The organism is Sporosarcina sp. P12(2017) (genome assembly GCF_002743035.1).
GTDB classification, from domain to species: Bacteria; Bacillota; Bacilli; order Bacillales_A; family Planococcaceae; genus Sporosarcina; species Sporosarcina ureae.
In genome coordinates this window covers 1-115343 of the sequence record NZ_PDYL01000003.1, presented here as the reverse complement: position 1 = coordinate 115343, position 115343 = coordinate 1, and the positions used below count along the sequence as shown (strand labels likewise).

General features: G+C 40.5%; 97 protein-coding genes, 3 tRNA genes and 1 other annotated feature (1 of these 101 running past the window's edge). Of the genes, 89 read left to right on the top strand and 11 right to left on the bottom strand.

The window, feature by feature from the left end; genetic code table 11:
- A protein-coding gene (locus CSV80_RS03295; RefSeq protein WP_199083918.1) for an NADP-dependent oxidoreductase crosses the window boundary here: on the bottom strand, positions 1–568 show its 5' portion. 461 nt of this gene lie to the left of the window's left edge; only the first 568 of its 1029 coding nucleotides appear in the window; its start codon is at positions 566–568; the stop codon falls past the left edge of the window.
- A gap of 258 nt (positions 569–826) precedes the next feature.
- On the opposite strand from CSV80_RS03295, the gene CSV80_RS03290 reads away from it, so the two are divergent.
- From CSV80_RS03290 to pstB (CSV80_RS03265), 6 genes are all read left to right on the top strand, one after another.
- Positions 827–1531, top strand: a complete 705-nt coding sequence (locus CSV80_RS03290) for a response regulator transcription factor (protein ID WP_099669577.1) — start codon at positions 827–829, stop codon at positions 1529–1531.
- A gap of 235 nt (positions 1532–1766) precedes the next feature.
- Positions 1767–2675 carry a phosphate ABC transporter substrate-binding protein PstS family protein gene (locus CSV80_RS03285; RefSeq protein WP_029052921.1) on the top strand — a complete coding sequence of 303 codons (909 nt, stop codon included), beginning with the start codon at positions 1767–1769 and terminating at the stop codon, positions 2673–2675.
- 40 nt (positions 2676–2715) lie between these two features.
- The gene (pstC, locus tag CSV80_RS03280; RefSeq protein ID WP_099669576.1) at positions 2716–3648 is read left to right on the top strand and encodes a phosphate ABC transporter permease subunit PstC; all 933 of its coding nucleotides are present in this window, start codon (positions 2716–2718) and stop codon (positions 3646–3648) included.
- Positions 3648–4532, top strand: a complete 885-nt coding sequence (gene pstA, locus CSV80_RS03275; protein WP_099669575.1) for a phosphate ABC transporter permease PstA — start codon at positions 3648–3650, stop codon at positions 4530–4532. The genes pstC and pstA overlap by 1 nt, the downstream gene beginning before the upstream one ends.
- Before the next feature lie 43 nt (positions 4533–4575).
- A complete protein-coding gene (pstB, locus tag CSV80_RS03270; protein WP_099669669.1) occupies positions 4576–5376 on the top strand; it encodes a phosphate ABC transporter ATP-binding protein PstB in 801 nt (266 codons plus the stop codon).
- Positions 5377–5387: 11 nt separating this feature from the next.
- Positions 5388–6164, top strand: coding sequence for a phosphate ABC transporter ATP-binding protein PstB (gene pstB, locus CSV80_RS03265; RefSeq protein ID WP_099669574.1), 777 nt, complete (start codon positions 5388–5390; stop codon positions 6162–6164).
- A 92-nt stretch (positions 6165–6256) separates the two neighbouring features.
- Here the strand turns inward: pstB (CSV80_RS03265) and trhO are convergent, their stop codons facing one another.
- Entirely contained in the window at positions 6257–7231 is a 975-nt protein-coding gene (gene trhO, locus CSV80_RS03260) for an oxygen-dependent tRNA uridine(34) hydroxylase TrhO (protein ID WP_099669573.1), read from the bottom strand.
- A 399-nt stretch (positions 7232–7630) separates the two neighbouring features.
- On the opposite strand from trhO, the gene CSV80_RS03255 reads away from it, so the two are divergent.
- The gene (locus tag CSV80_RS03255) at positions 7631–9007 is read left to right on the top strand and encodes a polysaccharide deacetylase family protein (protein WP_099669572.1); all 1377 of its coding nucleotides are present in this window, start codon (positions 7631–7633) and stop codon (positions 9005–9007) included.
- Positions 9008–9186: 179 nt separating this feature from the next.
- Positions 9187–10002, top strand: a complete 816-nt coding sequence (locus tag CSV80_RS03250; RefSeq protein ID WP_099669571.1) for a DUF368 domain-containing protein — start codon at positions 9187–9189, stop codon at positions 10000–10002.
- A 50-nt stretch (positions 10003–10052) separates the two neighbouring features.
- Here the strand turns inward: CSV80_RS03250 and CSV80_RS03245 are convergent, their stop codons facing one another.
- On the bottom strand, positions 10053–11477 hold the full coding sequence (locus tag CSV80_RS03245) for a catalase (RefSeq protein WP_233201507.1): 1425 nt from the start codon (positions 11475–11477) through the stop codon (positions 10053–10055).
- Between the two features lie 344 nt (positions 11478–11821).
- On the opposite strand from CSV80_RS03245, the gene CSV80_RS03240 reads away from it, so the two are divergent.
- From CSV80_RS03240 to CSV80_RS03205, 8 genes are all read left to right on the top strand, one after another.
- Complete coding sequence (locus tag CSV80_RS03240) at positions 11822–12307, top strand: hypothetical protein (protein WP_143560451.1); 486 nt, start codon at positions 11822–11824, stop codon at positions 12305–12307.
- A gap of 496 nt (positions 12308–12803) precedes the next feature.
- Positions 12804–14207, top strand: a complete 1404-nt coding sequence (locus CSV80_RS03235; protein WP_099669668.1) for a cytochrome ubiquinol oxidase subunit I — start codon at positions 12804–12806, stop codon at positions 14205–14207.
- Positions 14194–15210 carry a cytochrome d ubiquinol oxidase subunit II gene (gene cydB, locus CSV80_RS03230; RefSeq protein ID WP_099669568.1) on the top strand — a complete coding sequence of 339 codons (1017 nt, stop codon included), beginning with the start codon at positions 14194–14196 and terminating at the stop codon, positions 15208–15210. The genes CSV80_RS03235 and cydB overlap by 14 nt, the downstream gene beginning before the upstream one ends.
- Positions 15210–16931 carry a thiol reductant ABC exporter subunit CydD gene (gene cydD / locus CSV80_RS03225; protein WP_099669567.1) on the top strand — a complete coding sequence of 574 codons (1722 nt, stop codon included), beginning with the start codon at positions 15210–15212 and terminating at the stop codon, positions 16929–16931. Before cydB ends, cydD begins: the two co-directional genes overlap by 1 nt.
- A complete protein-coding gene (gene cydC, locus CSV80_RS03220) occupies positions 16928–18664 on the top strand; it encodes a thiol reductant ABC exporter subunit CydC (RefSeq protein ID WP_099669566.1) in 1737 nt (578 codons plus the stop codon). Before cydD ends, cydC begins: the two co-directional genes overlap by 4 nt.
- Before the next feature lie 392 nt (positions 18665–19056).
- Entirely contained in the window at positions 19057–19599 is a 543-nt protein-coding gene (locus CSV80_RS03215) for a hypothetical protein (protein ID WP_199083917.1), read from the top strand.
- A gap of 60 nt (positions 19600–19659) precedes the next feature.
- Positions 19660–20802, top strand: coding sequence for an MPP10 family protein (locus tag CSV80_RS03210; RefSeq protein WP_099669565.1), 1143 nt, complete (start codon positions 19660–19662; stop codon positions 20800–20802).
- A gap of 174 nt (positions 20803–20976) precedes the next feature.
- Positions 20977–22323, top strand: a complete 1347-nt coding sequence (locus CSV80_RS03205) for an arsenic transporter (RefSeq protein WP_143560456.1) — start codon at positions 20977–20979, stop codon at positions 22321–22323.
- Between the two features lie 489 nt (positions 22324–22812).
- Here CSV80_RS03205 and CSV80_RS03200 read toward each other — a convergent pair whose 3' ends face one another.
- Together CSV80_RS03200 and asd are read right to left on the bottom strand one after the other, a co-directional pair.
- Positions 22813–23196: a DedA family protein gene (locus CSV80_RS03200; protein WP_099669563.1), complete on the bottom strand. Its 384-nt coding sequence runs from the start codon at positions 23194–23196 to the stop codon at positions 22813–22815.
- Between the two features lie 4 nt (positions 23197–23200).
- A complete protein-coding gene (asd, locus tag CSV80_RS03195; protein WP_099669562.1) occupies positions 23201–23980 on the bottom strand; it encodes an archaetidylserine decarboxylase in 780 nt (259 codons plus the stop codon).
- Between the two features lie 56 nt (positions 23981–24036).
- Here asd and pssA point away from each other — a divergent pair, with 56 nt between their 5' ends.
- The 3 genes from pssA (at position 24037) to recQ (ending at position 26899) form a co-directional block, all read left to right on the top strand.
- The gene (gene pssA, locus CSV80_RS03190) at positions 24037–24570 is read left to right on the top strand and encodes a CDP-diacylglycerol--serine O-phosphatidyltransferase (RefSeq protein WP_099669561.1); all 534 of its coding nucleotides are present in this window, start codon (positions 24037–24039) and stop codon (positions 24568–24570) included.
- 107 nt (positions 24571–24677) lie between these two features.
- Positions 24678–25097 (top strand): hemerythrin domain-containing protein, encoded by a 420-nt coding sequence (locus tag CSV80_RS03185; protein ID WP_099669560.1) that lies wholly within the window; start codon positions 24678–24680, stop codon positions 25095–25097.
- Between the two features lie 29 nt (positions 25098–25126).
- Positions 25127–26899, top strand: coding sequence for a DNA helicase RecQ (recQ, locus tag CSV80_RS03180; RefSeq protein WP_099669667.1), 1773 nt, complete (start codon positions 25127–25129; stop codon positions 26897–26899).
- Between the two features lie 230 nt (positions 26900–27129).
- Here the strand turns inward: recQ and CSV80_RS03175 are convergent, their stop codons facing one another.
- The gene (locus tag CSV80_RS03175) at positions 27130–28296 is read right to left on the bottom strand and encodes an MFS transporter (RefSeq protein WP_099669559.1); all 1167 of its coding nucleotides are present in this window, start codon (positions 28294–28296) and stop codon (positions 27130–27132) included.
- 157 nt (positions 28297–28453) lie between these two features.
- Here CSV80_RS03175 and CSV80_RS03170 point away from each other — a divergent pair, with 157 nt between their 5' ends.
- From CSV80_RS03170 to CSV80_RS03150, 5 genes are all read left to right on the top strand, one after another.
- Complete coding sequence (locus CSV80_RS03170) at positions 28454–29440, top strand: diaminopimelate dehydrogenase (RefSeq protein ID WP_099669558.1); 987 nt, start codon at positions 28454–28456, stop codon at positions 29438–29440.
- Between the two features lie 47 nt (positions 29441–29487).
- Positions 29488–30573, top strand: a complete 1086-nt coding sequence (locus CSV80_RS03165; protein ID WP_099669557.1) for a M42 family metallopeptidase — start codon at positions 29488–29490, stop codon at positions 30571–30573.
- Between the two features lie 147 nt (positions 30574–30720).
- Positions 30721–31686: an ornithine carbamoyltransferase gene (gene argF, locus CSV80_RS03160; RefSeq protein WP_233201502.1), complete on the top strand. Its 966-nt coding sequence runs from the start codon at positions 30721–30723 to the stop codon at positions 31684–31686.
- Between the two features lie 105 nt (positions 31687–31791).
- Positions 31792–32250 carry a small multi-drug export protein gene (locus tag CSV80_RS03155; RefSeq protein ID WP_029052943.1) on the top strand — a complete coding sequence of 153 codons (459 nt, stop codon included), beginning with the start codon at positions 31792–31794 and terminating at the stop codon, positions 32248–32250.
- Between the two features lie 224 nt (positions 32251–32474).
- On the top strand, positions 32475–34097 hold the full coding sequence (locus CSV80_RS03150; RefSeq protein WP_099669666.1) for a long-chain fatty acid--CoA ligase: 1623 nt from the start codon (positions 32475–32477) through the stop codon (positions 34095–34097).
- A 141-nt stretch (positions 34098–34238) separates the two neighbouring features.
- On the opposite strand, the gene sspI is transcribed toward CSV80_RS03150, so the two are convergent.
- Entirely contained in the window at positions 34239–34454 is a 216-nt protein-coding gene (gene sspI, locus CSV80_RS03145) for a small acid-soluble spore protein SspI (protein ID WP_099669555.1), read from the bottom strand.
- Positions 34455–34536: 82 nt separating this feature from the next.
- Here sspI and CSV80_RS03140 point away from each other — a divergent pair, with 82 nt between their 5' ends.
- The 3 genes from CSV80_RS03140 to pheT all read left to right on the top strand — a co-directional run bounded on the left by CSV80_RS03140 (position 34537) and on the right by pheT (position 39133).
- On the top strand, positions 34537–35307 hold the full coding sequence (locus tag CSV80_RS03140; RefSeq protein WP_099669554.1) for a TrmH family RNA methyltransferase: 771 nt from the start codon (positions 34537–34539) through the stop codon (positions 35305–35307).
- Positions 35308–35360: 53 nt separating this feature from the next.
- Positions 35361–35598 (top strand) — a binding site (T-box leader).
- A 73-nt stretch (positions 35599–35671) separates the two neighbouring features.
- Positions 35672–36709 (top strand): phenylalanine--tRNA ligase subunit alpha, encoded by a 1038-nt coding sequence (gene pheS / locus CSV80_RS03135; protein WP_099669553.1) that lies wholly within the window; start codon positions 35672–35674, stop codon positions 36707–36709.
- 12 nt (positions 36710–36721) lie between these two features.
- Positions 36722–39133, top strand: coding sequence for a phenylalanine--tRNA ligase subunit beta (gene pheT / locus CSV80_RS03130; RefSeq protein ID WP_099669552.1), 2412 nt, complete (start codon positions 36722–36724; stop codon positions 39131–39133).
- Between the two features lie 63 nt (positions 39134–39196).
- Here the strand turns inward: pheT and rnhC are convergent, their stop codons facing one another.
- Entirely contained in the window at positions 39197–40126 is a 930-nt protein-coding gene (rnhC, locus tag CSV80_RS03125; RefSeq protein ID WP_099669551.1) for a ribonuclease HIII, read from the bottom strand.
- A 174-nt stretch (positions 40127–40300) separates the two neighbouring features.
- Here rnhC and zapA point away from each other — a divergent pair, with 174 nt between their 5' ends.
- The 23 genes from zapA to CSV80_RS03010 all read left to right on the top strand — a co-directional run bounded on the left by zapA (position 40301) and on the right by CSV80_RS03010 (position 61598).
- Positions 40301–40561 carry a cell division protein ZapA gene (gene zapA / locus CSV80_RS03120; RefSeq protein ID WP_099669550.1) on the top strand — a complete coding sequence of 87 codons (261 nt, stop codon included), beginning with the start codon at positions 40301–40303 and terminating at the stop codon, positions 40559–40561.
- A 10-nt stretch (positions 40562–40571) separates the two neighbouring features.
- Positions 40572–41111 carry a CvpA family protein gene (locus CSV80_RS03115; protein WP_099669549.1) on the top strand — a complete coding sequence of 180 codons (540 nt, stop codon included), beginning with the start codon at positions 40572–40574 and terminating at the stop codon, positions 41109–41111.
- Between the two features lie 86 nt (positions 41112–41197).
- A complete protein-coding gene (gene polX, locus CSV80_RS03110) occupies positions 41198–42904 on the top strand; it encodes a DNA polymerase/3'-5' exonuclease PolX (protein WP_099669548.1) in 1707 nt (568 codons plus the stop codon).
- A gap of 16 nt (positions 42905–42920) precedes the next feature.
- A complete protein-coding gene (locus tag CSV80_RS03105) occupies positions 42921–45278 on the top strand; it encodes an endonuclease MutS2 (protein WP_099669547.1) in 2358 nt (785 codons plus the stop codon).
- A 63-nt stretch (positions 45279–45341) separates the two neighbouring features.
- On the top strand, positions 45342–45755 hold the full coding sequence (locus CSV80_RS03100; protein ID WP_029052954.1) for a DUF350 domain-containing protein: 414 nt from the start codon (positions 45342–45344) through the stop codon (positions 45753–45755).
- A 435-nt stretch (positions 45756–46190) separates the two neighbouring features.
- A complete protein-coding gene (locus CSV80_RS03095; RefSeq protein WP_099669546.1) occupies positions 46191–47894 on the top strand; it encodes a long-chain-fatty-acid--CoA ligase in 1704 nt (567 codons plus the stop codon).
- A gap of 89 nt (positions 47895–47983) precedes the next feature.
- The gene (locus CSV80_RS03090) at positions 47984–48568 is read left to right on the top strand and encodes a fatty acid metabolism transcriptional regulator FadR (protein ID WP_099669545.1); all 585 of its coding nucleotides are present in this window, start codon (positions 47984–47986) and stop codon (positions 48566–48568) included.
- A 26-nt stretch (positions 48569–48594) separates the two neighbouring features.
- Positions 48595–49368: an enoyl-CoA hydratase gene (locus CSV80_RS03085; RefSeq protein ID WP_099669544.1), complete on the top strand. Its 774-nt coding sequence runs from the start codon at positions 48595–48597 to the stop codon at positions 49366–49368.
- A gap of 23 nt (positions 49369–49391) precedes the next feature.
- Positions 49392–50165, top strand: coding sequence for an electron transfer flavoprotein subunit beta/FixA family protein (locus tag CSV80_RS03080; RefSeq protein WP_029052958.1), 774 nt, complete (start codon positions 49392–49394; stop codon positions 50163–50165).
- A 36-nt stretch (positions 50166–50201) separates the two neighbouring features.
- Positions 50202–51176: an electron transfer flavoprotein subunit alpha/FixB family protein gene (locus CSV80_RS03075; protein ID WP_099669543.1), complete on the top strand. Its 975-nt coding sequence runs from the start codon at positions 50202–50204 to the stop codon at positions 51174–51176.
- 85 nt (positions 51177–51261) lie between these two features.
- Complete coding sequence (trxA, locus tag CSV80_RS03070; protein WP_029052960.1) at positions 51262–51576, top strand: thioredoxin; 315 nt, start codon at positions 51262–51264, stop codon at positions 51574–51576.
- A 52-nt stretch (positions 51577–51628) separates the two neighbouring features.
- Positions 51629–53431, top strand: a complete 1803-nt coding sequence (gene uvrC / locus CSV80_RS03065; protein ID WP_099669542.1) for an excinuclease ABC subunit UvrC — start codon at positions 51629–51631, stop codon at positions 53429–53431.
- 423 nt (positions 53432–53854) lie between these two features.
- The gene (locus tag CSV80_RS03060; RefSeq protein ID WP_029052962.1) at positions 53855–54463 is read left to right on the top strand and encodes a succinate dehydrogenase cytochrome b558 subunit; all 609 of its coding nucleotides are present in this window, start codon (positions 53855–53857) and stop codon (positions 54461–54463) included.
- Between the two features lie 49 nt (positions 54464–54512).
- Complete coding sequence (gene sdhA / locus CSV80_RS03055) at positions 54513–56267, top strand: succinate dehydrogenase flavoprotein subunit (RefSeq protein WP_029052963.1); 1755 nt, start codon at positions 54513–54515, stop codon at positions 56265–56267.
- A complete protein-coding gene (sdhB, locus tag CSV80_RS03050) occupies positions 56264–57058 on the top strand; it encodes a succinate dehydrogenase iron-sulfur subunit (RefSeq protein WP_199083916.1) in 795 nt (264 codons plus the stop codon). The genes sdhA and sdhB overlap by 4 nt, the downstream gene beginning before the upstream one ends.
- 272 nt (positions 57059–57330) lie before the next feature.
- A complete protein-coding gene (locus CSV80_RS03045; protein WP_099669540.1) occupies positions 57331–57780 on the top strand; it encodes an acyl-CoA thioesterase in 450 nt (149 codons plus the stop codon).
- A 75-nt stretch (positions 57781–57855) separates the two neighbouring features.
- The gene (locus tag CSV80_RS03040) at positions 57856–58068 is read left to right on the top strand and encodes a helix-turn-helix domain-containing protein (RefSeq protein ID WP_037561560.1); all 213 of its coding nucleotides are present in this window, start codon (positions 57856–57858) and stop codon (positions 58066–58068) included.
- A 190-nt stretch (positions 58069–58258) separates the two neighbouring features.
- Positions 58259–58666 carry a MarR family winged helix-turn-helix transcriptional regulator gene (locus tag CSV80_RS03035; protein WP_099669665.1) on the top strand — a complete coding sequence of 136 codons (408 nt, stop codon included), beginning with the start codon at positions 58259–58261 and terminating at the stop codon, positions 58664–58666.
- Positions 58667–58675: 9 nt separating this feature from the next.
- On the top strand, positions 58676–59464 hold the full coding sequence (gene racE, locus CSV80_RS03030) for a glutamate racemase (protein ID WP_099669539.1): 789 nt from the start codon (positions 58676–58678) through the stop codon (positions 59462–59464).
- Between the two features lie 129 nt (positions 59465–59593).
- A complete protein-coding gene (gene rph / locus CSV80_RS03025) occupies positions 59594–60352 on the top strand; it encodes a ribonuclease PH (RefSeq protein ID WP_099669538.1) in 759 nt (252 codons plus the stop codon).
- On the top strand, positions 60349–60963 hold the full coding sequence (locus tag CSV80_RS03020) for an XTP/dITP diphosphatase (RefSeq protein ID WP_099669537.1): 615 nt from the start codon (positions 60349–60351) through the stop codon (positions 60961–60963). Before rph ends, CSV80_RS03020 begins: the two co-directional genes overlap by 4 nt.
- Positions 60960–61451, top strand: coding sequence for a metallophosphoesterase (locus tag CSV80_RS03015; RefSeq protein ID WP_099669536.1), 492 nt, complete (start codon positions 60960–60962; stop codon positions 61449–61451). The genes CSV80_RS03020 and CSV80_RS03015 overlap by 4 nt, the downstream gene beginning before the upstream one ends.
- A 73-nt stretch (positions 61452–61524) precedes the next feature.
- A tRNA-Arg gene (locus tag CSV80_RS03010) sits at positions 61525–61598 on the top strand.
- 799 nt (positions 61599–62397) lie between these two features.
- Here CSV80_RS03010 and CSV80_RS03005 read toward each other — a convergent pair.
- Entirely contained in the window at positions 62398–63186 is a 789-nt protein-coding gene (locus tag CSV80_RS03005; protein ID WP_099669535.1) for an EcsC family protein, read from the bottom strand.
- A 1311-nt stretch (positions 63187–64497) separates the two neighbouring features.
- Between CSV80_RS03005 and CSV80_RS02995 the strand changes: the two genes are divergently transcribed.
- The 14 genes from CSV80_RS02995 (at position 64498) to CSV80_RS02930 (ending at position 85023) form a co-directional block, all read left to right on the top strand.
- On the top strand, positions 64498–65283 hold the full coding sequence (locus CSV80_RS02995; protein ID WP_099669533.1) for a 2,3-dihydro-2,3-dihydroxybenzoate dehydrogenase: 786 nt from the start codon (positions 64498–64500) through the stop codon (positions 65281–65283).
- Between the two features lie 18 nt (positions 65284–65301).
- Positions 65302–66516 carry an isochorismate synthase DhbC gene (dhbC, locus tag CSV80_RS02990; protein ID WP_099669532.1) on the top strand — a complete coding sequence of 405 codons (1215 nt, stop codon included), beginning with the start codon at positions 65302–65304 and terminating at the stop codon, positions 66514–66516.
- 42 nt (positions 66517–66558) lie between these two features.
- Positions 66559–68175, top strand: a complete 1617-nt coding sequence (locus tag CSV80_RS02985; protein ID WP_233201501.1) for a (2,3-dihydroxybenzoyl)adenylate synthase — start codon at positions 66559–66561, stop codon at positions 68173–68175.
- A gap of 24 nt (positions 68176–68199) precedes the next feature.
- The gene (locus CSV80_RS02980) at positions 68200–69093 is read left to right on the top strand and encodes an isochorismatase (RefSeq protein ID WP_099669530.1); all 894 of its coding nucleotides are present in this window, start codon (positions 68200–68202) and stop codon (positions 69091–69093) included.
- Between the two features lie 21 nt (positions 69094–69114).
- A complete protein-coding gene (locus CSV80_RS02975; protein WP_099669529.1) occupies positions 69115–76290 on the top strand; it encodes an amino acid adenylation domain-containing protein in 7176 nt (2391 codons plus the stop codon).
- Between the two features lie 3 nt (positions 76291–76293).
- Complete coding sequence (locus CSV80_RS02970) at positions 76294–76515, top strand: MbtH family protein (RefSeq protein WP_099669528.1); 222 nt, start codon at positions 76294–76296, stop codon at positions 76513–76515.
- Positions 76516–76517: 2 nt separating this feature from the next.
- Positions 76518–77927, top strand: a complete 1410-nt coding sequence (locus CSV80_RS02965; protein ID WP_099669527.1) for an MDR family MFS transporter — start codon at positions 76518–76520, stop codon at positions 77925–77927.
- Positions 77928–77977: 50 nt separating this feature from the next.
- The gene (locus CSV80_RS02960; RefSeq protein WP_158231850.1) at positions 77978–78667 is read left to right on the top strand and encodes a 4'-phosphopantetheinyl transferase family protein; all 690 of its coding nucleotides are present in this window, start codon (positions 77978–77980) and stop codon (positions 78665–78667) included.
- Between the two features lie 877 nt (positions 78668–79544).
- The gene (locus CSV80_RS02955) at positions 79545–80555 is read left to right on the top strand and encodes an ABC transporter substrate-binding protein (protein WP_099669664.1); all 1011 of its coding nucleotides are present in this window, start codon (positions 79545–79547) and stop codon (positions 80553–80555) included.
- An 11-nt stretch (positions 80556–80566) separates the two neighbouring features.
- The gene (locus tag CSV80_RS02950; protein ID WP_099661197.1) at positions 80567–81574 is read left to right on the top strand and encodes a FecCD family ABC transporter permease; all 1008 of its coding nucleotides are present in this window, start codon (positions 80567–80569) and stop codon (positions 81572–81574) included.
- Positions 81567–82604, top strand: a complete 1038-nt coding sequence (locus tag CSV80_RS02945; RefSeq protein WP_099669525.1) for a FecCD family ABC transporter permease — start codon at positions 81567–81569, stop codon at positions 82602–82604. The genes CSV80_RS02950 and CSV80_RS02945 overlap by 8 nt, the downstream gene beginning before the upstream one ends.
- A gap of 16 nt (positions 82605–82620) precedes the next feature.
- On the top strand, positions 82621–83382 hold the full coding sequence (locus CSV80_RS02940; protein WP_099669524.1) for an alpha/beta hydrolase: 762 nt from the start codon (positions 82621–82623) through the stop codon (positions 83380–83382).
- Between the two features lie 10 nt (positions 83383–83392).
- Complete coding sequence (locus tag CSV80_RS02935; protein ID WP_099669523.1) at positions 83393–84184, top strand: ABC transporter ATP-binding protein; 792 nt, start codon at positions 83393–83395, stop codon at positions 84182–84184.
- Between the two features lie 128 nt (positions 84185–84312).
- Positions 84313–85023: a ferredoxin reductase domain-containing protein gene (locus CSV80_RS02930; protein ID WP_099669522.1), complete on the top strand. Its 711-nt coding sequence runs from the start codon at positions 84313–84315 to the stop codon at positions 85021–85023.
- A gap of 515 nt (positions 85024–85538) precedes the next feature.
- Here the strand turns inward: CSV80_RS02930 and CSV80_RS02925 are convergent.
- Positions 85539–87347 (bottom strand): helix-turn-helix domain-containing protein, encoded by a 1809-nt coding sequence (locus CSV80_RS02925; protein ID WP_099669521.1) that lies wholly within the window; start codon positions 87345–87347, stop codon positions 85539–85541.
- Between the two features lie 238 nt (positions 87348–87585).
- Between CSV80_RS02925 and CSV80_RS02920 the strand changes: the two genes are divergently transcribed.
- The 16 genes from CSV80_RS02920 (at position 87586) to CSV80_RS02850 (ending at position 103732) form a co-directional block, all read left to right on the top strand.
- Entirely contained in the window at positions 87586–88725 is a 1140-nt protein-coding gene (locus CSV80_RS02920; protein ID WP_099669520.1) for an acyl-CoA dehydrogenase, read from the top strand.
- A gap of 42 nt (positions 88726–88767) precedes the next feature.
- Positions 88768–90735, top strand: coding sequence for an acetate--CoA ligase (locus tag CSV80_RS02915; protein ID WP_099669519.1), 1968 nt, complete (start codon positions 88768–88770; stop codon positions 90733–90735).
- Between the two features lie 99 nt (positions 90736–90834).
- A complete protein-coding gene (locus CSV80_RS02910) occupies positions 90835–92202 on the top strand; it encodes an acetyl-CoA carboxylase biotin carboxylase subunit (protein WP_099669518.1) in 1368 nt (455 codons plus the stop codon).
- A gap of 13 nt (positions 92203–92215) precedes the next feature.
- Entirely contained in the window at positions 92216–92431 is a 216-nt protein-coding gene (locus tag CSV80_RS02905; RefSeq protein ID WP_304442290.1) for an acetyl-CoA carboxylase biotin carboxyl carrier protein subunit, read from the top strand.
- Between the two features lie 23 nt (positions 92432–92454).
- Positions 92455–93360 (top strand): hydroxymethylglutaryl-CoA lyase, encoded by a 906-nt coding sequence (locus CSV80_RS02900; RefSeq protein WP_099669516.1) that lies wholly within the window; start codon positions 92455–92457, stop codon positions 93358–93360.
- A 13-nt stretch (positions 93361–93373) separates the two neighbouring features.
- Positions 93374–94156 carry an enoyl-CoA hydratase gene (locus tag CSV80_RS02895; protein WP_099669515.1) on the top strand — a complete coding sequence of 261 codons (783 nt, stop codon included), beginning with the start codon at positions 93374–93376 and terminating at the stop codon, positions 94154–94156.
- A gap of 26 nt (positions 94157–94182) precedes the next feature.
- The gene (locus CSV80_RS02890; RefSeq protein WP_029053626.1) at positions 94183–95727 is read left to right on the top strand and encodes an acyl-CoA carboxylase subunit beta; all 1545 of its coding nucleotides are present in this window, start codon (positions 94183–94185) and stop codon (positions 95725–95727) included.
- A gap of 547 nt (positions 95728–96274) precedes the next feature.
- Positions 96275–96598: an ArsR/SmtB family transcription factor gene (locus tag CSV80_RS17740; protein ID WP_233201500.1), complete on the top strand. Its 324-nt coding sequence runs from the start codon at positions 96275–96277 to the stop codon at positions 96596–96598.
- Between the two features lie 3 nt (positions 96599–96601).
- Positions 96602–97012 carry an SRPBCC family protein gene (locus tag CSV80_RS17735; protein WP_029053628.1) on the top strand — a complete coding sequence of 137 codons (411 nt, stop codon included), beginning with the start codon at positions 96602–96604 and terminating at the stop codon, positions 97010–97012.
- Between the two features lie 278 nt (positions 97013–97290).
- On the top strand, positions 97291–97662 hold the full coding sequence (locus tag CSV80_RS02880) for an iron chaperone (protein WP_099669514.1): 372 nt from the start codon (positions 97291–97293) through the stop codon (positions 97660–97662).
- 41 nt (positions 97663–97703) lie between these two features.
- Positions 97704–98102 (top strand): VOC family protein, encoded by a 399-nt coding sequence (locus CSV80_RS02875; protein WP_029053630.1) that lies wholly within the window; start codon positions 97704–97706, stop codon positions 98100–98102.
- A gap of 340 nt (positions 98103–98442) precedes the next feature.
- A complete protein-coding gene (locus CSV80_RS02870; protein WP_099669513.1) occupies positions 98443–98934 on the top strand; it encodes a DUF2975 domain-containing protein in 492 nt (163 codons plus the stop codon).
- A 15-nt stretch (positions 98935–98949) separates the two neighbouring features.
- The gene (locus tag CSV80_RS02865; RefSeq protein WP_099669512.1) at positions 98950–99180 is read left to right on the top strand and encodes a helix-turn-helix domain-containing protein; all 231 of its coding nucleotides are present in this window, start codon (positions 98950–98952) and stop codon (positions 99178–99180) included.
- 281 nt (positions 99181–99461) lie between these two features.
- Positions 99462–101414 carry a hypothetical protein gene (locus CSV80_RS02860; RefSeq protein ID WP_099669511.1) on the top strand — a complete coding sequence of 651 codons (1953 nt, stop codon included), beginning with the start codon at positions 99462–99464 and terminating at the stop codon, positions 101412–101414.
- Positions 101415–101521: 107 nt separating this feature from the next.
- Complete coding sequence (locus CSV80_RS02855) at positions 101522–103210, top strand: FAD-dependent oxidoreductase (protein ID WP_233201499.1); 1689 nt, start codon at positions 101522–101524, stop codon at positions 103208–103210.
- A gap of 168 nt (positions 103211–103378) precedes the next feature.
- A complete protein-coding gene (locus tag CSV80_RS02850) occupies positions 103379–103732 on the top strand; it encodes a DoxX family protein (protein WP_099669510.1) in 354 nt (117 codons plus the stop codon).
- A gap of 44 nt (positions 103733–103776) precedes the next feature.
- Here CSV80_RS02850 and CSV80_RS02845 read toward each other — a convergent pair whose 3' ends face one another.
- A complete protein-coding gene (locus tag CSV80_RS02845; protein ID WP_099669509.1) occupies positions 103777–104631 on the bottom strand; it encodes an Rv1352/Rv1906c domain-containing protein in 855 nt (284 codons plus the stop codon).
- 504 nt (positions 104632–105135) lie between these two features.
- Here CSV80_RS02845 and CSV80_RS02840 point away from each other — a divergent pair.
- From CSV80_RS02840 to CSV80_RS02800, 9 genes are all read left to right on the top strand, one after another.
- On the top strand, positions 105136–105780 hold the full coding sequence (locus tag CSV80_RS02840) for a DUF3885 domain-containing protein (protein ID WP_099669508.1): 645 nt from the start codon (positions 105136–105138) through the stop codon (positions 105778–105780).
- Between the two features lie 221 nt (positions 105781–106001).
- A complete protein-coding gene (locus CSV80_RS02835; RefSeq protein WP_099669507.1) occupies positions 106002–106400 on the top strand; it encodes an SET domain-containing protein in 399 nt (132 codons plus the stop codon).
- A gap of 61 nt (positions 106401–106461) precedes the next feature.
- Positions 106462–106535: transfer RNA gene (locus CSV80_RS02830), tRNA-Arg, on the top strand.
- 359 nt (positions 106536–106894) lie between these two features.
- Positions 106895–107134 (top strand): hypothetical protein, encoded by a 240-nt coding sequence (locus CSV80_RS02825; RefSeq protein WP_099669506.1) that lies wholly within the window; start codon positions 106895–106897, stop codon positions 107132–107134.
- Between the two features lie 239 nt (positions 107135–107373).
- Positions 107374–107446, top strand: a tRNA-Arg gene (locus CSV80_RS02820).
- 844 nt (positions 107447–108290) lie between these two features.
- The gene (locus CSV80_RS02815) at positions 108291–110744 is read left to right on the top strand and encodes a penicillin acylase family protein (RefSeq protein ID WP_099669505.1); all 2454 of its coding nucleotides are present in this window, start codon (positions 108291–108293) and stop codon (positions 110742–110744) included.
- Positions 110745–111505: 761 nt separating this feature from the next.
- Complete coding sequence (locus CSV80_RS02810; RefSeq protein ID WP_099669504.1) at positions 111506–112282, top strand: SDR family oxidoreductase; 777 nt, start codon at positions 111506–111508, stop codon at positions 112280–112282.
- Positions 112283–112339: 57 nt separating this feature from the next.
- Positions 112340–114112: an acyl-CoA dehydrogenase family protein gene (locus CSV80_RS02805; RefSeq protein WP_099669503.1), complete on the top strand. Its 1773-nt coding sequence runs from the start codon at positions 112340–112342 to the stop codon at positions 114110–114112.
- Positions 114113–114125: 13 nt separating this feature from the next.
- Positions 114126–115118 (top strand): quinone oxidoreductase family protein, encoded by a 993-nt coding sequence (locus CSV80_RS02800; protein WP_099669502.1) that lies wholly within the window; start codon positions 114126–114128, stop codon positions 115116–115118.
- Positions 115119–115343 lie beyond the last annotated feature (225 nt).

The window sequence follows — 115343 nt, the reverse complement described above, 5'->3', positions numbered from 1 at the left end:
TTTTTAAGTACTCGATCTTCTCTTGAGAACCTGCAATTCCGATCACTTTGGCACCTTTCATTTTAGCGATTTGGCCCACTACTGAACCAACTGCCCCAGCAGCACCAGAAACAACGACTGTTTCACCTTCTTGAGGTTTACCGATATCGAGTAACCCGGAGTATGCGGTTAGGCCTGTCATGCCAAGGATACCTAAGTGTGTAGTAATCGGGGCGATAGTTGGATCGATTTTACGTACTTCTTTCTCGGAAGCTGCCGTATATTCTGCCCAATTCAAGTTCCCTACAACAAAATCTCCGGGTTTAAATGAATCGGAAGTAGATTGTGTAATCTCGCCAACGACTCCACCGGTAATCACTTCATCCAGTTTAAATGGAGGAATATAAGACTTCGCATCTATCATTCTTCCTCGCATGTACGGATCAACGGATACATAGAGCGTACGAACAAGAACCTCATGGTCTTTCAGCTTAGGCATAGGCTTTTCTACAAAATTGAACGTTTCCAAAGTAGGCAAGCCTTTCGGACGGTTTGCTAAATGAATTTCTCTTTGCATCTCTCGTGTCATATAAATTCCTCCTATTTTTATCTATATTTCAATTTATGAACTTACTAAAGGTAAGCTTAATTACAAGGTTACTAGCATGCGGTACTGATGTCAATTAATTGCACTGAATTGAAGAGTTCAACTGTATTCATTCGAATGAATCAATTAATATATGTTCAACAAATAATGATTTGAGTGGACATTTTCTTGATGTCAAAGTAGAGTAGAGACGTAGACTTTCAGAAAAATTAATGATCTAGCCGTAAAGGAGCTAACCAGATGAAAAAGGTTTTGGTTGTGGAAGATGAACAGTCAATAGCTACTCTTTTGCAATACAACTTAGAGCAGGCAGGATACACCGTTTACATAGCCCGAGATGGGAATACAGCAATTGCGATGACCCTTTCTGAAGAACCGGATTTACTATTGCTCGATATTATGCTGCCCGGAATGGATGGCATGGATGTATGCAAAAAACTTCGCCAGGAGAAGATCCATACACCTATTTTAATGTTGACAGCGAAAGGCGATGAATTCGACAAAGTCCTTGGACTCGAACTGGGAGCAGATGACTACCTAACAAAGCCGTTCAGTCCACGAGAGGTACTTGCACGTGTGAAAGCCATCTTTCGCAGAATAGAGTTACAGGATTCTGTACACGTAAAAGAACTGGAAACGGAACTTAGTCATGGAAGTTTACTAGTTCATCCAGATCGAATTGAAGCTTTTTTGGATGGAAGCCCTTTAGAATTAACTCCAAAAGAATTTGAACTGCTTTTGTACTTAATGCGTCATTCTGGTAAGGTACTACACCGCGAGCAGTTGCTGAATGCGATATGGAATTATGACTACACTGGAGATTCTCGTATCGTAGATGTTCATATCAGTCACCTGAGGGAAAAAATTGAACCGGATACAAAAAGTCCAGTGTATATTAAGACTGTTAGAGGATTTGGTTATAAATTTGAAGAAGTGACAAACTGAATACTTTAGATACATACGAAAGCTGAAGACGAATCCATAGAGGATTGTGTCTTCAGCTTTTTACTATACCTGCGTGAGCATCTCATTTCTTTACAACGATATAGGGAGTGATCTATCTATACAGAACCTTTACACAACCTTTACGTTACATCCATCACTCTTTAATATGCATTGTCTATAGTAAAGAAGCAGTAGGAAATTCATATTAAAACGAAAAATCCTAGGGGGCACAGTGATGAAGAAGCGTAATCGAATTACCGTATTGGCATTTGTTTTACTTTGTACGTGGGTGGTCGCAGCTTGTAGTAGTACGAAAGCGAATGATAGTGATAAGGGAGAAGCGAAACAAGAAACAGAGCAAGCAGCTGAACCTATCATGGCAGTAGGCTCGAGTGCGTTGCAACCATTAGTAGAGGCGGCTGCACAGCAATATACGATACAAAATCCAGGGGCAGTCATTAATATTCAAGGCGGAGGTAGCGGTACTGGGTTAAGTAAAATTAGCGAAGGTGCAGTAGATATTGGGAACTCGGATGTATTCGCAGAAGAAAAAGAAGGCGTGGACGCGAGTAACTTAGTCGATCATAAAGTGGCGGTTGTTGGAATGGGACCAGTAAGTCATCCAGAGACAGGTGTAGAAGATGTTACGACTGAAGAATTGATCGGCATTTTTACAGGAGAAATCAAAAACTGGAAAGAACTGGGCGGAGTGGATCAAGAAATCATTGTCATCAACCGTGCAAAAGGCTCCGGAACGCGTGCAACATTTGAAGCATTTGCATTGCAAGGAAAAGAACCAATGGATGCGCAAGAGCAGGATTCATCAGGTACGGTCCGAAAAATTGTCGGTGAAACACCAGGAGCAATTAGCTACTTGGCATTCTCATACTTTGATCAAACGACTACCGCTTTAAAAGTCAACGGTGTAACACCCGACCGTAAAAGTGTCGAGTCCAATGATTGGGAAATCTGGGCGTATCAACATATGTATACAAACGGCGAAGCGAAAGGTCTAGCGAAAGAATTGATTGATTATATGTTGTCGGAAGATGTACAGGAAACTCTACTCCCGGAAATGGACTACTTACCGGTAACAGGTATGCAGGTGGAACGAGATGCACAAGGAACTGTCACAAAAAAGTGATTAAAACTTGCAAGTTTCTCCAATCTCGAAAGGAGAGTACATGATGGCGAAGATGATCAAAGAGACGGAACATCCATTGTACAGAAAAAGCAATAAAATGCGTATGGAGCGATTTGGTAAATGGCTTACTTTTCTCTCAGTAGCCCTGACCGCAGCCATCACCGCAGCCATATTATTTCTAGTCTTTTCAAAAGGTTTATCCACGTTCATAATGAATGATGGTAGTGTCAAAGACTTCTTTACAGGTACGACTTGGAACCCAGCGGAAGTAAATTCCCTGGGTAATCCAATTATTGGTGCATTACCTTTTCTAGTGGGTTCATTAGCTGTCACAGGAGTATCCGCGCTACTATCCGCACCACTAGCAATTGGCGCTGCGATTTTCATGAGCGAAATTGCACCGAAAACAGGAAAGAGAATCATGCAGCCGGTGATCGAGCTATTAGTAGGCATTCCTTCCGTTGTCTACGGATTTATCGGGTTAACTGTCGTCGTACCATTTTTACGCGATCTATTTCCTGGTAGCGGATTTGGTATTGCAGCGGGAACCATTGTGTTATCTGTCATGATTTTACCGACAGTCACGAGTTTAGCACTGGATGCTATTCAGGCGGTGCCACGTTCATTACGTGAAGCATCGCTGGCGCTAGGTTCAACAAGATGGCAAATGATTTGTGAAGTTGTATTAAAAACTGCGAAACCCGGCTTAATGATGGCTGTTATTTTCGGAATGGCACGAGCTTTTGGCGAAGCTCTAGCTGTACAGATGGTCATTGGAAATGCTTCGGTCATTCCGCATTCGTTATTTGAACCAGCCTCTACACTTACTAGTATTTTAACAATGGGCATGGGGTATACCGTAATGGGGCAAGTTGAAAATAATGCGCTTTGGTCACTTGCACTTGTACTTTTACTGATGTCGCTATTCTTCACGATCACAGTACGAATGATTGGAAAGGGGAAAAGTAGCTAATGTCTGCTAAAAGTAAAGATCAACTCGCTACGGCTGGATTGTACGTCATTGTAGGCGTCATTATTACGATCTTGGCAGGATTACTTGGATTTGTCTTTGTCAAAGGGATACCTCAGATTAGCTGGCAATTCATCACCTCACCACCGCAGATTTTCAAAGAAGGCGGAGGAGTAGGACCGCAACTATTCAATTCCTTTTATTTACTAGTTTTGACACTAATTATTTCAGTGCCAATTGCTATTGGTGCGGGGATTTATTTAGCAGAGTATGCAAAAGATCACTGGGTCATTCGTTGTATTCGTGTACTCATTGAAGTGCTTTCTTCGCTCCCTTCCATAGTAGTAGGATTATTCGGATTCCTGTTTTTCGTGTTGTATATGGGGTGGGGTTTTTCGATCTTGTCAGGTGCCTTCGCGCTTTCGGTATTCAATTTGCCGTTACTTGTGCGAGTCGTAGAACAATCTATTAGTAATGTGCCAAAATCACAGCGCGAAGCAGGATGGGCGCTTGGATTTTCAAAATGGGAAACCATTATAACAGTCATACTTCCAGCGGCATTGCCTGGAATTGTAACGGGTGTCATACTGGCATCAGGCAGAGTGTTCGGAGAGGCGGCAGCCTTGATTTACACAGCAGGAATGAGTACACCCATTATAGATTTCACTAATTGGAATCCATTGTCACCGACATCTCCTTTAAATCCCTTTAGACCGGCAGAAACTATGGCGGTTCATATTTGGAAAATTAATGGAGAAGGTATCATGCCAGACGCAACGGCAATCTCTGACGGAGCAGCAGCATTATTGATTATTTCGATTTTATTCTTTAATTTCGCATCACGCATTATCGGCAATTTGATGTTTAAAAAAATGAGCGCCAATTAAAAGGAGAATCTTTATGCAATCAGTTGCTTTACAACCTGTCACAATGAAAACGGATAGAACTAAACTAGTAGACAGTCCTGACTTTCAACGCAATTCCGTGTTGCAAACTACTAATTTGTCGGTGTATTATGGCGGGCATTGTGCTGTTGATCAAGTCAGTCTAACGTTTCCCAAACAATCTGTTACGGCACTAATAGGTCCTTCGGGATGTGGAAAATCCACTTTCCTGCGTTCTATTAATCGAATGAATGATGACATCGACCAATGTCGTACGGAAGGAGGAGTCTTTTATCAAGGGGTAGACCTGCATTCACCCTATGTGAATTTACATGAAATACGCAAACAGATTGGAATGGTATTTCAAAGACCTGTACCATTTGCCAAATCTATCTTTAAAAATGTTGCAGCTGGACCCATGCGAGACGGAGTGAAAGATAAGAAGGAATTACAAAGAATTGTAGAAGATAGCCTAAAAAAAGCGGCACTGTGGGAAGAAGTAAAAGATCAATTACATACATCTGCATTGAGTCTTTCAGGTGGACAGCAACAACGTCTTTGTATCGCGAGAGCACTAGCGATGCAACCGAGCGTTTTATTACTCGATGAACCTGCATCTGCACTTGATCCAGTCTCTACTGCAAAAATCGAAGAATTGATATCACAATTAAAAGAAGATTATACAATTGTGATCGTCACACATAATATGCAACAAGCCGCACGTATTTCGGATAAAGTAGCATATTTTTATATGGGGCGTGTGATAGAACATGGACCGACAGAACAGATTTTTACTAATCCACGTCATGACCAAACAGCACATTATATAAATGGACGTATTGGATAGGAGAGATTGAAATGAATGTAGTGGAAACTATAGAACAATCAGTCATTCAAACAGAAAATCTGCAGTTCTATTATGGTACTCGTCACGCACTAAAAAATATCAATCTGAAGTTTGAAGAGAAGAGAATCACTGCACTTATAGGACCGTCAGGGTGTGGGAAATCAACTTTTTTACGGACAATGAACCGAATGAATGATCTAATACCCGGAGTGAAGACGGAAGGAGCAATTTGGATCGGTAAAGAAAATATAACGGATTCATCTATTGATCCAGTGGAATTGCGAAAGAAAGTAGGAATGGTCTTTCAACATGCATCCGTATTTCCGTTTTCGATTTATGAAAACATTGCGTATGGACCACGTATTCATGGAGAAAGAAATAAAAAAGTACTGGATCAAATCGTAGAAGAGAATCTACGCGCTGCCGCTCTATGGGACGAAGTAAAAGACCAATTGGCACAATCTGCTACAGGGCTTTCAGGTGGGCAACAGCAACGTTTAACCATTGCACGGACATTGGCGACTAAGCCGGAGATATTATTGATGGATGAACCCACTTCAGCCCTCGATCCCATCTCTACTGCCAAAGTCGAGGAACTGATTCAAACGTTAAAAGAGCACTATACGATCATCATCGTCACGCATAACATGCAACAGGCTGCGCGCATATCTGATTTCACAGCTTTCTTCCTAAATGGAGAAGTAAAAGAGTATGGACAGACAGCTACCCTATTTAGCTACCCGTTATTTTCTGAGACGAAAGAGTATATAGCAGGAAAGTTTGGTTGAATATTAAAGCGGAATATGAAAATAGTATCAAATTTGTTACATAATAAAGTAAACAGCCAGCTTCCTAGATAAGGATGCTGGCTGAACGTGTATTAAGAATTAATTTCGCTCGCACGTGATGCTTCAATTTTTGCCATTCGTGCGTCGTATTCATCCACTGTCATATCGTGTTCAACAAAATAACGGTTACGAGGATGTGTACGGCAATCGTCTGAACAACTGCGCATATAGAAGTGTTCGTTCTCTTCTGAGCATAGGATCTTCGCGTTACACTCGGGATTTGCACAGTTTACATAGCGTTCACAAGGTGTGCCGTCAAAATGATCGCGGCCTACGATGACGTGCTCAACTTGGTTGATTGGAACTGCAATACGCTCATCGAATACGTAGCATTGACCATCCCACAACTGTCCTTTTGCTTTAGGGTCTTTACCGTAAGAAACGATACCGCCGTGTAAATGCGCTACATCTTCGAATCCTTCACGTTTCAACCAACCAGTGAACTTCTCACAACGAATGCCACCCGTACAGTACGCAAGAATCTTCTTACCTTCAAGTTGTTCTTTGTTTTCCATTACCCATTCAGGAAGATCACGGAAATTCTCAATATCCGGGCGGATTGCACCACGGAAATGACCTAGGTCATACTCGTAATCATTACGAGCATCTAATACAATTGTGTTCTCGTCTTGCATTTGCTGTAAGAACTCTTCAGGTTCTAAATATTCACCTGTGATTTCCAACGGATTGACATCTTCAGGTAAGCTAAGATTGACAATCTCTGGACGGAAGCGAACGTGCATTTTTTTGAATGCATGGCCATCTGTTTCATCAATTTTAAACCATACATCAGCAAAACGTGGATCAGCTTTCATATGCTCCATATACGCATCGGTTTGTTCGATCGTTCCGGAACAAGTACCATTGATGCCTTCAGCCCCTACAAGAATACGCCCTTTTAATCCAGTTTCTTTACAGAACTCCAAGTGTGAAGCCGCAAACTCTTCAGGCTCCTCAATCGTTACATACTTATAAAACAATAATACTCGATAGTCTTTCTTTTCCATGTAAATTACCGCCTTCTGTTTGATCTTTGCAATAGACAACAGCCGAGATCGGTGTGTACAAAGGGATAGTACGTCCCTTGAACCCCAATTTGCAAGAATCGGGCCCAGAATAGTATAGCATAATTTCATTTTTGAGAAAAGGATTCAAAAAGTTATTTTACTTAAATACCTTTTAAAAGTAAAACGTGACTACACACGGCTTTGTATCATGTCTGATTTGTTGTATACTAGGAGATGGAAATACTTTCAAACCTGTCAATTGTAAGTTAAGATAGTTGATTGTAAAATATATAAGTGGAATTCAGAATGCTTTTGAACGCAATGGGTATAGTGATTCTGACACTAGTAAACTGTGATGTGCATTCAACGCTGAGCAGTGTGGAGTAAAGGAGTCCTTTCATGAAAGATACAAATAAAAAACGTCGATCACTATGGATTGATCGTGCATTAATTATCACGATCATAACATTGGTATCTATTACACTACTATTAATAGTAAATGTTATAAAAAATAAAGAAGCTAGCCCTGCTAAACAGGTAACACATGAAGTCATACCTGCGCCGAAACAGAAAGTGTCGATAGAATCGACCACTTCTCCTTACCCAGGTATTAAAATGTTGACGGAGAAACCTAAAGACTCACAGTATCCTTTTGTCATTCGTTATCCGCAAACAGAGTACGATAGCTTTAATCGGCAAGTGTTAGACTATGTAGATGAATTGAAAACGACGTATGTCAATAAGCAACAAAAGAAAAAAAGAGTGTCCAAGTTAGATGTATCTTTTGAAACACTCCAGCATCTTTCGGGAAATTATTCTTTTGTCATGCAAGCTGTTACGTACTATGCTGATCAAGATAGTCAAACGGAAATTCAAACATTTCATATCAATCCTGAAACAGGAGACGAACTAATAATTGAAGATATTGTGGATCATAATCTGGAGAAGCTAAAGCGTATGGTGAGTGTCGTGCGTGACGAAATACATCATAGTCCTTCGTTACAAGATGATGTGATAAAGGAAAGTGTATGGCGTCCTACTGAACCGATGTGGGTCAACTATCGTAACTTCGCTTTAACAGATGATTCATTAATTCTTTATTTTGGTACTGGTGAATTTACAAAGAGGCAAGCTGGGCCGGCAACAGTAGAAATTCCACTACGTAAATTGAATCCATTCCTAGCAAAGGAATTCCAAGTAGCAACAGATGATACTAAAAAAGAAAAGACTATTGCTTTAACGTTTGATGATGGTCCGGATCCAAATTATACGGTTAGGATTTTAAAAACACTTGAGAAATACGATGCAAAAGCTACATTCTTTATGCTAGGTAATCGAGTAAATTCCTATCCTGATATTGCAAAGAAAGTAGCCGAAGCTGGACATGAGATAGGTAATCACTCATGGAATCACCCTTCATTAACAGGTATACCTGATGACGCTCTTCAAAGTGAGGTAAAAGGCACATCGGATATCATTGAAGCTGTAATTGGGCAACCTGCAACTGTTTTCAGGCCACCCTATGGCGCTGTAGATGATCGGGTAAGAGAAAGCACAAAATTACCTGTAGTTTTATGGAATGTAGATACATTGGATTGGGAACATCATGATCCAGAGTTGTTATTTAAACATATTATTGAAGATGCTCGTGCAGGTAGTATAATTTTGATGCATGATATTCATAAATCCACAGCAGATGGACTGGACGCGGTACTCGGAAATTTGCAGTCTCAAGGCTATAAATTCGTGACTGTATCTGAAATGGATGATTATTAATATGAAGTTGTTCCATTGTTTTGTCTAACAATGGAACAACTTTTGTTTTGTACAGTCCTATTTACGTATACTGTTCAAATAGCTGTAACATATAGTGAAAATAAATAGTAATGAACTGTAATTAGTGAAACACAGCATGATATACTAAACGGAATGAAATCATTGGAGGAACAACGAGAATGGAATGGAGAAATTTATACCGTGGTTTTTTGATGGGCATCAGTGACCTAGTTCCTGGTGTAAGTGGCGGAACGATTGCATTTATATTAGGGATTTATGATCGGTTACTCATTTCAATAAGCGGATTTTTTAGCAAGGACTGGAAGAAACATATTGGATTCCTCATCCCCCTAGGTATCGGGATGGGCGCAACGATCATTATATTTAGTAAAGTGATCTCGTATTTACTGAAGTATTATCATGAACCAACTCAATACTTCTTTTTAGGGTTAATTGTGGGTGTCATTCCGTTTGTTTCAAAGCAAGCAGGACTGAGAAAGAACTTTAAATTTCAGCATATTTTATTGATGATAGTAGTGGCCTCAGCATTAGCTTCTACAGCTTTTATGAATCCTATTGATCCAATCACAATCACCCATCTGACAGTTAAAAATACCATAATCCTATTCCTATCAGGATGGGCAGGTAGTATGGCGATGCTGTTGCCAGGTGTCAGTGGATCATTTATTTTGCTATTGTTAGGCGTTTACGCGACAGTCATTACGGCTATTTCAGACTTTAACATACCGATTATCATCGCAACAGGTTGTGGTATTGTCTTTGGGTTTGTAATTAGCAGTAAATTAATACGCTACCTTCTTTCCAACTTCCATACCGGAATGTTTGCCGTAATCATGGGATTAATCATCGGATCCATTTTTGTGATTTTCCCGGGAATGCCTGAAAGTGGTACGCCGTTTGTCATGAGTGTTATAGCTATCGTTCTTGGGCTTTTGATTGCCAATATATTAAATGGTGTAGGCGATAAAGCGTAGAATGTAAAAAACCGCTTGGAGAAAATCTCCAAGCGGTTTTTCGTATCATTTTATTGTTCTACTATTGTTGTTGTATTTTCAATATCTACATCTGCCATCGGAATATCCAATGCTTTTGCTACGCCTTCTCCGTATTTAGGATCCGCTAAGTAGCAGTGACGGATATGCTTAATTTTGATCTCTTTCGGAGCGTCGCCCATATTACGTGCAGTATTCTCAAATAAACGCTGCTGCTCTTCCATGTTCAAAATATTGAACAACTTACCAGGCTGTGTGAAATAGTCATCGTCATCTTCACGGAAGTCCCAGTGATCTGCGTCGCCATGAATTTTTAGTGGCGGCTCTTTGAAGTCTGGTTGTTCTTGCCACTCACCATAGCTGTTTGGCTCGTAGTGAGTAGTAGAGCCCATATTGCCATCAACACGCATTGCCCCATCACGGTGGAAGCTGTGGAACGGACATTTTGGTGCGTTAACAGGAATCTGGTGATGATTGACACCTAGACGATAACGTTGCGCATCGCCATAAGAGAATAGACGAGCTTGCAACATTTTATCAGGTGAGAATCCAATACCCGGAACGACTGCTGCCGGTGTAAACGCAGCTTGTTCTACTTCAGCAAAGTAGTTTTCAGGGTTGCGGTTTAATTCGAATTCACCGACTTCAATTAGAGGGAAGTCTTTTTTATACCAAACTTTTGTTAAATCGAATGGATTATACGGCATTTCCATTGCTTGTTCTTCTGTCATCACTTGAATGTACATTTTCCATTTAGGGAAGTTGCCATTATCGATGTTAGTTAGCAAATCGCGTTGTGAACTTTCACGGTCCGTTGCAATCGTTGCTGCAGCTTCTTCATCTGTCAAATTTTCAATACCTTGCTGGGAACGGAAATGAAACTTAACCCAGTGACGTTCATTGTTTGCATTGATCATGCTGAATGTATGGCTACCGAAACCATGCATTTCACGGTATGAACGAGGAGTACCACGATCGCTCATTAAAATAGTAATCTGATGGAGCGCTTCAGGTAGTCCAGTCCAGAAATCCCAGTTGTTTTTCGGGCTGCGCATATTTGTGCGTGGATCACGTTTAACTGCGTGGTTCAAGTCTGGGAACTGCAATGGATCACGGAAGAAGAATACAGGTGTATTGTTTCCGACCATGTCCCAGTTTCCTTCTTCAGTATAGAACTTCAAAGAAAAACCCCGGATATCGCGCTCGGCATCTGCTGCACCACGTTCACCTGCAACAGTGGAGAAGCGTGCGAACATTTCCGTCTGTTTACCAATCTCAGAAAATAGCTTTGCTTTCGTATACTTTGTAATATCATGCGTGACAGTGAAAGTACCGTATGCTCCAGATCCTTTCGCGTGCATACGACGCTCAGGAATGACTTCGCGATCAAAGTGCGCTAATTTTTCAAGTAACCATACATCTTGTAATAGAAGTGGACCTCTTGGACCGGCGGACATAGAGTTTTGGTTATCAACTACAGGTGCACCCGCAGCAGTCGTTAATTTTCTTTTTTGAGAATTGTTCTCATTGTTATTCAAAATATATTCCTCCTCAGTTGTTTGTTTATAACCTATGAATACTATTATACCAAAGCTAAATCAAAAAAGAAAGGCTTATTAATAATAATTATCATCTGATAATAATACTTAATAAGTATAGATTATTATGTACTGCATATTTATCATAATTTGTTGCCAACTATTTGTCTAGAAATACGATTTAGATTAAGTATCATTGTAGAATGATGTATAATAACAGGAGAAAATGTTTCGCATAGAAAGGATATCAATATATGAGCACTATGAAAAAATGGTTTCTTTATTCCATTGTACTATGCAGTTTATCGTTAGTATTAGTCGCATGCAGTGATAAAGAAAAAGTAGCACCACCAGAAACAACACCTGAACTAACTCCTGAAATTCCAGAAGAAGAGGAAGTCGTTGTAGCAGCTGTAGCAGACGAAGAGTTATATCAAAAAGTAGTGAATCAGCTAGAACAGGCGGGTTTAACAGTAGGCGAACCAGCTGAAGCTGCGATTGATATGTTTAAGGCAGAAAGTGGCATGGTAGTAACGATCAATGGGGATGCTTTACTTCCATTACATCTTTATAAACTGGATCCATCTGACAAGCGCCTTGAAATAGTAGAAGAGACAGGCAATCTTCCGGTATTTATCGGCAGTAAGACAGAGCAGTTGGCCGTGAAAAGAATAGATCACTTCATTATATATCTTCATAAAGGACATCCTGATTACGATGAGGTTATGAAAATAATAGATACGATATGATTAAAACGACTTGCTTCCATTAAGGGAAGCAGGTCGTTTTTTGTATATTCGAAGATTGACATATTGTATGAGGGGCTTAGTGAATTAGCAAATGATCATAACAACAGCTTAACCGCTCATAACTTTCGTAAAGCGCTCATAGTTCTTGCATACCCGCTCTATAGCATGTTCTACCCGCTCATACTTACGAAGCACCCGCTCTATCATATTAGTTAACCGCTCAATGTAGTCATTCACCTGACAATGAACATAAAGGATCCGACCATACAACAGAAATCCTAGCCTAGAACCTGCGGAGCATAAGAGCAAAACTACTAAAATTCAGTCAAACCGCCATCTTTCACATGCTGTTACAAAGCCGCCATAACTTATAGACAATTTCGTCATAAGTTTGCAGATTTGTAACAGGAATATCGTACATAGTTCACGAACTAATTTTCGTTCTGCGTTATTCTAGGTAGTAGAAAGACAGTTCGAAAGGAGATCAACAAAAATGTTGGAAGAAGTCTTATTAGCGAGAATCCAATTCGCCTCTACTACATTGTTCCATTTCATTTTCGTCCCTTTGTCCATCGGCCTAGCACTGATTATAGCGATCATGCAAACGATGTATGTAGTGAAGAAAGATGAAATCTACTTGAAAATGACGAAATTCTGGAGTGTGTTTTTCCTGATCAACTTCGCGATCGGTGTAGTGACCGGAATCATTCAAGAGTTTCAATTTGGGATGAACTGGTCGGCTTACTCTAGATTTGTTGGAGACATCTTTGGTGCTCCACTAGCTGTTGAAGCTTTACTAGCATTTTTCTTGGAATCTACGTTTATCGGAATTTGGATCTTCGGTTGGAATAAGCTACCGAAGAAATTACATTTAGCTTGTATTTGGTTAGTATCTATTGGAACGGTCATGTCCGCATTCTGGATTTTGGCAGCTAACTCTTTCATGCAAAATCCAACAGGCTATGTATTACAAAATGGCCGTGCGGAAATGAATGATGTAGTAGCCTTGCTGATGAATGAAAAATTATGGGTCGCGTTCCCGCATACGATTTTCGGAAGTTTTGCTACAGGTGCATTCTTCGTGGTCGGTGTCAGCGCGTGGTATTTGATCAAGAAACGAAAAGTAGACTTCTTTAAAAAGTCTTTGACGATTTCATTAGTCGTCGGTATGTTGTCAGGTCTCGGTATTGCGTTTACAGGTCACGCACAAGCTCAATACTTAATGCATGCACAACCAATGAAGATGGCTGCGGCAGAAGCGCTATGGGAAGATAGTGGAGATCCGGCAGCATGGACATTGTTCGCAAAGATTGACGTGGAAAATCGAGAAACAACTAAACGACTTGATATACCTTATATGTTGAGCTATTTAACATACAGTGAGTTTAAAGGGAAAGTACAAGGTATGAACGCATTGGAACAACAAATGATTGAAAAGCATGGGGAAGGGGAATATCTTCCACCTGTTAAAACGACATTCTGGAGCTTCCGTATAATGGTTGTCACAGGCGGTACGCTACTTGGATTAGGCGCACTTGGTTTGTTCCTACTGTTCCGAAAGAAAATTATGGAGTCCGTTTGGTTCTTACGACTTCTAATAGTGGGGATTTTCCTACCGTTTATAGGGAACTCATTTGGTTGGATTATGTCTGAAATGGGACGGCAGCCATGGGTAGTAAATGGCTTAATGAAAACAGCTGATGGAATTTCACCGAACGTCTCAGCAGGGCAGATTCTATTTTCACTTATTTCGTTTTCTACCATCTATACGATTCTAGGTATCATCATGGTCGTATTGTTCGTGAAATTCATCCAGCGTGGTCCGGAAGAACAGCCAGAAGAGGATGTATCGGCAACAGATCCGTTTGAAACAGGAGGTGCAGGACATGCCATTAAGTGATATTTGGTTCATATTGATCGCTGTCCTATTCATAGGATTTATCTTCTTAGAAGGATTTGACTTCGGTGTCGGAATGAGTACGAAGTTCTTAGCACGTAATGATTTGGAAAAACGGGTTGTCATGAATACAATTGGACCCGTTTGGGATGCGAATGAAGTATGGCTGATTACTGCGGGTGGTGCGATGTTCGCTGCATTCCCACACTGGTATGCGACCGCTTTTAGTGGTTTCTATTTACCATTTGTTGTCTTGTTACTAGCCTTCATCATACGAGGTGTAGCATTCGAGTTTCGTAATAAGGTCGATTCGAAAGCTTGGGTCAAGACATGGGACTGGGCGGTGTTCATCGGTAGTATCTTACCTCCATTCCTATTTGGCGTATTCTTCACGAGCTTAATTCGTGGATTACCGATTGATGGAGATATGAACATGTATGCAAGCTTTACGGATTTCATAAATGTCTACACAGTTATTGGTGGTGTGACATTTGTTCTGTTATCGTATCTGCATGGTTTGCTGTTTATCGGCTTGAAAACTGTAGACGAGTTACGAGAGCGTGCAAATGCAGCAGCACGTAAAGTGTACGCATTGACTGGTGTATTCCTCGTATTATTTATCATCTTTACGTATTTGGATACAGATGCCTTTACAGATCATGGAGCTATTTTAATTCCGATGTATAGTTTGGCGGTTGTATTATACGGATTACTGTTCTTCTTCTTGAAAACAAAACGAGAAGGACTGAGCTTTACGATGACTGGTCTAGTGTTAATCATTGTCATGGCAAGCTTTTTCATCGCGCTATTCCCGAATGTGATGATCAGTTCAATGGATCCTGCATTTAATATGTCGATTGCAGATGCAGCTTCAGGAGACTATTCATTGAAAATCATGACGATCGTAGCGTTTACTATGGTGCCAATCGTTTTGGCGTATACAATATGGAGTTATTACGTGTTCCGTAAACGGTTGACAGGTGATAAGGAGCATCTAGAATACTAATGGATAAATACTTGCTTCAATACAAAGGAAGTAAACAAGTGATGGTATTGATTGGACTACTTACTGTAGTTCAGTCAATCGCCATTGTTTTTCAAGCGATCTATTTAGCAAAAGCGATTACACAATTGTTCCAAGGTGCAGACTGGAGTGAAGCACTTCGGTCATTTGTGATTTTTGTCGTAGCAAACAGTCTACGTCATGTGATCCAATGGGCGAAGGAACGTATTTCCTATCGCTTTGCCGATCTAACAGCAAAGGATTATGAGCAACAATTATTGAAGAAGATTTTTGATCTTGGTCCTCAAGTAGTTGGGAAATATGGTTCTGGACATTTGGTGACACTTGGTTTAGAAGGTGTCCCGAAGTTCAGAAAGTATGTGGAATTGCTTATACCGCGGACGTTAGCGATGGCTATTGTTCCGTTTGTCATTGTGGTATATGTCTTTACTCTAGATATTATGTCGGCTGTGACACTCATTATAGTTTTGCCGATTCTGATCATTTTCCTAATTCTGATCGGACTCGTTTCTAAGAAGAAAATTGATGAACAGATGGATACGTACCGCTTACTTTCAAGGCACTTTGTCGATTCATTACGGGGAATTGTGACACTGAAATACTTGGGGCGTAGCCGAGCGCATGAGCAGTCTATTGCTATAGTCAGTAATAAATATCGTATTGCGACGAATCGATCATTGCGCTATGCGTTTCTGTCTTCATTTTCATTGGATTTCTTTGCAAGTCTTTCTGTAGCGGTAGTGGCGGTTGAACTTGGTCTGCGATTGATCAATGGACAGATTCTTCTTGAACCGTCTCTTGCTATTTTGATTTTGGCGCCAGAATTTTTCTCGCCTGTTAGAGAGTTAGGGAATGACTTCCATGCGACAGCTGACGGCAAGGATGCAAGCTTACAAATCCACAATATCTTAGAAGAGGAAACAGTTGTTCAGCCAGTGATGGTTTCACCGATTGCTGCTTGGAACGACGTGTCGAAGATGGAATTACGCAATGTCGAAGTCAAAATTAATGAACAAACAATTTTTGAAGGTTTGGATTTAGAGTTACAAGGATTCACAAAAGTAGGCGTCATTGGTCATTCAGGAGCGGGGAAATCGACACTTATTGATGTCTTATCAGGTTTCACACTACCAACTGATGGAAGTTGCATACTGGACGGACAAGTATTACCGCACCTAGCGACCGCTGATTGGCAAAAACAAATTGCCTATATTCCACAACATCCTACGATTTTCCCAGATACTGTCATGGGAAATATTCGCTTTTATGAACCAGATGCTACATTGCAGGAAGTACAAAAGGCAGCGGAGCGTGTGGGTCTTGATCAGTTGATCGCAACTTTCCCGGCAGGTTATGAAGAACGGATCGGAGCGGGTGGAAGAGTTCTGAGTGGCGGTGAAGAACAGCGGATTGCGCTCGCTCGTTCGTTACTGCAACGTCGTCAAATTTTATTATTCGATGAGCCAACTGCTCATTTGGATATTGAAACAGAGCATGAATTAAAGCAAATGATGTTACCGCTTCTGGAAGATAAACTCGTGGTGTTTGCTACGCATCGGATTCATTGGATGCGGGAAATGGATACCATCGTAGTACTAGAAAATGGTAAAGTAGTGGAAACGGGCTCTCACGAACAATTATTACAGAACGACGGAGCCTACTGTCGTTTGCTTGAAGCGCGTGGAAGGGGGCATGCTGTATGAACTTGTATCAACAACATATACTTCCCTATGCCCGTAAATATAATAAAACGATACTATCGACTATACTGCTTGGAACGCTGACCATTCTTTCGGCGGCGATGTTGACCTTTACGTCAGGCTATTTAATATCCCGTACATCAGAAAGGCCTGAAACGATATTACTTGTTTATATTCCAATCGTCGCAGTTCGGACATTCGGTATTTCACGTGCAGCTTTACGATATGTAGAGCGTTTGCTTGGCCATAATGCCGTATTGAAAATTATTGCCGATATGCGGGTACAGCTTTATCACGTACTGGAGCCGCAAGCATTATTTATTCGTTCCCGTTTTCAAACGGGTGATTTACTTGGTGCACTAGCGGATGATATTGAACATTTACAGGATGTGTATATTCGTACGCTGTTTCCTACGGTCATCGGTTTATTCTTATTCAGTTTCTCTGTAATTGTATTGGCTGTCTATGATTGGAAATTCGCGCTCATCATGGCCTTGTTACTAGCTATCGTGACGTTTGTTTATCCAATGCTTTCACTTTATATGATGAAGAAAAATCAGCTGCAATCAAAAAAACTTCACAGTCAATTGTATAATACGATGACAGAAGGTATTTTTGGTTTGCGAGATTGGATCATTAGCGGCAGAAAAGAGCAATTTCTTGCTTCATTTAAAGAAGAAAGCCATGCGAGTCATGCCGTTGATAAAAAACTAGCGTATTGGCAACAATCGCGTACGATGCAATTGCAAATTTTCTCTGGACTACTTGTCTTAGTCGTCGGTATTTGGGCAGGACAGCAAGCAGCAGCCGGTTCGTTGGCACCCACGTATATCGCAGCATTTACATTGGTTACGCTGCCGATTTTAGAAGGCTTGATACCTGTTTCATTCGCGATCGAACGTTTACCTGCTTATGAAGCTTCTTTGCAGAGGATTGACACTATTCATCAGCAAAACATTGCAGAGGAACAAATCGCAATGGAGCTAGGTAGTGTAGATGAAGCTTTTATAGTTCTCGACAATGTCAGTTATCGTTATGAAGGCCAGAAAGAACATGCAGTACAGAATATTTCGCTTGCAATTCAACCAGGCGAAAAAGTTGCAGTACTTGGTAAGAGCGGCGCAGGAAAATCCACTCTTATACAGTTATTATTAGGCACTGTGCAGCCGACAAGCGGACAAGTACATGTCAATGAACAATCTGCATCTCTCTACGGTGACTCTATTTATGAAATCATGAGCGTCTTGAATCAAAAGCCTTATCTATTTGCCACAACAGTTCTGAATAACATAAAACTTGGCGACGCATCCGCTACTTTAAAAGACGTACAACTGGTAGCTGAACAAGTCGGTTTGTATGAGTATTTGGAATCACTTCCTGAAGGTTTGAAAACTCAAATGGAAGAAACAGGACAACGCTTCTCGGGTGGAGAGCGTCAACGGATTGCACTGGCACGAATTTTATTGAAACAAACGCCAGTTGTCATTTTGGATGAGCCGACTGTTGGATTGGATCCAGTAACAGAGCACTCTCTTGTAGAAACACTTCATCACTCTCTAGAAGATAAATCGGTCGTATGGATTACACATCACTTAATGGGCATGGAGAAAATGGATCGTATTATTTTCATGGATCATGGTGAAATTATTATGCAAGGAACCCATGAACAATTATTGAATGAAAGTGAAAGGTATCGTAATTTGTATGAGTTAGATACGATATCACTTAAAAATTAGAAAAGGCTACCAGTTTAAAGATCTGGTAGCCTTTTTCATGTTCCTTTGCTCTAACCTATTCCTAACTTTCCAGATTTACTAGAAGAACATGAACTAGTATAACAAGAACTGCCATTACATTGATTTTCTACACTTGTTCCCTCGCTAGATGATGAATACCTTCTTTTACTTTAATAAAATTTAAATCCTTCCTTTATCAGATATACACTATCCTATTCACTATGTAAGGAAATGTGTATGTATCAATATTTTAAGTAGAAGTAAAAAATTAATATAGACGAATGGTGAAGAAGTTAAAATGAAACTAAAATTTAAAATGGGCGAATGACCTAACCTGACTATACCTAAGTGACATATAGATAATAGGACACCACAAAGGAGGCTACAATAGAATGAATAAAGAGACGTTAAATGCATTAGTAGGTAAGGTAATAAGAGTAGATCGAGGAGGACCAGAGTCACGAATCGGAAAGTTATTAGCGGGTAATGAAGAGTACTTAACACTTTTAACGGAGAATGACGGAATTGTCTACTATAAAACACATCATATCAAAAGTATTACAAATAACTCAAAAAATGAAATGTCCATTAATGTAGAGTTGCCAGAGGGTTTCACCCTGATTGATGAAGTAGATTTTCCAGGTGTATTGAAAAAGCTTGAATATCAATGGGTGAAAATTAATCGTGGTGGACCCGAAACTTTAGAGGGTGTTGTAAAGGAAGTAACGAATGATTTCATTGTCATTGTTTTTAATGAAGAAGTCATTCGACTTTCCATGTTTCATATTCGAAACGTTAGTCATGGAGTAAAAGTAGAACGTCAAAAAGAAGATAAAGATAAAGATAAAGATAAAGATAAAGATAAAGATAAAGAAGAAAGTGGTGGAAAAAAAGAAAAAGTTGAGAAGAAAGAAAGTAACGAAAATAAAGAATAAAGTGACTGATCATCTCTTCTATAAAGGAGAGATGATCACTTTATAGAGGAGGTGCGTTAATTGAAGACTAATAATTCCGGAGAAATTTTCCGAAATTTTACTGGCTATAGGATTTACGTATCGCTTTCATATGGTAAACCTATAGAAGGGTTACTTATTGGCTCACACCAAGAATATATACTGATGGTAGTTGATAGATCTATTATGTATATTTTAATTCCATCTATTATATCAATCACTAAGAACACAAAAGACCTTCGTAGTACAACATATGAAGGGGATTATGAAGTTCCTCGTATGTTCGAGCTACGTGAGCAGTGGGTTTCGGTAAATGAATTTAGTAAACAGCCTATGTATGGAGTATTAAGTGAAATCGAAGAGTCATATATTCTATTAATAAATGAGGAACAGTTACAATTGATTCCACTATCCTCCATTGAAACTATACGCAAGGGAAGTAGCAGTCTAGAGCGAACGATTGAATCTATTCGCAAAAAGGTGGAGGAAGAGCAACCGATTGCTGCAGAAGTAGTAAGTAATGATAAAGATAATAAAGCTGAAAAAATAATTAAAGAAGCTATCATACAATCCAGCGCAAGTATTGAAAATACTTATAAACCAGTTAGTACTTATGATAAGTCTCTTGATGTAAAAGTAGTAGATATAAACGTGCAGGATGAGACTTACAATCAAAATGAAATCTTGATCGAAGAACATAAGGTACTTCCAATTAAAGAGATTCGAGTATTAAATAACGGCTCGTTTAGAGCTCTCATGGCGGAGGCAAATAGTGATTTGAAGCAAACTATTTCCACTGTTGAAAGTGAAGAGGACATTGAACATGTTAATATGAAAAATCCTCCAGCGAATAGAATAGGAAACGAAACGTTTCTGCCATGTATTGACTGTTTGCAAGATTCACATGAGAAAAAATCAGTAGATGGATCTCTGGACTTTCTTCCTCAACAAGAAATCGAGAGTTTGGAAATTATTAGTCACACTGATACGCAAAAGAGTTCTGAAGAACAGAAGGCTATGTTAGAAAAGCAATACTATGCATTGATGAAGCACGCAGCAAAGAATTCATGTTCGTCTAATTTTCATTATGAAAATGAATCGATAGAAACAGTCGTTACGGAGGGACAGTATACCGCACTATTAAAGCATGCGGCTGATATGCACCGCACTATTATATCCAAATAAGATAACGTTGAGCAGTCCAAATAAGGGATTGCTTAGCGTTTTTTTGTATTTATCTAAAGATAATTGAAGTATGGACTAACGACTCTACGATCGACTTGTTGTCCGAATATACATACAAGACAGAAGGAAATATGTAAGAGATTTTAGGTGGAAAGGAGTTGAGACACAGTGACTATGCAAATCATATTCACTTCTATAGTATTCTTATCGACGATGCTTGTCATCTTTTGGCGACCCAGAGGAATAAATGAAGCATGGCCTGCTACTATTGGGGCGGTACTTATTCTTGTCATGGGAATTGTATCAAGTACCGATTTGCTTGATATTATCGATAAAGTTGGAGGGGCTTCTGTAACGATAATTTCAACTATTGTAATGGCTGTTATATTGGAGAGCTTCGGTTTTTTTCACTGGGCAGCCATTAGACTCGCCTCATTTTCCAAGCAGTCAGGCTACCGATTATATTGGAACATACAATTGTTATGTTTTCTCATGACATTACTGTTTAACAATGATGGTAGTATATTAATTACAACACCAATACTACTTTTACTTTTAAAACATTTGCAATTAAAAACGGAACAGCAAATCCTTTATTTGTTAAGTGGTGCATTAATCGCAACAGCTTCCAGTGCTCCGATTGGTGTTAGCAATATTGTAAATTTAATTGCGTTAAAGATAGTAGATTTGTCGCTTTGGATGCATACAGCCATGATGTTTGTACCCGCTACAATCGGATTGCTTTTTATGTCAATGTTAATGTTCGTTGTTATTCGGAAAAAATTACCGCGAACTCTACCGGATACAATCTATATAGAAAAGATATTCGAGGAGGAGTATTTTAAAAAGTTGCATCGGCACAATTTGTTTACTAGTGATAAAGGTCGCACATTCTTTATGTTGAAAATTTTGTTTTTTGTTTTCTGTATGCGATGTATGTTGTTTGTTGCATCGTATATTAATGTGCCGATAGAACTTGTTGCAGTCCTGGGATCCATAGTATTACTCGTTTGGCGTTGGATACAATTAGGAATCTCTCCTTGGGATATTATCAAAAAAACTCCTTGGCACATACTCGTCTTTGCGTTTTCCATGTACATCATCATCTATGGATTGCATAACGTCGGTTTAACTGAATTACTAGTTAGCTGGGGTGAACCAATTGTCAATCAAGGGTTACTATCGGCAAGTATTCTAATGGGTGGAATCGTATCCGTACTGTCTAATATATTCAATAACCATCCCGCGTTAATGATAGGTACAATAACGTTGACCGAAATGGGTATTGATCCCATTACGTTAAAAACCATCTACTTGGCTAATATTGTTGGAAGTGATATAGGTGCATTACTGTTGCCAATTGGAACGCTAGCTTCACTCATTTGGTTCAGTATTTTGCGTAAGCACGGCATTGCAGTAAAGTGGAGAGACTATACTAACATCTCTTTCAAAGTGATCCCAATCACCACAATCGTAACTTTATTTTTATTATACTTTTGGATTAAACTCGTCTTTAGTTGAGATGAATCACTTACTTTTTCATCAGAGACATACATTTAATCAGAATTAAATATTGTGTTACTTCCAACTAGCTTATTTAACCGTATGTAATTGGAGAGATAGTAAGAAAATATAGATAATTTATTAAGAAAAAACTCAAAGGCAAGCCGTTTACTAGGTTTGTCTTTTTATTCGGGAAATTTCACCGTGCACGTGACAAAGTAATGGAAGATTACATGCCATAAATAGTAAATGATAAAAGAGGTCAAACTTATCTAAAACGACAGTTTGATGTGATGCACTACTTTTCAGCGATAGGTTTCATTACACTTGAAGGTAAGGTTATTTGAGATAAAGGATGCGTGTTAGAAGTGAGGAAAAAGCATTGTTAATCAACTATGCCCTCTGCCTTCATCTAACTATTGCTTAGAAAAAAGGTAGATGAATGAAATAGCCGAGTAACAAGCAAATTGTAGTTGAGACGATTACGCCGGGTATAGCAAACGAGACCTATCGTTTAATACCCATCTCGCTCATACCCGGAACAAAGTATCCGAATGTCACCGTCCAGGAGCCATAGTTTATAAACCATCGCTCAATCTTATGCATATGATGTGGCGTAAGGAATAAGTAATTTCCAACATAATGAATCAATGGTTTACCAAGTTTTCTGCCAATCATATAAGTAAATAAAGTGCCGACGATAACTGCATATAGTGTGAAAACAATTGTGAATACAAACAGGAATGTACCTGCTGAAGTTAAATAACCGGCGAATGCTACAAGGACTTCATCGGGCGTATGAAGCCCGAAAATACCAAGAGCCAAAAAAATATAGAAAGATCGCCATACTGCACTATATATTCTTGAAGATGTTCCATCTGAAAACCTCATCTACTTAAGATTGCCACTCTCCGATCCTATCACCAACTTGAACTTCTGTAAAAGACACTTCTTCTGGCTTGAATGCGTCATTCTGTTCAATGAATAAAATAACAGTGGATCCAAATGCAAAATGACCAAAATCTTGACCTTTTACACAAGTAGATTCAGAATTCGCAATGCGGACACTGTTTACATTTAAGGCACCAACCTTGACGATTGCTACATGTCCAAAGTCAGTTGAGAGTTCCGAAATGACTCGATGGTTGGAAGAAAATACGTCGTTACGCATACGAATTCCTAAATCATTTACCGGATACGAGGTAGAACCTAATGCATAGCGATTTACTAGCGTTCCGGAAATAGGATAATGGAAATGATGATAATGTCTGGGAGAAAGATAGAATAGATAATAATAGCCATTCGTATAGCGAGAGGCTTTATCTGTGTCACCAAGCAGTGAAGCTAGACTGTATGTTTTATCTTTCACACTAAATTGTTGTTGTGTATCGAGAATGCCTGAGTCGCTCAACACACCGTCAACTGGAGAGATTAAAGTCTTTCGATTGCTATCAATCAATCTTTTGCCAGTCTGTAATGAACGAGTAAAATAGGCATTGAGACTAGTATATTGTTCAATTGGGTATTCCGCTTCGTCTACTTGAATATGATAGAACGACGCAAAAGGCTTAATTAGCGGTTTGCTAATGCGTGAGGTAGTTACTTGTTTAAGCAAAGCCGAAATGACCGGTGATCCGGTTAATTCAACAAATGATTTAAAAATACGTGTTTTCATCTTTTCTTCCTTTCATTAAAAGCATATACTAAAGAAGTGCACGAGGAGGCCGAATCTTGTTTTCATTTAGATATTTTGATTATACTAAACTCAAATCCCAATTGGCGAATATCATAACACTTTTTAATTTGTGTTTAGGGATTATAGCGATTTTACTTGTGCTTCAAGGTCATGCACATATGAGTTTGATGTTCATATTCTTCGCTGCATTATTTGATCGGTTCGACGGAATGGTAGCTAGGCATTATCATGCAGAGTCGGCATTTGGTAAAGAACTTGATTCACTCAGCGATTTAGTTTCATTCGGTGTAGCGCCTGCTATTCTACTCTATGACACCGCGTTGACTGATACGATGTGGATTGGTTTGTCCGCTGTGATTTTTTATATTTTAGCAGGCGCAGTCCGTTTAGCCCGCTATAACGTAGAAGAGTTCGATGGTTCCTATTATGGCATGCCTATAACGGTAGCTGGTGTTTTACTTACCTTGAGTTATTTTGCAGTTCCGTATTTGATTGCACCTTACTTTGTGATTTATATGTGCATACTCGCATGGCTTATGGTTAGTCGTATTCGTATAGCGAAAGTGTGAAAAGTGTCTTACAGAGAATGATTCTGTGAGGCTCTTTTCATTATATGAAGCTGTCACTGACTCAAGAATTCTGTTATGCTTAAGGAAAACTAGAAGGAGTGGTCCGTATGTCAGGTCCCGCATTAAGACAGCTTCATTCACATAGAGCGATTCATGAAGGTGGACTTTCTGGAGCCATAATGAAAACAGATGAGCTAATAGAATATGTAGAACAAGGTGAAACAGAAATGGCTCAGCAAACTTGCGATCATTTACTAGATTATTGGAAGACGCGTGTTATTAGTCATGCGGATGCCGAAGAAGAAGGTTTTTATAAACAAGTAATGGAAGACAAGCCAGAGCTGGAGCGAGATATTATCCAGCTAACACGCGACCATGATTTGATGCGAATACTCATTACAGACATTGAGGCGTTACGTGAGGAAAATTCAACCGTGACAACTGAAATTATGCAGAAATTTAACGGCTTGATTGTAGTGAATGAATTACATAGCCGAGAAGAAGAGCGCTTATTATTTCAATCATAAAAACTAATGACGTAGGGAAGGGGGTGGCGATCATTCAAAATCCATTAGATATATTGGATAAGTATTTTGGTTATTCAGCATTTCGAGAAGGGCAGCAACGAGTGATTGATCAAGTTTTACAAGGTGATGACTCACTTTGCGTAATGCCGACAGGTGGCGGTAAGTCGGTCTGTTATCAAGTACCGGCATTGGCGATGGAAGGGACTGTTCTTGTCATTTCGCCGCTGATTTCCTTGATGAAGGACCAAGTCGATGCATTGCATCAGTTGGGTATTCCGGCAGCGTATATTAACAGTACGTTATCGTCAGAAGAATACTTTGGCACAATGGATAATGCACTTGAAGGAAAGTATAAGCTGTTGTACGTTGCTCCTGAGCGACTGGATTCCGAATCCTTTCTCAACCAATTGCAAAAAATGACGATTCCGCTCATTGCGATCGATGAAGCACATTGTATTTCACAATGGGGACATGATTTCCGTCCAAGTTACCGAAATATCCACCGTATTTTTGATTACTTGAATAACCGTCCTATCATTCTTGCACTGACCGCCACGGCTACGCCTGAGGTACAGGATGATATATGCCAGCAATTACACATACCACCGGTTAGCCGTGTTGTCACCGGCTTTGAACGGAGTAATCTAATATTCTCAGTGGTCAAAGCTCAAAATCGGGATCAATTCGTTAAAGAGTACACGCAGAAAAACAAAAATGAGGCAGGAATTATCTATGCTGCGACTAGAAAAGCAGTCGAGCAAGTATATGTATTACTTGAGAAGAACGGTATTCCAGTTGCGAAATATCATGCAGGATTACCGGACTATGAACGTCAACAGCAACAAGACCGGTTCATCATGGAGGACGCACGCGTGATGGTCGCAACTAACGCGTTTGGTATGGGGATCGATAAATCCAATATACGCTACGTCATTCATTATCAAATGCCGAAGAATATGGAAAGTTACTATCAGGAAGCTGGAAGAGCAGGTCGTGATGGGCTCGACAGTGACTGCTATTTGCTATTCTCTTCGCAAGACGTCTTAACACAACGCTTCCTCATCGAACAGTCTCCCGATCCTTCCCGTGTATCGAATGAAATCAAAAAGATGCAAGTGATGGTAGATTACTGCCATACGGAAGGCTGTCTGCAAAAACATATCATCAAGTATTTTGGCGAAGATGATGTTGAAGATTGTGGTCGTTGCGGTAACTGCACCGACACGCGCGAACAGTTTGATGTAACAGTTGATACACAAAAAGTGCTTTCCTGTGTGATTCGTATGGGGCAACGCTTCGGTAAGACGATGGTTGCGCAAGTGCTGACAGGATCGAGAAACAAAAAGCTCAAAGAATTGAACTTTGATGAGCTATCGACATATGGATTGATGAAAGGACGCAATGCCAAAGACGTGGCAGATTTCATCGAATTTTTGATTTCAAAGAATTACCTACAAGTTGAAAGTGGACCGTACCCGACTATTTTTGTTAGTGAAGACGGGAAAGATGTCTTGTTAGGAAAAGTAAAAGTCTGGCGTAAAGGCGAGATGGTAACAACCGTCGTCGCTAAAGACGATCCGTTATTCAACGAACTACGAGCAATGCGCTTGAAACTGGCACAAGAAGCGGGTGTCCCGCCATTCGTTATTTTCTCGGACAAGACATTGCGGGATATGGTAGCCAAAATGCCTGCCACTAATGAAGAGTTATTGACTGTGCAAGGGGTAGGCGAAACGAAGCTTGAACGGTATGGGGAAGTATTCCTCGATATTATCGATTCGTTTTCTACACAGCAAGCGTAAAATAGGAGATGTCCAGAAAGTCGTAAAGCAACGACTTCCTGTGACATCTTCTTTTTTGTTTCTGGATTCCTTTGGTGGAAAGCATCCCTAGCTAGAGCTTCGATCCTCTCATACTCACTGCCTAACTGGCTTGGTCATAAACACTACATTCAAGACCTTACACCACACAAAAAGGTATGCCCGTTGAAGTCGTTTGACCTCGATGGACATACCTATTCGCATAAAATGTATTAAGCAGGTCGATTATACTCAGTGGGCCGGGTATCTTTTCGCAGTCCAATTAATGTGAAAATGGCCGCGATCAACAGAATGGCACTTGCCAGCATAAAGGCATGATGGAATTCCAAGTCCAATATGCCGATAGCGCTGGATCCTATTACAACGCCAAAGGAGAAGAACGCGTAGAAGAATCCGTACGCTTTCCCTCTAGTTTCAGGTTCCGTGGAATCAATAAGCAACGAGTTGATAGAAGGAAACAAGAAGGCGAATCCAGTTCCATAGACCACCATCGCCAACATCATCCATGATAGATCGTCAACTTGTGATAAGAACAACATACTGCCACTCATCAAAAACAAGCCAATTGACAACGTGACCATCGGACGGGCAATATCAAAAATACGGTTGATTGGCAAAACGAAAATCAACACAGCGACTAGGCCGAAAACACTCAAGAGCATGCCAGTCGTTTTCGCATCAAACTGAAGATACTCTACTTTTAGTGGAAGTACTAATGCCAACACGCCTTGTGAGAACATCAGGAAGAACGCGCCAAGGAATGCCCGGATGATACCAGGATGACGGAAAAACGCTAACGGCTTTACCGCTTTTTGTTTCGCTGTCTTCACCTTTCTTACGTATGTAAAGGAACGTAAAAATATTACAGCGCCAATTGTCAGCAGAATCATGAAGACGCCGTTGATGGCCATAATGGTTACGACGCTTGTCTTAACGGAAACGATTCCACTATACGCAGGTCCGAAAATAGCAGCAAGCCCAACAAACGCACCTGAGATCGCAGCATTTCTACCACGCTTGGAACGTTCGGAACCGTTAGCCAGAAACGTGAAGGCAGCTGGAATGATCAAACCTTCCGTCAAACCGTGTACAAATCGAATGCCGATTAATGAAACAGAACCAGAAATCAATCCATATGAGAACAACGACAAAGCCGACGTGAACAAACCAAATAATAGAATATAGAATGGACCTTTGCGATCTGTCAAAATACCTGAAATGATATTACCGAAAATATTCGCAAACGAGTAAATACCGACAGCTAATCCGACGATGAAAGCGGAAGCACCGAGACCTGTAGCAAACGGACTAATAATCGGCAACTGTGAAAATAAATCAAAGAACGAGAAGAAAACAATTAGATAGACAAAAAAGCGCATAAAAGATCCCTACTTTACAAATAATTCAACTACTATCTATTTTACCATGAAACTTTTCGAATTGAACCGAACTGCTCAAAGAGAAATATTCGCAATCTATCATCCTTAACGGTAAAATGAGAAACGTAAACAAGAAAACAAAAGGGGATGAGTGATCTTGACGAAAGAAATTCGAGTAGGAATCGCTGGTTACGGTAATTTAGGGCGTGGAGTAGAGTCAGCTATCAGTCAAAATAAAGATATGACGTTAGTTGGCGTATTCACGCGCAGAGAGCCAAAAGACGTACAATTACTATCAGAGCAAGTACCTGTTCATAAGCTGGACGAAATTGAATCATTTACAGAAGATATTGATGTATTGATTTTATGTGGTGGATCTAAAAATGACTTACCAGAACAAGGGCCAGCACTTGCGAAACACTTTACAACAGTAGATAGCTTTGACACGCATGCGAAGATTCCTGAGTATTTCGCGGCAGTTGATGAAGTAGCTAAAGAGGCTGGAACTACAGCGATTATTTCTGTCGGATGGGATCCGGGGTTATTTTCGATCAATCGCTTAATGGGTGAATCCATTTTGCCTGAAGGTGAAACTTATACATTCTGGGGTAAAGGCTTAAGCCAAGGTCACTCCGATGCAGTCCGTCGTGTTGAAGGTGTGAAAGCAGGCGTTCAGTACACATTGCCGGCTGAGGACGCGATTAATCGTGTGCGTAACGGTGAGCATCCTGAGCTTTCAACTAAAGATAAACATACACGTGAATGTTATGTCGTTCTTGAAGAAGGAGCAAGTGAAGATCAAGTTCGTGAAACGATTGTCACAATGCCTGACTACTTCGCAGATTACAATACGATCGTTCATTTTATTACGGAAGAAGAACTTCGTGTTGACCATGCGAAGATGCCACATGGCGGTTTCGTTATTCGAAGTGGCAACACAGGTAAGCACACAGATCAAGTCATAGAGTTCTCACTTAAATTAGATAGCAATCCCGAATTTACATCAAGTGTCCTAGTCGCATATGCAAGAGCGGCTTATAAATTGCAGCAAAAAGGCGATACTGGGGCGAAGACAGTTTATGATATCGCACCGGGTTTGTTATCGCCTAAATCACCTGCAGCTATTCGTAAAGAATTATTGTAATACCTGAAAAGTACTTTGGAATGTAGAATGAGGAGGCAAAACCTTTTATGAAACTAGATGAGACGTTAGAGATGCTAAAAGAATTAACAGATGCACGAGGAATTCCGGGCAATGAGCGCGAAGCACGTGATGTCATGACGAAGCACATCAAACCATATGCAGACGAAATCGATTATGACGGACTCGGTTCACTGATCGCTAGAAAAGAAGGCGATGCAAACGGGCCGAAGATTATGATTGCGGGACACTTGGATGAAGTAGGCTTCATGTTGACGCGAATTGATGATAAAGGCTTCATTTACTTTCAGACTGTAGGTGGCTGGTGGTCACAAGTTATGCTGGCACAACGCGTTTCTATCGTGACACGTTCGGGCGAGACGATTACTGGAGTGATTGGTTCAAAGCCGCCTCATATTTTGCCACTTGAAGCTCGTAAGAAACCTGTCGATATTAAAGACATGTTCATTGATGTAGGCGCAGAGTCAAAAGAAGAAGTTCTTTCATGGGGCGTTCTCCCAGGAGATATGATCGTACCGTATTTCGAATTCACGGTTATGAAAAATGAAAATTATTTGCTTGCAAAAGCATGGGATAATCGTATTGGCTGTGCCATCGCTATTGAAGTGATGAAGCAGTTGAAGGATGAAAAGCACCCGAACCGTTTGTTTAGTGTAGGGGCTATTCAAGAAGAAGTTGGTTTGCGTGGAGCGAAAACAGCGACGAATAAAATTCAGCCGGATATCGGTTTTGCAGTTGACGTAGGAATTGCAGGGGACACACCGGGTGTTACAGCAAAGGAATCTGTTGGTACAATGGGTGACGGTCCACAGATCTTGTTGTATGACGCTTCGATGGTATCTCATAGAGGATTACGTAATTTCGTAGTCGATACTGCAGAAGAGCTAAATATTCCGTATCAATTTGCGACGATGTCCGGTGGCGGAACGGATGGTGGGTCCATCCACGTAAGCGGAACAGGAATCCCTACATTGGCTATTTGTATCCCAACTCGTTACATCCATAGTCATGCGGCAATGCTTCACCGTCAAGACTTTGAGAATACAGTTAAATTATTAGTTGAAATTGTTAAGCGTCTGGACGCAGATACAGTGAAAAATATTACATTTGAATAAACTATACGATTACTCAGCGATGCCTAAAAAGCATCGCTGTTTTTTAATGTAATAATATGAAAAGTTATAAAAATTCATTTGACTTCATAAATATACAAATGTATACTAGTTTATACATACTTCAAATGGATGGTAGGGGATCAACAAATGGTAAAGACAAATCAAACAACTACAGGCATAGACAAAGATAGCTTAAAAGGACGCGACTTTTTAACATTACTCGATTATTCTAGTGACGAGATTGCGAATCTTATACAACTAGCATATGACATGAAGCAAGATTCATTGGCTGGTAAGAAACCAGACATCTTAGCGGGTAAGACACTCGGCATGATTTTTGAGAAGAACTCCACTCGTACACGTATTTCATTCGAAGTGGGCATGATCCAATTGGGCGGACATGGTCTGTTCATGAATGCACGTGATTTGCAGATTGGACGCGGAGAATCTGTTTCAGATACAGGGAAAGTATTATCCGAGTTTTTGGACGGTGTGATGATCCGTGCGAAATCTCATAAAATGGTGGAAGAGTTGGCAGAACACACTTCAGTTCCAGTCATTAACGGATTGACTGATCTATTTCACCCGTGCCAAGCGATGGCGGATTTACTTACAATTAAAGAAGTTAAAGGCGATTTGAAAGGCTTAAAACTCTCTTACATTGGAGACGGGAACAACGTAGCACATTCATTAGTGATTGCCGGTGCGCATATGGGCATGCACGTTTCTGTGGCGACACCTAAAGGCTATGAATACCACTCAGGCTTGTTTGAAAAAGCGAAGAAAATTGCTGAGTCAACTGGTGGAAGCGTGACGTCGACGTACGATCCAATTGAGTCTGCCACAGATGCAGATGCAATTTATACGGATGTTTGGACAAGTATGGGGCAGGAAGAAGAAGCAGCGAAGCGTCTAGTCGACTTCAAAGATTTCCAGATTAATGATCAATTGGTCAGTCATGCGAAAAAAGATTATGTGTTCTTACATTGTCTGCCAGCACACCGTGAAGAAGAAGTTTCGACTTCCGTAATCGACGGTAATAACTCGTATGTATTCCAACAAGCAGGAAACCGTCTGCATGCACAAAAAGCGATTCTTGCATCTTTACTATAATCAATCGATGAACTGCTTTCCTTTTTATTTGGAAAGCAGTTTTTTTATGTTCTACTATCTATCGTTTGATATACTGAATGGAATCGAAATAGGGGAGGAAAATAGTTGATTACATATTTGTTTGTATTTCTTGCAGGTGCAGCACCGGGGTTTGAAGTATTGGTGGCGGTTCCTTTGGGGATTCTACGTGGTATGTCCATAGCGACTGCCGTTGTGGTTGGTTTTGCGGGAAACGCGTTAACTATAATACTTGAAATTATGGTTTTTCAGAAATTAAAAACATGGTGGGAAAGCAAAAAGAAAACCGACGGGAAAACTCCGTCAAAGCGTACAGCTCGTGCGGAGAAAATTTGGAAACGCTTTGGGATCCCGGGTCTAGCTTTGCTTGGACCCGTTCTGATTGGCTCTCATCTGGCAGCATTCCTCGCACTTGCTCTAGGCTCATCTAAATCGCAGACCGCCTTCTGGTTGCTTTTAAGCCTTGCTATTTGGTCCATTGTATTCGGCACACTAACCGTTTTTGGTGTAGATGCATTCTTTTGGACACGGCAAAAAATTGGATGAGCGATATACTACCGAATTGTATAGACAGAATAGTTTGACAATGTGTATACTATATTCAGAAAGTAACGTTAGTAAGTATTCATAGAGTTATTTGTTCGCGCATAGAGTACATCCTGAGAATCATTCCATCTGCGCATCGGTTTCATTGAAATGAATAGTACATGCTTTGGAACATGCACGACGGATTGATAATTTCACTTCTAACGAAAGAGGAGCGGATGGATATGATGCAAACACCATTGATTCTATCTACATTTATCACACGGGCAGAACGTTTTTTTCCAAACAAGATGGTCATCTCGCGAACAGGAGAACAGCGTATACAGCGTTTCACGTATCGTGAATGGGCAAAAAGAACACGTAAACTATCGAATGCACTGACACAGTTAGGAATGGAACATGGAACGAAAGTTGGTACGTTTGCTTGGAATCATCATCGGCATTTAGAAGCTTATTTTGCGGTGCCTTGTACGGGTGCAATCCTTCATATGATCAACATTCGACTATCGCCTGAACATATTATGTATATTATTAATCACGCAGAAGACGAAATCTTGCTAGTGGATGCGGAGTTTTTCCCTCATCTTGAAAAAATGGCACCGATGCTCAAGACGGTAAAACATTTTGTGATCATGGGGGACAGTAAAGATATCCCTGAGACTACATTAGAAAATGTGCATTCCTATGAAGCGCTGTTAGAAAGTGCGTCAGATGAGTACGACTATCCACAAGATTTGGATGAAAATACTCCAGCTGGCCTGTGCTACACATCAGCTACGACAGGATTGCCAAAAGGCGTTATGTATACGCATCGGGGATTAGTTCTACAAAGTTATGCACTCGGATTATCGGATGCTATGGGTGTGTGTGAACGGGATATCGCTATGTCTGTTGTACCGATGTTTCACGTCAACGCATGGGGAATTCCTTTCGCGGGCGTTTTCTACGGTACGACACAAGTCTTGCCGGGACCAGGGTTTAATCCGGCCGTTCTACTCGATTTAATTGAAAGCGAAAAGGTAACAATTACAGCAGGCGTTCCGACGATTTGGCTCGCTGTACTGAAAGAGTTGGAGCAGAATCCACGAGACATTTCTTCTTTGCGTGGTATTGTCTGTGGTGGATCGGCTTCGCCAAAAGGCTTAATACGGACATTTGAAGAGAAATACAAAGTGCCATTTATTGTCGGATATGGCATGACGGAAACCTCACCGCTTGTCAGTTTATCAGTGCTAACTTCTTCTATGGATAATTTGACAACAGATGAGAGGATCGATATGCGTGCGTTGCAAGGTCTGGTCATGCCGGGACTTGATATTCGTGTAGTCAATGAAAATGGAGAAGTACCGTGGGATGGCGAAACGATGGGTGAGTTGACTGTTAGAGGCCCATGGATTGCGAGTGAATATTATAAAGATGAGCGTACCGAAGAAGCGTTTAAAGATGGTTGGCTATATACAGGAGATATTGCGGTGATGACAGAGGATGGCTATCTGAAGTTGACGGATCGTACGAAGGATCTGATCAAGAGTGGTGGCGAATGGATTTCTTCAGTTGATTTGGAGAACGCGTTGATGTCACATGATGATGTGTATGAGGCAGCGGTGATTGCAGTTCCGCATGAGAAATGGATGGAACGTCCGCTGGCTTGTGTAGTGTTGAACGAGAATGTGGCGGAGGATGACGAGAAGGTACAGGAGTTGAAGGATTCGCTAAAGGTGCAGTTTGCAAGTTGGTGGATTCCGGATGATATTTTGTTTGTCAAGGAGATTCCTAAGACGTCTGTCGGGAAGTTTTTGAAGGCAGCTTTGCGTGATCAGTTGAAAGAATACTATACGAAGAAGTAAAAGACAAGCGAGTGCACCGTTTCTCTGCGTTCCACTAACATATTTTTTTGAAAAGTGCGATGATAAGAAAATATAGTTCAAAAGATAAACCCTTCACACTTTAATTCAATGTGAAGGGTTTATCTATTCTTTACTGGTCTTTTATTGTGCTTGTGCGAATGCTTGGGATAGTTCGTTGCTGATTTCTGCTTTTTCTTTTTCATCGGAACGTTTCCATAATTGCTCGAAAAATACACCTAATCCTGGTAATAGGTGTTCTTCTCCACGTTGTATGGCATCGTCAATCACACTTCGTACGTCAGTAGAGCTGTTGTTTGTCATGTTTGCTGAGATTGCGTCGCGAATTTGGAAATTCATTTGTGCCAGCCTCCTTTAGTAGTATCTTTTCCACAAAAGTCGCTAAATATACGTTGGTTTGATACACTGAAAAGAAAAAAGGATGTTCAGCCTCTTGAATAAACGAATTGAATCAACTCAAAACGCATTAGTAAAGCATTGGAAGAAATTAGTGACGACTCGTAAGGAACGAGATCAGACGAAAGAGTTCGTTGTGGAAGGATTCCACCTTGTTGAAGAAGCTCTTAAACAACCGGATTCAGTAATTCAATTACTTGTGCGTGAAGATATTGAAATTCCCGCACATTGGACTACACCGATTATTGAACTGACAGCTGCAGTTGCTAAGGAAATTTCTGAAACAGAACAAACACAAGGTGTTTTTGCGTATTGTAGACAGCCTCAATACGAGGAAGCAGATCAGCATCAATGGAAGAAAGTGTTGCTAATTGATGCTGTACAGGATCCAGGAAATATTGGTACGATGATTCGCACCGCAGACGCGGCAGGTCTTGATGCGGTAATTTTAGGTAAGGGATGTGCAGATCCGTTCAACCCGAAAACGGTTCGCTCTGCGCAAGGTTCTCATTTCCATATTCCTGTTGTACGTGAAGAGTTGAAAGTGTGGATAGATCGTTTGCAAGCGAATCATGTTCCAATCATCGGCACAGGTTTACAGCAAGCCATTTCTCTTAATGAATTGAAAGCACAACCTTCATTTGCGCTACTTGTAGGAAATGAAGGAAGTGGTGTCGAAGGTGAACTATTGGCTCAAGCTGATCATGTAGTGAAAATTCCGTTATACGGTCAAGCTGAATCGCTGAATGTAGCAGTTGCAACTGGAATATTACTTTACACACTACGTCAGTCATGACATCGCTATTGAAGGCGTAAACGATTTACGGTATACTAGAAGGCGAATGAAAGAAAATAGCAATGACCGGGAAAAGTAAATGGACAGACGCGTTATCAGGGATTTCACACCTTGACTGAAAGTGTGGAAAACGATACTCCATTGAAGTTCACCCCGCGAGCTGCACGCTTGGACCAGACATGTAAAGGCGTGCCGGCATAGGACCGTTATTCCAATTTAAGTGATTTTGTATCGTCGTTTTTTGATGCAAACTAATCAGGGTGGTACCGCGAAATCGACCTCGTCCCTTTTATAGGGGCGAGTTTTTTGTTTTCGGGAAAGTTTTAGCTATGTAGCCGCCAAATAGAGAGAGGAGCAAGTAAACATGAAAGAACAGTTGCATGAACTGAAAGAACAAGTAATGCTGAAAATCCAAGAATCCCATACTGTCAAAGAATTAAACGATGTACGCGTAGCGTATCTTGGGAAAAAAGGTCCGATTACCGATCTATTAAAAGGGATGGGTAAATTACCCGCTGAAGAACGTCCGCAGATGGGGGCGCTCGTCAATGAAATCCGAGAAAGTGTAACGGCGATCCTTGAGGAACGTAAAGAGATCCTCGAACAACAAGCGATCCAAGAACAGCTGGAAAATGAATCAATTGATGTTACGTTACCAGGCCGTCCAGTAGAACTTGGTAATCATCATCCATTAACACGCGTAGTAGAGGAAATTGAAGACTTTTTCATCAGCATGGGCTATGAAATCGCTGAAGGACCCGAAGTAGAGAAAGATTATTACAACTTTGAGGCATTGAACTTGCCAAAAGGTCACCCGGCCCGTGATATGCAAGATTCCTTCTATATTACAGAGGACATTTTATTGCGCACACATACGTCTCCTGTACAAGCTCGTACGATGGAAGCAAAAGATGGCGCTGCAATCAAAATCATTTGTCCTGGTAAAGTATACCGCCGAGACTCGGATGATGCGACGCACTCTCATCAATTCACACAGATCGAAGGACTTGTTGTGGGTGAAAATATCCGCATGAGCGACTTGAAAGGTACACTTGATTTACTAGCGAAGAAATTATTCGGTGCTGAGCGTGAAATTCGTTTGCGTCCAAGCTTCTTCCCATTCACTGAGCCTTCGGTTGAAATGGATATTTCTTGTTTTAAGTGTGGCGGATCAGGCTGTAACGTTTGTAAGAAAACAGGCTGGATCGAAATTTTAGGAGCGGGTATGGTCCATCCAAACGTTTTGGAAATGGCTGGCTACAACCCCGAAGAAGTTACAGGATTTGCATTCGGCATGGGGCCGGAAAGAATTGCGATGTTAAAATACGGAGTGGAAGATATTCGTCATTTCTATACAAATGACATTCGGTTTATTTCACAATTCCACCGGTCAGAGGCATAAGGAGGAATATGGATGTTAGTATCAACAAATTGGTTAAGTAATTACGTAGACTGGAATGAACTTTCCATAGAAGAACTGGCAGAAAAAATCACTCGTGCTGGTATCGAAGTAGATGGCATTATTGATCGTTCATTCGGTATGGACAATATCGTTATTGGACATGTGAATAGCTGTGTAAAACACCCTGAAGCGGATAAATTACATATCTGTCAAGTCGATGTAGGTGGAGAGATTTCACAAATTATTTGTGGAGCTCCAAATATCGCAGAAGGGCAAAATGTTATTGTCGCACGTCCAGGAGCAGTCTTGCCTGGTGGAATGAAAATTAAGAAAGCGAAACTTCGTGGTGAAGAGTCTAACGGCATGATCTGTTCACTGCAAGAACTCGGTATCGAAGGAAAGTTGGTTCCAAAAGCGTACGCAGAAGGAATTTATGTGTTACCAAACGATGTCCGTGCTGGAGATAGCGCATTGACGCATCTCGGCTTGTACGATCGTATTTTGGAATTTGATTTAACACCAAACCGTTCTGACGCACTAAGTATGCTTGGTGTTGCGTATGAAGTAGGGGCGATTTTGTCTAAAGATATTAAATTGCCGGAAATATCCTATACAGCGTCCGCAGAAAAAGCTCAGGACGTTTTGAAGCTTTCTGTAGAAGCGGCTGAAGACAACCCAATGTACGTGGCAAAAGTAGTGAAGAACGTCAAAGTTGCAGAATCACCTCAGTGGTTGCAAAACACGTTAATGTCTGCTGGTATTCGACCGCATAATAACGTAGTCGATATCACGAACTATGTATTGATGGAATATGGTCAGCCACTTCATGCATTTGACTATGACCGTCTTCAAACGAAAGAGATTGTCGTGCGTCATGCTCGTGAAGGTGAAAAAATGGTGACGCTTGATCAAGTAGAACGTACTTTACATGATCATCAACTAGTAATAACGAACGGCAACGAGCCGGTTGCACTTGCGGGTGTAATGGGCGGCGCTAATTCAGAAGTGTATGAAGGTACTACTACTGTTGTCATTGAGTCAGCTTATTTCGCACCAGGTTCTGTTCGTCAAACATCTAAAGAAGTAGGACTACGCAGTGATGCAAGCACACGCTTTGAAAAAGGTGTGGATCCGAATCGTGTAGCAGAAGCAGCAGAGCGAGCAGCACAATTGATGGCTGAACTGGCGGGGGGAGAAGTTCTTGAAGGATCGGTTATGTTCGACGAACTCGACAAAACGCCTGAGAAAATTATTCTTTCACCGGACTACGTAAATAATCGTTTAGGTATGAAGATCGCTATGGATGAAATGAAAACGATTATGGACCGTTTGCAAATCCCGACAGAATTAATTAACGGCCAACTCGTAATGGATATCCCGACACGACGTCAAGATTTGAAAATCAAAGAAGATATGATTGAAGAAATTGCACGTCTATACGGTTATGACGAAATCCCAAAAACACTACCAATAGTAGAGAGCACACCAGGCGGTTTGACTCCTTATCAGTCGAAGCGTCGCATTGTCCGCAGATTCCTAGAAGCGGCAGGTCTATCGCAAGCTTTGACGTATTCATTGGCTTCACCAAAAGATGCGCAAGCTTTCGCACTGGAGACAGCTCCTGTAACGAAATTGCTTATGCCGATGAGTGAAGAACGCAGTATTCTTCGACAAAGCATAATTCCACACCTTCTCGATGCGGCAACGTATAACGTGGCTCGCCGGAATGATTCGATTGCACTTTACGAAACAGGATCCGTTTTCCTAGGTATCGAAGAAGACGGTTTGCCGAAAGAAGTAGAACATGTTGCAGCCGTATTGACTGGCAAATGGGTTCATCATGCATGGCAAGGCGAAACGAAAAAAGTTGATTTCTTCGTTATGAAAGGAATTGTAGAAGGATTATTTGAGCAGTTAGGTTTGCTTGAACGACTACAATTCACAAAAGCGACTGTGGAGCAAATGCACCCAGGACGTACAGCTACAATATGGTTGGACGATCAGTCAGTAGGAATCATTGGTCAAGTGCATCCAACTGTGCAAAATCAACGTGACTTGCAAGAAACATATGTCATGGAAATGAACTTGCAGTCTATTATGCAAACTGCAACGGAAGAGCTGTTGTATGAAGCCGTTCCACGCTATCCTTCCATCTCTCGTGATATTGCTTTAGTGGTCGATCGAGACACGTCTGCTGCGAACTTGGAGAAAATTATCGAGCAAGCAGGCGGTAATTTATTGAAGAAAGTTCAGTTGTTTGATTTATACGAAGGGAAGAACGTGGAGGAAGGAACAAAATCCGTTGCGTTCTCTCTAACATACTTTGATCCCGAGCGTACGTTAACGGATGAAGACGTCGTCAAGGCACATAGTAAAGTATTAGACGCATTAACTGTACAAGCGAACGCACAACTTCGCTCATAATAAATAAGCAGGCTACCTATCAGTTTTCTGACGGGTAGCCTGCTTCATTTTACTGTAGTCATATTATTTTTTATAAGCGAGTTTCAAAGCCTTTTGTGTATTGGCGAAATGTACTTTCGTGATAGTGTGTAAAAATGGCTCTCCCTTTTTACGGATGATCTGACAAGCTATTTGATCAACTTTGGGTCCAGCACCTTTAGGCAATGTTACACCAGCTTGACTGCTTAATTGATCCATAGCTTCAAGGAATGCAACCCGTGCGAGTATAGAGGCTGTCGCTACCGAAACGTGGAGGTTTTCAGCTTTTGTTGAAAAAAGTACTTTGTCTTGAATGATACTAGATTCATCCTTTAAATAATTATAGTAGACACGTCGCTCCGCAAACTGGTCAATGAGAATATGTTCCGGTAAAACGGGGAACATCTGGTCGAGTACTTCCTGAAGTGCTTGGTTATGAAGAAGAGCCTTGATCTTACCTTGCGACCATCCTTTACTTTGGATTTCATTGTATTTGACGTTATCAAGCGTCAACACCGAGTAGGTAACAACTTGTTTCAAATCGTCAGCAATTTGCTGCATATACGCATCTGTAAGTTGTTTGGAATCTTTTACTCCTAGTTCTTTCACCAATTCAATCTGGTCACTACTAACAAAACAAGCAGCTACAGTGATAGGACCGAAGAAATCTCCAGTACCTGTTTCATCTGAGCCAAGTACGGATGACGATGCGAAGTTTGCAGGTAACGTATCTCCTTTTGCTCCAGAAGGTGTCACTTTCGCTACAGTTCCTATAGTCCCCCAGCGTGCAGCTTCTCTGTCAGCGCCTGCTCCTTGAAACAATACTTTACCTGACCGATAGACGGTGATAGATGTATCAGCAATTTTGGCTGCGAAAACGACACCTGGCGCATTACGGATGACTTTATTTGTTTCATAGAAGCGAACTACTTCTAGTATTTCTTTTTCAGATAGAACAATGACCTGATTACTCACTTATTTACCCACTCCTTGAAATGATCTAGTACTCAGTATACCTGAAACTAGAATTTCTAATGAAAAATAATGTCTGAAATTCGAATCTCGTGTCTTTATGAGGCATATTTGATTCACAAGTTATTGATTTTCATGGTATGATTATAAAAGGGTTTTAAGAGGGAGGGCGTAATAATGGCGGACAAAAAAAGAGCAAGAGTGACAGTTGATATCTACGGACAAACATATACGGTTGTTGGTACGGAACCATCTGCACATGTGCGTTATGTAGCCTCGCTCGTTGATGAAAAAATGCGCGAAATCAATAAGCATAATCGACACCTCGACAGCAAGAGAATTGCTGTTCTAACAGCGGTAAATAGTGTCCATGAATTTCTGAAACTACAAGACAGAGTAAAAGAATTAGAACAAGAAGTGAAAAATTTGAAGGGTTGAGGGGCAAAACATGATAGATTTACTCATTATTTTACTGCTTGTAGGCGGCCTGATTGCAGGCTTTAGACGCGGATTCATCGTACAGCTCATCCATATGTTAGGATTGATTGTATCGGTAATCGTGGCGTATAAGTTCTACAAGCCATTTGCAGAAAAATTAATATTATGGATACCATATCCAGGGGCGACTGCAGTAGATTCACTGAGCTGGACGTTCGAAAACTTGGATATGGATATGACATTTTACCGGTTGATCGCATTTATTTTGATTTTTGTCGGAATGAAGCTAGTTTTGCAATTAGTTGGTTCCATGCTAGACTTTATCAAGCACATTCCGATCCTTGGTTTTGGCGCACGTCTGATTGGCGCTGGACTAGGCTTTATTGAATTCTATGTCATCATCTTTTTCGTATTATCTTTACTTGCGATGCTTCCTGTTGAAGTCATTCAAAACTCATTAGGTCATTCATTGCTGGCAAAAGCGATGTTCGAACATACGCCACTTATTTCCTCGGCAATAAAGAATTGGTGGTTCGTTTATATAGGCTAACGCTTGTAAATAATGTACTGTACATATGAACTAAAAGCTTCCCGATCTCGTGGAAGCTTTTTTAACAGAGTGGGGAGGATACTGACTTGAATAAAAAGACGATAATCCGTACGTTTGAAAAAATTGCATTATATATGGAGCTACTTGGAGAAAATCATTTTAAGGTAGCTGCATTTAGGAAAGCCGCTTCGACTCTAGAATTGGACACAAGAAGTCTCGCTGAGATGGATGATATTCTGTCATTGAAGGGAATCGGTAAAGGTACCGGTGCGGTCATTATTGATTTAATAGAAAAAGGGACTTCTGATGTATTGACGGAGCTTGAAGAGAAAGTTCCGAAAGGATTGATCCCTCTTTTGAATATCCCTGGACTCGGCGGAAAGAAAATAGCCAAACTACGTGAAGTGTTAAGTATAGATTCGATTGAATCGCTTCAAGCAGCTTGCGAAAGACAAGAGGTAAGCAAAGTTCCGGGATTCGGGAAAAAGACAGAAGAGAATTTATTGCGTGAAATTGAAATTCTTGCAAATCGTTCCGGTAAGACGCCGATTTGGCAAGTGACAAAAGTCGTTGAGATCGTTGAGGCTGAATTAGAGTTGATCCATGAGATTCAAAAGTATCAAGTTGCAGGGAGTTATCGCAGGCGCGAAGAAGAAAGTTCAGATGTGGACTGGATTCTCGTAACGGATGAACCGCAAATCGTTCGTGAAAAAATCTTGGCTGCGTTACCGATCGAAAAAGTGATTGCAGCGGGCGATGCTAAACTGTCGATTTCACTTGATACAGAAAACCCAATCGATGCAGATTTTCGTTTTGTCACGGAAGATCAATTCGCGACAGCACTTCATCACTTTACTGGCTCTGCTGCGCATAATATACGGATGCGTCAGTTGGCTAAAAATCGTAAACAAAAAATTAGTGAGTACGGTGTAGAAGATGAAACAGGACATGTGCAGACATTTTCTAGTGAAAAGGAGTTCTTTGCCCATTTTGATTTGCCGTTCATTCCACCAAGTATTCGTAAAGACGGAACAGAGCTTGATCGAGCAGAAGAAATTTCTAAACTTGTCACACCTGAATTGATTCGTTCCGATTTGCATATGCACACCACTTGGTCAGATGGCGGTCATTCCATAGAGGAGATGGTAGAAGCCTGTCGTGTAAAAGGTTATTCACATTTGGTCATCACTGATCATTCGCATTATTTAAAAGTAGCAAATGGTTTAACACCTGAGCGTTTATTGGAGCAAATAGAAGAAATTCGTGCAGTGAACATGAAGTATGATGACATTGAAGTATTCTGCGGAACTGAGATGGATATTTTGCCGGATGGGAAATTAGACTTTGAAGATGAGATTCTAGAGCAATTGGACTTTGTCATTGCGTCCATTCACTCTAGTTTCAATCAACCACAAGAACAAATAATGGAGCGTTTGCATGCCGCGTGTAAAAATCCGCACGTACACATGATTGCCCACCCGACAGGCCGTATTATTGGTCAACGTGAAGGGTATAATCCGGATATCGAGCAGCTCATCAAATGGGCAAGTGAGTACGGTAAAATATTGGAAGTGAACGCAAGCCCATATCGTTTGGATTTGCGTACAGAACACGTAATTCAAGCAATAGAAGCTGGTGTCAATATTGCAATCAATACAGATGCGCATGCGACAGAACAACTTGATATTATGCCGATTGGCGTAGAATACGCACAAAAAGCTTGGCTAGCTGCTGAACAGGTAGTCAACACGTGGAGCCTTGAAACATTTATTGAGAAAGTGATCCGTAGATGAAAGGGAGTGTAAGACATTGGAAAAGCGTGTCTTAAAAACACTTGAATTTGATAAAATTATTCAACAAGTATCGGCACAATGTACGTCCATTGCGGGCCGAGCACATATAGAGCAGTTAGTACCTTCAAAAAGTCTTGAAGATGTTAATCGGTTACTTGAGGAAACAGATGAAGGATTGGCACTTTTACGAATCCGCGGGAATGTACCAATGGGTGGAATACACGATATTAGATCCCACGCTAAACGAGCGCAAATTGGCGGCATGTTAAGCGCAATGGAACTAGTGGAAATTGCCGATACCATCCGTGCTAGCAGAATTCTTCGTCAGTTTTTAGAAGCGGTTACGGCTGAAGGCGAGATTACTATACCTCATTTAATGGCACGTAAGGAAGCGATGCCGATCCTGACAGCAATTGAACATGAAGTCAATGCAGCAATCGATGATAATGGTCGAGTGATGGACAGTGCTTCATCCGCGTTACGTTCGATTCGCCAAAGTTTACGTATTCAAGAAAGTCGTGTGCGTGAACGTCTTGAAAGTTATACGAGAGGGAAGAACGCATCGAAAATGTTGTCTGACGCAATCGTCACGATGCGAAATGATCGTTATTGTATTCCCGTTAAAGCAGAATATCGCTTTCACTATGGCGGTGTAATTCACGATATGTCATCATCTGGCCAAACGCTGTTTATTGAGCCAGATGCAGTCGTGCAGGCGAATAACGAGATTCGTGAACTGAAAGTTAAAGAGCAGGAAGAAATTGAAAAGATTTTGCTTGCCTTATCTGCCAGTGTTCAGGAAATCGCCCATGAACTATTCACCTTAGTGCAGTTATTGGCAGAAGTTGATGTCATTTTAGCGAAAGCTAAATACGGTACTGCGAATAAATGTACGAAACCAGCTGTGAATGCAAATGGCTATATGCGCCTTGCTAAAGCGCGTCATCCACTTCTTCCGATTAATGAAGCGGTAGCGAATACGATTGAATTCGGCGACGATATTACAACAATTGTTATCACGGGTCCAAATACCGGCGGTAAGACAGTTACGCTAAAAACAGTTGGTCTTTGTACTTTGATGGCACAATCAGGTTTGCCAATTCCGGTACTCGATGGCTCTGAAATTGCGGTCTTTGATTCAATTTATGCAGATATCGGCGATGAGCAATCGATCGAACAGAGCTTGAGTACATTTTCATCTCATATGGTCAACATTGTTAATATATTGAAGAAGTTCGATGAACGTTCTCTATTATTATTCGATGAATTAGGTTCCGGGACAGATCCTCAAGAAGGTGCTGCTCTTGCTATATCCATTTTGGATGAAGTGCACGGTACTGGCGCACGTGTGATGGCAACCACTCACTACCCGGAACTAAAAGCGTATGGCTTTAACCGACCTGGTATAGCCAATGCAAGTGTTGAATTCGATATTGATACACTGAGTCCTACCTATCGTTTGTTGATCGGAGTGCCAGGACGAAGTAATGCGTTTGAAATTTCACAACGTTTAGGTTTGCAAAGTCACATAATAGACCGTGCAAAGGGTTTCACCGGAGAAAATCGAGGGGAAGTAGATTCCATGATTGCTTCTCTTGAAACGAGCCGTGTACAATCCGAAAAAGACGCAGAGCGTACTCATGATGTACTTCTCGAAACAGAGAAACTAAAAAAAGAATTACATGATAAATTACAGGAATTCGAAGAGCAAAAAGACCGTTTAACGGAAGCAGCCAAAGAGAAAGCGAAAAAAATCGTGGATCAAGCCAAGACAGAATCCGAAGCGGTTATTTCAGACTTGCGTGCTCTACGAATGAATGCAGGAGCTAGTGTTAAAGAGCATGAGTTAATCGAAGCCCGAAAACGTTTGGAAGGCGCTGCACCTGAAGAGAAGAAAAAGAAAGTCATTAAAGCTCAAGCAGGACCTCGTCCATTACAACAAGGGGACGAAGTGAAAGTACTCGCATACGGACAAAAAGGAACTCTTGTCGAAAAAGTATCAGACAAAGAATGGATCGTTCAAATTGGTATTTTGAAGATGAAATTACCTGAATCCGGATTGCAATATACGAAACCTGAAAAAGAAAAGAAGCAAGTCACAGTTTCAGCAGTAAGAGGGCGTTCCGAACATGTCAAAATGGAGCTCGATTTACGTGGTGAACGATATGAAGATGCTCTTGCCCGAACGGAAAAGTACATTGATGATGCGTTATTATCCAACTACCATCAAGTGAACATTATTCACGGTAAAGGAACGGGAGCACTTCGACAAGGTGTTCAACAATATTTGAAAAAACATTCACGCGTCAAATCCTATCGCTTTGGTGAAGCAGGCGAAGGCGGAAGTGGCGTTACCGTAGTAGAATTAAAATAAATGAAACCTTTCAACTGCTTGGACCGTATGACAAGCAAGAGAACATAAAGAAGGTGTAGCGTGATGAATCATACGGGATTTTGGAGTCATCCATTAGTTGAGACGGCCGGGTATTTCAGTGTCGTTACACTGTGCTTGATCGTATCAATGGTGCTATTTGAAATCGTAACAAAATATAAAAACTGGGAAGAGATCCGCAAAGGGAATTTGTCAGTGGCGATGGCGACAGGCGGGAAAATATTTGGTGTCGCTAATATTTTCCGCTATTCTATCGAGCAGCATAATAGCCTGCCACAAATGATGGGCTGGGGCTTATTCGGTTTCGTGCTTCTCGTTTTTGCCTATTTGCTATTCGAGTTCTTGACGCCGAAGTTTAAGGTGGATGAGGAGATTCAAGCGGACAATCGCTCCGTCGGCTTCATCTCGCTCTGCATTTCGGTAGGTCTGTCATTCGTCATCGGCGCCAGTATTTCATAGGAGACCGCATATTATGGAAAGATTAATTAAGATACTATTAGTAGTCTGTGTACTCTTCGTCCTCGTTGGCGTATACTGGCTCTTCAACAACACACCTTGACCTCGGTCTTGGTGTTTTTTAGTATTTGAAATGGTGGAAAGAAATTGTAAACAGAAAATAGGTAAGCAGTAAGTGTGAGAGAATCGAAGATTCAGCTGGCGGATGCTTACCCATCTCACGCGTCCCCTCTGATGCGGAAATCCCCACCTATATCCCATGTTCAGCCTTTCTATCTCTAAAAATGAATAAAATTAATTACTCTCACATAAACTAAGAGGTACGTATGCAAGGGAATAAAGCGCTTTCATATTTATCTTGTAAACTAATTAGTTTATCGATATACTAATGAATAAGGAATGTTCTAACAATTACATTAACGTAAAGGAGTTGTAAAGATGACAAATAAACCTTGGCTTGCTGCATATCCAAAAGAAATTCCGACTTCTTTAGAATACGAAAATATTCCATTGCAAGACTATCTTACAAGGTCTAGCAAAAAATATTCAAAAAACACAGCCATTCATTTTATGGGGAAAGACATCACGTTCAAAGAATTTCACGAGTCTGCTCTAAAATTTGCTAGCTACTTGCAAAAGTTAGGAGTCGTAAAAGGTGATCGTGTAGCCATTATGCTTCCGAACTGTCCGCAAAGCGCCATCGCATACTTTGGAATTCTCTATGCAGGTGCAATAGTAGTCCAGACTAATCCATTGTATACAGAGCGCGAATTGCACTATCAACTTTCTGATTCGGGTGCAAAAGTTATTATTTCGCTTGATATCTTGTTCCCTCGGGTCTCGAAAGCAATGAATGGGACTGCGCTTGAAAATATTATCATTACGGGAATTAAAGATTATCTTCCATTCCCCAAAAACCTAGTCTATCCTTTCATTCAGAAGAAAGAACATAAGTTGGCTGTAAAAGTGGAACATCGTGGCATTCATCATGTATATACTGAAATAATGAAATCAACAAAACCCGATCCGATCCATATAGCTTATGAGAAAGGTGATATTGCATTATTGCAGTATACTGGAGGAACGACAGGACCGCCAAAAGGCGTAGAACTGACGCATTCTAATTTAATCAGCAATACTGAAATGTGTAGTGCGTGGTTATACAAAACGACGGATGGCGAAGAAACAATCATGGGAATTCTACCTTTCTTCCATGTCTATGGAATGACAACGGTCTTAATATTCGCCGTAATGAAAGGTCATAAAATGGTGTTGATACCTAAATTTGATTTCAAGACTGCATTGAAAGATATTGATAAACAAAAACCTACTCTATTCCCAGGTGCACCCACAATCTATATTGGTCTGTTGAATCATCCTGATTTGGAGAAGTACGATCTGTCTTCTATTAAAGCTTGTATCAGTGGATCTGCCGCATTACCCATTGAAGTGAAAGAAAAATTTGAAGCGGTAACCGGTGGAAAGCTTGTAGAAGGATATGGCTTAACAGAGACATCTCCAGTTGCTATGGCGAACTTTGTGTGGGATGGACTGGAAAAGCGTGGCTCTATCGGTGTTCCGTGGCCTGATACGGATGGATGTGTGCTCGGACCAGGCTCATCAGAACCGTTACCAGTAGGAGAAATTGGGGAGATTGCGATAAAAGGTCCTCAAGTCATGACAGGTTATTGGAATAGACCTGACGACACAAAGGAATCATTCCGCAATGGATGGTTTTTGACAGGAGATCTAGGGTATATGGATGAGGACGGATACTTCTATGTAGTCGATCGCAAAAAAGATATGATTATCGCAAGTGGATTTAATGTCTATCCACGTGAGATTGAAGAAGTCCTGTATGAACATCCAGCAATTCTAGAATGTATCGTAGCGGGTGTACCAGATCCATATCGTGGTGAAACAGTTAAAGCGTATATTGTTTTAAAAGAAGGATATTCCATAACGGAAAAAGAATTAGATACGTATTGCAGAAAGCAACTTGCTGCATTTAAAGTTCCGAAGCATTATGACTTCCGTGAAGATTTACCTAAAACAGCAGTAGGTAAAATTTTGCGTAGAACATTAGTAGAGGAAGAGCGAAAGAAATTAACGGAAGTTCAAAATTCATTAAAAAGTTCGTAACAAAATGCTTGACTATAACCTAAAAGAATATTAACATGAAAATATGAATGAATCATCATTCATATTTTCTTTTTGGTGGTGAAACATTAATGAAGCGAACAAAACCTAAATATAAACAAATTGTAGATGCTGCAGTAATTGTTATTGCGGAGAATGGGTACCACCAAGCGCAAGTCTCGAAAATTGCTAAGGAAGCTGGAGTTGCGGATGGAACGATTTATTTATACTTTAAAAATAAAGAAGACATCCTCATATCTGTATTCAGAGAAAAAATGGAAATATTCGTAGAGAACATTAAAGAAATCCTAAAAAAAGATCTTCCTATAGCAGAAAAATTGCAATTGGTTGTAGAAAATCATTTTACCGTACTACAAGAAGATCCTCACTTAGCGATCGTCACACAATTGGAACTCAGACAGTCAAATAAAGATCTGCGATTCCAAATCAATAATGTGTTAAAAGAATATATGGTTTTGTTGGATACTTTGCTCGAGGAAGGGGTAGAGAAAGGAGAGTTGTCTCCTAATCTTGACCTTAGACTAGCAAGGCAGATGTTATTTGGCACGATGGACGAGACAATTACCTCTTGGGTGATGAACGAACAGAAATTTAATTTAGTTAGATTAGCACCTAAAGTTAGTGACATGTTATTGCATGGCTACAAACTTCAGTAAGTATCGCATTAAAGGAGAGATAGTAGATGACATTGATTAAATTGGAGAAAGACGGACATGTCGCATTAGCGAAAATTGACCATCCACCGGCGAACGCACTGTCTTCGAAATTGATTGAAGAAGTAGATCAGCTGTTAACTAGCGTAGAGCACGACGAAGATGTTCGCGTTGTGGTTCTATACGGTGAAGGTCGATTCTTCTCAGCGGGTGCCGACATTAAAGAATTCACAACAGTTGACACAGGGGCAGCGTTCTCGAAGCTTTCTAGTAAAGGACAAGAAGTTTTCGAGCGTTTAGAGAATTTCCCTAAACCTGTAATCGCTTCCATTCATGGAGCAGCACTTGGCGGTGGTTTAGAGCTTGCCATGGCTTGCCACATCCGTTTGGTTACGAAGAGTGCGAAACTAGGCTTGCCTGAATTGCAACTAGGTCTCATTCCTGGATTTGCAGGTACTCAACGTTTACCGCGCCTAGTTGGTGTAGCGAAGGCAGCAGAAATAATGTTGACTAGCGATCCAATTTCAGGTGAAGACGCAGTACAGTGGGGACTTGCAAATCATTCTTATACAGATGAAGAACTTTCGGCTGAAACATTGAAACTAGCGAAGAAGATTTCTCAAAAGAGCCCGATTGCAATGAAACATGCTTTGCGTATGCTTTCGTACTCAAAAGATCAGTCATTCTATGAGGGTGTGGAAGAAGAAGCGAAATCATTTGGAGAAGTTTTCGTCTCTGAAGACGCAAAAGAAGGTATTCAAGCATTTATTGAAAAACGTCAACCTACATTTAACGGGAAGTAATTATCGAATAGGAGGTTCTATTAATGAACATTTATGCATTAGTAAAAAGAACATTTGATACGGAAGAAAAAATTTCAATTTCAAACGGTGCCATTGCTGAAGATGGTGCAGAATTCATCATCAACCCATACGATGAGTACGCAGTAGAAGAAGCTATTAAACTACGTGACGAACACGGTGGGGAAGTAACTGTATTATCAATCGGAGACGAAGATTCCGAGAAACAATTGCGTACAGCATTGGCAATGGGTGCAGATAAAGCAGTCCTAATCAATATTGAAGATGACATAGATGATATCGACGAATATACTTCTGCAAAAGTCATTGCAGATTACCTAAAAGATAAAAATGCTGATCTGATTTTAGCTGGTAACGTAGCAATTGATGGTGGCTCAGGTCAAGTAGGACCACGTGTAGCAGAATTGCTAGGCATTAACTATGTCACGACAATTACTGAATTAACGATAGACGGAACGAACGCAACCGTTGTACGAGACGTAGAGGGGGATTCGGAAACTATTGAAACATCCCTGCCACTTCTTGTCACAGCACAACAAGGTCTGAACGAACCACGTTATCCTTCTTTGCCTGGGATCATGAAAGCTAAGAAGAAACCTCTTGAAGACCTAGAGTTCGACGATCTAGACCTAGACGAAGATGACGTAGAAGCGAAGACGGAAACAAAGGAAGTCTTCTTACCACCTGCAAAAGCAGCAGGGCGTGTACTTGAAGGAGAGCCAGCAGATCAAGCGGCTGAACTTATAAAATTATTGCGTAACGAAGCGAAAGTAATTTAATTCATATAGAGAACTGTAATTAGGAGGGACTACATTATGTCAAAGAAAATGTTGGTTTTAGGTGAAGCACGTGATGGAGAACTACGTAACGTATCATTTGAAACAATTGCAGCAGCAAAGAATATTTCAGGTGGCGGAGAAGTTGTCGCAGTTCTTATAGGGGATCAAGTTCAGTCACTTGGCGAAGAAATGATTCATTATGGGGCGGATCGTGTAGTAACGGTTGAGCACCCACATTTGAAGCATTACACACCAGACGGCTTTGGGCAAGCGTTCCTAGCAGTCTACGATGACGAATCTCCCGACGGTGTCGTATTTGGACACACAGCTATGGGGAAAGACTTATCACCCAAAATTGCAAGTAAGCTTGGTACTGGATTAATTTCAGATGTGACAAAGATTGAAGGAGAAGGCGACGATGCAGAATTCATCCGTCCCATCTACTCTGGTAAAGCATTTGAAAAAGTGGAAATTAAAGAAGGTTTACAATTTATCACAATCCGTCCGAACAATATTGAGCCTTTAGCACATGATGCCAGCCGCTCAGGTGATGTAACAGCGAAAACTGTAGAAATTGCGAATCTTCGTTCTGTTATCAAAGACGTAGTACGTAAATCAACAGAAGGCGTAGATTTGTCTGAAGCGAAAGTGATCGTAGCGGGTGGCCGTGGAGTCAAAGGACCTGAAGGATTTAAACCTTTAAAAGAGTTGGCTGATCTTCTAGGCGGTGCAGTCGGTGCTTCACGTGGAGCATGTGACGCAGACTACTGTGACTATTCACTACAGATTGGACAAACGGGTAAAGTTGTTACTCCTGACTTGTATATCGCAGCTGGAATTTCTGGAGCGATCCAGCACGTGGCAGGTATGTCCAACTCGAAAGTCATTGTGGCAATCAACAAAGATCCCGAAGCGAACATCTTTAAAATTGCAGATTACGGTATCGTAGGTGACATCTTCGAGATCATTCCGATCATGATTGAGGAAATTCAAAAAATCAAAGTCAGCTAATTAATTGATACAGGCATTTTTTTAGCTCCTTCTTTACCTCCATGATACAATACGAATATAGTTAAAGACTAAGGAGGAAAAAAGAATGGCAATTATTAATGCAACTGATTCAAACTTTGCTGAAAACGTAAAAGAAGGCGTAGTACTAGTGGACTTTTGGGCACCTTGGTGTGGGCCATGTAAAATGATCGCTCCTGTCCTTGAAGAACTTTCAGGTGAACTTGAAGGAAAAGCGAACATTGTAAAAGTAAACGTGGATGATAACCAAGCAACTGCTAGCCAGTTCGGTATCATGTCGATCCCAACATTACTTCTCTTTAAAGATGGAGAAGTAGCTGAAAAGGTAGTAGGTTTCCAACCAAAAGAAGCACTTGCACAACTAGTAGAAAAACATGCATAAATAGAAGAGACCGGGCCGCAAGAGCAGCCCGGTCTTTTAGTAGGTGAAAATAATGAATGAAATCATTGAACATAAAATTTCAATTCTCCCCGAATTGCCGGGTTGCTATTTAATGAAGGATCGTCAAGGTACTGTCATTTATGTCGGGAAAGCAAAAGTGTTAAAAAACCGTGTTCGTAGCTATTTTACGGGTTCCCATGATGGCAAAACACAGCGATTGGTCGGAGAAATAGAAGACTTTGAATATATAGTGACCAATTCTGAAATTGAAGCATTGATTTTAGAATTAAACATGATTAAGAAATACGATCCGAAATACAATATTATGCTTAAAGATGACAAAACATATCCTTACTTGAAAATTACTAATGAACGTCATCCAAAGTTGATCATTACACGCAAAGTCAATAAAAAATCTGGTAAATATTTCGGACCGTACCCTAATGCTACGGCCGCACATGAAACGAAAAAGTTACTGGATCGCTTATATCCATACCGTAAATGTCAAAGTATCCCTACGCGGGCGTGTTTGTACTATCATATTGGCCAATGTCTGGCGCCTTGTATTAAAGAAGTGCCTGCCGAAGCATATACCGAAATGATTGCAGACATTACTCGATTCCTAAATGGCGGTTATAAGGAAGTAAAAAAGGAACTTCAACAAAAAATGAACGAAGCTGCGGAAGAATTAGAATTTGAACGAGCGAAAGAATATCGTGATCAAATTACCAATATTGAAACCGTTATGGAAAAGCAGAATATGAATGCGAATGATTTTACAGATCGTGATATTTTTGGCTATGCAGTTGACAAAGGCTGGATGTGCGTGCAAGTGTTCTTTGTCAGACAAGGTAAAATGATAGAACGGGATGTATCCATTTTCCCAGCTTATCAGGATCCTGAAGAAGAATTACTGACGTATCTAGGCCGTTTCTATGGAGAAGCTCACCATTTATTGCCAAAAGAAGTACTTCTTCCTGAAACCGTTGATTTTGCGTTAGCAGATCAATTGCTCGATACGAATGTGTTACTACCACAACGTGGAAAGAAAAAAGATCTTGTTAAACTGGCTGCCAAAAACGCATCCATTGCATTGAACGCTAAATTCCAAATAATTGAGCGCCAAGAAGAACGTACTATTGGTGCATGTGAAGAACTTGGGGAAGCGATGAATATCAGCACACCCCTTCGCATAGAAGCGTTCGATAACTCCCATACACATGGCGTGGAACCTGTATCCGCAATGATATCATTTGTAGATGGAAGACCTAATCGCAAAGATTACCGGAAGTATAAAACTAAAACGGCAGCAGCACATGATGACTATGGTGCGATGCGTGAAGTCGTTAGAAGACGCTATACACGTGTATTAAAAGATCAATTGCCTTTACCTGATTTAATTGTTATTGATGGTGGAAAAGGCCAGATGGAAATTGCTCGGGAAGTGTTAGAGGATGAACTAGGCCTCTCCATTCCGATAGCTGGTTTGGCAAAAGATGATAAACATAATACAGCACAGTTGCTGTACGGTCATCCGCCAGAAATTGTCCCGTTAAAGAAAACTAGTGAAGCATTTTATTTATTGCAACGTGTTCAAGATGAAGTCCATCGATTTGCTATTACGTTCCACAGACAGCGGCGGGGAGCATCTTCTCTAACTTCTTCACTGGATGGAATTGAAGGTGTTGGACCGAAACGTAAACAGCAATTATTGAAACACTTTAAAACCGTGAAAGCCATTCGCGAAGCAACACCTGAACAATTAAAAGAAGCGGGGATGCCAAAAAAAGTAGCTGATGAATTACTTGCGCATTTCCAGCAACCTGAAACATCCGAAAAGCCCCTTACTGAGTAATTTAAAGTCGAGGGGTTTTCATTTACATATAATGCTTTTTCACCATATTACTGGCAGGCGCTTAATTTCCAATACATTTTATTAGAATAAATAGTTAATTAACTGAGAAACGTAAATTTCATGAATAAATGAGTTGAGTAATGTAGAAATAAGAAATGAAAATTTCTCAAACCCTAATTTCAACGGGCTGCAAACTATGTCAAGCATTGTCGGATCATAGGAAAAGCAAAGTGTTATTCGACGTTTTTAGAAAAATCATAATCTACTATAAAAAGTACACAGCGTCTTGACCTGTCCAATACAGAGGAGTACAATATACATGTTATCATATTGTACCATGAAGAGAGATACTGGTGAATGCGAACTAGATAAAGAAACCGCATCACGACAGTATAATCTCAGAAATAAGGGAGGGTAAAAGACTTGTCGAAAGAAACAGATTTTTTCTTACGCCGTCTACATTCGTTGCTTGGTGTAATTCCAGTTGGACTATTTGTTGCCCAACACTTAGTAATTAACCATTTTGCAACGCGCGGTGAGGAAGCATTCAACACAGCATCTAATTTTATGGGGAACTTGCCGTTTGTATCTTTCTTGGAATGGTTTATTATCTACATTCCACTCATGTTCCACGCGTTTTACGGAGTGTACATAGCGTTTTCAGCGAAATACAACGTGGGCCATTACAGTACTTTCCGTAACTGGATGTTCACGCTCCAACGTTTCACTGGGGTATTCCTTGTCATCTTCATTGCTTGGCACGTATACGAAACTCGTATTCAAAAAGCACTTGGAGCTGAAGTAGACTTCAACATGATGGCCGATATCTTATCGAATCCACTTATGCTTGTATTCTATATCCTAGGTATTCTATCTGCTACATTCCACTTAGCAAATGGACTATGGTCTTTCTGTGTTACATGGGGAATTGCACAATCACCACAATCACAAAAAATCGTATCTTATATCACAATCGTTGTATTCCTAGTACTTTCTATAATTGGAATTCAGGCACTTCTAGCTTTTGTGTAAATAACTAACTAACTAATGAAATTACGTATAATTGAGGAGTGACACAATAATGGCAAAAGGCAGATTGATTGTCGTCGGTGGAGGACTAGCTGGACTAATGGCTACCATCAAATCAGCAGAAGCTGGTGTACCGGTTGACTTGTTCTCGCTAGTACCAGTAAAACGTTCCCACTCCGTATGTGCCCAAGGTGGCATTAACGGTGCTGTAAACACGAAAGGTGAAGGCGACTCGGTCGACATTCACTTCGATGATACAGTTTACGGTGGAGACTTCCTAGCGAATCAAAAACCAGTACAAGCAATGACGGCAGCAGCTCCTGGAATCATCCACTTATTGGACCGTATGGGCGTTATGTTTAACCGTACGCCAGAAGGTCTCTTGGATTTCCGTCGTTTCGGTGGTACACTTCACCACCGTACAGCGTATGCAGGTGCGACAACTGGACAACAGTTACTTTATGCTCTTGACGAACAAGTGCGTTCGCATGAGGTAGCTGGATTAGTACAAAAATATGAGCACTGGGAATTCCTTGGAATCATCAAAGATGAAGAGGGAACGTGCCGCGGTATTAAAGCGCAAAACATGAAGACAATGGAAATTCAAGCATTCAAGGCGGATGCTGTCATCATGGCAACAGGCGGCCCTGGTATTATCTTCGGTAAGTCTACAAACTCTGTAATCAATACAGGTTCTGCAGCATCGATCGTATATCAGCAAGGTGCAAAATATGCAAATGGTGAATTCATTCAAATCCATCCGACAGCAATTCCTGGAGACGACAAACTTCGTCTCATGAGTGAATCAGCACGTGGTGAAGGTGGACGTATTTGGACATATAAAGACGGTAAACCTTGGTACTTCTTGGAAGAAAAATATCCGGACTACGGTAACTTAGTTCCTCGGGACATCGCAACACGTGAAATCTTTGACGTGTGCGTAAACCAAAAACTAGGTATCAACGGAGAAAACATGGTGTACTTGGACCTATCCCACAAGGACCCTAAAGAACTTGACATTAAACTTGGTGGAATCATCGAGATCTATGAAAAGTTCACAGGAGATGATCCACGTAAATTGCCAATGAAAATTTTCCCGGCTGTTCACTATTCAATGGGTGGACTATGGGTAGATGATCATCAGCAAACAAGTATCCCGGGCCTATTCGCAGCAGGGGAATGTGACTTCTCACAACACGGTGCAAACCGTTTAGGAGCGAACTCATTACTATCTGCAATCTATGGTGGTATGGTCGCAGGACCGTACGCAATTGATTACATGAAGCATTTGAAGCGAACAGCTGATGAACTGCCAGCAACGATCTTCGAAGATGCAGTGAAAGAAGAGCAACAGAAATGGGAAGATACTCTCAAGATGAACGGTACAGAGAATGCGTACGTACTTCACAGAGAGCTAGGCGAATGGATGACTGACAACGTAACGGTTGTTCGTTTCAATGATAAATTGAAGCAAACAGACGAGAAAATTGTCGAGTTACTTGAGCGTTATGAAAATATTAATATTACGGATACACAGCAATGGTCAAACCAAGGAGCTATGTTTACACGCCAGTTGAAAAACATGCTTTATCTAGCACGTGTAATCACTTTAGGTGCATTGAATCGTGATGAGAGCCGTGGCGCGCACTATAAGCCAGACTTCCCGAATCGTGACGATGAGAACTTCTTGAAAACAACAATTGCGGAATTTGACGGAGTTTCTGCACCAATTATTTCGTATGAAGATGTAGATACATCTCTTATTCCTCCACGTATCCGTGATTACTCAGCGAAGAAAGGAGATTGACAAAAGTGAGCGAACAACAAACTGCAACTGCTACAAAAACTGTCGTATTTGACATTCATCGTCAAGATACTGCCACTTCAAGCCCTTATGTTGAAAGATTTGAAGTTCCATATCGCCCGAATATGAACGTAATTTCGGCTCTAATGGAAATCAGACGTAACCCAGTAAATGCTAAAGGTGAGAAATCAACTCCTATTAACTGGGATATGAACTGTTTGGAAGAAGTTTGTGGTGCATGTTCAATGGTAATAAACGGTCGCCCTCGTCAGTCATGTACTGCGCTGGTTGATCAGTTAACACAACCAATTAAACTTGAGCCTATGCGCACATTCCCGGTCGTTCGTGACTTGGTTGTTGACCGTGAATTCATGTTCGATTCGTTAAAGCGTATCAAAGCATGGGTTCCGATCGATGGTACGTATGATCTTGGTGAAGGTCCTCGTATGCCTGAACGTAAGCGTCAATGGGCATATGAACTGTCTAAATGTATGACTTGCGGTGTATGTCTAGAAGCTTGTCCGAACGTAAACGACAAGACGAATTTCATGGGTCCTGCATTGATGTCACAAGTGCGTTTATTTAACGCACATCCGACTGGTTCAATGAACAAAGATGAGCGTTTGGCTACTGTTATGGGAGACGGAGGAATCACTGAGTGCGGTAACTCACAAAACTGTGTAGTTGCTTGTCCTAAAGGTATTCCGTTAACCACTTCTATCGGTGCAATCGGTAGAGCCACAACAATCCAAATGTTCAAGAACTTCTTCGGAAGTGACCACCAAGTAGATTAATTTCTATAAAGCAAGCTGTCCAGGAAGTCTATGACTTTCTAGGACAGCTTTTTTGATGTTTACTGCATTCAGACTATAATAGAAAGCAGGAGTTGAGGAATAGACAAAGAAGTTTAATGTTGCTTCCTTAAAAAACATCATTAGCTACAACCCTCTCCTAGTATTCCATTGCATTTGCCCTAACAGTAGTGTGATGAATATATTTGACGTCAATTTGTATTTTGATATAATAAAGTAATGAATATTTATTCATTATGAAGGAGTGTGAGTGAATGAGAGAAAGTTATATTGTTAATATAGAGGAATGGATAGAAGGATTTCATTTTCATGCGGACGTTTCAGTACGTTTTTCAGAGACGGATATGTATGGGCATCTGAACAACACAAAGGTATTTGCATATTTTGAGTATGCCAGAATTGAATATTTGAAACATCTAAACCATATGGCAAAGTGGATCGATCCAAAGGGCACAACTATTCCAATAGTAGCGGATTTACAATGCGATTTCGCTAAGCAAGTATACTTTGACGAAAAGCTACAAATCCACGTGAAAGCCAATTCTATGGGTACGAGTTCAGTTGATCTGCATTATATGGCTAAGAATGAACGTAATGAAATCGTCTTTACAGGTAGGGGTGCTATCGTTCAAATTGGTAAAGCTGATGGAAGACCTGTTGCATGGACTGAAGAAGAGAAGCGGATGTTCCTAGAAAACTCGTAAAAGCCTACACAGACGCCCTTATGCTTACATATCCTATGGGGAAAGCGTAAAGAGGAGGGGCGCATCTTGGATGAAATGCAAAACCGTTCTTTATTAACAAATCGGGAACGACAAATTTTCACTTTGCTGGTAGATGATTTTACAACAAAAGAAATTGCTGGACAACTGACGATTAGTGAGAAAACCGTACGAAATCACATTTCAAATACGATTCAAAAACTGGGTGTATCAGGCAGAGCACAAGCGATCGTTGAATTATTGCGATTGGGAGAGTTACGGCTGAACTAAAATGATGCCCAGCTTAGGATAGTAGACCAATTTTGTGCAATCGGTGTCAATTACTTCTTCTCTAGCATAAAACAAAGGAAAAATTGTTGCGTTCATCAACGAAAACGGTACAATGAAAAGATAGGACTCATTTCAGGGAGCTGATTTTTTGTTGAATGAACAACAAAACGTACCAACTGATATCGTAAAGATGGAAAAAGACTTGCGATACATTGCGTCCATCATCAAGGAACAAGGTCGAAAAATATTAAAAAATTCTACCATTACGCCTCCTCAATTCAGTGCTCTTCAATGGTTGCTAGAACATGGTGATATGACCATTGGAGATCTATCCAATAGAATGTTCCTAGCATTTAGCACCACGACTGATTTAGTAGACCGAATGGAAAATAATCAACTAGTGAGACGTGTGCGAGATGATAAGGATCGTCGGGTTGTCCGTGTTCATTTATTACCTGAAGGAATACGGATTATTGAAGAGGTTATACAGAAGAGACAAGAGTATTTGCAAGATGTCCTTGTAAATTCAAATGAGCAGGAAATTCAGCAGTTTTCAGAATTGCTGGCTACACTACATGAACAGATGACAAGAGATTGAGGGATTACATTGAACGCACCTATTGGAGTAATTGATTCGGGAGTTGGCGGACTAACAGTTGTAAGAGAGTTACGCAACTACCTACCGAATGAACCTATTATTTACATTGGCGATGATGCACGTTGTCCGTATGGTCCTCGGCCTGCGGAAGAAGTGTTGCAATTTACAATGGACATGGTCAACAGTTTGGCGGAAATGGGTATAAAAATGCTCGTTATTGCGTGTAACACCGCGACTGCTATCGCGCTAGAAGAAGTACGACAGCAATTTGACTTTCCTGTTGTCGGTGTTATTGAACCAGGAGCCAGGGCGGCTATCAATGCATCGCGAACAGACGAAATTGCTGTGCTGGGTACAGAAGGCACTGTGAAAAGTAAAGCATATGATCTAGCGATACAAGCTTTAAAACCGGAAGCCAAAGTCCATTCACTCGCTTGTCCGGAATTTGTGCCAATCGTTGAAAATGGAGAATACCGTACACAGGCAGCAAGGGATATAGTCGACCGGACGTTACTTCCCTTGCATAACTATCCGTTTGATTCTGTAATTCTTGGCTGTACGCATTATCCATTATTACAAGAACATATTGAAGCGCATTTCTCCAATCAAAAGAATGTTATTTCTTCAGCAGCGGAGACTGTGATTGATGTTGAACGGATTCTTAAAGCGAAGCAATTACTAGCTATTTCGGCGGAAGAGCCAATATTTTACACAACAGGCTCAATGGAAAAGTTTCGAGCCATCGTTGAAGATTGGCTTGCCATTCCGCAGGCAGATGTACGCAAGCTGACTTTATAACATGTATTGCAGTACCCGAAAACAGTACGTTGTTTTCGGGTTTTTTGCTGTGAATATGATAAGATAGATTGAACGTAAACTTGAAGAACTGTTCACACTAAATAAATGGATCAAAATGGAGGATATTGCATGCGACATGATGGAAGAGCAACAGAAGATATTCGTACAGTAACAATAGAGAGGGATTATTTGATTCACCCAGAAGGTTCCGTACTCATTTCAGTTGGAAATACGAAAGTGATTTGTACAGCGACGATTGAAGATCGTGTACCGCCGTTTATGCGTAATAGTGGAAAAGGATGGATCTCTGCTGAATATTCCATGTTGCCACGCGCAACAGGACAACGGACCATCCGAGAATCTTCCCGCGGTAAAGTAGGCGGTCGTACGATGGAAATCCAGCGTTTGATCGGACGAGCTTTGCGTGCAGTCGTCGATTTGGATGCTATTGGTGAGCGTACAATTTGGATTGACTGTGATGTCATTCAAGCAGATGGTGGAACGCGAACGTCTTCCATTACAGGTGCATTTGTTGCATTGGTCATCGCTGTGAATAAATTACAAATCGAAAAGAAGCTACCCGTATTCCCGGTTCGTGACTTCCTAGCTGCTACAAGTGTAGGGAAACTGGCTGACGGTCAATTGATCACGGATCTTGACTACGTAGAAGATTCTTCTGCTGACGTGGATATGAATGTGGTGATGACAGGACAATGCCAATTCGTGGAACTGCAAGGGACAGGCGAAGAAGCTACTTTTTCTCGCGCGGAAATGAATGATTTATTGACGTTGGCTGAATCGGGAATCGAACAATTGATTGCGATTCAAAAAGAAGTGTTGGGCGAATTGGCGGATAAGATCGGACAACAGGTAGGCGAAGCAAAATGAAAGAAGTGTTAATCGCAACGAATAATAAAGGGAAGGCGAAAGACTTTGAAGTTCTCTTTCGTCCATTAGGTATCACGGTGCTGACATTGCAAGACCTCGAGGAATCGATTGATGTAGAAGAAACGGGTACCACTTTCGTTGAAAATGCCGTATTAAAAGCGGAGACTGTTGCAAATTTACTGGGGAAAGTAGTAATTGCCGATGACAGCGGGCTGGAAGTGGATGTACTAAATGGCGAGCCAGGCGTCTACTCTGCACGGTATGCAGGCGAGCCGTCGGACGATGAGGCAAATATCGATAAGTTGCTAGCTAATCTTGTGGAAGTGCCTGAAACGGCGCGTCAAGCTCGTTTTCGGTGTGTTCTAGCGATCGCGGGTCCTAATATCGAGACAACTACTTTTTCTGGTAGCTGTGAAGGTGTCATTACAGGTCAACGACGAGGAACGAATGGATTTGGCTATGATCCAATATTTTATGTACCTACTAACGAAAAGACGATGGCAGAATTATCCGCTGAAGAGAAAAGTGCCATCTCTCATCGGAGGGCAGCTTTAGCCCAGCTAAAAGAACAACTACCAGAATTTCTTACACGGATAGGTGAAATGAAATGAAGCTAATTGTTTTAAGTGATTCCCATGGCGACTTGAATACAGTGAAGCAGATTAGATCTTTGCAAGCAGACGCAATATTCCATTGCGGCGACAGTGAATTATCGGCAAAAGATCCATTACTTAATGGAATCCATATTGTTCGTGGTAACTGTGACAGCGATGAGAGATTTCCAGCAACTATTGTACAGAATGTGGGCGATGAGGCTGTATTCATCGTCCACGGCCATGAACACGACGTCAAGCGCTCTATGCTTAGTCTTTCCTATGCAGCAGCTGAGCAACAAGCAACCATTGCATTGTTCGGGCATTCTCATTTATATGGGGCGGAGATGATCAACGGTGTATTGTTTGTTAACCCGGGAAGCACAACTCAACCACGTGGCGGTAGGGTTGCAACATACGCAGTCATTGAAATCGCCGATGCTTATACCGTGAGTTTTTATAGTATGAACCATGACTTAATAGACGAAATCATTTTAAATAAATAGTTTTATTAAATAGTGTTGACTTTTGTTTGTATTATGCATATAATAGTTCTTGTGCCTGTGGTTGCAGGTATTTGTCTCAGTAGCTCAGCTGGATAGAGCAATGCCCTTCTAAGGCATCGGTCGGGGGTTCGAATCCCTCCTGGGACGTAAAGTAGTCGTTTTATAAAAAAGTGCTTTGAACCTTTGATAGATAAGGTTTCAAAGCACTTTTTATTTTTGGTTATTTGGTAAGATTTGAGTAAGCATTTAACAGGTATTACACAGGAATTTCTTCGTGTTCGTTCTGCAATTGGAATACATCGCTGCAATTTTTTGTTCCTGCTTTTCCATCTCTTTTAATTCGAGACATAAAGATTTTTGTTATTTGCATATATGAGTAGTCTAAACGCTTCTAGCGTAGTTTTAAGCATCTTATTTGCGGCTCTGTTTGTAAAAACCGATACATTGGACTGCGCTTTATCAAAACTAAATTATATGGATGATTCGGTAAGCTTTCGAATAGCGTTTTTATAAAAGTCTTCCATTACCCGTCGTTCGACATTGATTATCCGTTCGGACTGTTTTTTTCAATGGACCGAACCTCGTGCCGTCTATATAATCCCGACTATCAAAGCGAAGTGCTTGGCTATGAACGTTGATAGGGTTTAGTGAATCAACAATCCAGAATAAAGGGTCCGTGTATGAATAAGATTAAGTGATGAACAACATTTCTACAATGGGCTCACGTTTTTGCTACTAGTTAATTGATGAACAAGTGAAGACCCATTGTTTAATCTGCTTTATAAAGAAGATGCATGAGGTTCCGCAAAGTCCCTACTGAATTCTTTTAGGCCATTGTTTGGATTTGGTGGCACAAACACAAGAGACAACTAATTTACAAATTGACGCTAGAGTAAGAAAATGAAAGCAGAGCATCAGAACATATTGATGCGACGCTAGTGACTACTTACTTATTCAACCTTTCTATAATTCTTCTTTTTCGATAAAGCATTTTGCCTGTTTCCGCAATATCGTTTACAGCAGAACGATTAATGAACGCTCCGAAAACAAGTCCTGCAATCGGGATCATTTGAAATAACTTTTTCCAACCGAATTGATCCCGATAGGAGAAAACGACTTCGCGCCAGCCCTGCAGTTCAGAAATGACTTCACGTGTTGTATGATCATTGGCATCAAATAGAGACAATTGTTTTAGAATAGCTTCCTTTCCAACAATATCCGCCGAAATAAATTGGAGGCACTTTACTACAAATAAACGTTCTTCTTTGTCGTTTGGATTATAGCCATAACTAATCGCGATGTCTTGTAAAGTTTTGATCTGCAAGCCTAGCAACAGCGGAATATCAATTGTTAACGTGAAAACACCACCAATCCCAGAGCTCGCACCTTGTAAAACAGCAAGTTTTTTTCTGCTACCTGTTATTTTCTCGACAGCGGCATCCATAGTTGAAATAGGCAGTTTTTCTACATCTTCTAACGTACTTACAGCCAACCCTGGATAATAAGAAGGGATTTTAGAAGCTGCACTTAAATAAGCCCCTCCTGTTTGAATATATTGAACAAGCTCATCTAAAAGTAAACCAATTTTATTTTGAATAAAAGCAGGCGTCCATTTATCAATTATTTTAAACGGTAAGCGACCTAACTTTTCCCAAAACCATAATCCGTTTTGCTCTTTTTCCCATTCCTCTACTTTAGTAAGCTCTTCCATTAACCATTCTTGAGATTCAGTCACGATATGATTACCCACTTTCTTAAGATAATATTAATACGAATCAGCGAGAACTAAGTTTCATATTAGTCGGGTGTCACTAGAACGTAAATCTTGGCATCATGGAAAGATGAAATGGTTTTGTGACTTTTGCACTTCCGTTATATTTGAATGGCATCTTCGAAAATAGTGAGAAGTTAGTATCGTTGAATCTAATCATTGGAGAAATCTATTTTGAAAGCCATGATCATTTGGAACAAGTCTAATTTTTTTCGATTTAGAAGGTATTGAATTTCCGCAAACTTGAACTCCTGGACACCATATTCGGTCATTTTGTAAATTACAATTAGAAATATCATCTGCAGTTTTATTATTTGAATTATGAGGTCTACGTACATGAGGCGGGAAATTTATTCAATGCTGCTTTAGGGCGGTGCAACAATCTATTCAAGGGAGACATAAGGTGAAAATAATTTACTGAACTTCAATTTCATTATTTTTCACTGGCATCGCATGAATAATATCTTAATGATCTGTTTTTATATGACGGATCTATTACTTGTTATAAATTATTTTCTTTCTTAATGTCCCCAAACATCTTTACTGTGCTATTTGCATATTTGGTTCTTAACTCCTTTACAACGTGTGCATAATGTTGAATTGTCCTGTAAATCGGTTTATGCCTTCGTTCGTGAATGTTTTTCGTTTGGAATGAGAATTATAGAACACAAGGTCATGAATGTTTGAAGAGGACATTTTATTATGGTAGGAAGTTTTAAAAGAATGTGATAAGTCGTGTAAAGTTTGAACATAAAGAAGAAGGTTCACAAAACTAGCTGAAGAAGTTAAGGAGATACAATGAAAAAAGTATGGTCTTGTAAATAAATGTCGATGGATATATTAAAAAAACATCTGATAAAGAAAAACGCAAAAAATGCGGCAACTTGAAAAGAAAAGCAGTCTGAAAGGGTATCGAGCCAAAGAGCTAGGTATATTTACTTTCTGAATGCTTTTTTATGCTAATTATTTTTTCTTCAATGCGTTGTCATCTAGTGGGGTTCGAATACCGGCAATGAAGTGGATGATCTACAGGTGAATAAGGCCTTAGCTACTGAGAAGGTTAGCTATATTGGAGTTGTTCTAATGTATCTTTTCATATGTAAAAGATACAAACAAAATGTGACCTATATCAAAAATCTGATATAGGTCTTAATTCTTAAAATTCAAAAACGCCTTGATTATTATTATCATTTAAATTAGCATGAGGTTATTAATTGATAATGATTATCAGTATCAATATCTATTATATCTCTTTAAGTTGAAAGGAATGAGACAATGAGAGAGAGCGAATTAGAAGGTAAAATAGCTGTTGTCACGGGGGCATCCGGAGGTATAGGCCGATTAATAGTAGAGCGGTTAGCTGAACATGGAGCGGTGATAGCGGCGATCGATAAGGACAAAGATGAATTAGTTAAAGGCATTAAAAAGATGCAAGAAAGAGGATATCCAATTACAGCTTTTCCTGCAGATGTAACAGACTCAATGATCGTAGAAGAAGTTATTTCTACAGTTGAGTCTAAGCTTGGACCGATAGATATATTGGTGAATGTGGCAGGAGTACTGAAGTTAGATTTAATAGACAACTTGGATGAGGCGGATTGGGATACAAGTTTTTCTGTTAATGCAACGGGTGTATTCTGTATGTCTAAAATAGTCAGTAGGCACATGGTTCCTCGTAAAAAGGGATCGATTATTACGGTCAGTTCCAACGCTAGCCACATACCTAGAATTGGAATGGCAGCCTATGGAGCTTCAAAGGCGGCAGCAACTATGTTCACAAAATGTCTTGGTCTGGAACTTGCGAAGCATAATATACGCTGTAATGTTATTTCGCCTGGATCTACTGATACAAAAATGCTAAGAAAACTTTGGAGTAGTGAAGAGGGAGAAATTGAAACGATAGATGGACAATCTGAGGTTTATCGAGTTGGTATTCCACTTGGTAAAATTGGAACACCATCTGATATTGCGAATTCAGTATTATTTTTTGCGTCAGATGATGCATCACATATCACCATGCACGATATGGTTGTTGATGGTGGAGCCACACTAGGTGTTTAACGAGGAGGAAACAGAAATATGAGTAAAGTGAGTATGTCAAAGGTCAAGTCGATTTTAGATGAATATGAATTAGGAGATTTCTTTTTATCATCGTCAAAGCGAACGATTATGGGGAAAGGCGTTTTCTCAGTTGTAAAGGAGGCGCGGAAAACTAAAAATCAAATATATAGTTTACCGGTTAGAGTAGAAGAGGCGATTAAACAGGCGAAACGAGCAGGACATTCGCATCCGATCGTTGTAGGTGCAGTTCCGTTTGATTACTCGGAGGCATCAAAAATGATCATACCTGAGGAAGTAAAAGTATCCACCACACTGGTAAAGGATAGTGGGCAACCGGAAAATATTCCTTTGCAACCGTGTGAAATTCAATATATTCCGGAGCCAGCAGAATATATGAAAGGTGTCAATCAAGGCCTAGATAAGATATCGTCGGGACACCTAGATAAGATAGTTGTTTCTAGAGCTTTGAATTTTAAAACGCAAGTGCAGATTGATGTAAAACAGATTTTAAAAAGGTTGGAACATCATAATAAGCAAGGATACACATTTGCTGTTGATATATCAGACGTTAATACGATTAGAAATAAGGAAACGGTATTTACAAATGGGAAACGTATATTAATTGGTGCTAGTCCAGAATTGCTTGTATCTAAAAACGATTCAACTTTATTCGCAAATCCATTAGCAGGCTCGAGACCTCGGAGTGATGACCCAATAGAAGATCAGCGTAGAGCGTTAGAACTGTTGGAATCTGAAAAAGATTTATATGAACACGCAGTGGTTGTCGATATGGTAAAAGAATCATTAGCTCCTTTTTGTGAATCGATGGATGTCCCAGAAATCCCGTCATTAATTAAAACAGAAGCAATGTGGCATCTGTCAACAGAAATATATGGAACATTAAAACAGGCGGAAACATCTTCTTTAGAATTAGGTATTGCGTTACATCCTACACCGGCGGTATGTGGACATCCGACAGAGTTAGCACGTGAAGCCATTTATGAGATTGAGCCGTTTAATAGAGGTTTTTTTGCTGGAATGGTCGGCTGGTGTGATGAAAATGGAAATGGAGAATGGATAGTCACGATTCGTTGTGCGGAAGTTGAAGAAAACGATATACGATTATTTGCGGGTGCAGGTGTAGTTGCTGGTTCCATTCCCGAGGAAGAATTGATTGAGACGGGAGCGAAGTTTAAAACAATGCTGGATGCTATGGGTATTGAAAAACAATAGGGCATAGGTATGTCAAAACAAAGTAAACAGGGAGGAATACTTATGGAAGGGTGTCAACCATGGCCCGATGAAATAGCTGCATTTTATCGTGAAAAGGATTGTTGGCGTGGAGAAACATTTGGACAGATGCTTCGAGAAAGAGCAGAAAAGCACGGTAATAAGATTGCAATAACTGATGGGGGAAAACAAGTAAGTTATGAAACTTTGGATAAAAGAGTGGATCAACTTGCTTCTGGGTTTCAAAAACTTGGTTTTAAAAAAGAAGATAGAGTAGTCATTCAAATTCCAAATACAGTTGAGTTTTTTGAGGTTTGTTTTGCCTTGTTCCGATTAGGAGTGTTGCCAGTATTTGCTTTGCCGTCGCACCGATATAGTGAAATACAGTATTTTTGTGAGTTGACCGAAGCAAAGGCTTATATAATGCCGGAAAACTTTTCTGGATATTATTATCATGAAATGGCTAAGACCATTCAGCGTGAAACAAGTACTTTAGAGCATATCATTACACTTGGTGAATCTGAAGAGTTGGAACAGTTAGCAGATCTTTATTTGGAAGAAGAGTATATTCAGCCTAATGTTTATTCAAATGACATCGCATTTTTACAATTATCTGGTGGAAGTACAGGGTTATCTAAATTAATTCCACGAACACATGATGAGTATATGTATAGTCTTCGTAAGAGTAATGAAATATGTCGAATGGATGAGAATAGTGTGTACCTTGCAGTTTTAGCAATCGCGCATAATTATCCTTTGAGTTCACCGGGAGTGCTCGGTTCACTTTATGCTGGCGCAAGGATTGTGCTAGCAACAGGATCTAGTCCAGATGAGGCTTTCCCTATAATCGAAAAAGAAAAGGTAACGATTGTAGCACTTGTTCCACCGATAGCCATTATTTGGTTGGAAGCATTGAAGACACGTTCAAATGATTTCACTAGTTTAGAAATCATTCAAGTAGGCGGAGCGCATTTCAATGCTGAAATAGCTAAACGAATGCAACAAGCCTTTGGATGTAAGCTGCAACAAGTGTATGGGATGGCTGAAGGATTGGTTAATTACACAAGATTAGATGATCCAGAAGAGACTATTATTAACACGCAGGGACGACCGATGTCACCCTACGATGAGATTCGTGTAGTTGACGAAGAGGATCGCGAAGTTGAACTAGGTGAAGTAGGGGAATTGTTAACTAGGGGCCCATATACTATTCGCGGATATTATAAGGCGGAACAGCATAATGCTAAAGCATTTACATTGAATGGATTTTATCGCACAGGTGATTTAGTTAGCTTAGACGAAGCGGGAAATATTGTCGTAGAAGGTCGTATTAAGGACCAGATAAATCGTGGCGGTGAAAAGATAGCAGCAGAGGAAATGGAAGATCATATTGCTTCACATCCTAATGTGTTTGATGTTGCTGTCATCTCTATGCCCGATCAATTTCTTGGAGAGAGGTCATGTGCGTTTGTTATCCCTTATGAAGGGATGATAACTAAAGTTGAAATGAAGGATTTTCTAATAAAAAGAGGGATCGCGGATTTTAAGATTCCTGACCGTGTTGAAATAGTGGATACCTTTCCACAAACATCTTTTGGAAAGGTCAGTAAAAAAGTATTGCGTGAAATGATTACAAAGAAACTATCACCTATCTATAAATAAAATAAACGAAATGGACGTGATTACATGGGAATTCCTACTATTCCATCTTATCAAATGCCGAATATATCTACTTATCCAACAAATAAAGTGTCGTGGCAGGTGGATCCGGAGAGGGCAGTTCTGCTCATACATGATATGCAGAATTATTTTTTGAACTTCTATGATACAGAACAATCACCGATAACCGAATTGATTCATAATATCGCAAAATTGAAAGAGCAGTGCAAAAAGCAAGGGATTCCAGTTGCTTATACAGCGCAACCAGGGAATCAGAACCCGACAGATCGGGCACTCCTCACTGACTTTTGGGGAAAAGGATTATCCGATGATCCAGCTCAAACAGGGATTATTAAAGATTTAGCACCAGATTCAAATGATTTAATGTTAACTAAATGGCGTTATAGTGCATTTAAAAAATCAGATTTCTTGAATATATTACAAAAACAAGGGCGTGACCAACTAATTATTTGTGGAGTTTATGCCCATATAGGATGTTTAATGACTGCTGCAGAGGCATTCATGTATGATATACAGCCTTTCCTCGTAGCAGATGCGGTTGCTGACTTTTCGTATGATGAACATAAAATGGCATTGGATTATGCGGCCAAACGTTGCGGTGTTACGACGTCTACAGATGAATTAATCAAAGTACTGTTGAAAGGTACAGAAAATAGCGAAAATGAATCCGTTACATTTGAAACAATTCATGAGCAAGTTGCCTGCTTACTGGATATACAAGCGAAGGATCTATCAGACACAGACAATTTATTTTATATGGGGCTGGATTCTATTGGACTTATGAGTTTAGTTGAAGCATGGCGACAACAAGGTCTGGAAGTAAGCTTTATGGACTTAGTGGAGAGAAAAACGTTAGCTGAATGGCGTGATTTAATGGAAAGCCGAATGGTGAAAGTATAAATATAAAGGAGGGGGTATTGTATGCCTAGCGTGTTAACAAAGCATCAGTCATTAACGGGTGCGCAAGCTGGAATTTGGTATGCGCAGCAATTGGAGTCGGATAACCCTGTTTATAATACAGCGGAGTATATTGACATAAATGGAAAGCTACATGTGGAGTATTTTAAGAAGGCTGTAGAACAAGTAATGAAAGAGACAGATTCCATTCATGCTAAATATGGAGCAGACGAAAATGGTCCATGGCAGCATATTCCTGAGAAAAGGGATTTTTCGCTTGAATTTATCGATGTTACTGGAGAAGTGGATCCTGATCAATTTGCAAAAAAATGGATGAAATCTGATATAGAAAAACCGTTGGATTTAACTAAAGATGTCGTTGTTAAACAGGCACTATTTAAGATAAGCGAGAATCGAAGTTTGTGGTATTTGCGTATTCATCATATTGCAGCAGACGCATTCGGTTTTTCTCTAATCGTACAACGTGTTGCTCAGATTTATACAGCCCTAGTAAAGCAAGAAACGATAAAGGGAAATGAGTTGGGAGATTTTCAAAAGATATTGGATGAACATCAATCGTATGTACGTTCGGATAAATTTATTCAAGACCGTGAGTTTTGGATGGGGCGATTCCAGGATCATCCAGACATTGTTAGTTTAAAGGGTTCATCGTTAGGATTATCTAAACGCATTATCCATAAGACAAGTTATTTGCAAGTAGATACGATCGAGCGGTTAAGGAAAACAGCTAGTTCCAGAGGGGGAAACTGGTATGAAACGATTGTAGCAGCTGTTGCTGTCTATATGCAGCGTTTAACTAGTAGTGAGGACATTGTGCTTTGTTTACCAATGATGTGTCGTATGGGCACGTCTTCAGTAAAGGTCCCAGCAATGGTAATGAATTTACTACCATTAAGACTGAATATACAACCCAAAATGAGTTTCATAGAGTTGATAAAACAAGTTCAACAAGAAATGAAGCAAGTGCGGTCCCATCAGCATTATCGCCATGAATATTTACGGCATGATCTGAAGTTATTAGGGGATGGTCAACGCTTGTTCGGACCTCAAATAAATATGATGCCATTTGATTATGGATTGGACTTCGCTGATAGTAAAGGAACGACAAATAAGCTCCATACGGGTCCAGTAGATGACCTATCCTTGAATATATATGATCAACAAGACGGAAAAGGGATAAGGATTGATTTGGATGCCAATGCGGATATTTATGAACCGGATGAGGTGACTCTTCATCTAAATCGTTTGGTAAATTTGATTGAGAATATAGCTGCTGCAGATGCGCATTTGCCAATATCTCAATTAGGGGTACTTTTACCTGGAGAGTTTGACAATGTAGTAAATAATTGGAATCAAACAACTCAACAATTGTCTTATATGTCTGTCCAAGAAATATTTTTAAAACAAGTTACCCGTACACCGCATGCCGAGGCCTTAAGGTTCGACGACGAAAGCCTTTCTTATGCAGCATTAAATAAACGGGTTAATTGTCTGGCGTATTTACTTGAGGAAAAGGGACTAGGACCCGGGAAGTTTGCTGCTTTGGCTTTACCCCGATCCGTAGACATGGTTATTGCAATGTTGGCTGTTTTAAAAGCGGGAGCAGCGTATTTGCCAATTGATCCCGAATATCCTGTTGAGCGAATTTCTTATATTTTGGAAGATGCACAGCCAATGTGTATCCTGACATATAAGGACATACAATCTAAATTACTAGATAGTCATGTAGATCATGTCGTATTGGATGATCCCGCTGTTCGCAATCAAATAACTGCTTATGCTGATATAGATTATCCGAACAGAATAGTAGAGCCAAAGAGTCCAGCGTACATGATTTATACTTCCGGATCGACAGGGCGTCCGAAAGGTGTCGTTGTTACAGTCAAAGGATTAACCAACTTCCTTTGCTCGATGCAAAATAAGTTTGCTTTGAGTCATCAGGATCGTCTTTTAGCAGTTACGACAATTGCTTTTGACATTTCAGCATTGGAAATATTTCTTCCGCTCATTAGTGGTGCATGTTGTGTGATTGCAAAGAATAACGCAAACAAAGACCCGGCAATATTAGCACAATTGATTGAAGACCGTAATATTTCCATTATGCAGGCAACGCCCACACACTGGAATGCGCTTGTGTCGACCTATCCAGAAGTACTTCGTGGAATACGTATCTTGGTCGGCGGAGAAGCGGTTCCTGAAAAACTCGTAAAATCATTACATGAGCTAGATTGTGAAGTGACAAATTTGTATGGACCAACAGAAACGACAATCTGGTCCACAGCTATTACTTTAAATACAGGGGAAACGGGTACTCCTTCTGTTGGCTATCCGATCGATAATACACAAATATTCATTTTAGATGCCGGTTTACAGCCTGTCCCTCCAGGGGTAAGTGGAGATTTATATATTGCAGGTAAAGGATTAGCACAGGGCTATTTTAATCGTCCGGATTTAACAGCAGATACTTTCATTGCTAATCCATATGGAAATCCAGGTGAAAGGATGTACAAAACAGGCGATATTGCACGTTGGCATGCGGATGGAAAGCTTGATTATATTGGCAGGTCAGATCATCAAGTGAAAATCCGCGGTTTTCGAATAGAGCTTGGAGAAATTGAATCCGTCATAGCGAAAACCTCGGAGGTTAGTCAAGTAGTCGTTGTTGCTAGGGAGGACCAACCAGGGGATTACCGTTTAATAGCTTATCTCGTGCCAGAAAAGAAAGCGATTATTGATTTAGCTAAAACACGTCAATCTGTGGAAGAACTACTTCCTGATTATATGGTTCCTTCTGCCTTTATTATAGTGGATGATTTGCCGCTGACGCCAAATAAGAAAATAGACCGCAAAGCATTGCCGTCTCCAGAATTCGAAAAAGGGAAAGATAGTCGGGATCCTAGAACGCCACAGGAGGAAATAGTTTGTGATTTATTTAAACAAGTGTTAAATGTTTCACAAGTGGGAATTGACGATAGTTTCTTCCATCTTGGCGGTCATTCGTTACTTGCTGTACAGTTAGCGAATCGTATTCGTGAAGTCTTTGAAGTGGAAGTTGGGATAGGGAAAATCTTTGAAACACCAACTGTAGTAGGACTTGTTAAACAGTTAGAGGCAGGAAGGAAAGGAAGGCCCCCTGTTCAAAGAGTCGAATCCAAGGGTGATATCCCATTATCGTTTGCGCAGCGTCGATTATGGTTCCTATATCAGTTAGAAGGACCAAGCCCTACATATAATATACCACTAGTGGTTAGATTATCAGGGAAATTAGAAAAGAACGCGTTGCAAGAAGCAATCTGCGATGTAATAGAAAGACATGAACCGTTGCGAACAATTTTTCCAGAACATGCGGGGACAGCCAGGCAAGAGGTATTAAATCCAGAAAAGGTTAAGCCAGATTTACATGTACACCAAATAGAAGCATCCGAGTTAACAAGCCGATTGAATCATACTGTTAAATATTGCTTCCAATTGGATGAGGAACCTGCCTTTCGAGTTGAGCTCTTTTCAACCGCAGAGGAAGAACATGTTGTTGTACTGTTACTACATCATATCGTTGGCGATGGATGGTCCTTGACACCGTTAACACAAGATTTGAAGAAGGCATATATGAGCCGCGTTAATGGCAAACAGCCAAATTGGCCAAATCTACCAGTACAATACGCAGATTATGCATATTGGCAAGAGAATTTATTGGAAGAAATGCAAGGACAAGAGAGTCTTGTTAAAGAACAGCTTGATTATTGGTTAAATACCTTAGCAGACTTACCTGATCATTTGGAACTGCCAACAGATTATCCACGACCAGTGGAATCTAGCTATCTAGGAAAAACGTATCGCTTTACGATTGACGCAAGGCTTCATCAGAAGTTACATCATATCTCTGCACAAAACGGAGTTAGTTTATTTATGACGTTGCAAGCCAGTCTTACGGCGTTACTGACTCGTCTTGGGGCAGGGTATGATATACCTTTAGGGAGTCCGGTAGCTGGTAGAAATGATGATGCTTTGACAAATCTCGTGGGGTTGTTTATTAACACTTTAGTATTACGTACTGATACATCTGGTAATCCGAGCTTTAAGGAATTACTTGGTAGAGTGAGAAAGGTAAATTTGAATGCGTATGAAAACCAGGATTTACCTTTTGAAAGATTGGTAGAGGAATTGAATCCTCCACGTTCTAGATCAAGGCATCCATTATTCCAAATCATGCTTGCATTACAAAATACACCTGAGCCAAAGTTAGATTTACCTGAAATGAAGAGTGAATTGTCATTATATAGCGTAGGAGCTTCTAAATTCGATATGACGTTAGAGTTTCGGGAAAATGTAAGTGAATCGGGGGATGCGGCAGGATTAGATGGATTCCTTGAGTATAGTACAGACTTGTTTACAGAAGAGACAATACAATCGATGGTGAATAGACTGATTCGTTTGTTAGAATCTGCTGTGCTTGATCAGGATCAACCAATCGGACTTCTGGATATTTTAGATCAAAATGAAAAGAAAGAGCTGGTCAAAGATGTAAAAGTGAATGATGAACAGGAAGAATCCAGTTTGTCAGTACGATTTGAAAAGCAGGCCATGCTTGAACCAAAAAATATAGCGCTCATCTTTGAGAACGAACAAATGACATATCAAACATTGAATGAAAGGGCTAATCAACTTGCGCATCTATTAATTAGACAAGGTGTTGGACCGGAGCAGTATATTGTCTTAGCTTTACCTAGATCAATGGAAATGGTAATCGCTATGCTTGGTATTATAAAAGCTGGAGCTGCATATGTGCCAATTGACCCTAATTATCCGAGTGAACGAATTACCTTTATGATAGAGGACGTAAAGCCTTTGATGGCGATTACAAATGAAGAGTATACAAATAAATTACCAAGTAATTATGCCATGCCAAAACTTGTTTTAGATGCAGAAGATACACAGGAAGTACTTAGTAAACAAAAAGATACGAATCCAATAGATGCAGAGCGTACAGAGCCGTTACAAGCTCTTCATCCGGCATATATTATATATACTTCGGGTTCCACTGGTCTGCCTAAAGGAGTAGTGATTCCCCATCAAAATGTGAATCGTCTACTAGGATCTACAGACGAATGGTTCCAATTTAATGCGGATGATGTATGGACTTTATTCCACTCCTATGCGTTTGACTTTTCGGTATGGGAAATGTGGGGGGCTCTGCTCTATGGTGGAAGATTGGTTATTGTATCGTATGAGATTAGCCGTTCTCCGTATGAGTTTTTACAACTATTGGTGAATGAGAAAGTAACGGTACTGAATCAAACTCCTTCCGCATTTTATCAATTAATGCAGGCGGACAGAGAACAGCAGGAAATAGGTAAACAGCTGCAATTACGATATGTCATTTTTGGGGGAGAAGCGCTTGAACTTAATCGACTAGAGGATTGGTATAAGCGCCATACAGAGGACGCACCTAAACTAATTAATATGTATGGAATTACGGAAACGACCGTACATGTTACGTATATGGAAATTAACGAAACTCTTGTATCACTAAGAGCGAATAGTATTATCGGTCAGGGGATAAAAGACTTAAATGTATATATATTGGATGACTATTTACAGCCAGTACCAATAGGGGTTATTGGAGAAATGTATGTATCTGGTCCAGGATTAGCAAGGGGATATTTAGGAAGACCAGATTTAACGGCTGAGCGATTCGTGGCAAATCCATTCGTTGAAAATGGATCAAGAATGTACCGTACGGGTGATTTAGCCCGTTGGAAAGAATATGACATGTTAGATTACATCGGACGCGCTGATCAACAGGTGAAAATAAGAGGCTTTAGGATTGAGTTAGGGGAAATTGAATTTGTGCTATCCGAGCACCCTAGCATTGAACAGGTAACCGTGGTCAGCAGTGAGGGCCATTCTAGTGGAGATCAACTGCTTGCTTATATAATATTAAATTCCGATGCAAGTGAAAATGGTGTTGATATTCGACGTTGGGTTACTAAACGTTTGCCAGATTATATGATACCTTCCGCATTTGTCATAATTGATATATTCCCATTAACTCCTAATGGGAAGCTAGATTACAAGGCTTTACCTGATCCAGATTATTCTGAGGAAGTAACAGACAAAGGACCTAGAACACCACAGGAGGAAATATTATGTAATCTATTTATGGAAGTATTGGACTTGCCGTATGTAGGAATTGATGCCGAATTCTTCCACCTAGGGGGACACTCGTTACTTGCTGTCCAGCTAATGACTCGCATCAAAGAATCATTTGGTATTGACCTAAGTATTGGGAATCTCTTTGAGTCTCCTACGGTTGCGGGTCTGGCAGAACGATTGGAGAATGGTGACAATACAAGTGCGCTAGAGGTTTTGTTACCACTTCGAACAAGTGGAAGCTTATCTCCTTTATTCTGTGTTCATCCGGCTGGCGGACTTAGTTGGTGTTACGCAGGTCTGATGAAGGAATTGAACAAAGATTATCCAATTTACGGTCTGCAGGCACGGGGTATTTCCGATCCAGATAATCATCCCCATTCATTAGATGAGATGGCTGAGGATTATGTTGAACAGATACAATCTGTTCAACCAAAAGGTCCCTACTATTTACTGGGATGGTCACTCGGAGGTAATATCATGCAAGCCATGTCGACAAAACTACAGAAAAAGGGTGAAAAGGTTGCGCTAGTTGCTATGTTAGATTCGTATCCAAATCATTTTCTTCCAATTGAGAATGCTCCAGATGAGGAAGAAGCACTTATTGCTTTGCTTGCATTGGGAGGTTATGATCCTGAAAGCGTAAATGGAGATGCACTTACGCTCGAAGATGCCATAGAGTTGTTAAGAAAGGATGGAAGTGCGTTAGCGAGTCTTGATGACAAAACAATTACTAATTTAAAGGAAACATATGTACAATCTGTTCAAAACTTAAGTGAATTTGAACCGGAAATATATCAAGGTGATGTCTTGTTTTTTAGATCGACTATTACCCCAGAGTGGTTTGATCCAATTTCCACTAATACATGGGACCCTTACATCGATGGCAAGTTGGAAGTATATGATATTCATTGTCGTCATAAAGATATGTGCCAGCCGGAACCATTAGCAGAAATCGGAGAGATTCTATCTAAAAAGCTAAGCATGTTGTATGAATCAACTAAAATAAACTCAGAGAGGGAGAGATAGAACATGAGTAACCCTTTTGAAAACGCTGAGGAATCGTATGCTGTATTAATCAATAGTGAGGGACAATATTCACTTTGGCCTGGTTTTCTTCACATTCCATCGGGCTGGGATCAGGTTTATGGAGTGGCGAATAGGCAAGAATGTTTGGATTATGTAAATTCCAATTGGGATAATTTAATGCCGAACAGTGCGAAGACAATTGAGAATGTTAGTAATAGGAATTAACTATGAAGAAACGTGTAAGTGTGAAGTTTGCTGTAGGTGCAGTATATGTATTAGCGATGTTTATGTCTGCTCTCGACAGTACAATTGTTAATGTGGCATTGCCGGCTATTGGAGGAACATTCCATGTTCCTCCTGAAGCCATGGGAACCATAAATATTGGATATCTAATTAGTTTAGCTATGTTTCTACCAGCGGCAGGCTGGATGGGGGATCGTTTTGGAACAAAACGGATATTTTTGAGTGCGATAGGCATATTTACTATTGCATCTGTCTTGTGCGGATTTGCTCATAATATGTTTACGTTGAATGTATATAGGATTCTCCAGGGTATTGGGGCAGGTTTCATTACCCCTGTTGGCATGGCCATTCTATTTCGGACATTTACTCATGAAGAGCGTCCCAAGCTGTCGCGTATGCTAATTATACCGATCGCACTAGCTCCGGCACTTGGTCCTATTATAGGTGGGTTTTTAGTGGATACAATTTCTTGGCGTTGGATATTTTTTATAAATATACCTATAGGCTTGCTTGCTTTATTCATTGGGAAGGTATATTTACAGGAACATGTTGAGCCAACGGCCGGAGCATTTGATTATAAAGGGTTTATATTATCCTTAACAGGTTTTTCGCTGTCGATTTATGCATTGACACAGGGAGCTGTTAAAGGGTGGACTTCTCCTGAAATTATAGTAACGGGATGTTTGGGACTTGTATTAATGGTTTTACTTGTTCGCCTTGAACTGCGTGAGGATAAACCAATGATAGATGTGAGATTGTTCAAGGATCCAATGTTCCGCTCAATGAGTTTTATTGGTCTTTGTTCCGCCGCGGGTTTACTTGGAATGCTATATGTTTTTCCGCTAATGTATCAAAATGCGTTGAACGTTAGTGCTTTTCATACAGGTCTAACCACATTCATAGAAGCACTTGGATTAATGGTGGCTTCCCAGCTAATGCCTTGGACATTGAAGAAAATGGGGTTGCGGCGACTCCTTATTTTTTCTCTTATTGGTACAATCATTGTTTTTATGCTTATTTCGTTATTTGTTGCATCTAATCCGTGGTTACTTAGGTTTTTAATGTTTGGAATAGGGTTTTTCTTAGGACAAACAGTTGGAGCAGCGCAAATATCAGCTTTTAAGAATATAGACTCCCCATCAATGGGCAGAGCTACAATGCTATTTAATATGCAAAATAGACTTGGCGCAGTTCTTGGAGTTGCTATCTTATCAGGTGTGCTAGGAACATCCAATACGTCAGCAGGGGAACCAGTTAACTTGCTAACCTATCAATATGCATTGTTCGGCGCTTCGATATTTTTAATAGTTGCATGTTTAATAGCAGTGAGAATGAATAAAACGACTGAAAATGATCCCACCCTACACATGAATCTGGTTGAGAAAGCAGAATAGCGGTCTATTATAAAATAAATCAAACTGTGAAGATGAAGGGAGCATTCCATGTGGTAGAAGTCTATATTTGTCAATTACCTAAAGAAAAGAGTCAAGCAAAATTGGGGGAATTACTTTTAAAAGTGCCTAAAGAAAGACAAAAGCATATTCGAAGGTTCTACCATCTGGATGATGCATACCGAACTATTATAGGAGATTATTTATTAGATCATGTTTTAAAGCAACGGACTGGAAAAACATTAAAAGAAATAACCTTAAAAAGAAATGCATATGGCAAACCGTATTTACCTGATTATCCATTTATTCAGTTTAATATATCTCACTCAGGTAAATACGTAGTTTGTGCAGTACACAATCAGGATGTAGGCATTGATATTGAGGAAATTCAAACGTTCGACTTACTCTTGGCTAAACAACTTTTTACTGTGGATGAATATCAAATGATACGTAATTCAAATGATAGAAATCATGCATGCTATGAAATTTGGACTATGAAGGAAAGTTATACAAAAGCAGTAGGAAAGGGGCTGGTTATCCCGCTAGATGCTATTTGTATAAGAAAACACGTAGGTAACCTTATGGAAGTTGGTAGTTCGGACGAAAAGGAGCTAGTAACGAATTTCATATGTAAACAATATGCCATTCATACAGATTACAAGCTAGCTGTGTGTGCACGCATGACTGGAGGGAATATGTTTCTTGAACATCCCACCGAAATGTATTTCGATCAATTGTGTTGAATAACTATTTAAGCTAACTATTAAATCATTAAGTATGCTTATGCAGGTGATTCAACAATCTAACCATTTCAAAATTACTATTTTCGAAGATACTCCTTCAAATAATTATTTATTCAATCGTTAAAAAAGCATGTTGGCAAGTAGCTCCATTTTCATTTCCAAATAAAATTAAAAAGTAGCTATATCTAGTAGGGGATAGATCCATTTGCAGCCATACTTCTCAATTGATGTTACATAACTATTGACATCTTTAGAAGAAACTTCATTTATTGATTGACAATGATTCTCATTATCGATAAAATGAGAATTGTTCTCAGTTGAGGAGGGTGGTGTTTCTTTACTACGGCAAAAAAGGAAGTCTCATCTTTTAGTACTCAGATATAAAGGAGGGAAGAAATATAGGCAGGATGAAAAGAAAATTTCTAGTAATTGGTCTAACATTAGGAATATGAAAAGATAGGCTAACTGTATGTAAATGATGTACGTTTTTTACGCGGTTGCAATTTCTTCGTCTGAAATACAAAGTTAGAAGGATAAAAGATCCATCGAACTCAGAGTGATTTGTTATAAAAATATATTCAGTTTAATTATCTGACTGTTAAAGGGATTTAGAATAGTCCTGAGGTGATTCCTCCGCGCATTGGGTAATAATTGCAATTTCGATAGAGGTAGTAGATGAAATAATTCATGGGTATAAAGCGAGGGCCACAGATGGCGGCATTGCAGTACTTGGGAATCGACTACTTCATCAACGTTATTCTTAATGCAAGTTATGCTGTTACTTGCAGAGTGTGGTTTTGATCGTAAAAAATACGAAGGTTTGCCGTCTCAAGGACAATTAGGCATCGATACTTAAATTAAAAGGAGAAGATGAATGATGAAGAAGCAATTAAGCTTATTAGTATTTGCATTGATGGCTATATTGGTACTTGCTGCATGTGGAGGAAAAGTAGAAGGAGAAAAAACACCAGAGAATGATAAACAGGAATCCACTGTTGAAAAAGAAGCAACGCAACAAACTGCAGATGATGGTGCAGCTGAAAATGGCATGCAAGAAATTACATACTTAGGTGAGACCTATTCTGTTCCAGAAAACGTAGAACGCATTGTCATTACAGGAGCAATGGAAGCGATGGAAGACGCAACGGTTTTAAATATAGAACCAGTGGGAGGGATTACTGTTGCAGGAGAATTCCCAGAAACATTTAAAGCGGTGGTAGGAAATACAGAGTCAATCGGTGAAAAGCAACAACCAAATTTTGAAAAAATTCTAGAATTGCAGCCAGACATAATTTTGGGAACGACAAAATTCAAAGATGAAGTGGTTGAAAAATTGGAACAAATTGCACCTACAATTTTAGTTTCCCATATTTCAACGAATTGGCAAGATAATCTGAAGCTAATGGCTCAACTAGGAGATAAAGAAGAAGAAGCGAAAACACTTCTAGCCCAATATGACAAAGATATTAAAGCTGCGACAGAAATAAAGGAAGAGTTTGAAGGCAAAACGGTAATGGCGATTCGCATTCGTGGTGGTAGTTTGTTTGTCTACCCAGAGGATGTATTCTTTAACCCTTCTTTATACAATGAACTAGGAATAGATGTTCCAGAAGTTATCCAGAAAGCAAAAGCTCAAGAAGAGATTTCGATTGAGCAGCTAGCAGAAGTAAATCCAGATGTTCTTTTCATCCAAGTTCAAACGAGTGGAAATCAAGAGAATGAGCAAGCATATGAAGAATTGAAAAAGAATCCAATTATTCAAAATATCGACGCTTTCAAAAATGATGCTGCTTATAGCAATATTGTAGATTCTTTGTTAGAAGGAGGAACTGTATTAAGTAAAATCGAATTCTTAAAAGCTCTGGAAGAAAACGTGTTAAAGAAATAGAGGGAATTTAGATGTCCATAATTCGAAAGAATAAGATTGTATTAATCCTTTTCCTATTGATTTTATTTATCGTTACAATAACGTATTCAATCATGTATGGGGCTAGTCGTTATTCGGTTTTAACAATTTGGCAAGCCTTGGTTCATTTTGATCAAACGAATATGGAACATCTAATCATACGATCTTCCAGGATCTCTAGGGTGCTAGGTGCTTTGTTGATCGGTGCTTTCATCGCGATATCTGGAGCACTTATGCAAGGAATGACGAGAAACTACTTGGCCTCCCCCGGTATTATGGGTGTGACAGACGGTTCGGTTTTTGTTATCACATTGTCAATGATATTTCTTCCGAACGTTCAACCTGCTACCCTCCTAATCTTTTCATTTATAGGTTCTTTAATGGGCGCAGTGTTTGTTTTCGGGGTTGCCAAGCTAGTGCCAGGAGGCATGTCGCCTTTATCGCTTGTAATTATCGGAACAATTCTGGGTATGTTTTTGAACGGTGTATCACAAGCTCTGGCAACATATTTTCAAATATCACAAAATATCAGTTTTTGGTACAATACGAGACTTCATCAAATTGATCCGGTCATGCTTCAATGGTCTGTACCTTTAGCAATCATCGGACTTTTCTTAGCATTTTACGTTTCAAAGTCTATTACAGCCATTTCCTTAGGAGATGAAGTCGCACAAGGTTTAGGAATTAACCTTGTGGTGATGAAAACATTGACATTAGTAAGTGTCGCACTGTTAACAGGTGTGTCTGTAGCTTTGGTTGGTAAGGTTACTTTTATCGGTTTAATCATTCCGCATATCACACGTTTTTTAGTTGGGGAAGATTATAAAAAGATTGTTCTATACGCCGGGTTGTTCGGTGCGCTATTTTTTGCATGGGCAGATATAGTAAGCCGTTTGATTAATCCACCATTTGAAACTCCAGTCGGTGTCATTACGGCACTGGTAGGCGTACCTTTTTTCCTTTATCTGATTCAAACAAAGGGAGGGAAGCGTTATGCCTAAGCTGAATCTAAATAAGCGTTTCTTTGTAGTAGCAAGTATTGGAATCATATTTACGTTACTCGTTATTTACTTGAGCCTTACAAGTGGTCAATACCCATTGACGGTATCTGAAACGTTCCGAACGTTATTTGGTGTCGATCATATTCCAAATCATGAACTTGTGATCTTTGGGTTTAGGATGCCTAGAATAGTAATTGGTGTTCTAGTCGGTTTATCACTGGGAGTAGTAGGAGCCGTTTTACAAGGTGTGACGAAAAATAATTTAGCCGATCCAGGTATTTTAGGTATTCAGTCTGGCGTAGGACTCACAGTGGTTCTCTATATGTTTTTTGTTCAGGGGAATGTGAATGAGATGTCAAGTCTCTCGATCGTCGGGGTGTCTGTATGGGGATGGCTTGGTGGAATCCTCGCTACTCTCCTGCTATTTATACTTTCAAGTCATCAAGGCCAGCTCGATCCAAAACGTTTGATTTTAGTTGGTATTGCATTGAATTCTGGTTTTGGTGCGCTTACCCTTTTTATCTCGTTGAAGATGGATCCTAAAGATTTTGAAATGGCGACAGTTTGGTTATCAGGAAGTATATATAGTGCATCATGGCAACAAGTATTATCAATGTTACCTTGGGTTTTACTAATCATTCCGTTACTCGTTTGGAAAGCACCCATTCTTAATGTGTTACAACTCCATGATATAACGATTGTTGGTTTAGGGGTTCGGATAAACCGACAGCGTGTGCTGTTGGTAATGGGGGCGGTTGGATTGATCAGTGCAAGTGTGATTGTTTCTGGAAGCATTGCATTTGTCGGATTACTAGCTCCTCACATTTCAAGGCGATTAGTAGGTATTCATCATCAACATATCATTCCAATGAGCGGGATTATTGGAATGATTCTCGTTGTAACAGGAGATTGGATCGGTAAAGCGGTCTTTGCACCTGCTGAATTGCCAGTTGGAATTGTTATTTCAATTATTGGGGTACCTTATTTCATTTATTTATTAATGCGAAATAGCCGAAAAGTACGGGCATAAAGAACGGAGATTGGTTATGGGATATACACATATAGTAAAGTCAATACGTCATTCTATATCAGAGACTGACTACAGAATTAAAATTGCCATCCCTAAGGAGCCAGCGCCAGAGGAAGGGTATCCGGTGTTTTATATATTGGATGGGAATGCTTACGGTGTTCTTTTCGAAAGTGTTGTGATGTTGCAAGCACAACGCAGCGAAAAAACAGGCGTACCTCTTGCGGTAATTGCATCGATAGGATATGAGCAAGAAGAAATTTATTCACCTCTACGTATATATGATTTCACACCACAGAGTGAAGTTGTCAACTTACCAGAACGGCCGTCGGGAGTACCGTGGCCTACATCTGGCGGTGCGGAAGAATTTTTAGAGGTATTGAAAAAAGTGAAACGAATGGTTCGACAAGAAGTCGAAATAGATGTTCGAAAGCAACTAGTTTTTGGCCATTCGTTGGGAGGTCTATTTCTAGTTCAAACGCTTATATTGGAGCCGGAATTATTCACACATTATTATATTTGCAGTCCATCTCTTTGGTGGAATCAAGAGCAAATACTACAGGAGGCTTTAAAAATTACTCCTGTAGAAAGTGTGATCTTTATAGCGTCAGAACAACAGGAAAAGCATAAGATGTTTGAAAATGTACAATCCCTATATAACCATCTAAAATCTTTGCCTATGCAATCGGTCGAAATGTTTACATCACCAGATGAAAATCACATGTCCATCATTCCAGCCAGTATGTGCCAAGCATTGCGGTTTTTAATGAAAAATAAGTGAGGTGAATGAAATGATTGATGTTGAAGAAATTACTGTCGGTTATGGCTCGAAAATCATTATTGAAGAACTAAGTGTCGCGATACCTAAAGGACAAATCACGACAATTATTGGACCCAATGGATGTGGGAAATCTACTTTATTAAAAACAATTTCCCGTATTTTACAAGCGAGTCATGGCGCAGTCTTTATTGATCAAAAAGCGATTCATGAGACAAGCACGAAAGAAATCGCAAAAAAAATGGCCATCTTACCCCAAACAGCGGAAGCACCCGATGGTCTAACGGTACATGAGCTCGTCGCATATGGTCGTTTTCCACATCAATCAAGTTTTGGTCGGTTAAAAAAAGAAGATATTGAGGCGATTGATTGGGCGTTAGAAGCAACAAACTTAACTGAATTTCAAGAGCGACCCATTGAAGCATTATCTGGGGGACAGCGACAACGTGTATGGATCGCGATGGCGCTTGCTCAAGATACAGATATTTTAATATTAGATGAACCGACGACGTATCTTGATATGGCGCATCAACTTGATGTTTTACAATTGGTAGAACGACTCAACAAAGAACAAGGGAAAACGATTGTGATGGTGTTGCATGATATAAATCATGCCTCTCGTTTTTCAGATTTCTTAATAGCTATGAATAATGGTGAAATTGTAACAGAAGGTATACCAGAGCGCGTCGTTACGTGTGAATATTTGCAGCAGATCTTTCAAATTCAAGCAATCCTATCGGTGTGTCCTTTTAGTCAAAAGCCAATATGCTTATCTTATGGGAAATTAAATACGAGTGTATTATGAATACATATTGTCATTTAACTAGTATAAGTGTGGGATCAAGAGGCTTATATTTAGCCTCTTAGAGAGGTATTTAAATGGAATTAAAAGTTTTAGTAACAATACATATAATTAGCTAAGGAGAATATATAATGCAAATATACTGGACTAAAATTAATGCAATTATTAAAGAAACGCCTGAGGTTAGAACGTACATGCTCGACTGTCCGAAAGACTTTACATGGGAAGAAGGTTCCCACACCCACTTCGCACTGGAAGGTTTTAATGCGGGAGATAAACCAAACCGTAGCTTGATTCGTCACATGTCAATCTCCACTTTACCGCACGAAAATTCCATTGGTATTACAACACGCATCAAAGAGCAGTGCTCTGAGTTTAAAAAGATATTAAGCAGCCTTGAAGTTGGCGATGAAGTTGCAATCTTTAAAACTCACTCCAATGTACCGCTTAAAAGAGAAGACAAAAATGTTTACTTGTTGTCATCAGGCGTCGGTCTGGCAACTTTTAGACCGCTCGTACTTGATTATTTCGAACGTGCTGATCATGTCAATCAAATACATTCTTTGAACATCGACTCATCAAATGATTTCTTATTCACAAATATTTTTGAGTCCGCACCTGACAAGAAGTTCACATCACAGTTCGTCGACACCCGTAAAGGCTATTATGAAGAAGTGAAAAGTCTTTCTGCAGACAAGGAGGGGCTCTTCTATGTTGTCGGCAGTGACGAATTCCTTGTGCAGAATATTGCAGTTCTTTGTGAGCAGGGCATCAAACCGGAACAAATTATGATCGACAAGCATGAACATATGTTGACTGAATTTTTATCAATTGATATGTAAAGTTTAATAAGACTATAAAGCTTTTTGATAAATACTAAATTCCAACATTATAGTATGAGTAAGATGTAGTAAACACTGAAGCCCAGTTATTAATTATGAGAATTATAGTTGTTTTTCTCTATCAGCTACAATATTGATTTTGAAAGATATGGAGGATTCTAAAAATACCATGACTTTTTTCAAGATTTATAGTCGTTGGTAGAGTTAAATGGGTCAAGAAGTAAATACTGTATGTTTAATCATCCGATAAACCTTTCTCAATCTTGAGATGGGTTTTTTGGCTTTTGAAGGAGACTATGTATAAAGCGATTCCGCAAGCGAGACACTTCCTGATTAAGAATTTATGCCTATACAAATCGGAAGCGAGTATTTGTAATTATTAGTGAAAATGCAAGAATATAAATAAATTCCCTTTTGAATTTGTTTTGCTTACAAACTTCATTATTTGAAGGAACCGGAAATCTATTCAACCCAGCTATTTGGATGAAGACAGTGACAAGGAGCCTATCCCCTTGTCATCGTTTAATATAGTGGTAAATATTCCCGGCCAGCTGAATGTTAAATAATTGCTGGCCATCTGTCAGGTCGGTTGAAAGAATTTCTTCAATCCGTTTCAGTCGATAGTTCAGCGTGTTCGTATGGACGTGAAGGGCGACGGCGGTTCGTTTGATGTTTTGGTTTCGACGCAAATAGGTAAGTAGTGTTTGCAGCAAGTCTCCTTTTCGGGCTTGTTCGTATTGAATGAGCGGTCCGATGACTTCATGGACGAAATCGAGCAGCTCTTCTTCTGAATTCCGTAAGATGAAGCGTTGGATGCCGAGGTCTGTGTAGGACAGGGCGCGTTCTTCGAATTGGTAGTTTTTCATGAATGTGATGCATTTTTCAGCTTCTTTGAATGATTCGTGGGCGGCGGCGAGGTTTGGTTTCATTCTGCCGATGCCGATGGTGATGTCGAGTTCATTGTATGTTTTTTCGATTTCCTGCTGCAAGTGCAAGGCGAGTTGTTTAATGCTGCTTGCCGGGTTTGCTGCCTGCAGTTTGGCAGGGTAGGAGAATAAGGCGGCGAGCTTGTTTTGGTCGATGAGCGCGGCGCCTTGCGAGTTCTTTCCCAGAAAGTATTTATTCGCCATATGGAGCAAGTTGTTGATAACGTTTTCGCTGATAGCTCCGCGCTGCAATTTGTCTTTGTTTTCGACGCTGACGCTGACAGCGATGTAGTTGCGGTTCAAGTCAAATTGTAGTTTTTTTGCCTGCTTCATTAATGTTTCATCGATTGCCTGGCCAGATAAAATTTTTGTCATGAATTCACCCTGCAGACGCTGCTGTGTTTCGTAGACAGCTTGTTCTTTGACGAGCTCGAGCATGATGACCGTGCAGATGTGTTCTAGCGCGTTGATTCCGTCTTCTCCAATTGGGTCTTTTGAGACGATGATGAGCGAACCAAGTAGCTTCATTTTCGATTGTAGCGGTAGCGCGATGAATTGATAGTTTTCGAGGCCTATTGTGATATCAGAGACGCTATACGGGCTGTTGAGCGACTGGTCGTTCTGTTTCTCAAAGCGTAAAAGTTCGTTTTTTATCTCTTCTGAAACAGGCGCGCGACAGGCAGAAGCGGTCAGTTCGCCTATCTCATCGAATAAGAAAATATACTCGCCGATCGTTTTGTAAATATAGTCAATAATGGACTGGATTCCTTCTCCGTTGACGACGAGATTGGCGATAGTGCGCTGCGTTTCGATCGAGCGGGACAGCAGTTGGACAGTCTTTTTCTCGTTATGATAAATATTCGATTTTTCGAGCGCGATGGCGGCTTGTTGGGCGATCGCATCTAACAACTGCATATCTTCTTTTTTGAAATGAAGCGATTTATCAAATGAATCAAGCGTAATGACACCGATGCACGTTCCTTTCAATATAATCGGCGATGAAATGACTGAAGTGAAATGGAAATTATTTGAAATGGATTCATCGAGCAGGGTCCGGTTGCAAGGAGTGAGTGTATCGAGCGCCTGTTTGATTTCTTCTTCATTTTTAAACACTAACCCTTTCTCCTCTTGAAACGTCATGCCCGTCATGGATTCGCCGCTGCTTAATTCAATCGATTTAAAGATTTGGGGATAAAACAAACCATGAGCGGATTTGGCCATCAGGCGCTGTTTCAGCTGGTTGAAAACCCAAATCGAACCGCCTCCTGCTGCGTCTACAGCGGAAATTGCTTCATCAATAATCAAATCGAAAATCGTTTCAATATCTAATGAAGAGTTAATGACAGTGGAAACATGTACAAGAGATTTGAGCTGCCGGCGAGTTAACGTGTCCTGCATAATCTACCATCCTCACTCTATAGTATTTTGTGTTTTTTGTGTAAAACACACAAATTCTTTCGGAAAATCACACATGGAATAGATTTCTTTATTGTTTATAATTATAAGTGAATTGGGAATAAAATGAAAGCGGGTTTGTTGAAAGTATACGTATAGATGAAAGCGTTTGCAATCTAAGTGTTGATAGAATGATATACGGCAATGACGGAATGTAAAAGAAGAATGGAGGGTATTGGATATGAATTTTGATTTGACGGATGAACAACAAATGGTGCGCAAGCTGGTTCGCGAATTTGCGGAAGCGGAAGTGGCGCCGGGTGCGGATGAGCGTGATCGTACAGGGGAATTCCCGAAAGAGATTTTTGAAAAGTTTTCGGAGCTCGGCTTGATGGGGTTGCCTTTCTCGGAAGAGTACGGCGGTGGAGGAGCGGATACAACGAGTTTTGCGATCGTTACAGAAGAATTAAGTCGTGTTTGCGCGTCAACAGGCATCACGTATTCTGCGCATATTTCACTTGGAGGAGCGCCGCTTCATTTATTCGGCACACCGGAGCAGAAAGAGAAATATCTTACGCCGATTTGTACGGGCGAATCGTTCGGGGCCTTTGGATTGACGGAGCCAAATGCAGGGTCAGATGCGGGCGGTACAGAAACGACAGCTGTTCTTGAAGGCGATGAGTGGGTTATTAACGGTTCGAAATGTTTCATTACGAATGCGAGCTATGCGAAACATCTTGCGGTGACGGCGATTACAGACCGCTCGAAAGGAACGAACGGCATCAGCGCATTTATCGTGCCGACTGATACACCAGGGTTTACGGTCATTGCAAACTACGAAAAAATGGGACTTCATTCTTCTAATACAACGGAATTGATTTTGGAAAATGTCCGTGTACCGAAAGAAAATCTTCTTGGTGAAATTGGAAACGGTTACAAACAGTTTTTGGCAACGCTTGACGGCGGACGGATCGGCATCGGCGCGATGGCTGTTGGCTTAGCGCAGGGAGCGTACGAAAAGGCACTGAATTACGCGCAGGAGCGAAAGCAGTTCGGCAGAAGTATTTCGAACTTCCAGGCGATTCAGTTCAAACTTGCGGATATGGCGATGAATATCGAACTGGCACGCAATATGGTGTATAAAGCAGCGTGGCTGAAAGATCAAGGCCGCCCATTCAAAAAAGAAGCGGCGTTTGCGAAATTATTCGCATCTGAAATGTGCATGCGCGTCTGCGATCAAGCAGTGCAGATTCACGGCGGCTATGGCTATATTAAAGAATACCAAGTCGAGCGTTTCTTCCGCGATGCGAAACTTCTAGAAATTGGCGAAGGCACGTCCGAAGTCCAGCGCATGGTCATTGCGAAACAGATCGGCTGCTGACTTTTGAAAGGATTTTCAACGAATTGACAAAGGGGAGATTGAATGGATGTTGAACGAGTTTTACAATTAGCGGCGAATAGTACACTTATTTATCCTAGTGAAGAAAAGGCGCGCTCGACTTCAATTGGCAGCGCAGAAGCTTTCCAAGAACTTCTCCGAAAGTCCCAGGAAGATCCGGCTGCATTTTGGGATCAGCAGGCCCGTGAGCTCGAATGGTATGAACCGTGGACAGAGACGATCAGCGGAACGCTCCCTGATTTCAAGTTTTTCGTTGACGGCATTACGAATCCTAGCATCAACTTACTCGACCGGCATATACATAACGGTGCCGGTAACCGGACGGCGCTCATTTGGGAAAGCGAGAACGGCGATTCGAAGTTTTACACGTATTCGATGCTTCTTGCGGAAGTGAACCGTTTTTCCAATGTGCTTCGGTCGTTCGGCGTGAAAAAAGGCGATTGTGTCGCGATTTATCTGCCGAACTTGGCGGAAGCGGTCATAGCGGTGCTCGCGTGTTTCCGTGTAGGGGCGATTTACAACGCAGTCTTTTCCGGCTATTCCGAGCGCTCTTTGTCCGACCGGCTGGAAAGCTTTGAACCGAAAATCATCGTCACAGCGGATGCGACAGTGCGCCGCGGCAAAGAAATCCGTTTGAAAGAAAAAGTCGATCAAGTGGTGCCGTCTACTTCTTCAGTTGAAGCGATCATCGTCGTCAATCGCATGGGGATCGATATCGATATGCAGGAAGGCCGCGATTACTGGTGGCATGAGTTGACGGAAAAAGCGAGCATCCATTGCGAACCGGAGCGACTTGAAGCGAATGAAAGCGGTATCGTTTTCTATACGAGCGGCACGACGGGCAAGCCGAAAGGGATCGTGCATTCAGGGACGGCATTCGTCGTGCAGAACTATGTCTACGCAAAATACCATCTCGACCATCGCGAAGATGACGTATTTTGGTGCACGGCGGATATCGGCTGGTTGACGATGCATATTTGGGGCATCGTCGGATCTCTTGCGAACGGCGTCACAACAGTCATTTGCGAAGGGGCAATCGATTATCCCGAGAAAACACGTTTTTATCAAATCATTGAAAAATACCGTGTCAATAAATTATTTACCGCTCCGACTGCGCTGCGCATGTTGAAAAGCATGGGCGAGAAGCCGATCGAGCAGTTTGACTTATCATGCCTTGACGTGATCGCACTCGTCGGCGAGCCGTTCGATGCGGAGACGTGGCACTGGACATATGAAGTGCTCGGCAAGAAAAAAGTCTATATTAACAACACTTGGGGGCAGACCGAAACAGCCGGCTCGCCGATTGCAGGAGCAGCATGGCTGACGCCGATGAAACCGGGCTCTTCCGGCAAGCCGTTTATAGGCGCGGTGTTCGATGTCGTTAATGAAGCCGGCGAACCCGTGAAAGCCGGGCAGCTCGGTAACTTAATCATTAAAAAGCCGTTTCCGATGCTGTGCCGAACGATTTGGAGAGAGCCGGAACGTTACTACGGTTCATACTACAGCCAAGTCGACGACAGCTACTACGCAAGCGATCTCGCGCTAATCGACGAAGACGGCTATATTTGGGTAGTCGGCCGTTCTGACGATGCGTTCAACGTCGCCGGCCACCGTTTAAGCACAATGGAAATGGAAAGCGCTGTGCTCGAAAGTGCAGGCGTAGCGGAATGCGCGGTCATTGGCGTGCCGGATGAAATTAAAGGAGAAGTGCCTCTAGTTTTCGTCTGCCTTTCTGAAGATGCAGCTGACGGGCAAGAAGTGGTAGAGCGGATTCAAGAAAACATCATCCGCCAGATCGGAAAAATTGCCCAGCCGAAAGAAATCGTCATAACCGACTCCTTGCCGAAAACGGTGAGTGGAAAAATTATGCGCCGCCTGATTAAAGAAATCGTTACGACAGGCAGTGTCGCAGGCGATGTGACGGGGCTTGAAGATCCGTCGACAGTTGCAGAACTTCAGAGCGTCATGGAAGCGAAAACTGTGGGCAAATAAATGGACAGCGGAGCCGGTCTTTATGCTTCCGGCTTCCTCTTTTCCTAAAATGATGCCCACGAATGCTTGATTACATGATAAATGGAAAGGGTGAACATCATGTTTAAAAAGATATTAATTGCGAACCGCGGGGAAATAGCGGCTCGTGTCATGCGTACGTGCAGAGCGCTCGGCATTAAAACGGTCGGTGTCTATTCGGAAGCGGATGCGGAAGCTGTCCACGTCAAGCAGGCGGATGAAGCATATTTGCTCGGCGGACCGCGTGTAACGGAAAGTTATATGAAAATTAATAAAATATTAGAAGCAGCGCATCAGTCGAAAGCACAAGCGATCCACCCAGGCTATGGTCTGCTATCTGAAAATGCCGAATTCGCGCGCCGCTGTGAGGAAGAAGGATTCGTGTTCATCGGGCCTTCGCCTGAAGTCATTTCAGAAATGGGTAGCAAAATTGCGTCACGCAAGGCGATGGAAAAAGCCGGTGTTCCGGTCGTGCCGGGTGTTACCCGTTCGCTTGCAGACGCGGAAGATGCGATCGAAGCGGCGGAAAGCATCGGCTATCCGGTTATGTTGAAGGCGTCTGCAGGCGGCGGCGGAATCGGTATGCAAGTCGTCTACAGCGCCGACGAAATCCGCAAAGCGTTCGAAGGCAATCAAAAACGAGCGACTGATTTCTTCGGCGACGGCGCGATGTATATTGAAAAATTCGTTGAAAAACCGCGCCATATCGAAATCCAAATTTTAGCGGACAATGAAGGAAATACAGTGTACTTATGGGAGCGCGAATGCTCAATCCAGCGCCGCCACCAAAAAGTCGTGGAAGAAGCGCCGTCTTCATTCATTTCAGAAGAGACACAAAGAAAAATGGGCGAAGCGGCGGTTAAAGCGGCGAAGTCCATCGGCTATAAAAACGCCGGCACGATCGAGTTTTTAGTCGACGCAGATCAAAACTTCTACTTTCTTGAAATGAATACACGGCTGCAAGTTGAGCACCCGATTACGGAAGAGATTACGGGGCTTGACTTAGTGAAGGAGCAGCTTGATATCGCAGCGGGGAAAACACTGTCATTTGCGCAGGAAGACGTCAAACGCGACGGACACGCAATTGAAGTGCGGATTTACGCAGAAGATCCGAAAACATTTTTCCCTTCACCTGGGACGATCACGAAACTGGAGCTGCCGGAAGGACCGGGCATCCGCCACGAATTGGCAGTTCACGGCGAGTCGGTCGTTACACCGTTTTACGACCCGATGATCGCGAAACTCGTCGTTAAAGGTAAAGACCGCGATGAAGCAATCGACCGGCTGCAAGAAGCGCTATCAAACTACCATATCGAAGGCATCAAGACGAATATCCCGATGCTCCAGGAAGTAGCAGCGCATGAAGCATTCCGTTTTGGGGATACGACGACGGAGTTCGTGGAAAAATACTTGACGAAGAAAAAGAAAACACAAAAACAGACGAAATGACTCTGGAGGAATTATTATGACAGAAATTATAGCAAGCATGGCAGGAAGCGTTTGGAAAGTACTCGTGAAAGCAGGAGACGAAGTAGAAGAAGATCAAGACATCGCCATCTTGGAATCGATGAAAATGGAAATACCGATTGCTACTGATTTTGACGGCGTCGTAAAAGAAGTAAAAGTGAACGAAGGCGAATTCGTCAACGAAGGAGACGTCATCGCAGTCATTGAATAATTCCTGTAGAAGGAGATGAAACGATGAAATGGCCTGAAACGATTACGATAAAAGAAGTCGGACCGCGTGACGGACTGCAAAACGAAAAAATCTTCATCCCGACCGAAGACAAAATTGCCTGGATTAATGAGCTGTCTAAAAGCGGCCTGACATCGATTGAAGTGACGTCTTTCGTCAATCCGAAATGGATTCCGGCACTCGCGGACGCGGTTGATGTGATGGCGGGCATTAGACGGGAGCCGGGCGTCTCTTACTCGGCGCTCGTCCCGAACCGCCAAGGGCTTGAACGGGCCTTTGCGGCAGATATCGATGAAGCGGCGGTGTTCATGTCGGCGAGCGAAACGCATAATTTAAAAAATATTAATAAAACGATTACGGATACACTGCCTGTATTAAAAGAAATTGTCCAAGACGCGAATGCGGCAGGCAAGAAGACGAGAGGCTATGTGTCTACAGTGTTCGGCTGTCCGTACGAAGGTGTGGTCAATACGGAAGCGGTCGTCCGCGTGGCGGATTCGCTGTTTGACATGGGCATTGACGAATTGTCGCTGGGCGATACGATCGGCGTTGCGAATCCGCGGCAAGTCCAGGAAGTGCTTGACCTGCTACTGAAACGTTTTCCGTCAGACAAATTGGCGATGCATTTCCATGACACGCGCGGGACGGCTTTAGCGAATGTCCTGGCGTCGCTTGATATGGGCATTACGGTATTCGACAGTTCAGCTGGCGGGCTCGGTGGTTGTCCGTACGCACCGGGTGCTTCAGGCAATGCGGCGACAGAAGATTTATTGTATATGTTGCACGGCATGGGCATTCATACCGGCGTCGATGAAGAAAAGATTTTAGCGGCATCCGCGTTTATTCAAGAAAAAATCGGCCAGGCGCTTCCAAGTAAAAACTTGCAGGCTGCCGGTGCGCATGAGACGTGAAGGACGTGAGTGAATGGGGAATAAAGTGGTATTAGAGAGGCGCGGCGACGGTATTGCGGTCATTTTATTGAAACGTCCGGAAGCAGCAAATGCATTATCAGTCGAGATGCTGAACGGGCTTTACGATGCGCTACTGGAATGCCGCTACGACCAGGAAATCCGCGCTGTTATTATAACGGGCGCCGGTGAAAAAGCTTTTTGTGCTGGCGCTGATTTAAAAGAACGTGCAGGAATGAAACCGGAAGATGTGCGCAAGACAGTTTCATTGATCCGCCAGACGATTAACGGTATTGAATCACTTCCGCAGCCCGTCATCGCCGCAGTCAACGGCGTTGCGCTCGGCGGCGGGACAGAACTGGCGCTGGCATGCGACATCCGCATTGCTGCTGAGACGGCAAAGTTTGGATTGACGGAAACTTCGCTGGGCATTATTCCGGGAGCTGGCGGTACGCAGCGTCTGCCGAGATTGATCGGCAAAGGACGGGCGAAAGAGATTATTTTCACAGCGCGCAGAGTCGAAGCGACAGAAGCATTGGAAATCGGGCTCGCTGAGTACATTGTGGCGCCTGATCAGCTGATGGATAAAGCGCTTGCTGTCGCTGGACAAATCGCAGCGAACAGCCCGCTTGCTGTCACGCAGGCGAAGTTCGCGATTGACCATGGCTATGACGTCGAACTGCAGACGGGGCTCGCAATCGAACAGAACGCCTATGAAGTGACGATTCCTTCAAAAGACCGGCTCGAAGGACTGCAGGCATTTAAGGAAAAACGCAAGCCTGTATATACTGGCGAATGATAAATGACTATAAGGGAGGCAGGACGATGACAACAGATACGAAATCTTTGCAGCAAGCATTGAATGAAAGAGTAGAACAGATAAAAAAAGGTGGCGCGCCGAAATACCATGAGAAAAATGCGGACCAAGGGAAAATGTTCGTCCGGGACCGCTTGAAATTATTATTCGATTCAGATCTTGAAATCGAAGATGGCCAATTCGCGAACTGCATGGCGGGCGATCTTCCTGCTGACGGTGTTGTAACAGGCATGGGGAAGATTAACGGCCAAGTTGTTTGCGTCATGGCGAATGATTCTACAATCAAAGCAGGCTCATGGGGCGCGCGGACAGTGGAAAAAATTATTCGTATTCAGGAAACCGCTGAAAAATTGAATGTGCCGCTCGTTTACTTAGTTGATTCAGCAGGCGCGCGGATTACGGATCAAGTCGAAATGTTCCCGGGTCGCCGTGGTGCAGGTAGAATTTTCTACAATCAAGTGAAATTATCCGGCCGGATTCCACAAATCTGCGTCTTGTTCGGACCGTCTGCTGCTGGCGGCGCGTATATTCCGGCGTTTTGCGATATCGTCATCATGGTCGACAAAAACGCTTCGATGTACCTTGGATCACCGCGCATGGCGGAAATGGTTATCGGAGAAAAAGTAACGCTAGAGGAAATGGGCGGAGCGCGCATGCACTGCTCAACTTCAGGATGCGGCGATGTGCTCGCGAAAAGCGAAGAAGATGCAATCGCAGCAGCGCGAAGATATTTATCATATTTCCCAGCAAACTTCTCGGAAAAGCCGCCTGTACGTGATGCAGTGGAGCCGAAACAGCTGGAGAAGGCACTGGAAGAAATTATTCCGAAAAACGAAAACGCTCCGTTTAATATGCACGACTTGATCAAAGGGATTATCGATGAAGATTCATTTTTTGAAATAAAGAAACTATTTGCAGGCGAGCTCATTACTGGCCTTGCACGCATCGATGGAAAAGCGGTCGGCATTATCGCGAACCAACCACGTGTGAAAGGTGGCGTGCTATTCCACGACTCTGCCGACAAATCGGCAAAGTTTATCAACCTTTGCGATGCATTCCACATTCCGCTGCTGTTCTTAGTCGACGTACCTGGATTCATGATCGGTACAAAAGTTGAACGTGCAGGCATCATACGCCACGGCGCGAAAATGATTTCTGCGATGTCTGAAGCGACAGTGCCGAAAATTTCCGTCATCGTCCGTAAAGCGTATGGCGCAGGGTTGTACGCTATGGCAGGTCCGGCATTTGAACCGGACGCGTGTTTAGCGCTACCAACCGCTTCCATCGCGGTCATGGGGCCGGACGCAGCTATCAACGCAGTCTACGCGAATAAAATCGCCGCGCTGCCTGAGCAAGAGCGCGCAGCTTATATTGAAGAGAAGCGCAACGAATACAGAGAAGATATCGACATTTACCGTTTAGCTTCCGAAATGATTATCGATGGCATCATCCCGGCAGACTCACTGCGCGATGAGCTGATTACGCGATACGAAGCGTATGCGACGAAATATATCCAGTTTACAGACCGCAAGCATCCGGTTTATCCGGTGTGATAGAAGGTGACAGGGACTTTTAATTAAATAGTCAACTATCGCTACTATTACATTTTTTCATGTCCTCTTGGGACGTCATAAAGTGAAATCTAGATACGAATTAAAAAAGCACGATCTACATTGTTAAATCAATGTAGACCGTGCTTTTTGTGTAAGAATTCAAATAGTAACACTGAAATACCAAAGCATTTCATAATAAATCATGCGAATTCTTTGCCTATTTCCTTTTCTAAATTTATTTCATAAACGAATGAATTTCATAATTTCATAATTTCATACCCTATCTGAGTCGATAAATTTATTTCGCAATCGAACACTTTCTGACTAAAGACTTCGCCTTACTTAATTTGAAGTAAATATTTTGTAATTAATAGTAAAAACACAGAAAGATAAAGAATTATTCTAACAGAAAAGATTGAATGAGAATTTAATTATAGGTAAGTGAATAAAGCGATGCCAATTATGCCAAGAATAAACATTGACACGACACTGGCCAGTGTCATAAGTTGAAGACACTAAAGGGTGTCCTATTGCGAGGTGGGAGGTTATGAGCGATAAAAAACATGAACGTGATATTTATGTAGCCATCGCTGATCCAACAAGACGTAAATTGCTACATTTGTTGGCAGAAGCAGATGAATTACCTTTGTACGAACTAACTTCGAAATTTCAAATGGGGCGTACTGCAATATCTAAACATTTGGCTATTCTTAAAGAGGCTGGCCTAGTTACTGTTCGTAAAGTTGGAAGGGAAACAAGGTATCGAATACATGCAGCTCCTTTGCAAGAAATTAAAGACTGGGTAACGTTTTACGAAAATTTTTGGATGGAAAAAGTGTCACAACTTAAAAAAGTGTTATTGGAGGAATAGAGAATGGCAGATGTAACATTAGATTTTCAATTTTCAAGTTCAATTGAGCAAGTGTGGAAGGCATTAACAGACTCAGAGATACTGGCAACATGGATATGGAAAAATGACTTTGCACCAGTGATAGGAGAAAAATTTCAATTTCGTTCTGAGCCAAATGAATGGTGGGATGGAGTCGTTAATGGTGAAGTGCTGGAAGTAGAGGAACCTCATATACTAACGTACACTTGGGCAAGTGCCGGAGAAACTACTACGATTACATGGACATTATCAACAGAAACAGATGGTGCTACACATGTGTATTTTGAACAAACTGGTTTCAGTGAAGAAACAAAAGCAACCAAAGGAGCAATTGAAGGAGCAAAATATAGTTGGATGAATTTTGGAGAGCAACTTAAAAAAATAGTAGAACAATGATTGCATGTGGTTTTAGCTAACAGAACAAGCCCAAGTAGCGTATAATAAGTAACGATAAACAGCACACTAAATGGTTTTATTCGCCAATTAGTGTTCTGTTTTACAATGTAAGGAAAAAGGAAATCATAGATTGACTCTATTTGGATAGCAATGAATCATTTCTATTTAAAGATGAACTTGATGGCATTGCCGACCAAGCATCGATAGGTGTAACTTACCTAAATACAAGGAATGAGGTTGTTATAAACGATTAGTGATTTATCTTAGGAGGGGGTTACATAATGGTTTTTTCAAAATATCTAGCAAGTATCGATCATCCCGACCATCGTGACCGGACGGAGGAAGTTTTGAAGTGGGTTGCTAATGAATTTCCTAATTTGGAACCAATAATCAAATGGAATACACCAATGTTTTCTAATGATGGCACATTTATTATTGGTTTTTCCACAGCTAAGCATCATTTAAGCGTTTCACCCGAACTGGCAGGGATTACGAACTTTGCAGATGATATTGCACAACTTGGCTACAGTGCTACTAAAGGTTTGTTTAGAATTCAGTGGAATGAGCCGATCAATTACGAATTGCTTAAGAAAATTATTGAATTTAATATTCAAGATAAAGCAGATTATAAGAGTTTTTGGCGGAAATAGAACAGAAAAATAAAGTTTATATAAAGAAAGGGAAGTTAAATGTGAAGGACGTAAAACCATTTTTAATGTTTCAAGGCGGTACAGCGGAAGAAGCTATGAAATACTACACCTCTCTCATCGAAGATTCAGAAATTAAAAGCATTACTCGTTATGGAGCTGAGGGACCTGGTAAAGAAGGTACAGTTATTCAAGCGGTGTTCTCATTAAAGGGACAGGAGTTCATGTGTATAGACAGCCATATTGATCACGAGTTTACGTTTACACCATCTTTTTCTATTTATCTAACATGTGATACCGAAGAGGAAATTGATAGCCTGTATGAAAAAATGATGCAAAATGGTACAGCGCTCATGCCTATAAACAACTATGGGTTCAGTAAAAAATTCGGATGGCTGAATGACCAGTTCGGAATCTCTTGGCAGTTGAACCTACCAGAGTAATTCAGTTGCAAGTGGGGTGTGAGATATTTCACAATCAGGTGCTTAACTCAAAGTATGAGTGCTCTTTCTTATTTTCAAGCACATAATAAACAGTAAAACGCTGACTTCATTTATAAGATATAAATGAAGTCAGCGTTTTTGTTGAATCAACGGTATTATTAAAGCTTCATGAAGTAGGTGGGGTTTTCAGATTTTTTGTCTATGGTGATGGAACCCAAGAAGGCATTTATGTAATTTTAGCAAGATTTATATATTGGTAAGAAACATATATTTATTGATATTCGATAAATCATGTGTTAAAGTAAAATCTACAATATAGAAGTTAAGCGAGGTGCTTTTTATGAAACGAGGAACAACACTATTTTTAAAGATAGCCGTTGTATTAATTGGAATTCCAGTTCTAGCTTTATGCCTATTTTTATTGCCTCAAATTGCAAGTGAAGCAAGTGAAGCAGCAGGAAGAGGTTGGGATTTTGCATATGTGGTGAATAGTATTTTACTAATCATGTATATTTCAGTGATCCCATTTTATTTCGCATTGTATCAAACCTTTAACCTATTAAGTTTTATTGACAAGAATCAAGCTTTCTCCGAGTTATCTGTTAGGGCTTTAAAGAAAATTAAATACTGTGCGATCACAATCAGTGGCTTGTATGTAGTAGCCCTTCCATTCGTCTTTATTATGGCAGAGATAGATGATGCCCCAGGTGTGGTAATAATCGGAATGATACCTATTTTTGCTTCCATGGTGATTGCGGTCTTTGCTGCTGTTCTCCAAAGGCTTTTAAAAGAAGCTATAGATTTAAAAGAGGAAAATGATTTAATAGTCTGAGCTGAGGTGAATAACATGGTAATTATCATCAATATTGATGTAATGTTGGCTAAAAGGAAAATGAGTGTCACAGAACTTTCCGAGCGAGTTGGAATTACAATGGCGAACATTTCCATACTGAAAAACGGAAAGGCGAAAGCGATTCGCCTTTCGACTTTGGATGCGATTTGTAAGGCTTTAGAGTGTCAGCCTGGAGATATATTAGAATATAAAATGGATGAAGACACTGTAAGTCCTTTAGATTAGAAAATTAATTTATTCAATTGCCAGGCCTTTAATTCAATAAGTGATAATTAATAACTTAAAGATATAGAGCATGTCCGTGAAATATGGAATGCTCTATATTTTTGTCTATAACAAAATGAATGTATTAAACTGTTGAAGGTCCTTATTTGAACCAGCGATTTCTAGTAGAGAAAAAAGGGTAATCGCGATATGATAGGGATAGTCTAAACTTTATTATTTCTAGGATAGAGTTTGTAATTCGTACAGATCAACACGTTGTCAGATGTTAAGGGGGAATTAGTTTGGATATTTATCAGGAGTTTTCAGCCCGACATTTTGGGGCTTATTTGGATTCGGAAGAATTTTTGGATTATATGTTGCGTCAGTGGTTGCTGAAAGGGCGTCACTTGGATGTTTGTCATGTCATCGACCATCCTTCGTTTACGAAAGTGATTAACGATTGCCGGGATGATGAACGATACGCATTGCTTGTAGAACTATCTGACTTGTATGGCAGTGAAATTACTTTAGCGAGCCAATATAATGAAACATTACTAACGCTAGCTTATGGGGAAGAATTTGATCCGTTTGAGCTAGATCAGGATACTAAAGCCAAAGGTGATTGGCGGTACCATCTTTGGTTCTATTTCTTCAATAATGAAGGATATGTGGCCGAATCCTGGCAGCTATTCAATCTTAAAATATATCCGTTATGTGCAACATTGAATAACACACGTGCTGATCATATGCAGACACTTGTGAGGTATTTCAATGAACTTAGTGTACTAATGGATAAAACACGCGATCCCGATATTTTGGAGAGCGTAACGAAAAAGACTATCATGAATCTGTATGACCTATTTTTACAAGTTGTGCATAACGATACATTGATCGACTTTGCAACGAAGCGAAGTTTTTGTAAACGCTTGATTCATATGATGAAGTACAAGGAGATGCACAGTGTTGGTCTGGAATTCTATATCACATTTAATGATCTATTCGATCTAAATGATATACCAACTGTCATTAGCTTGGTGAATCTTTCTAAGTTCGCCTATGATTATCACGCGGTACATGTTCTGCACGGTGATATGCGAACAGTTCAATATCGCATTGATAAGTATAAAGGAGATATCGTTTCCCAGTTAACGAAGATTTCCGAATACATATTACGAATGAAGGACGTAATTGAAGAGCACCATGGCGGAAAAATCAATGAAGATTCCTTTATACAGGCCGATTTCAATTTTTTCTTTTACGAATGTGAGATTGAAGAAATGTGTACAGCGAATTTTTCTGAATTACCGTTTGAAGATCAAGATGCTATATTAAGAAATTTACTGAACGCAATGATTTGTTTTTATAAGGCAGATAAAACATTAACTTCAGAAGAAGGCAATGTAAAAGAACCAGCTTTGAATTTATTGATTGGCTGGGAATTGGGCAATGAAGGCATGAAGTTAAGAAACCGAGTTCTATCATTGGTACCTGACGAAGGAATCGAATACCGTGAAATTATGATTACAGATGCCTTGATTCAATTAGATGAATTTCTGACAGAGTTTTACTTAAAGGATTTATCTCCAGATGTGGAAGCAGTGATACAAAAGGCTAAACAATATGATTTGGAACCAATTGATCCCAAACAAGCGATGACACTGTTGGAAAAGACCTTTACATCACTTCATCCTCAAAGTGCGCTGATTTTCGGCGAGGAAGAGAAAGAACGCTTTGAAAAAGCGGGAAGACAATTGCCTCGTTTGTTGATATCTAACGAAGTGAGACAACTCTTAACGACAGCTGAATCGAAGTGGCGAGAACTTGAAAAGGACTTTCAACCAGAAGATCAACAATCCAGTCAAAAAGCCACTTTTATTATAGCGGATTACGTAAAGGCAGTGGAAGAATTCTTCGGTCATGAACTTGTTAAAGCTCGAGGTGGTAAACAGACGATGCCTTTAATAGATGTAGCGATGCCTGAATCTGGACTAACTTCTGTCGAGATCGGCAGTGAAGAGTACTATCACTATGTCACGCTCGGTAGTTTCTATCATTATATTAGTGCAAACGGGACGAGTCTATTGAAAGAAAATGTAAATAAAGTACATGTAGTAGAGTACCTCACACATTGGGTAAATAGTATTCGCGCTTCCTCGTTCAGTAAAGAGGCTGAGTTGAAAATTGAAACGGCACAAGTTTTAAGAAGAGAAACGATGATCCTACTAAGACGCCTGGTTGCAGACTTCTCGAACTAATCCTCAAACTTCAAACGAACTATGCATCCTAAATCAATTCGTTGACTATATACCCTTAGGGGTATATAGTTTATTTAAGTTTAATTACTAAATAAGGAGATGGCAAGGTGAAGATTGTTGTAATTGGCGGAGTAGCAGGTGGAGCTTCAACAGCTGCACGTATTCGACGTATGGATGAGCAAGCGGAAATCATTATGTTTGAAAAAGGACCGCATGTATCTTTTTCTAACTGTTCTTTACCGTTTTATCTCAGCGGTATTGTAGAAGATAGCGACAAGCTTGTATTAATGGATCCTGTTGTGTTTAAAAGTAAATATAATATTGATGCGCGTGTCAGACAAGAAGTGATAGCCATTAATCGCAAAGAAAAAACGGTAAGCATTTCGCATGTGCTGACAGGTGAAACATATGAGGAGAGCTACGATCGACTAGTGTTATCTCCAGGAGCGAGTCCAATCGTTCCGAATTTAGAAGGTGTAGATTCGAAACACGTTTTCACGGTTCGCAACGTGGAAGATATTGAGCGTCTGAACAATTATGTACAAACGAAAGATATCGAAAATATAGCGGTCATCGGTGGTGGTTTCATCGGTGTAGAAGTGGCGGAGAACTTAAAGCTTGCTGGACGGAATGTTTCGTTAATCGAATTTGCCAACCAAGTCATGATGCCTTTTGATTATGATATGGCTCAAATTTTGCATAAAGAACTAATGGATAAAGGGATCGAAGTGATTGTAAACGATGGATTGGCTAAAATTACTGATAGCAATGTTACGTTGAATTCTGGTAAAGAAGTTGATGCACAAGTGGTTGTCCTAGCAATTGGTGTTCGTCCCGAGACGAAGCTTGCGAAAGATGCGAATCTTGAAATCGGAGAGCTTGGTGGTATTAAAGTAGATGCCAATTACCGAACAAATGACAAATCAATTTATGCAGTCGGAGATGCCATTGAAGTGTATCACCAGTTACTTCATAAACCAACGAGACTGGCTTTAGCTGGTCCTGCTCAACGTCAAGCACGTGCCGCAGCGGATCACATGTATGGGATCCCTCATCAAAACAAAGGCGTCATTGGCTCATCGAGTATCCAGATTTTTGATTTGGTAGCAGCTTCCACAGGCCTCAATGAAAAAATGGCGAAATTAGCAGGAATTCAGCACGATAGCGTTTATATTATTGCAGCCGATAAAGTTTCATTGATGCCTACTAGTAATCCACTCCACTTCAAATTAGTATTTGAAGTACCGACAGGGAAAGTATTAGGGGCGCAAGCAATTGGTAAAGGAAATGCGGATAAGCGCATTGATGTCATTGCGACACTTATCTCGATGGGGGGTACGCTTGAAGATCTAAAAGAGCTTGAGCTAACCTATTCACCTATGTACAGTACGGCTAAAGACGTCGTCAATCTAGCCGCACTTGTTGCTCTTAACATTCTATACGGCCGTTATGAGCAAGTCCATGTATCAGAAGTGCGGGAACTGGTAGAGCAAAACGCGGTGATTATCGACGTACGTGAAGAGAATGAATTTGCGAACGGTCACGTATTGAATGCGATTAATATTCCACTCAGTCAGCTACGTGACCGAATGGAAGAAGTGCCGAAAGATGTACCCGTCTATGTTCATTGCAGGTCTTCACAGCGTAGCTACAATGCGTTGATGGCCTTACAAAATAGTGGTTTTGATAACATTGTGAATATATCGGGTTCTTTCCTTGGTATATGTTTATATGAGTATTTCAATGATGTGATCTCAGATAGAGAGAAAATTGTAACGGAGTATAACTTCAATTAACTTTAATTTATTACCTAAGCTCCCAATCGGAGAGCTTAGGTTTTTTGTTTATTGAAATGAATAGTAGACCACTTTACTTTTTTAATATAATATTAATAGTTGATTAGGTTTACGTAGGTTGCATAAAGGGCACTAGCAGAGTAGAGGAAAGTTAGGAGACTATAGTGTATGAGAAAAGTTGCATTATACGCATTTTGTGTGTTATTTTTAGCGGCAGGAATCGGTCACTTCGCAATGGAAGCATTTTTTACAGGCATGATGCCTGAGTGGGTACCGTTTAGAAAAGCCGTTGTGTACATATCAGGTGTAATGGAGATTGCATTGGCTATAGGATTGTTCATGAAGCGGACACGTTATGTTACAGGTTTATTAATTGCGATATTTTTAGTTCTTGTATTCCCAGTTAATATGTATATGGCCTTTACAGCTGAGAATTATGATGTATCGGCAACAGCATTGTGGCTAAGACTTCCACTGCAATTTGTATTAATTTGGTGGGTATTGAAAGTGCGAAAGGTCTAAAAATGAAAGCACACACAAAACCAAAAAGGTTTTGTGTGTGCTTTTTATTGTACTTCTAAATAGGCATTTCGGATCGTCAAATATTGGCCGTTCGTTATGTTAATAGACGTTTCACCTTCCACTACATCACTTACGAGAAGATCCATCATGTCTTGTCGGCTATTTTGGCTAATCTCATAAAATCCTATGTCGCTTTGATCATCTACCAACAATGTATACGAACCAGCGGGAATATCTGTACCCACTTTGTATTGGCCATCTTTATATATTCCGTTTGACGGTTTAATACTAGGCGCGGATGCTGCGGGATACATTTTTCCACCTTTTAACGTAAAGTATTCACCTTCGCGTAATGTTACGTAAGTGTGGGAACGTCCATCCAGTGCAACGTTGAATACAATACTGTCAGGATTTCCTGATTGATCAGTTGTATTTTCCAAGAGTGTAACACCATTGGAGAAAACGAGGTATTCACCTGGTTCTACATCTGTTCCTACCTCATACGTACCGTCTTTTATGGAATTCGTAGTTGCCGGTTTAGCTTGTTTATTTTGTTCTGTTGGTTTTGATGCCGGCGTTGACGGCTGTGTCGGAGATGTATTTCGAACCGTGTTAGATGATCCTGTAACTGGTTTTGTTGACTGTTCTTTTGTTGGTTCTTCAGGTTCTTTGACATCTTTTTTGATTTCATTCAAATTAGGCTGTTCCTTAGTGGGAACTTCTGTAAGTTTAAGTTCATCGGATTGTTCTGTTGCATTGCCTTGTGTCGGGGTTTCGGTTAATGCTGGCTCTTCTGTTGTAGTTTCTGGTGTTTCTTTGTTGCTTATAATGGCAATAATTAGCGCTATCAGCAATACGACTGCACCAGCTACAGCCCACGATAATTGTTTTTTGTTCATATAGTCTGTAACCTCACTTTTTACATTGTATCTATATGATACATGATAGTCCTTTACAAAATCTACCTATTTGGTATTTTGAGAACTAGAGAAGTGGGATGCTGATCAGCTTACCTATAAATTGAGAAGAATAAAGTATTAAGAAGAAAGAGCTCGTCAAGAATATTTACGTACTATTTTACAGTAGATTAATTGGTGCCATGAAAACTAGAACATGTACTTAACAGCATAGAACAGTGTACCTCTTTGGTGTTCTTAGAGTGGATGAAAGAGAATCTTCCATATAAGTAGGTGGGAGATCAATTTACTATGCTATTCTTTACTATATAGTTTATAAATTGAAGGGTGGAAATATAATAATATTTGCGATGTATGGAGATGGGCTTGAGATGGAAAAAATCACTTGCACTATTCACTGATCCAAGCTATTTTAAGATGCGTTGGAAGAACTACGAGATATTGTATTAACTATCATCTAAGCAATCATAATGGAGAGTGAATTGAATGAAAACTTTAGAATTGTATTTAACGAAGTATTTCCATGGGATTGAACTGGCACCTGCACTATTTTACGAAACAAATAAAGCTATACGCTTTGAAATTTCAGAATCCATTGCATTTGATGAACCAGATTTCTTAAAACAAGCATTCTATCGGTCCATTACGTTATTCGAAGCGGTGTTTGGGGATGATGATGAAATCATGATGGTTACTGATGTCCATACAAATAATCATTTTCTACGTGAAAGACCTTTGAATGTGTATTCCAAGTTTATTAAACGAAAAGAATTATTATATACATTGCGGTTTTCTACGATTCCTAATCCCCATGGACATGAGGAGGAAGAAATTCTAACGCATCGATTTATGCTTACTTGTAAGAGACAGGATATTCGGTATAAGCAGTTGCTGAAAGCGATTTGTTACGAAGACTTTGCTGATCCAACAACGATTTTAAAACAGAATCCTGAAAGTGGTTATGATATATTCTTCATCAACGTATCCAAAAATATCATTTATCATCTATACGATGATCGGGGATGTGATATCATAGCGGCTGACAGAGGTTCTATTCGATTTCTATATGAACAATACTCAGAGTGGATCCTTGATTATGATAAGCAGGAAGTGGATAAAGACTTTGCATAGAAAGGTATAGGTTTTATGTATGAAATGTATTCAGTCAAATGTCTATTCCTGTTAGTTGTAACACCGATTGATTGTACCAAGGTGTATGGACGGCATCTATCTCTGAAAAATAAATAACTACTGTGGAAGTCCGTTTTTATTTATGAGAAAAGAAATCAGCAATCGGATGGAATTAATGGTATACTAGCCAAGTATAATTTACAAGCGAGTAGGTGAAAGACATGATAGAAGTAAAACTTTCTCCAATTGGCGAAGGGGAATTCAATAGGGGCGTATTTGCAAAATGCGATATTAAAAAAGGGCAGCTGTTACACGAGGCGCCTGTTATCTCCTATCCAAATGAACAACATCAACATATTGAAAAAACTGTTCTAGCTGACTACGCTTTCGAGTATGGAGAAAATCATACCGCTGTCCTACTTGGTTACGGAATGTTATTCAATCATTCTTATGAACCAAATGCGACCTATGATATTAATTTCGATCACCATACATTTGATTTCTTTGCCTATACAGATATCAAGGCTGGAGAAGAAATTTTGATTAACTATAATGGCGACGTGGATGATCATGAGCAATTATGGTTTAATGAAGATTATGATGGTACGGCTAACGATTAATCATAAGCATGAGAACACTTTGAATCAGCAGATGAATCGAAGTGTTACTCATTTCTATCATGTCCTAGTAGCTCAGCTGGATAGAGCAACGCCCTCCTAAGGCGTAGGTCGGGGGTTCGAATCCCTCCTGGGACGTTATTTGGTTACTTTTTACTGAAACCAAACACTTTGATATCAATCAAATCCATGAAATTGATTACTAGAATGGACCTTTAAATGGACTTAACAAATACTTGGTCTATAAAAAATGACTTGCAAGTGTTAGAATAATAAACATGAACACATATCTCAGCAGAACCACCAAACCTTCTAAGATATTGCGATAGTTTACCTCGTCTAGTAAAAACAGTTTATAAAAGTCGAGATTTGATAAAAAGTTACACTTTAAAATCACCTTAAGTATTAACAGTATATATAACCTCTTGTCACGCTTTACCACTTCAAATCCCCAAAAGGCAATTACTCAATTTAAAGTAATTGCCTTTCCATTTCTTATGCTTTGTCTGCGCAGACACATTTATTATTTTACCTTCTTACTCTCATTACATTTACCAGAAAAAGTTAAAGCGTCTGCGATTACATCTTCTGCATTGACACCTGAACTCATTTTTACAATTAAAGTCGCGGTTACAGTGGTGTTTATTATCGTCGTGCTTAAAATCACGGTCACAGTGTTGTTTATTATCGTGGTGCTTAAAATCACGGTTACAGTGGTGCCTATTATCGTGATTTGATCTTACTTCTCGACATTCACAATCCGACTCTATCCGATTTCCCCGTCTATTATTTTTAGAACACATATCTTTTCACCTCCATTACGCTTTTTATGCCGGCCGACCTTATACTCATTATATGAAAAGGTGAGTTAGATAATTGGACAAATACTCTAGTTCGAATAAATTGACTAAGCTTGAATTCCAATAAACAAGTATTCCTGTAGGCGCTGTATTCACGACGCTTCAAGCACATTTTATCCTAGTAGCTCAGCTGGATAGAACAACGCCCTCCTAAGGCGTAGGTCGGGGGTTCGAATTCCTTCTGGGACGCAATCAAGACAGTTAAGAAGAAGTTAAGAAATTTAAATAGCGCTATAAACGTTGTAATGACAGCGTTTATAGCGTTTTTATTTATGGAGAAGACGTTAGAAAACGATAGGAAGTGAAACCATTATACACATTTACTCGATCATACTCTCGCAGGTAGCGATGGTGACCTTTTCATCACGTACGCGTAATTTTTTAAAAATGTGTGCACAATACTTCAATGTGTTGTCAATATCCTGTTGTTCTAACCTTTGTGTAGTGCAAGATACTTGCGCGTGTATGGCGTAGTCCATAAACCGAAGTCCATTCGGTAAGCGTTATTTGAAGCTCATTACCAGTCTGTTTCCTTTTTACGAGATCGCCCTATCTTAAAGGTAGTATCCATTCCGCCATTGATCTACCTTAAAGTCTCTCTCGACAAAGTTCTTCTATAAGCATATTTTTTCTGGAGTATCTAATTCACGTACCAGGAACACTTCAAATGAAATATAGTGTACTTCTTCGTACCTATGTTATCAAAATAGGTAAATACTAAAGTTTGAATATTTTTAATATTGTTGACTTATGAAAGTGGATGTTTATAATGAAAAGCATGGTCTCCGTTTAAAAAGTGTTATATATATTGAAGGGTTAAACCTTTTTAGGAAAAAAACGGGATTCGATGGAAGACAGGAAGGGGTGTAGGAGATCTTGCGATATAAATCTTTTTTTCTAGAAAATGAAAACGCTATCACTTAGGAAAATTCTTATTGAAGTATTATTAATTGAATGTAGTTCTCTACACAAGTAGGAACAAACGCAGTTTGAATTGATCTTTTGAATACTAGTTGATAGGGTGGTTATTTTAATGAAGCGTTCAATGAAATTACTTACGCATATGGTACTTATTTTGGTTTTGATCTTCTTATCTGCTTGCTCAAAAGAGGATGAATCGTTAAACGAAAAAGTGAAAGCTGGTTCCAAAGCTGTTGAAGTTCATCGCGATGAATTTGGGGTTCCACATATTTATGCGGACTCGATGGAAGACTTATACAAAGCTTATGGTTATGTGATGGCACAAGATCGACTTTTTCAGCTGGAGATGTTTAAACGGGCAAATGAAGGTACCGCTGCGGCAGTATTTGGCGAAGAGTACTTAGCGCATGATGAAAAGATTCGACGTGATGGACACACTGATGAAGCGATTCAAAAAATGATCGATGAGATGGATCCTTTTGCGAAGCAAGTCATTGAAAACTTTTCAAGTGGGATTGATCGCTATGTCGAAGAGGCTCTTGAAGATCCCGAAAATAAATTATCAAAGGAATTTGCTGAGTATGATTTGAAACCTGACAATTGGTCAAGTATAGATGTTCTTCGTTTGTACATGGCATCTATGACGGCCTTCATGGACCAAGAACAAGAGCTTGAAAATGCTACTATTTATGCCAAATTGTTAGATGAATACGATGAAGAAAAAGCGCAAGCAATCTTTAATGATATGGTTTGGATAAATGACCTAGATGCACCAACGAGTTCAGATAGCGAAGCTTCAATTGGTGAAGGAACGCCATTTGCAAATGCTAAAACGCAAGATCAAGTCGCATTCGCAGGGGAAACTGTCTCGACGTTGCGGGAGGATTTTGTTAATAAACGGCAAGAACTAGGAGTTCCATTGAAAGTAGGAAGTAATGCAGCGATTATTGGTGCTTCAAAATCTGAATCTGGTAATCCAATCATGTTTGGTGGACCACAAGTAGGTTTTACAGCACCTGGCTTTATTTATGAAGTCGGGCTTCACGGTCCAGATCTTACTATTCAAGGTTCTTCATTTATTGGATATCCATTCATTATGTTTGGTGCGACGAATGATTTTGCCTTTACAGCAACTGCTGGCTATGGTGATGTATCAGATGTATTTGAAGAAGAGGTAAACCCCGAAAATCCAAATGAGTATAAGTTCAATGGAGAATGGGTTGAATTTGAAAAAAGAACTGAAAGTATTGATGTGAAGAAAGATGATGGGGAGATTGAAACGGTTACTCGGGAATTTCACGATAGTGTTCATGGTCCCGTTATTTTTAAAGATGATAACCACCCGGTTGCTTACAGTAAAAAGTGGGCATTTCGAGGAACTGAAGCAGACAGTTGGGCAGCTTATTTAAAGATGAACTATGCAAAGAATCAAGACGAATTTGCGACTGCTGCAAGAGAGTATACCATGTCATTGAATTGGTTTTATGCTGATAAAAACGATGAAATTGCTTACTATCATGTCGGTCAAATACCAGAGCGGGATGAGCGAGTAGATTGGCGTTTCCCCACACCAGGAACAGGTGAGTATGAGTGGAAAAGTTTTCTAGACACAGAGGATAATCCGCATGAGGTCAATCCTGAACGTGGTTTTGTAGCGAATTGGAACAACAAACCTGGACCGAACTGGAATACGAATGAACAAAACTATATGTGGGGGGCAGATCACCGAAATCATCAATTTATTGACAGAATTAGTGAACGAAATAAGCTAACGATTGAAGAAGTTAATGAAGTAAACTATGAAGCAAGCTTTGTTAATTTGAAGACACGTTGGTTCAAACCATTTTTGCTAGATGCTCTCTCTGAGAAGGTAGATAGCGATCGCAAATATGAAGAAGCTCACTTCATTTTAGAGGATTGGAATAATTTAAATGAAGATAAAGACAATGATGGCTACTATGATTCGCCCGGCGCAACAATTATGAAGGCTTGGTGGGATCAGTTCTTTGTAAATGTTACAGAAGAAGATATTGGTAAGTTTTATGAAGAAATGAGACCATTTGTAGATCATCGATCAGGTGGATCAAGTTTATTGTCCCATCTTGTTCAAGGAGATAAAGCAGCGTTACAAGTAGAAAATGATTGGTTAAAAGGGCGCAACATTGAAGAAATTGCACGTGATAGTTTCGACCAAGTTGTAGTTGAGCTGGAAAAAGAATATGGTGTGTCTATGAAAGAATGGATCATGCCTATTGAGACGATGACATTCGGAGCTAAATCCCTTATAGGGGTGCCACATGGACTCGGAGATCAGCAACCAATTATTTTTATGAACCGAGGAAGTGAAAATCATTTTGTGGAAATGACAGAGAATGGACCTGTAGGCATGAATATTACACCACCTGGCCAGATAGGTTTCATTAAACAAGACGGTGAGTATTCGCAACATTATAAAGATCAAATTGAAATGTTTAAGAACTTTGAGTATAAACAAATGCTTTTTGAAAAAGAGGACGTTCTAGATAATGCTGTAGAAACATTTGAGATTGATTTTCAAGGAAAATAATAGGATGAGTCAAGTTTTACTATGAAAGATCTTTCAGGTAGAACGTAAAGGAGATACTGAGAAGAAAAAGCATTTATTTTTCTTCTCAGTTTTTTATTAGTATGGATCGAGCGTATTAATCTAAAGCATGGGACTTACTATCAATGACTCTTGCCTAATGACTAGTAGATATGGAGAAAGATGAAATAGGTAAATATGGAGTGGCCGAACTAATGGAAGTCGCTAATCATGGGGCTTTTCCAACGAATTGTGATAAAATCTTGCAAATTAAAGCAATCATAGCGAGGGGCGGGTTCGCAAAAGGGGGTTGGTAGGTTGATGATAAATATTTAAATGACATTGGCGTTTCAATGGTAGGGTTTCTAACATTGGCCACTGTTAGTAAGATGACCTATACAATAGCTACAAAGCTATGGGACAATCAACTATTTACAACGACCGATTTACAGACGAGACATGTTTTTGAAAATCTGTTGAGAACGTTCTTTGATTTGTTTGCATAGTAGACTTCTCACTTTTGTGTATGATTCTACTTGCCGTTAATTTGATTGTTCAACCAAGTGTAAACTACCTAATATTCCTAAAGAAGTATTCTTCAAGTTAAAGTATTAAAGGTGGAAGTAAAGTCTTGCTAAATACTAGCTGAGCGTTTACTATGATATTTATATCTTTTTATTCTGAACATACCAACCGGTTAGTATTCTGAAGTGATTTTTATGTGGAGAAGGAAAATAGAAGTTTATAGAAAAGGGGAAGTAGACATGACTGTTCTTGATTTGTTTAATCTAAAGGGTAAAACGGCAGTAGTTACTGGTGGTGGAAGAGGACTTGGTGCACAAATTGCAAGGGGATTTGCAGAAGCAGGAGCAAATGTTGTGGTCTGTTCGCGCAAAGTAGAACCTTGCATTGACATGAGTCAAGAGTTAGAAAAGCTAGGTGTGAGATCAATAGGTTTAGCTTGTGACGTAGCAAATGAAGAAGATGTGAAAAGAGTAGTTGAAGAGACAGTAAAGGAATTTGGAACAATTGATATTCTGGTGAATAATAGCGGTGCCACATGGGGTGCGCCAACAATAAATATGCCGATCGAAGCTTTTCAGAAAGTGCTTAACGTAAACGCAACGGGAACATTCATCATGAGCAGAGAAGTGGGAAAGATCATGATTAAGCAAAATAGCGGAAAAATTATTAATATTGCTTCAGTTGCAGGACTTGGCGGAACGCATCCAGATTTCATGGATACGATAGGTTACAATACGAGCAAAGGTGCAGTCATCGTATTGACTAAAGATTTGGCAGCAAAATGGGGACGATATAATATTAACGTGAATGCAATTGCCCCAGGATTCTTCCCAACGAAAATGTCAAATGTCACAATTGAAAACGGTCGTGAGTACATTTTAAATGGAACACCCTTAAATCGATTGGGTAATGAAGATGATTTAAAAGGTGTAGCTGTATTTTTAGCATCAAAAGCGTCTGATTATATGACTGGAGACGTATTAGTGGTGGATGGCGGTATGAGTAGCCAAATATAGTAAACGGAAATCGGGACAAAGTTTTCAGCTGTATTATTGATAAAGGAGAGAACGTACATGTCTAATAAAAATCAGCTCTACCATGGTGCTGCTTTTCTATATCGCTCAACATTACCACATGAAGTATTTACTCCAGAAGAATTTACTGACGAACACCATATGATTGCAAATTCAGCAAAAAACTTTATACAAAAAGAAGTACATCCACGGAATATAGAAATTGAAAAACAAGATTTTACTCTTGTGAAGTCGTTGTTAACTAAGGCAGGAGATCTCGGATTACTAGCGCACAGTATACCTGAGAAATATGGTGGGCTAGGTCTCGATAAAATTACTAAAGGACTTGTTGGTGAGTGTTTAGGCTCTGCGGGGGGATATAGTGTGGCGCATTCCAATCATACATGTATAGCCACGCTACCTATCACTTATTTCGGAACGCAATGGCAAAAAGAATACTATTTACCGAAACTTGCAACTGGCGTATTTATTGGTGCTTACTGTTTAACAGAGCCAGCTTCAGGTTCTGATGCATTATCGGCGAAAACGACAGCAAAGTTAAATGAAGAAGGCACACATTACATTTTGAACGGTTCAAAGTTGTATATTACGAATGCTGCTTTTTCCGATACATTTATCGTTTATGCAAAAGTAGACGGTATATCATTTACTGCATTTATTGTAGAGAAAGATTTCCCGGGAATTTCTCTTGGCCCAGAAGAGCAGAAAATGGGAATTAAAGGTTCATCAACGACTGCAGTGTATTTTGAAAACTGTGAAGTCCCCGTTTGTAATCTACTGGGGGAAGTGGGAAAAGGTCACCATATTGCATTAAACGTACTCAATTTAGGACGTTTTAATTTAGGCTCTGCAACAATGGGCGCTTCAAAGTTCAGCATGAAATTAGCAATTGATTATACAAAAGAGCGCAAGCAATTCGGAAAATCCATCGCTGAATTTACTGCTACAAAAGAAAAGATAGCGGATATGATGACGCGGATTTATGCTGCAGAATCGCTTCAGTATAGAACTGCTTCTCTTTTAGAAAATGCACTTGGTGACTTGGAGCATTCAGAAGACCATCGTTTACTTGCTAAACGGATGATGGAATATGCTGTGGAATGTGCCATTTGTAAAGTATATGGGTCCGAAACGCTAGATCAAGTAGCCGACGAATCATTGCAGCTTCATGGAGGGTATGGGTATATCAAAGACTATGCAATTGAACAAGTGTACCGGGACTCTCGTATTAACCGAATCTTTGAAGGAACGAATGAAATTAATCGGTTGCTCATTCCCATTTCATTACTAAGTCAGGCATCTAAAGGAATGGTTCCACTTCAAGAATTGGTAAAAGAAGCGAGTAAAGCACTGGCTCAACCGGCGACTCTGCAAAGCCCTGCACTTTCAAGAGAACAACAAGCAGTTACGTTAGTAAGAAATATGTTCTTACTAAGTATCGATCTCACGTATCAAAAGTATGGAGAACATATTGTGAATGAACAGGAAGCTCTCATGAAACTTGCTGATATAGCAATTGATCTCTATGCAATGGAATCGGCTGTCTTACGAACAATTAAAGCAATAGAGTCTTCAAATATCAAGTCTGCCTCTCTAAAAATTAAACTAACAGAAGCGCTTGTTACGGATACATTACTACGTGTGGAAATGAATGCGAGAAAACTACTTTCTAGTGTTGCTTCGGGACATACTAAAACACATATTCTAAACAATATATTTGATAGATGTAGTGAATTATCGGTCGAAGATACAGTGGATACAAAGCGTGAAATTGCAGAAGCGGTTAACCAAGCAGAAGACTATATTTCATAAAGGGGAAGATGACATGAAAGCAATTCAATTAGAACAGTATGGTGGACCAGAAGTACTGCAACTTGTGAAAATTGATAAACCAGATATAGGGAACCGAGATGTACTGGTAGAAATTAAAGCTATTGGTGTAAATTATGCAGATGTTGCACGCCGTGAAGGGAAGTATGTAGTACCGACACCACTTCCTTTTATCCCAGGAGCTGAAGTGGCAGGGGTTATTACGGAAGTCGGGAAAGACGTAAAGCGTTTTAAGCCAGGTATGCGGGTAGTATCACTTATTGAATCGGCAGGATATTCCGAATATGCAGCTATCCCAGAAATGACACTTGCACCGATTCCAGACGGTGTGGAATATAGTGATGCAGTTGCGCTACCCCTTCAAGGTCAGACGGCTTATCACATCTTAAAGACAATGGGGAGATTAGAAAAAGGGGAAACAGTTCTTGTACATGCAGCAGCAGGCGGTGTAGGGGCAATTGCAGTGCAGTTAGCAAAACTATTTGGTGCTGGCAAAGTTATTGCTACAGCGAGCAGTGAGGAAAAGCTAGCACACGCCAAAAATATGGGTGCAGATCATCTGGTCAACTACACAGAAGTAGGCTGGGAATCCAAGGTGCGGGAACTGACTGATGGCAAAGGTGTGGATGTGGCGCTTGAAATGGTCGGGGGAGATATTTTTAGAAAAACACTAAAATGTCTTGCACCATTTGGACGCATGGTAGTCTTTGGTGCGGCAAGTGGAGAACGGTCTCCAATGGATGCGGGAGAATTGATGCAACGGAATCAATCGGTCGTAGGCTTTTTCTTGCCGCAAATCATGAAAAACTATGAAGTATATCAAAATAGCTTTAAAGAGTTACTAGATTATGTACGAAATGGAGATTTACAACTAACAATAGGTGGGACATTTGATTTGGAAGAGGCAGCAGAAGCACAGCGACAATTGCAGGGTAGGAAGACGAAGGGGAAATTAGTACTGACCACATCATATAAAACGGAAAGTTAAAATTTAGTTTCATTTAGGATTATTAGAAACGTTTCATATAATTGAAGCACTAAATGGAAGAGGCTAGGTAAAAGTGAAATCTATTCTGGCCACTAGTGTCGCGTTAAAATAATATCTCTTGTTGTTGAATTCTGAATACTCTCTAATTAATCTTTTCCACAAAAAAATCCTTTATAATGGGTTGGAGGCAGTAATCCATCCAAATCCAATATAAAGGACTCACTC

Excerpts from the sequence above, each read along its gene's own strand:
- CSV80_RS03215 (WP_199083917.1), top strand. The coding sequence starts at position 19,057 with ATGAATAAAGAGACGTTAAATGCATTAGTAGGTAAGGTAATAAGAGTA.
- pheT (WP_099669552.1), top strand. The coding sequence starts at position 36,722 with ATGTTAGTATCAACAAATTGGTTAAGTAATTACGTAGACTGGAATGAA.
- CSV80_RS02805 (WP_099669503.1), top strand. The coding sequence starts at position 112,340 with ATGTCTAATAAAAATCAGCTCTACCATGGTGCTGCTTTTCTATATCGC.
- CSV80_RS02975 (WP_099669529.1), top strand. The coding sequence starts at position 69,115 with ATGCCTAGCGTGTTAACAAAGCATCAGTCATTAACGGGTGCGCAAGCT.
- CSV80_RS03140 (WP_099669554.1), top strand. The coding sequence starts at position 34,537 with ATGTTCAGCCTCTTGAATAAACGAATTGAATCAACTCAAAACGCATTA.
- asd (WP_099669562.1), bottom strand. The coding sequence starts at position 23,980 with ATGAAAACACGTATTTTTAAATCATTTGTTGAATTAACCGGATCACCG.
- CSV80_RS03165 (WP_099669557.1), top strand. The coding sequence starts at position 29,488 with ATGAAACTAGATGAGACGTTAGAGATGCTAAAAGAATTAACAGATGCA.
- CSV80_RS02950 (WP_099661197.1), top strand. The coding sequence starts at position 80,567 with ATGTCCATAATTCGAAAGAATAAGATTGTATTAATCCTTTTCCTATTG.
- CSV80_RS02930 (WP_099669522.1), top strand. The coding sequence starts at position 84,313 with ATGCAAATATACTGGACTAAAATTAATGCAATTATTAAAGAAACGCCT.
- argF (WP_233201502.1), top strand. The coding sequence starts at position 30,721 with ATGGTAAAGACAAATCAAACAACTACAGGCATAGACAAAGATAGCTTA.
- pstC (WP_099669576.1), top strand. The coding sequence starts at position 2,716 with ATGATGGCGAAGATGATCAAAGAGACGGAACATCCATTGTACAGAAAA.
- CSV80_RS02970 (WP_099669528.1), top strand. The coding sequence starts at position 76,294 with ATGAGTAACCCTTTTGAAAACGCTGAGGAATCGTATGCTGTATTAATC.
- CSV80_RS02985 (WP_233201501.1), top strand. The coding sequence starts at position 66,559 with ATGGAAGGGTGTCAACCATGGCCCGATGAAATAGCTGCATTTTATCGT.
- CSV80_RS03115 (WP_099669549.1), top strand. The coding sequence starts at position 40,572 with ATGATAGATTTACTCATTATTTTACTGCTTGTAGGCGGCCTGATTGCA.
- CSV80_RS03045 (WP_099669540.1), top strand. The coding sequence starts at position 57,331 with ATGAGAGAAAGTTATATTGTTAATATAGAGGAATGGATAGAAGGATTT.
- CSV80_RS02940 (WP_099669524.1), top strand. The coding sequence starts at position 82,621 with ATGGGATATACACATATAGTAAAGTCAATACGTCATTCTATATCAGAG.
- pstA (WP_099669575.1), top strand. The coding sequence starts at position 3,648 with ATGTCTGCTAAAAGTAAAGATCAACTCGCTACGGCTGGATTGTACGTC.
- CSV80_RS03015 (WP_099669536.1), top strand. The coding sequence starts at position 60,960 with ATGAAGCTAATTGTTTTAAGTGATTCCCATGGCGACTTGAATACAGTG.
- pstB (WP_099669574.1), top strand. The coding sequence starts at position 5,388 with ATGAATGTAGTGGAAACTATAGAACAATCAGTCATTCAAACAGAAAAT.
- CSV80_RS02870 (WP_099669513.1), top strand. The coding sequence starts at position 98,443 with ATGAAACGAGGAACAACACTATTTTTAAAGATAGCCGTTGTATTAATT.
- CSV80_RS02910 (WP_099669518.1), top strand. The coding sequence starts at position 90,835 with ATGTTTAAAAAGATATTAATTGCGAACCGCGGGGAAATAGCGGCTCGT.
- CSV80_RS02980 (WP_099669530.1), top strand. The coding sequence starts at position 68,200 with ATGGGAATTCCTACTATTCCATCTTATCAAATGCCGAATATATCTACT.
- CSV80_RS03175 (WP_099669559.1), bottom strand. The coding sequence starts at position 28,296 with ATGCGCTTTTTTGTCTATCTAATTGTTTTCTTCTCGTTCTTTGATTTA.
- CSV80_RS02895 (WP_099669515.1), top strand. The coding sequence starts at position 93,374 with ATGGGGAATAAAGTGGTATTAGAGAGGCGCGGCGACGGTATTGCGGTC.
- CSV80_RS03090 (WP_099669545.1), top strand. The coding sequence starts at position 47,984 with ATGAAGCGAACAAAACCTAAATATAAACAAATTGTAGATGCTGCAGTA.
- sdhA (WP_029052963.1), top strand. The coding sequence starts at position 54,513 with ATGGCAAAAGGCAGATTGATTGTCGTCGGTGGAGGACTAGCTGGACTA.
- CSV80_RS17735 (WP_029053628.1), top strand. The coding sequence starts at position 96,602 with ATGGCAGATGTAACATTAGATTTTCAATTTTCAAGTTCAATTGAGCAA.
- CSV80_RS03290 (WP_099669577.1), top strand. The coding sequence starts at position 827 with ATGAAAAAGGTTTTGGTTGTGGAAGATGAACAGTCAATAGCTACTCTT.
- CSV80_RS02965 (WP_099669527.1), top strand. The coding sequence starts at position 76,518 with ATGAAGAAACGTGTAAGTGTGAAGTTTGCTGTAGGTGCAGTATATGTA.
- sspI (WP_099669555.1), bottom strand. The coding sequence starts at position 34,454 with ATGAATTTCCAAATTCGCGACGCAATCTCAGCAAACATGACAAACAAC.
- CSV80_RS03255 (WP_099669572.1), top strand. The coding sequence starts at position 7,631 with ATGAAAGATACAAATAAAAAACGTCGATCACTATGGATTGATCGTGCA.
- CSV80_RS02935 (WP_099669523.1), top strand. The coding sequence starts at position 83,393 with ATGATTGATGTTGAAGAAATTACTGTCGGTTATGGCTCGAAAATCATT.
- cydB (WP_099669568.1), top strand. The coding sequence starts at position 14,194 with ATGCCATTAAGTGATATTTGGTTCATATTGATCGCTGTCCTATTCATA.
- zapA (WP_099669550.1), top strand. The coding sequence starts at position 40,301 with ATGGCGGACAAAAAAAGAGCAAGAGTGACAGTTGATATCTACGGACAA.
- CSV80_RS02920 (WP_099669520.1), top strand. The coding sequence starts at position 87,586 with ATGAATTTTGATTTGACGGATGAACAACAAATGGTGCGCAAGCTGGTT.
- CSV80_RS02840 (WP_099669508.1), top strand. The coding sequence starts at position 105,136 with ATGAAAACTTTAGAATTGTATTTAACGAAGTATTTCCATGGGATTGAA.
- CSV80_RS02955 (WP_099669664.1), top strand. The coding sequence starts at position 79,545 with ATGAAGAAGCAATTAAGCTTATTAGTATTTGCATTGATGGCTATATTG.
- CSV80_RS02925 (WP_099669521.1), bottom strand. The coding sequence starts at position 87,347 with ATGCAGGACACGTTAACTCGCCGGCAGCTCAAATCTCTTGTACATGTT.
- CSV80_RS03245 (WP_233201507.1), bottom strand. The coding sequence starts at position 11,477 with ATGTCCGCCGGTCCAAGAGGTCCACTTCTATTACAAGATGTATGGTTA.
- CSV80_RS03150 (WP_099669666.1), top strand. The coding sequence starts at position 32,475 with ATGATGCAAACACCATTGATTCTATCTACATTTATCACACGGGCAGAA.
- CSV80_RS02850 (WP_099669510.1), top strand. The coding sequence starts at position 103,379 with ATGAGAAAAGTTGCATTATACGCATTTTGTGTGTTATTTTTAGCGGCA.
- CSV80_RS02890 (WP_029053626.1), top strand. The coding sequence starts at position 94,183 with ATGACAACAGATACGAAATCTTTGCAGCAAGCATTGAATGAAAGAGTA.
- CSV80_RS03205 (WP_143560456.1), top strand. The coding sequence starts at position 20,977 with ATGCAAATCATATTCACTTCTATAGTATTCTTATCGACGATGCTTGTC.
- CSV80_RS03095 (WP_099669546.1), top strand. The coding sequence starts at position 46,191 with ATGACAAATAAACCTTGGCTTGCTGCATATCCAAAAGAAATTCCGACT.
- CSV80_RS02865 (WP_099669512.1), top strand. The coding sequence starts at position 98,950 with ATGGTAATTATCATCAATATTGATGTAATGTTGGCTAAAAGGAAAATG.
- CSV80_RS02845 (WP_099669509.1), bottom strand. The coding sequence starts at position 104,631 with ATGAACAAAAAACAATTATCGTGGGCTGTAGCTGGTGCAGTCGTATTG.
- CSV80_RS03200 (WP_099669563.1), bottom strand. The coding sequence starts at position 23,196 with ATGAGGTTTTCAGATGGAACATCTTCAAGAATATATAGTGCAGTATGG.
- CSV80_RS03075 (WP_099669543.1), top strand. The coding sequence starts at position 50,202 with ATGTCAAAGAAAATGTTGGTTTTAGGTGAAGCACGTGATGGAGAACTA.
- CSV80_RS17740 (WP_233201500.1), top strand. The coding sequence starts at position 96,275 with ATGAGCGATAAAAAACATGAACGTGATATTTATGTAGCCATCGCTGAT.
- CSV80_RS03040 (WP_037561560.1), top strand. The coding sequence starts at position 57,856 with ATGCAAAACCGTTCTTTATTAACAAATCGGGAACGACAAATTTTCACT.
- CSV80_RS02815 (WP_099669505.1), top strand. The coding sequence starts at position 108,291 with ATGAAGCGTTCAATGAAATTACTTACGCATATGGTACTTATTTTGGTT.
- CSV80_RS02800 (WP_099669502.1), top strand. The coding sequence starts at position 114,126 with ATGAAAGCAATTCAATTAGAACAGTATGGTGGACCAGAAGTACTGCAA.
- cydC (WP_099669566.1), top strand. The coding sequence starts at position 16,928 with ATGAACTTGTATCAACAACATATACTTCCCTATGCCCGTAAATATAAT.
- CSV80_RS03080 (WP_029052958.1), top strand. The coding sequence starts at position 49,392 with ATGAACATTTATGCATTAGTAAAAAGAACATTTGATACGGAAGAAAAA.
- pheS (WP_099669553.1), top strand. The coding sequence starts at position 35,672 with ATGAAAGAACAGTTGCATGAACTGAAAGAACAAGTAATGCTGAAAATC.
- CSV80_RS03020 (WP_099669537.1), top strand. The coding sequence starts at position 60,349 with ATGAAAGAAGTGTTAATCGCAACGAATAATAAAGGGAAGGCGAAAGAC.
- CSV80_RS02825 (WP_099669506.1), top strand. The coding sequence starts at position 106,895 with ATGCTTTGTCTGCGCAGACACATTTATTATTTTACCTTCTTACTCTCA.
- CSV80_RS03285 (WP_029052921.1), top strand. The coding sequence starts at position 1,767 with ATGAAGAAGCGTAATCGAATTACCGTATTGGCATTTGTTTTACTTTGT.
- CSV80_RS03035 (WP_099669665.1), top strand. The coding sequence starts at position 58,259 with ATGGAAAAAGACTTGCGATACATTGCGTCCATCATCAAGGAACAAGGT.
- CSV80_RS03085 (WP_099669544.1), top strand. The coding sequence starts at position 48,595 with ATGACATTGATTAAATTGGAGAAAGACGGACATGTCGCATTAGCGAAA.
- CSV80_RS02810 (WP_099669504.1), top strand. The coding sequence starts at position 111,506 with ATGACTGTTCTTGATTTGTTTAATCTAAAGGGTAAAACGGCAGTAGTT.
- trhO (WP_099669573.1), bottom strand. The coding sequence starts at position 7,231 with ATGGAAAAGAAAGACTATCGAGTATTATTGTTTTATAAGTATGTAACG.
- cydD (WP_099669567.1), top strand. The coding sequence starts at position 15,210 with ATGGATAAATACTTGCTTCAATACAAAGGAAGTAAACAAGTGATGGTA.
- CSV80_RS02835 (WP_099669507.1), top strand. The coding sequence starts at position 106,002 with ATGATAGAAGTAAAACTTTCTCCAATTGGCGAAGGGGAATTCAATAGG.
- pstB (WP_099669669.1), top strand. The coding sequence starts at position 4,576 with ATGAAAACGGATAGAACTAAACTAGTAGACAGTCCTGACTTTCAACGC.
- CSV80_RS03100 (WP_029052954.1), top strand. The coding sequence starts at position 45,342 with ATGAATCATACGGGATTTTGGAGTCATCCATTAGTTGAGACGGCCGGG.
- trxA (WP_029052960.1), top strand. The coding sequence starts at position 51,262 with ATGGCAATTATTAATGCAACTGATTCAAACTTTGCTGAAAACGTAAAA.
- CSV80_RS02945 (WP_099669525.1), top strand. The coding sequence starts at position 81,567 with ATGCCTAAGCTGAATCTAAATAAGCGTTTCTTTGTAGTAGCAAGTATT.
- CSV80_RS02995 (WP_099669533.1), top strand. The coding sequence starts at position 64,498 with ATGAGAGAGAGCGAATTAGAAGGTAAAATAGCTGTTGTCACGGGGGCA.
- CSV80_RS03240 (WP_143560451.1), top strand. The coding sequence starts at position 11,822 with ATGAAAAAATGGTTTCTTTATTCCATTGTACTATGCAGTTTATCGTTA.
- CSV80_RS03250 (WP_099669571.1), top strand. The coding sequence starts at position 9,187 with ATGGAATGGAGAAATTTATACCGTGGTTTTTTGATGGGCATCAGTGAC.
- CSV80_RS02915 (WP_099669519.1), top strand. The coding sequence starts at position 88,768 with ATGGATGTTGAACGAGTTTTACAATTAGCGGCGAATAGTACACTTATT.
- dhbC (WP_099669532.1), top strand. The coding sequence starts at position 65,302 with ATGAGTAAAGTGAGTATGTCAAAGGTCAAGTCGATTTTAGATGAATAT.
- rph (WP_099669538.1), top strand. The coding sequence starts at position 59,594 with ATGCGACATGATGGAAGAGCAACAGAAGATATTCGTACAGTAACAATA.
- CSV80_RS03185 (WP_099669560.1), top strand. The coding sequence starts at position 24,678 with ATGTCAGGTCCCGCATTAAGACAGCTTCATTCACATAGAGCGATTCAT.
- uvrC (WP_099669542.1), top strand. The coding sequence starts at position 51,629 with ATGAATGAAATCATTGAACATAAAATTTCAATTCTCCCCGAATTGCCG.
- CSV80_RS02900 (WP_099669516.1), top strand. The coding sequence starts at position 92,455 with ATGAAATGGCCTGAAACGATTACGATAAAAGAAGTCGGACCGCGTGAC.